Annotated in this window: 108 protein-coding genes and 2 pseudogenes; 45 read left to right on the forward strand and 65 right to left on the reverse strand. The window is 71.1% G+C overall.

Translation table 11 applies throughout. The features are described from left to right. Positions 1–54: 54 nt before the first annotated feature. The 4 genes from ACH427_RS26355 to ACH427_RS26370 form a co-directional block, all read right to left on the reverse strand. Entirely contained in the window at positions 55–462 is a 408-nt protein-coding gene (locus ACH427_RS26355; protein ID WP_398873207.1) for a hypothetical protein, read from the reverse strand. A gap of 9 nt (positions 463–471) precedes the next feature. After that, entirely contained in the window at positions 472–615 is a 144-nt protein-coding gene (locus ACH427_RS26360; RefSeq protein WP_301886848.1) for a hypothetical protein, read from the reverse strand. A 92-nt stretch (positions 616–707) separates the two neighbouring features. Further along, positions 708–1,019, reverse strand: coding sequence for a hypothetical protein (locus ACH427_RS26365; protein ID WP_398873209.1), 312 nt, complete (start codon positions 1,017–1,019; stop codon positions 708–710). Next, complete coding sequence (locus tag ACH427_RS26370) at positions 1,016–1,216, reverse strand: hypothetical protein (RefSeq protein WP_398873211.1); 201 nt, start codon at positions 1,214–1,216, stop codon at positions 1,016–1,018. The genes ACH427_RS26365 and ACH427_RS26370 overlap by 4 nt, the downstream gene beginning before the upstream one ends. A 130-nt stretch (positions 1,217–1,346) precedes the next feature. On the opposite strand from ACH427_RS26370, the gene ACH427_RS26375 reads away from it, so the two are divergent. Beyond that, complete coding sequence (locus tag ACH427_RS26375) at positions 1,347–2,699, forward strand: transcriptional regulator (protein ID WP_398873213.1); 1,353 nt, start codon at positions 1,347–1,349, stop codon at positions 2,697–2,699. Positions 2,700–2,881: 182 nt separating this feature from the next. Here the strand turns inward: ACH427_RS26375 and ACH427_RS26380 are convergent, their stop codons facing one another. The 4 genes from ACH427_RS26380 to ACH427_RS26395 form a co-directional block, all read right to left on the reverse strand. Then, positions 2,882–5,413, reverse strand: a complete 2,532-nt coding sequence (locus ACH427_RS26380; protein ID WP_398873215.1) for an ABC transporter permease — start codon at positions 5,411–5,413, stop codon at positions 2,882–2,884. Between the two features lie 56 nt (positions 5,414–5,469). Then, complete coding sequence (locus tag ACH427_RS26385; RefSeq protein ID WP_398873217.1) at positions 5,470–6,297, reverse strand: ABC transporter ATP-binding protein; 828 nt, start codon at positions 6,295–6,297, stop codon at positions 5,470–5,472. A gap of 671 nt (positions 6,298–6,968) precedes the next feature. After that, positions 6,969–7,964 carry an AraC family transcriptional regulator gene (locus ACH427_RS26390; RefSeq protein WP_398873219.1) on the reverse strand — a complete coding sequence of 332 codons (996 nt, stop codon included), beginning with the start codon at positions 7,962–7,964 and terminating at the stop codon, positions 6,969–6,971. Positions 7,965–8,229: 265 nt separating this feature from the next. Next, positions 8,230–9,066, reverse strand: coding sequence for a carbohydrate ABC transporter permease (locus ACH427_RS26395; RefSeq protein WP_398873221.1), 837 nt, complete (start codon positions 9,064–9,066; stop codon positions 8,230–8,232). Positions 9,067–9,204: 138 nt separating this feature from the next. Here ACH427_RS26395 and ACH427_RS26400 point away from each other — a divergent pair. Then, a pseudogene (locus ACH427_RS26400) lies at positions 9,205–9,507 on the forward strand (NAD(P)-binding domain-containing protein); the annotation flags it as partial. An 8-nt stretch (positions 9,508–9,515) separates the two neighbouring features. Next, positions 9,516–9,677 (forward strand): hypothetical protein, encoded by a 162-nt coding sequence (locus ACH427_RS26405; RefSeq protein WP_398873223.1) that lies wholly within the window; start codon positions 9,516–9,518, stop codon positions 9,675–9,677. Positions 9,678–9,691: 14 nt separating this feature from the next. Here ACH427_RS26405 and ACH427_RS26410 read toward each other — a convergent pair whose 3' ends face one another. After that, positions 9,692–10,507: an NAD(P)H-binding protein gene (locus ACH427_RS26410; RefSeq protein WP_398873225.1), complete on the reverse strand. Its 816-nt coding sequence runs from the start codon at positions 10,505–10,507 to the stop codon at positions 9,692–9,694. A 262-nt stretch (positions 10,508–10,769) separates the two neighbouring features. On the opposite strand from ACH427_RS26410, the gene ACH427_RS26415 reads away from it, so the two are divergent. Together ACH427_RS26415 and ACH427_RS26420 are read left to right on the forward strand one after the other, a co-directional pair. Beyond that, positions 10,770–11,453 (forward strand): response regulator transcription factor, encoded by a 684-nt coding sequence (locus ACH427_RS26415; protein ID WP_398873227.1) that lies wholly within the window; start codon positions 10,770–10,772, stop codon positions 11,451–11,453. Positions 11,454–11,491: 38 nt separating this feature from the next. Beyond that, on the forward strand, positions 11,492–12,796 hold the full coding sequence (locus ACH427_RS26420) for a sensor histidine kinase (protein WP_398873229.1): 1,305 nt from the start codon (positions 11,492–11,494) through the stop codon (positions 12,794–12,796). Positions 12,797–13,028: 232 nt separating this feature from the next. Here ACH427_RS26420 and ACH427_RS26425 read toward each other — a convergent pair whose 3' ends face one another. Both ACH427_RS26425 and ACH427_RS26430 read right to left on the reverse strand, forming a co-directional pair. Further along, on the reverse strand, positions 13,029–13,310 hold the full coding sequence (locus tag ACH427_RS26425; protein ID WP_398873231.1) for a hypothetical protein: 282 nt from the start codon (positions 13,308–13,310) through the stop codon (positions 13,029–13,031). 108 nt (positions 13,311–13,418) lie between these two features. Then, positions 13,419–14,012 (reverse strand): XRE family transcriptional regulator, encoded by a 594-nt coding sequence (locus ACH427_RS26430; protein ID WP_398873392.1) that lies wholly within the window; start codon positions 14,010–14,012, stop codon positions 13,419–13,421. Positions 14,013–14,440: 428 nt separating this feature from the next. On the opposite strand from ACH427_RS26430, the gene ACH427_RS26435 reads away from it, so the two are divergent. Next, entirely contained in the window at positions 14,441–14,632 is a 192-nt protein-coding gene (locus ACH427_RS26435; RefSeq protein WP_398873233.1) for a hypothetical protein, read from the forward strand. Next, the gene (locus ACH427_RS26440; protein WP_398873235.1) at positions 14,629–14,778 is read left to right on the forward strand and encodes a hypothetical protein; all 150 of its coding nucleotides are present in this window, start codon (positions 14,629–14,631) and stop codon (positions 14,776–14,778) included. Before ACH427_RS26435 ends, ACH427_RS26440 begins: the two co-directional genes overlap by 4 nt. An 84-nt stretch (positions 14,779–14,862) precedes the next feature. On the opposite strand, the gene ACH427_RS26445 is transcribed toward ACH427_RS26440, so the two are convergent. Beyond that, entirely contained in the window at positions 14,863–15,888 is a 1,026-nt protein-coding gene (locus ACH427_RS26445; protein WP_398873237.1) for an ATP-dependent 6-phosphofructokinase, read from the reverse strand. Between the two features lie 212 nt (positions 15,889–16,100). Between ACH427_RS26445 and pta the strand changes: the two genes are divergently transcribed. From pta to pyk, 3 genes are all read left to right on the forward strand, one after another. Next, positions 16,101–18,182: a phosphate acetyltransferase gene (gene pta / locus ACH427_RS26450; RefSeq protein WP_398873239.1), complete on the forward strand. Its 2,082-nt coding sequence runs from the start codon at positions 16,101–16,103 to the stop codon at positions 18,180–18,182. An 84-nt stretch (positions 18,183–18,266) separates the two neighbouring features. Then, positions 18,267–19,478, forward strand: a complete 1,212-nt coding sequence (locus ACH427_RS26455; protein WP_398873241.1) for an acetate kinase — start codon at positions 18,267–18,269, stop codon at positions 19,476–19,478. 72 nt (positions 19,479–19,550) lie between these two features. Then, positions 19,551–20,978, forward strand: coding sequence for a pyruvate kinase (gene pyk / locus ACH427_RS26460; RefSeq protein WP_398873243.1), 1,428 nt, complete (start codon positions 19,551–19,553; stop codon positions 20,976–20,978). Positions 20,979–21,059: 81 nt separating this feature from the next. On the opposite strand, the gene ACH427_RS26465 is transcribed toward pyk, so the two are convergent. From ACH427_RS26465 to ACH427_RS26480, 4 genes are all read right to left on the reverse strand, one after another. Next, positions 21,060–22,313 (reverse strand): hypothetical protein, encoded by a 1,254-nt coding sequence (locus tag ACH427_RS26465; RefSeq protein ID WP_398873245.1) that lies wholly within the window; start codon positions 22,311–22,313, stop codon positions 21,060–21,062. A 22-nt stretch (positions 22,314–22,335) separates the two neighbouring features. Then, positions 22,336–22,842 (reverse strand): DUF6114 domain-containing protein, encoded by a 507-nt coding sequence (locus tag ACH427_RS26470; protein ID WP_398873247.1) that lies wholly within the window; start codon positions 22,840–22,842, stop codon positions 22,336–22,338. A 106-nt stretch (positions 22,843–22,948) separates the two neighbouring features. Then, positions 22,949–23,602: a DUF6230 family protein gene (locus ACH427_RS26475; RefSeq protein WP_398873249.1), complete on the reverse strand. Its 654-nt coding sequence runs from the start codon at positions 23,600–23,602 to the stop codon at positions 22,949–22,951. 573 nt (positions 23,603–24,175) lie between these two features. Continuing rightward, the gene (locus ACH427_RS26480) at positions 24,176–25,147 is read right to left on the reverse strand and encodes a tetratricopeptide repeat protein (protein WP_398873251.1); all 972 of its coding nucleotides are present in this window, start codon (positions 25,145–25,147) and stop codon (positions 24,176–24,178) included. 224 nt (positions 25,148–25,371) lie between these two features. Here ACH427_RS26480 and ACH427_RS26485 point away from each other — a divergent pair, with 224 nt between their 5' ends. Then, the gene (locus ACH427_RS26485) at positions 25,372–26,004 is read left to right on the forward strand and encodes a TetR/AcrR family transcriptional regulator (protein WP_398873253.1); all 633 of its coding nucleotides are present in this window, start codon (positions 25,372–25,374) and stop codon (positions 26,002–26,004) included. Between the two features lie 212 nt (positions 26,005–26,216). Here the strand turns inward: ACH427_RS26485 and ACH427_RS26490 are convergent, their stop codons facing one another. The 5 genes and pseudogenes from ACH427_RS26490 to ACH427_RS26510 form a co-directional block, all read right to left on the reverse strand. Continuing rightward, positions 26,217–27,917, reverse strand: a complete 1,701-nt coding sequence (locus tag ACH427_RS26490) for a methylmalonyl-CoA mutase (protein ID WP_398873255.1) — start codon at positions 27,915–27,917, stop codon at positions 26,217–26,219. Between the two features lie 127 nt (positions 27,918–28,044). After that, on the reverse strand, positions 28,045–28,371 hold the full coding sequence (locus tag ACH427_RS26495) for a DUF3817 domain-containing protein (RefSeq protein ID WP_398873257.1): 327 nt from the start codon (positions 28,369–28,371) through the stop codon (positions 28,045–28,047). 64 nt (positions 28,372–28,435) lie between these two features. Further along, a complete protein-coding gene (locus ACH427_RS26500; protein ID WP_398873259.1) occupies positions 28,436–28,993 on the reverse strand; it encodes a MarR family winged helix-turn-helix transcriptional regulator in 558 nt (185 codons plus the stop codon). Between the two features lie 42 nt (positions 28,994–29,035). Further along, complete coding sequence (locus ACH427_RS26505; RefSeq protein ID WP_398873261.1) at positions 29,036–29,353, reverse strand: hypothetical protein; 318 nt, start codon at positions 29,351–29,353, stop codon at positions 29,036–29,038. A 40-nt stretch (positions 29,354–29,393) separates the two neighbouring features. Then, positions 29,394–30,164 (reverse strand): annotated as a pseudogene (locus ACH427_RS26510) (MFS transporter); the annotation flags it as partial. Between the two features lie 580 nt (positions 30,165–30,744). Here ACH427_RS26510 and ACH427_RS26515 point away from each other — a divergent pair. From ACH427_RS26515 to ACH427_RS26530, 4 genes are all read left to right on the forward strand, one after another. Beyond that, on the forward strand, positions 30,745–32,178 hold the full coding sequence (locus ACH427_RS26515; protein ID WP_398873263.1) for an amino acid permease: 1,434 nt from the start codon (positions 30,745–30,747) through the stop codon (positions 32,176–32,178). Between the two features lie 123 nt (positions 32,179–32,301). Further along, entirely contained in the window at positions 32,302–33,237 is a 936-nt protein-coding gene (locus ACH427_RS26520; RefSeq protein ID WP_398873265.1) for an ALF repeat-containing protein, read from the forward strand. Positions 33,238–33,624: 387 nt separating this feature from the next. Then, positions 33,625–34,611 carry a DUF5937 family protein gene (locus tag ACH427_RS26525; RefSeq protein WP_398873267.1) on the forward strand — a complete coding sequence of 329 codons (987 nt, stop codon included), beginning with the start codon at positions 33,625–33,627 and terminating at the stop codon, positions 34,609–34,611. Between the two features lie 613 nt (positions 34,612–35,224). Further along, positions 35,225–35,497: a hypothetical protein gene (locus tag ACH427_RS26530; protein ID WP_398873269.1), complete on the forward strand. Its 273-nt coding sequence runs from the start codon at positions 35,225–35,227 to the stop codon at positions 35,495–35,497. 175 nt (positions 35,498–35,672) lie between these two features. Here the strand turns inward: ACH427_RS26530 and ACH427_RS26535 are convergent, their stop codons facing one another. Both ACH427_RS26535 and ACH427_RS26540 read right to left on the reverse strand, forming a co-directional pair. Further along, positions 35,673–36,233 (reverse strand): hypothetical protein, encoded by a 561-nt coding sequence (locus tag ACH427_RS26535; RefSeq protein WP_398873271.1) that lies wholly within the window; start codon positions 36,231–36,233, stop codon positions 35,673–35,675. 104 nt (positions 36,234–36,337) lie between these two features. Further along, positions 36,338–36,940, reverse strand: coding sequence for an RNA polymerase sigma factor (locus ACH427_RS26540; protein WP_398873273.1), 603 nt, complete (start codon positions 36,938–36,940; stop codon positions 36,338–36,340). Between the two features lie 315 nt (positions 36,941–37,255). Between ACH427_RS26540 and ACH427_RS26545 the strand changes: the two genes are divergently transcribed. From ACH427_RS26545 to ACH427_RS26565, 5 genes are all read left to right on the forward strand, one after another. Next, positions 37,256–38,860 carry an ABC-F family ATP-binding cassette domain-containing protein gene (locus tag ACH427_RS26545; protein WP_398873275.1) on the forward strand — a complete coding sequence of 535 codons (1,605 nt, stop codon included), beginning with the start codon at positions 37,256–37,258 and terminating at the stop codon, positions 38,858–38,860. A gap of 33 nt (positions 38,861–38,893) precedes the next feature. After that, a complete protein-coding gene (locus ACH427_RS26550) occupies positions 38,894–39,628 on the forward strand; it encodes a hypothetical protein (RefSeq protein WP_398873277.1) in 735 nt (244 codons plus the stop codon). Positions 39,629–39,644: 16 nt separating this feature from the next. Then, positions 39,645–40,295, forward strand: a complete 651-nt coding sequence (locus ACH427_RS26555) for an HD domain-containing protein (RefSeq protein WP_398873279.1) — start codon at positions 39,645–39,647, stop codon at positions 40,293–40,295. A 198-nt stretch (positions 40,296–40,493) separates the two neighbouring features. Beyond that, a complete protein-coding gene (locus ACH427_RS26560) occupies positions 40,494–40,712 on the forward strand; it encodes a hypothetical protein (protein WP_398873281.1) in 219 nt (72 codons plus the stop codon). Between the two features lie 26 nt (positions 40,713–40,738). Beyond that, complete coding sequence (locus ACH427_RS26565) at positions 40,739–41,236, forward strand: hypothetical protein (protein WP_398873283.1); 498 nt, start codon at positions 40,739–40,741, stop codon at positions 41,234–41,236. Positions 41,237–41,356: 120 nt separating this feature from the next. Here the strand turns inward: ACH427_RS26565 and ACH427_RS26570 are convergent, their stop codons facing one another. Continuing rightward, the gene (locus ACH427_RS26570; protein WP_398873285.1) at positions 41,357–41,653 is read right to left on the reverse strand and encodes an MTH1187 family thiamine-binding protein; all 297 of its coding nucleotides are present in this window, start codon (positions 41,651–41,653) and stop codon (positions 41,357–41,359) included. Further along, positions 41,650–41,994 (reverse strand): DUF3817 domain-containing protein, encoded by a 345-nt coding sequence (locus ACH427_RS26575; RefSeq protein WP_398873287.1) that lies wholly within the window; start codon positions 41,992–41,994, stop codon positions 41,650–41,652. The genes ACH427_RS26570 and ACH427_RS26575 overlap by 4 nt, the downstream gene beginning before the upstream one ends. 165 nt (positions 41,995–42,159) lie before the next feature. Here ACH427_RS26575 and ACH427_RS26580 point away from each other — a divergent pair, with 165 nt between their 5' ends. From ACH427_RS26580 to ACH427_RS26605, 6 genes are all read left to right on the forward strand, one after another. Beyond that, on the forward strand, positions 42,160–42,798 hold the full coding sequence (locus ACH427_RS26580; RefSeq protein ID WP_398873289.1) for an AIM24 family protein: 639 nt from the start codon (positions 42,160–42,162) through the stop codon (positions 42,796–42,798). Continuing rightward, on the forward strand, positions 42,798–43,448 hold the full coding sequence (locus ACH427_RS26585; protein ID WP_398873290.1) for an AIM24 family protein: 651 nt from the start codon (positions 42,798–42,800) through the stop codon (positions 43,446–43,448). Before ACH427_RS26580 ends, ACH427_RS26585 begins: the two co-directional genes overlap by 1 nt. Beyond that, on the forward strand, positions 43,445–44,209 hold the full coding sequence (locus ACH427_RS26590) for an AIM24 family protein (RefSeq protein ID WP_398873292.1): 765 nt from the start codon (positions 43,445–43,447) through the stop codon (positions 44,207–44,209). The genes ACH427_RS26585 and ACH427_RS26590 overlap by 4 nt, the downstream gene beginning before the upstream one ends. 99 nt (positions 44,210–44,308) lie before the next feature. Beyond that, complete coding sequence (locus ACH427_RS26595; protein ID WP_398873394.1) at positions 44,309–44,785, forward strand: MarR family winged helix-turn-helix transcriptional regulator; 477 nt, start codon at positions 44,309–44,311, stop codon at positions 44,783–44,785. 148 nt (positions 44,786–44,933) lie between these two features. After that, positions 44,934–45,743, forward strand: a complete 810-nt coding sequence (locus ACH427_RS26600) for a helix-turn-helix domain-containing protein (protein WP_398873294.1) — start codon at positions 44,934–44,936, stop codon at positions 45,741–45,743. Next, positions 45,740–45,916 carry a DUF397 domain-containing protein gene (locus ACH427_RS26605; RefSeq protein ID WP_398873296.1) on the forward strand — a complete coding sequence of 59 codons (177 nt, stop codon included), beginning with the start codon at positions 45,740–45,742 and terminating at the stop codon, positions 45,914–45,916. The genes ACH427_RS26600 and ACH427_RS26605 overlap by 4 nt, the downstream gene beginning before the upstream one ends. A 310-nt stretch (positions 45,917–46,226) precedes the next feature. Here the strand turns inward: ACH427_RS26605 and ACH427_RS26610 are convergent, their stop codons facing one another. Further along, the gene (locus tag ACH427_RS26610) at positions 46,227–46,523 is read right to left on the reverse strand and encodes a hypothetical protein (RefSeq protein ID WP_398873298.1); all 297 of its coding nucleotides are present in this window, start codon (positions 46,521–46,523) and stop codon (positions 46,227–46,229) included. A 261-nt stretch (positions 46,524–46,784) separates the two neighbouring features. On the opposite strand from ACH427_RS26610, the gene ACH427_RS26615 reads away from it, so the two are divergent. Further along, entirely contained in the window at positions 46,785–47,783 is a 999-nt protein-coding gene (locus ACH427_RS26615) for an L-threonylcarbamoyladenylate synthase (protein ID WP_398873300.1), read from the forward strand. Between the two features lie 24 nt (positions 47,784–47,807). Here the strand turns inward: ACH427_RS26615 and ACH427_RS26620 are convergent, their stop codons facing one another. Together ACH427_RS26620 and ACH427_RS26625 are read right to left on the reverse strand one after the other, a co-directional pair. Then, positions 47,808–48,449, reverse strand: coding sequence for a carbonic anhydrase (locus ACH427_RS26620; protein WP_398873302.1), 642 nt, complete (start codon positions 48,447–48,449; stop codon positions 47,808–47,810). 175 nt (positions 48,450–48,624) lie between these two features. After that, a complete protein-coding gene (locus ACH427_RS26625) occupies positions 48,625–49,068 on the reverse strand; it encodes a MarR family winged helix-turn-helix transcriptional regulator (protein ID WP_398873304.1) in 444 nt (147 codons plus the stop codon). Positions 49,069–49,187: 119 nt separating this feature from the next. On the opposite strand from ACH427_RS26625, the gene ACH427_RS26630 reads away from it, so the two are divergent. After that, on the forward strand, positions 49,188–49,745 hold the full coding sequence (locus ACH427_RS26630) for a quercetin 2,3-dioxygenase (RefSeq protein ID WP_398873306.1): 558 nt from the start codon (positions 49,188–49,190) through the stop codon (positions 49,743–49,745). A 451-nt stretch (positions 49,746–50,196) separates the two neighbouring features. Further along, complete coding sequence (locus tag ACH427_RS26635; protein ID WP_398873308.1) at positions 50,197–51,474, forward strand: FAD-dependent oxidoreductase; 1,278 nt, start codon at positions 50,197–50,199, stop codon at positions 51,472–51,474. A gap of 117 nt (positions 51,475–51,591) precedes the next feature. On the opposite strand, the gene ACH427_RS26640 is transcribed toward ACH427_RS26635, so the two are convergent. Next, the gene (locus tag ACH427_RS26640; RefSeq protein ID WP_398873396.1) at positions 51,592–52,575 is read right to left on the reverse strand and encodes a MerR family transcriptional regulator; all 984 of its coding nucleotides are present in this window, start codon (positions 52,573–52,575) and stop codon (positions 51,592–51,594) included. Between the two features lie 117 nt (positions 52,576–52,692). Here ACH427_RS26640 and ACH427_RS26645 point away from each other — a divergent pair, with 117 nt between their 5' ends. Continuing rightward, on the forward strand, positions 52,693–53,517 hold the full coding sequence (locus tag ACH427_RS26645) for an alpha/beta fold hydrolase (protein WP_398873310.1): 825 nt from the start codon (positions 52,693–52,695) through the stop codon (positions 53,515–53,517). On the opposite strand, the gene ACH427_RS26650 is transcribed toward ACH427_RS26645, so the two are convergent. Then, positions 53,487–55,301 carry a transglycosylase domain-containing protein gene (locus ACH427_RS26650; RefSeq protein WP_398873312.1) on the reverse strand — a complete coding sequence of 605 codons (1,815 nt, stop codon included), beginning with the start codon at positions 55,299–55,301 and terminating at the stop codon, positions 53,487–53,489. The two genes, ACH427_RS26645 and ACH427_RS26650, sit on opposite strands and share 31 nt — an antisense overlap. A 202-nt stretch (positions 55,302–55,503) precedes the next feature. Beyond that, positions 55,504–56,037, reverse strand: coding sequence for a GNAT family N-acetyltransferase (locus ACH427_RS26655; protein WP_398873314.1), 534 nt, complete (start codon positions 56,035–56,037; stop codon positions 55,504–55,506). A gap of 677 nt (positions 56,038–56,714) precedes the next feature. Between ACH427_RS26655 and ACH427_RS26660 the strand changes: the two genes are divergently transcribed. Further along, positions 56,715–58,193, forward strand: a complete 1,479-nt coding sequence (locus ACH427_RS26660) for an amino acid permease (RefSeq protein WP_398873316.1) — start codon at positions 56,715–56,717, stop codon at positions 58,191–58,193. Positions 58,194–58,283: 90 nt separating this feature from the next. Here ACH427_RS26660 and ACH427_RS26665 read toward each other — a convergent pair whose 3' ends face one another. The 3 genes from ACH427_RS26665 to ACH427_RS26675 form a co-directional block, all read right to left on the reverse strand. Further along, positions 58,284–58,778 (reverse strand): peptidylprolyl isomerase, encoded by a 495-nt coding sequence (locus tag ACH427_RS26665; RefSeq protein ID WP_398873318.1) that lies wholly within the window; start codon positions 58,776–58,778, stop codon positions 58,284–58,286. Positions 58,779–58,849: 71 nt separating this feature from the next. Further along, on the reverse strand, positions 58,850–59,806 hold the full coding sequence (gene meaB, locus ACH427_RS26670) for a methylmalonyl Co-A mutase-associated GTPase MeaB (protein ID WP_398873320.1): 957 nt from the start codon (positions 59,804–59,806) through the stop codon (positions 58,850–58,852). 113 nt (positions 59,807–59,919) lie between these two features. Continuing rightward, entirely contained in the window at positions 59,920–61,095 is a 1,176-nt protein-coding gene (locus ACH427_RS26675; RefSeq protein ID WP_398873398.1) for an acetyl-CoA C-acetyltransferase, read from the reverse strand. Between the two features lie 174 nt (positions 61,096–61,269). On the opposite strand from ACH427_RS26675, the gene mce reads away from it, so the two are divergent. From mce to ACH427_RS26715, 8 genes are all read left to right on the forward strand, one after another. Continuing rightward, positions 61,270–61,710, forward strand: coding sequence for a methylmalonyl-CoA epimerase (mce, locus tag ACH427_RS26680; RefSeq protein WP_398873322.1), 441 nt, complete (start codon positions 61,270–61,272; stop codon positions 61,708–61,710). 179 nt (positions 61,711–61,889) lie between these two features. Beyond that, the gene (scy, locus tag ACH427_RS26685; protein WP_398873324.1) at positions 61,890–66,611 is read left to right on the forward strand and encodes a polarized growth protein Scy; all 4,722 of its coding nucleotides are present in this window, start codon (positions 61,890–61,892) and stop codon (positions 66,609–66,611) included. A gap of 114 nt (positions 66,612–66,725) precedes the next feature. Then, positions 66,726–67,664: a cellulose-binding protein gene (locus tag ACH427_RS26690; RefSeq protein ID WP_087926230.1), complete on the forward strand. Its 939-nt coding sequence runs from the start codon at positions 66,726–66,728 to the stop codon at positions 67,662–67,664. 170 nt (positions 67,665–67,834) lie between these two features. After that, complete coding sequence (locus tag ACH427_RS26695) at positions 67,835–68,824, forward strand: ABC transporter ATP-binding protein (RefSeq protein ID WP_398873326.1); 990 nt, start codon at positions 67,835–67,837, stop codon at positions 68,822–68,824. Positions 68,825–68,828: 4 nt separating this feature from the next. After that, a complete protein-coding gene (locus tag ACH427_RS26700; protein WP_398873328.1) occupies positions 68,829–69,602 on the forward strand; it encodes an ABC transporter permease in 774 nt (257 codons plus the stop codon). Between the two features lie 153 nt (positions 69,603–69,755). Continuing rightward, the gene (locus ACH427_RS26705) at positions 69,756–70,646 is read left to right on the forward strand and encodes a hypothetical protein (RefSeq protein ID WP_398873330.1); all 891 of its coding nucleotides are present in this window, start codon (positions 69,756–69,758) and stop codon (positions 70,644–70,646) included. A gap of 89 nt (positions 70,647–70,735) precedes the next feature. Further along, positions 70,736–71,947, forward strand: coding sequence for an ABC transporter ATP-binding protein (locus ACH427_RS26710; protein ID WP_398873332.1), 1,212 nt, complete (start codon positions 70,736–70,738; stop codon positions 71,945–71,947). Next, entirely contained in the window at positions 71,944–72,828 is an 885-nt protein-coding gene (locus ACH427_RS26715; protein ID WP_398873334.1) for an ABC transporter permease subunit, read from the forward strand. Before ACH427_RS26710 ends, ACH427_RS26715 begins: the two co-directional genes overlap by 4 nt. 15 nt (positions 72,829–72,843) lie before the next feature. On the opposite strand, the gene ACH427_RS26720 is transcribed toward ACH427_RS26715, so the two are convergent. Continuing rightward, the gene (locus tag ACH427_RS26720) at positions 72,844–73,176 is read right to left on the reverse strand and encodes an ATP/GTP-binding protein (RefSeq protein ID WP_398873336.1); all 333 of its coding nucleotides are present in this window, start codon (positions 73,174–73,176) and stop codon (positions 72,844–72,846) included. A gap of 205 nt (positions 73,177–73,381) precedes the next feature. Here ACH427_RS26720 and ACH427_RS26725 point away from each other — a divergent pair, with 205 nt between their 5' ends. Further along, positions 73,382–74,407, forward strand: coding sequence for an LLM class flavin-dependent oxidoreductase (locus ACH427_RS26725; protein ID WP_398873338.1), 1,026 nt, complete (start codon positions 73,382–73,384; stop codon positions 74,405–74,407). A 548-nt stretch (positions 74,408–74,955) separates the two neighbouring features. Here ACH427_RS26725 and ACH427_RS26730 read toward each other — a convergent pair. Next, positions 74,956–75,348, reverse strand: coding sequence for an SCO5389 family protein (locus tag ACH427_RS26730; RefSeq protein WP_361531685.1), 393 nt, complete (start codon positions 75,346–75,348; stop codon positions 74,956–74,958). A gap of 230 nt (positions 75,349–75,578) precedes the next feature. On the opposite strand from ACH427_RS26730, the gene nucS reads away from it, so the two are divergent. Further along, on the forward strand, positions 75,579–76,241 hold the full coding sequence (gene nucS / locus ACH427_RS26735; protein WP_116213924.1) for an endonuclease NucS: 663 nt from the start codon (positions 75,579–75,581) through the stop codon (positions 76,239–76,241). 346 nt (positions 76,242–76,587) lie between these two features. Here the strand turns inward: nucS and ACH427_RS26740 are convergent, their stop codons facing one another. The 3 genes from ACH427_RS26740 to ACH427_RS26750 form a co-directional block, all read right to left on the reverse strand. Next, a complete protein-coding gene (locus ACH427_RS26740; protein WP_398873341.1) occupies positions 76,588–79,230 on the reverse strand; it encodes an ATP-binding protein in 2,643 nt (880 codons plus the stop codon). Positions 79,231–79,592: 362 nt separating this feature from the next. Beyond that, a complete protein-coding gene (locus ACH427_RS26745; protein WP_361527260.1) occupies positions 79,593–79,916 on the reverse strand; it encodes an STAS domain-containing protein in 324 nt (107 codons plus the stop codon). Positions 79,917–80,052: 136 nt separating this feature from the next. After that, complete coding sequence (locus ACH427_RS26750; RefSeq protein ID WP_398873343.1) at positions 80,053–80,901, reverse strand: 3-hydroxyacyl-CoA dehydrogenase family protein; 849 nt, start codon at positions 80,899–80,901, stop codon at positions 80,053–80,055. Positions 80,902–81,184: 283 nt separating this feature from the next. Here ACH427_RS26750 and ACH427_RS26755 point away from each other — a divergent pair, with 283 nt between their 5' ends. Next, a complete protein-coding gene (locus ACH427_RS26755; RefSeq protein ID WP_398873345.1) occupies positions 81,185–81,757 on the forward strand; it encodes a cob(I)yrinic acid a,c-diamide adenosyltransferase in 573 nt (190 codons plus the stop codon). 54 nt (positions 81,758–81,811) lie between these two features. Here ACH427_RS26755 and ACH427_RS26760 read toward each other — a convergent pair whose 3' ends face one another. Further along, positions 81,812–82,390 carry a hypothetical protein gene (locus tag ACH427_RS26760; RefSeq protein WP_398873347.1) on the reverse strand — a complete coding sequence of 193 codons (579 nt, stop codon included), beginning with the start codon at positions 82,388–82,390 and terminating at the stop codon, positions 81,812–81,814. A gap of 160 nt (positions 82,391–82,550) precedes the next feature. Between ACH427_RS26760 and ACH427_RS26765 the strand changes: the two genes are divergently transcribed. From ACH427_RS26765 to ACH427_RS26775, 3 genes are all read left to right on the forward strand, one after another. Further along, positions 82,551–83,732 (forward strand): sensor histidine kinase, encoded by a 1,182-nt coding sequence (locus ACH427_RS26765; protein ID WP_398873349.1) that lies wholly within the window; start codon positions 82,551–82,553, stop codon positions 83,730–83,732. Continuing rightward, a complete protein-coding gene (locus tag ACH427_RS26770) occupies positions 83,729–84,415 on the forward strand; it encodes a response regulator (protein WP_398873351.1) in 687 nt (228 codons plus the stop codon). The genes ACH427_RS26765 and ACH427_RS26770 overlap by 4 nt, the downstream gene beginning before the upstream one ends. Before the next feature lie 167 nt (positions 84,416–84,582). Continuing rightward, positions 84,583–86,640 (forward strand): glycosyl hydrolase family 18 protein, encoded by a 2,058-nt coding sequence (locus tag ACH427_RS26775; RefSeq protein WP_398873353.1) that lies wholly within the window; start codon positions 84,583–84,585, stop codon positions 86,638–86,640. A gap of 101 nt (positions 86,641–86,741) precedes the next feature. Here ACH427_RS26775 and ACH427_RS26780 read toward each other — a convergent pair whose 3' ends face one another. The 25 genes from ACH427_RS26780 to ACH427_RS26900 form a co-directional block, all read right to left on the reverse strand. Next, positions 86,742–87,188 carry a DUF2550 domain-containing protein gene (locus ACH427_RS26780; RefSeq protein WP_398873355.1) on the reverse strand — a complete coding sequence of 149 codons (447 nt, stop codon included), beginning with the start codon at positions 87,186–87,188 and terminating at the stop codon, positions 86,742–86,744. A 118-nt stretch (positions 87,189–87,306) separates the two neighbouring features. Then, complete coding sequence (locus tag ACH427_RS26785) at positions 87,307–87,681, reverse strand: F0F1 ATP synthase subunit epsilon (protein WP_398873357.1); 375 nt, start codon at positions 87,679–87,681, stop codon at positions 87,307–87,309. A gap of 111 nt (positions 87,682–87,792) precedes the next feature. Next, on the reverse strand, positions 87,793–89,235 hold the full coding sequence (gene atpD, locus ACH427_RS26790) for a F0F1 ATP synthase subunit beta (protein ID WP_361527242.1): 1,443 nt from the start codon (positions 89,233–89,235) through the stop codon (positions 87,793–87,795). Positions 89,236–89,240: 5 nt separating this feature from the next. Then, the gene (locus tag ACH427_RS26795; RefSeq protein WP_361527240.1) at positions 89,241–90,158 is read right to left on the reverse strand and encodes a F0F1 ATP synthase subunit gamma; all 918 of its coding nucleotides are present in this window, start codon (positions 90,156–90,158) and stop codon (positions 89,241–89,243) included. 23 nt (positions 90,159–90,181) lie between these two features. Continuing rightward, positions 90,182–91,774 (reverse strand): F0F1 ATP synthase subunit alpha, encoded by a 1,593-nt coding sequence (atpA, locus tag ACH427_RS26800; protein ID WP_398873359.1) that lies wholly within the window; start codon positions 91,772–91,774, stop codon positions 90,182–90,184. 140 nt (positions 91,775–91,914) lie between these two features. Beyond that, on the reverse strand, positions 91,915–92,730 hold the full coding sequence (locus ACH427_RS26805) for a F0F1 ATP synthase subunit delta (protein WP_398873361.1): 816 nt from the start codon (positions 92,728–92,730) through the stop codon (positions 91,915–91,917). Next, complete coding sequence (locus tag ACH427_RS26810; protein WP_398873400.1) at positions 92,727–93,278, reverse strand: F0F1 ATP synthase subunit B; 552 nt, start codon at positions 93,276–93,278, stop codon at positions 92,727–92,729. The genes ACH427_RS26805 and ACH427_RS26810 overlap by 4 nt, the downstream gene beginning before the upstream one ends. A 54-nt stretch (positions 93,279–93,332) precedes the next feature. Then, positions 93,333–93,584: an ATP synthase F0 subunit C gene (gene atpE, locus ACH427_RS26815; RefSeq protein ID WP_087926250.1), complete on the reverse strand. Its 252-nt coding sequence runs from the start codon at positions 93,582–93,584 to the stop codon at positions 93,333–93,335. 76 nt (positions 93,585–93,660) lie between these two features. Next, the gene (gene atpB / locus ACH427_RS26820; RefSeq protein ID WP_301892291.1) at positions 93,661–94,470 is read right to left on the reverse strand and encodes a F0F1 ATP synthase subunit A; all 810 of its coding nucleotides are present in this window, start codon (positions 94,468–94,470) and stop codon (positions 93,661–93,663) included. A gap of 264 nt (positions 94,471–94,734) precedes the next feature. Then, positions 94,735–95,172 (reverse strand): hypothetical protein, encoded by a 438-nt coding sequence (locus ACH427_RS26825; RefSeq protein WP_398873364.1) that lies wholly within the window; start codon positions 95,170–95,172, stop codon positions 94,735–94,737. A gap of 252 nt (positions 95,173–95,424) precedes the next feature. Continuing rightward, complete coding sequence (locus tag ACH427_RS26830) at positions 95,425–96,738, reverse strand: MraY family glycosyltransferase (RefSeq protein ID WP_398873366.1); 1,314 nt, start codon at positions 96,736–96,738, stop codon at positions 95,425–95,427. A 136-nt stretch (positions 96,739–96,874) separates the two neighbouring features. Then, complete coding sequence (glyA, locus tag ACH427_RS26835) at positions 96,875–98,188, reverse strand: serine hydroxymethyltransferase (protein WP_398873368.1); 1,314 nt, start codon at positions 98,186–98,188, stop codon at positions 96,875–96,877. A 160-nt stretch (positions 98,189–98,348) separates the two neighbouring features. Then, positions 98,349–99,008 carry a protein-tyrosine-phosphatase gene (locus ACH427_RS26840; protein ID WP_398873370.1) on the reverse strand — a complete coding sequence of 220 codons (660 nt, stop codon included), beginning with the start codon at positions 99,006–99,008 and terminating at the stop codon, positions 98,349–98,351. Then, positions 99,005–99,652, reverse strand: coding sequence for an L-threonylcarbamoyladenylate synthase (locus tag ACH427_RS26845; protein WP_398873372.1), 648 nt, complete (start codon positions 99,650–99,652; stop codon positions 99,005–99,007). The genes ACH427_RS26840 and ACH427_RS26845 overlap by 4 nt, the downstream gene beginning before the upstream one ends. A gap of 53 nt (positions 99,653–99,705) precedes the next feature. Further along, complete coding sequence (gene prmC / locus ACH427_RS26850) at positions 99,706–100,551, reverse strand: peptide chain release factor N(5)-glutamine methyltransferase (protein ID WP_361527223.1); 846 nt, start codon at positions 100,549–100,551, stop codon at positions 99,706–99,708. An 83-nt stretch (positions 100,552–100,634) separates the two neighbouring features. Next, positions 100,635–101,714 carry a peptide chain release factor 1 gene (gene prfA, locus ACH427_RS26855; protein ID WP_366003345.1) on the reverse strand — a complete coding sequence of 360 codons (1,080 nt, stop codon included), beginning with the start codon at positions 101,712–101,714 and terminating at the stop codon, positions 100,635–100,637. A 100-nt stretch (positions 101,715–101,814) separates the two neighbouring features. Beyond that, positions 101,815–102,024, reverse strand: a complete 210-nt coding sequence (rpmE, locus tag ACH427_RS26860; RefSeq protein ID WP_361527219.1) for a 50S ribosomal protein L31 — start codon at positions 102,022–102,024, stop codon at positions 101,815–101,817. 172 nt (positions 102,025–102,196) lie between these two features. Further along, positions 102,197–103,315, reverse strand: coding sequence for an LCP family protein (locus tag ACH427_RS26865; RefSeq protein WP_398873376.1), 1,119 nt, complete (start codon positions 103,313–103,315; stop codon positions 102,197–102,199). Between the two features lie 295 nt (positions 103,316–103,610). Continuing rightward, a complete protein-coding gene (gene rho, locus ACH427_RS26870) occupies positions 103,611–105,680 on the reverse strand; it encodes a transcription termination factor Rho (protein WP_398873378.1) in 2,070 nt (689 codons plus the stop codon). Between the two features lie 418 nt (positions 105,681–106,098). After that, a complete protein-coding gene (thrB, locus tag ACH427_RS26875; RefSeq protein WP_398873380.1) occupies positions 106,099–107,013 on the reverse strand; it encodes a homoserine kinase in 915 nt (304 codons plus the stop codon). A 274-nt stretch (positions 107,014–107,287) separates the two neighbouring features. Beyond that, the gene (gene thrC, locus ACH427_RS26880; protein ID WP_398873382.1) at positions 107,288–108,379 is read right to left on the reverse strand and encodes a threonine synthase; all 1,092 of its coding nucleotides are present in this window, start codon (positions 108,377–108,379) and stop codon (positions 107,288–107,290) included. A gap of 16 nt (positions 108,380–108,395) precedes the next feature. Continuing rightward, on the reverse strand, positions 108,396–109,688 hold the full coding sequence (locus ACH427_RS26885) for a homoserine dehydrogenase (RefSeq protein ID WP_398873384.1): 1,293 nt from the start codon (positions 109,686–109,688) through the stop codon (positions 108,396–108,398). Positions 109,689–109,827: 139 nt separating this feature from the next. Then, entirely contained in the window at positions 109,828–111,219 is a 1,392-nt protein-coding gene (gene lysA, locus ACH427_RS26890; RefSeq protein WP_398873386.1) for a diaminopimelate decarboxylase, read from the reverse strand. A gap of 13 nt (positions 111,220–111,232) precedes the next feature. Continuing rightward, the gene (nrtL, locus tag ACH427_RS26895) at positions 111,233–112,054 is read right to left on the reverse strand and encodes an ArgS-related anticodon-binding protein NrtL (RefSeq protein ID WP_398873388.1); all 822 of its coding nucleotides are present in this window, start codon (positions 112,052–112,054) and stop codon (positions 111,233–111,235) included. 96 nt (positions 112,055–112,150) lie between these two features. Further along, on the reverse strand, positions 112,151–112,690 hold the full coding sequence (locus ACH427_RS26900; protein WP_398873390.1) for a PleD family two-component system response regulator: 540 nt from the start codon (positions 112,688–112,690) through the stop codon (positions 112,151–112,153). Positions 112,691–112,693 lie beyond the last annotated feature (3 nt).

Raw genomic sequence — 112,693 nt, forward strand, 5'->3', positions numbered from 1 at the left:
CTGACCTGAGACAGCGATATTGGCTACTTCAGAGAGCCAACCTCCTTATCGCGTCTACTTGCATTGTGCGACCTCGTGTCGCACGCCGGTGCCGATTTCGAGGACGCGTTGGCCTTCCTGGACGTCGAGGTCGGCCAGCATGGAAAAGACCATGCGCGGCATGGAGCTGGAGCTCGTCGGGGTGGTGCCCAGGGCGTCCCCGGTGTGCCGGCCGTCGTCCCACTGCGTCGTGAGCGGTATGTCGGAGTAGACCGCCCGGAGCCATGCTTCCGGGTCCTTGGTGCGGTCGACCAGCGCCGACTGTCGGGTGCCGTCCGCGACGCCCGGCCAGATCCGGTCGGGGACGAACAGTTCGCGGGGGATTGCCCGGAACGTCGGCAGCCAGTCAGAGGTCAGAGCGCCCGCTTCTACGAGCGCGGAGGCGAGCCCCGAAGGGCCCGCCCCCTCCGTGCGTGTGGTCACGTGCGCCGCCTACTTACCCGTCGCGGGGCCGGAGCCGTCAGAGGTGTTGCCGCCCTCATCGGAGCCGCCGCCACCGTGCTTGGCGCCGCTGTTGCTGTCGTCCTGCTGGCTTCCGCCCTGCCCGTCTCCGGAACCTCCGCCACGATTTCCCATGGTCACTCCTTCGCAGTTGGGTTGATGGACTGTGCGACCCGCCCGGCCGTCTCCGCTTCACGGGTATGAGGGCGTGCGACCGGGCGGGGGTCTCAGTGGGCCGCGCGTTCGTGCCGCGGCTCCTCGTCGTGTACTGGAAGCGGCGGAGCCTCCTGCTGGCCCTTGTTCAGCTCCAGGCGGCTCGCGAGGGCCACGTCTTCGAGGGTCCGGGCGAACGTCCGGTGCCCCTGCCCCTCCTTGCCCGCATGGGCCATCATTTGCTCGTCGGCCGCCGCCAGGTCCGCCGTGGGGGCCAACGTCCATCCGCAAGCAGCGTTCAGACAGTAGGCCGTCACGGTGACCTCACTCTGTGGGTGCGTACGGATGACGTGCTTCACGTGCCGCATCACGCTGCGGGTGCTCACGACTTCCGCCCACCCACTCGGGTGCCCAGGACCGCCGCCTTCTTCAACTCAGCCTCCGTGGGCTCGCGCAGCTTGCCCGGCGGGCAGTCCCACTCCCTGCCGCCGACCGGTCGCAGTTGTACGTACGGGCCTTCACTGCCCATACGCTCCCCGAGCTTGTTCGTCCGGGTGTCTACCGCGTACCGTCTGCTGCTCATATCGCCAGCCTCCGCGTTCGCTTCCTGTCGCACGCATAGCCAACATCCGGCGCCCTTCAGCGGGTAGCTTCCGGAGTAGTGGTGAATCGTGGTGAATCCACCACGCCTGTCGATCTTGTGGACGGTCGCAGTGAAGAATTCGAACGCGAAGCTCGCCGACTGGATCAGTCGTTCGGGGTGGTCGAAGGGTGAAGTTGCCCGCCAGGTTCGATCCCTCGCGGCAGAGTGGGGGCACCCCCACATCTCCACCGACACGTCCAGCGTCCGACGCTGGGTGACCCTCGGGGAGGTACCCCGGCACCCCGTGCCGGCCATCCTCGCCGACCTCTTCTCGGCGCGCTTCGGGTATCGAGTCACGACCTACGACCTCGGGTTGGGCGAATCACCGGACATTGACCGGGCGCTCGTCTACAGCTCATCGTGGGCCGTGACGGTCGAAGCTGTCACAGAGCTAGGGAGAGCGGACGTGGACAGGCGGAGTTTCCTCGCGGGGGCACCCTTCGCGGCGGTCGCAGCAGTGGGGCCGTCCCGTGACTGGCTCCTCAACACCCTTGACCAGCAACCCGAACCCGGACGGCAAGTCCAGCTCGAAGACGTGACGGCCGTGAAGAACATGTTCGGCGCGTTCCAAGAAATGGACATCTTCCAGGGCGGAGGTTCGGGTCGCCTCGCGCTCACGGCCTACATGAACCAGCACGTCTACCCGCTGCTGCGCCGGACCCACACCGAAGAAGTGCGGCACGCGCTGTGCTCAGCAGCGGCTGAGCAGACCTACCTTCTGGGCTGGATGGCCTTCGACTCCGGCGAACACGGCACAGCACAGCGCTACTTGATCCAAGCGCTTCGCCTGGCCGAAGAGTCCAAGGATCCGGCACTCGGCGCTCACGTGCTGGCAGGCATGGCGGACCAAGCGACGCTGCTCGGGCACCCTGACGAGGGAAGGCGCCTCGCCCAAGCCGGCCGACAGGGGCTGATCCATACCAGCTCCCCCGCATGCCTCGCCGATCTCTGGACGCTCGAAGCCAGGGCCCACGCCGTCCTCGGCGACAAGAAGGCCACTGTGCACGCCATCAACCAGGCAGAACAGAACTTCACCAAGGTCGACACGGCCAACGAACCCGAGTGGGCCAAGTTCATCGATCCCGCGTACCTCGGCGGCGAGTGGGCCAACGCCTTCCGCGACATCGACCAGCCGGAGCACGCCGAGGAGCACGCCCGCGCATCGATCACGCACGCCCGCAAGCAGAACCGGGCTCGCCGCGGTGCCATGTCCCAAGCGGCCCTTGCTGTAACCCACTTGCAACGCCGAGACCTCGAAGCCGCTCACGCGGCGGGCGTCCGGACGCTCGACCTCGCTCGCCGGGTGAAGTCGTCCCGCAGTGTGGAAGCCGTCCAGGATCTACAACGGCGCATGATCCCCTTCGGCAAGCACCCTCTTGTAGCCGACTTCAACGAGCGGGCCCGGGTCCTCCAGGCGGCCTGAGGCCAGAGCGCCTGCTCCGGCCAGGAGGAGGATGGTCGCGGGAGGCCGCGTATCCGCCCGGTGTGGTCACGGTCGACATCAACTCTCCCGGCATGCTCGGCTTCCACTGAGCAGCCTCCGCGTACGGGCCCGGGGCCCGCACCCCCTGGAGGGTGCGGGCCCCGGTCCCGTAAGGAATCGGATCACTGCGACCCGATCGACTCCAGCACATCCAGCCGCGCAGCCCGCCGCGCCGGCCACACCGCCGCCAGGACGCCCACCGCCAGTGCCAGCAGCAGGAAGATCGCGATCCGAGCCCACGGCACGACCATCTCGTACGTGGGGAAGGACGAGCGGAGGAGGTGGCCGCCGGACCAGGCGAGGAAGATGCCTACGGCCACGCCCAGGACCGCGCCGAACATCGCGATCATGACGGACTCCAGGCGGACCATCCGCTTGACGCCGGTGCGGGCGAGGCCGATCGCGCGGAGCATGCCGATCTCCCGGGTGCGCTCGAAGACCGACATGGCCAGGGTGTTGACGACGCCGATGACGGCGATGACGACGGCCATACCGAGCAGCCCGTAGAGCATGTAGAGGACCGAGTCGATGCTCCCCGCGGACTCGCGGCGCAGGTCGTCCTGGCTCTCGACCTTGATGATGGGGTTGCCGCCCATCGTCTTCTTGACCTCGGCGGGCAGCTCGGCCGCCTGGCCGGGGGCGGCCTTGAGGTAGACGGCGTCGTCGCGCACGCGGTCGAGGAGCGGGTCGACGAGGGCGGGGGCGGCGAGGGTCTCGACGAGTACGTCGTTCTCGGCGTAGACCGCGACGACGCGCGGCTTCGCGGTGCCGCCGCGGTAGAAGTCCATCGGCAGGGTGGAGCCGATCCTCAGGCCGTGCTTCTCGGCGTACGGCTGGGAGACGGCGACGGTGTCCTTGCCGCGCACGTCCGCGAGGGAGCCGCTGGTCACGCGCAGGTCGGTGATCTTGCCGAGGGCGGCGAGGTCGCCGGTCTGGATGCCGGTGGGCTCGCCGTCCGACTGAAAGCCGGTCATGCGCAGCGGGACCGCGGCGGCGACGCCGGGCTGTCCGGCGAGCTTCTCGGCCACGTCGGGCGAGAGGCCGAGGTAGCTGGTGGAGCTGACCTTGTAGTCGGCGGTCAAGTCCTGCCGGCTCATCCGGTCCACGCCCTGATCGGCCGAGACGGCGGTCACCGTCAGGCCCGTGATCAGGGTGAGGCCGATCATCAGCGCGGAGGCGGTCGCGGCGGTGCGGCGCGGGTTGCGCAGCGCGTTCTCCTTGGCGAGCTTGCCGCTGACGCCGGTCAGCCGGCCGGTCACCTTGCCGAAGAGGGCGACGAACGGGCGGGAGAGCAGCGGCGCCAGCACGATCACACCCGCGAGGGTGAGCGCGGAGCCCGCCATGGCGATGGTCAGTCCGCCGCTGTCGCGCAGGGTGGTGACGTGCAGCATGGCGGCAACGCCGAGGGCGGTGAGGACGGCGCCGATGGAGTTGCGGACGACGAGGCCGCGTGTCGCGGGCGCCTGGGCGACGGCGGCGAGGGCCTCGACCGGCGCGATCCGCGCGGCCTTGCGGGAGGGCAGCCACGCGGCGAGGACGGTCACCAGGACACCGACGCCGAGGGCGGACGCGACGGCGGTGGGCTCCACGACGAGGGGCCCGTCGGGGAGTTCGGCGCCGCCCGCATTCAGCACCGACCGCAGGCCGACGGCTATGCCGAGGCCGAGGAGGAAGCCCGCGGCGGAGGCGACCAGCCCCAGCAGCCCCGCTTCGACCAGCACGGCTCGTACGACCTGACGGCGCGAGGCGCCCACCGCGCGCAGCAGCGCGATCTCCCGGGTGCGCTGGGCGATGAGCATGGTGAAGGTGTTGGCGATGATGAAGACGCCGACGAACAGCGAGATCCCGGCGAAGACAAGGAGCGTCTTCCGGATCGAGCTGGTCTCCCGATCGATGGCCTTGGCCTGCTGCGCGGCCAGCTCCTTGCCGCTCTGCGCCTCGAAGCCGGCGGGCAGGGCGGCCTTGACCTCGCGGGTCAGCGCGTTCTGGTCGTTGCCGGGGGCGGCGGAGACGACGAGTTCGCCGAACTCGCCCGGCTTGCCGAAGAGCTTCTGCGCGGTGGCGGTGTCGAAGAGCGCGAGGCTGCCGCCCGCGCCCACCCGCGGATCGTCCGTGGCGACCGTGCCGACCAGCTTCTTGGTCATGACCGGCCCGTCGATCGCGAACCGCACGGTGTCGCCGAGCTTCGCGCCGGTCTTCTCCGCGGTCCCGGTGTCGAGGACGATCTCACCGGCGGCCGCGGGCCCACGGCCGGACTTCAGCGGATAGCGGCTGTCCTTGCCGTCCTTGCCCGGTACGTAGTTGGCGCCGGAGCTGCCCCACTCGCTGCCCGCGGGGTTGTCGTGCTGGTCGGCGACGGTGACGACGCCGCCGACCGAGGGACGTACGGAGGTGACGCCGGGCAGCGCGCGGACCTTGTCGACCACCCGCGCGTCGAGGGCACCGTCCTTGGAGCCGGTGCGGGGCGGGCCGGGGGTGACGGAGACGGCGACGTCGTCGAGGCTCTTGGCCGTCTTGGCGCGGAACGCGCTGCCGACGGAGTCGCTGAAGACGAGCGTGCCGGAGACGAAGGCGGTGCCGAGGAGGACCGCGAGCGCGGTCATCATCAGCCGGGTCTTATGCGCGAGGAGGTTGCGCAGGGCGGTGCGGAACATGGTCGGTCCTGGTCCGGAGCGGGAGGGGTGGCGTACGGAGCGGTGGGAGCCGTCGCTCAGCTCGTCCGGCCCCCGGCTTCGCATCCGGGGGTCCGGGGGTTCCCCCCGGGAAAACGCCGCATGCGGCCCAGGACCGCTTCCGCCGTGGGCTCGCGCATCTCGTCGACGAAGCGGCCGTCGGCGAGGAAGATCACGCGGTCGGCGTAGGAGGCGGCGACCGGGTCGTGGGTGACCATGACGACCGTCTGCTGGAGGGCGCGCACGGACTCCTGGAGGAAGCCGAGGAGTTCGGCGCCGGAGCGGGAGTCGAGGTTGCCGGTCGGCTCGTCCGCGAAGATGATCTCGGGCTGCGCGGCGAGCGCGCGGGCCACGGCCACGCGCTGCTGCTGGCCGCCGGACAGCTGGCTCGGCCGGTGCGCGAGCCGCCCGGAGAGGCCGACGGTGTCGACGACCATGTTGAGCCACTGGGCGTCCGGCTCACGGCCCGCGATGTCCATGGGCAGGGTGATGTTCTCCAGCGCGGTCAGCGTCGGGAGGAGATTGAACGCCTGGAAGACGAAGCCGATCCGGTCCCGGCGGAGCCTGGTCAGCTGCCGGTCCCCGAGCGACGCGAGCTCGACGTCACCGATCCGCGCGGAACCGGCGGAGACCGAGTCGAGCCCCGCCATGCAGTGCATCAGCGTCGACTTGCCGGACCCGGAGGGCCCCATGATCGCGGTGAACTCGCCGCGGCGGAACTCCACGGAGACGGCGTCCAGCGCGCGCACCTCGGTCTCCCCCTGCCCATAGATCTTGCTCAGGCCGGTGGCACGGGCGGCCACGCGGGCGGGAGTGACGGGGGCGACGGGCTGGGCGCCGAGGGGGAATGCGGCCGCGTGCGACACGGGGCTCCTCCGGAGGGGGTGGGTACGGTACGGGGTCCGGATTGCGGGGGTACGGGTCGCGGGGCCCCGCAATGGCCGGAATCAACTCCTCCAATTCTGGGTGGCGGGGGTGGGGTGGGCCTCAGCCGTACGGCTCGTTCGTGGGGTGGTCCGGAGGGCGAGAACGATTGGCGGCCGTAGTACCGGAGATGTAGGCGGTCATCCTGAAGGGGGGCGGCGGCGCCTGCGGCGGGCGTTTTCCCCTACCCGCCCCTTCCCGAAACTGGGGGCGAGCCCCCAGCCCCCCACACCGTTGCGCGACCCGGAACTGGGGCTGCGCCCCAGACCCCGCAACACGCTTCGCGCGTTGTCCTCAAACTCCCCCAGCTAACGCTGGGAGGTGCCCCCAACGGGCTGAATGGGAACCCTGAAGCGGATACGTCCCGCACTTGCTCTCCGGTGGGAGGGGGTGGGGCTGGAGGGTGGGGTTCTGGAACGCGGTGCGAATTCGGGGCACTCAATACGCGAAACGGCAACCGCACCGCGTTCCAGGTCCCCAGCCCGGAGGTCCCACCCCCGGCACCCACCACAAACCAGCCCGGCCGGCGATTGAGGCCACTTGAACCCCAGCCACAAACATCCCGCACCCGACAACGGCGAACCCCCAACCACAAACAACCCGCAGACAAAGATCACCCCCGCAACGTACGAGACGGCGCCACCCCAAACCGCTCACGATAAACCGCCGCAAATCGCCCTAAATTCCCGAACCCCCACCGATAAGCCACCTCAGCCACCGTCACCCCACTCCCCCGCCCCGCCAACAGATCCGCATGGGCCCGCCCCAAGCGGATCTCCCGGAGATAGCCGAGAGGAGTCGTGTCGACATGGCGACGGAACGCCTCCTGAAGAGCCCGGGGACTGACCCGCCCCGCGCGGGCGAGGTCGGCGAGAGTCAGCGGCTCGTCGGGGCGTTCCTCCGCGAGGGCCATGGCGCGGCGTACCGCCGCGTGGCCGACGACGCCCGGGCGCTGGGCGTCCACGCCGTCGGTGACCAGCCGGTAGGACTCCATGAGCAGGGCGGCGGTCATCTGGGTCAGGTGGGCGGCGATCAGCGGGCTCGTGCGGGCGATGCCCTCGCCGAGGATCTCGCGGTGCACGGCGTTGGAGATGCCGGCCCAGCTGCGGGCCGCGCCGGGGGAGACGGGGCCGCCGAGGCCGAAGCGGGCGCGTAACGGGCCCTCCACGCCGAGCGTGTCGGCGGCGGCCTGCTCCACGGTCTCCCGGGAGAGGCGGAGGGTCGTCATCCGCGCGCCGGGCGCCCAGTGCACCTGGAACTGACGGTAGGGGTCGAGCACATACGTCTCGCCGGTCCCCACGACCCGCTCGTCCCGCCCGGGGGAGATCACCTTCACCTGGCCCCGGACGAGCTTGCAGACGAGGAGGTAGGAGTCGAGCGGCTGCGGCGCCACCAGGGTCTCGGCACCGTACTGGAGGCCGGACACGGTGACACCGGGGAAGCTGCCCTCGGCGTACCACGCGGAGAACTCCTTGGGGTCGCCGAGAACACTGAGCTGGTAGGGGCTGTAGGCGGAGCTGATGATCTCGCGGGTCTGGTCGAGATCGTTGCTGAGTACGAGCGTGCGCATGTTGCCGGGGGCCTCGGGCCCCACTCGTGGTTCGGTCATCAGGCGTTCCTCGGGAGTCCCGCGTTCTCCGGCCAGGAGCCGCGTTTGACGAGTAGCCGACAGGTGGCCCCGTTAGTACCGTTCAGCTTGTCCGCAGTCAAGGCGAGGGTCCCTCCCACAGCTCTTTCGGGACAGGCCCGTCGTCGCGCTCGGGCGCGGCCCTGGATCCACGGGGGACATCCAGGGCCGGTTTCCTCACCGGAGGGGCGCCCCGCCGTCAGCGGACAGACGGCGGGGTTCTTCTGTGTCCGCCGCCCTCAGCCGCTCAGCCCTTGACCGCCCCGCCCAGCGCGAAGCCGCCGCCGAGCCGCCGCGAGATCAGCGTGTAGAGCAGGATCACCGGCGTCGAGTAGAGGATCGAGAACGCGGCGAGCTGCCCGTACGCCACCTGGTCGTAGTTGCCGAAGAACGTGAAGATGCTGACGGACGCCGGGAGTTGGTCGGGCGAGAGCAGCAGCATGAAGGGCACGAAGAAGTTGCCCCAGAGCATGATGAAGCTGTAGATCGCCACGACGGCCACCCCGGGCCCCATCAGCGGCAGGATGACGCGCACCAGCGCCTGGAGGCGGCTCGCGCCGTCCGTCCAGGCGGCCTCCTCCAGGACGGCCGGGACGCCGTCCATGAAGTTCTTCATCAGCCAGATCGCGAAGGGCAGTTGGGCGGCGGCCATGAACAGGGCGGTGCCGTAGACCGTGTCGATGAGGTCGATCCGTACGAACAGCCCGTAGACCGGCACCATGACCGCCGTGATCGGCAGGCAGGTCGTGAACAGCACGGTCAGCAGGTACGGCCGGCTGAAGCGCGACCGGAAGCGCGACAGCGGATAGGCGGCGAGCGCCGCGCACACCATGGTGAGCGCTGTGGCGGTGCCGCACAGGAGCAGGCTGTTGAGCATCGGCCGGAAGGTGATCTCCTCGGTCAGCACCGCCGAGAAGTTGGCCGAGGTGGGTCTGTCCGGGACCCGCACCCGCAGCCCGGCCCCGTCGTCGACGGACGCGAGGACCAGCCAGACGAGCGGTACGGCGAACGCGACGGCGACCGTGAGCAACGCGGCGTCCGCGGCGAGTCGTTGGCGGGTGCGGCGGCTGAGCGGGGGTGGCATGGCGCCTCCGTACGCGACGGCTGGACGTACCTCCCGGTTAGTACCCACTTTTTTGTGCGTACTTGAGGCGGGACGCGCCGTCGGCGAGCCTGATCGAGGCGCCGAGCACACGATCACCGGACATCTGGAGCACCTGTCATGAGCAAGACCCCCGTCACCGTTCTCGGCCTGGGCGCCATGGGCACGGCCCTGGCCGGCGCGTTTGTCGCGGGCGGCCTCCCGACCACCGTGTGGAACCGCACGCCCGCCAAGGCGGAGCCACTCGTCGCCCTGGGCGCGAGCGCCGCCGGCACTCTCGCCTCGGCGGTCACGGCGAGCGAGCTGGTCGTCGCCTGCCTCCTCGACCACGACTCGGTGCACCAGGCCCTGGACCCGGTCGCGGCCGAGCTCTCCGGCCGCACGCTGGTCAACCTCACCAACGGCACCCCGGCGTCGTCTCGAACATCGCCATGCAGGCGACGGCCTTCACCAACCTCCTGGAGACCGCCGAGTCCCAGGGCCTCAGCCCCGAACTCCTGGCCCCCCTGGGGCCGCTGCTGTCGCGCCGGGTGGCGGACGGCCACGGCCACGAGGACGTGACGGGGATCGTAGAGCTGCTGAAGCGGAGGTGATCAGGCCGGCGAGGTCACCGGAAGTCGGCCGCGTGCTCCTGCGCCCACCGCGCGAAGGGGACGGCGGGCCGCCCGGTGACCTCGCGCACGCCGTCGCGCACCGCGGCGGGAACTCCGTCGTACTCGGCGCGGTACGCGATCAGGGTCTCGGCGATGGCGGGGCCGGCGAACCGTGTCAGACGCGCGAGCTCCTCCTCGCGGCTGATCGGCTCGATGCGGACGGGTTTGCCGATGGCGCGCGCGACGAGCCCGGTCATCTGCTCCTCGCTGAGCGACTCGGGCCCGGTCAGGTGATAGGTCGCCCCGCGGTGCGCGTCGTCGAGCAGCGCCCGGACCGCGACCGCGGCGATGTCCCGCTCGTGCACGGGCGCGTTGTGCGTGCCGGGGAAAGCGGACGGCACCACGCCCTCCGCGCGGATCGAGGGCGCCCACTGGAGCGCGTTCGTGGCGAAGCTGCCGGGTCGTACGAGCGTCCAGTCGATCCCCGACGCGGTCAGCGCCCGCTCCGCGGCGACGTGGAACGCCCCGATCACGTTCGACTCCGGGTCCTTCTCCCCCGCCGACAGCGAGGACAGCAGCACGATGTGCTCCACGCCCGCGGCGCGCGCGGCATCGAGGAACGCGCCGATCCCGGAGGGCTCCGCGTACAGGAACACCTTGCGCACCCCGTCGAGAGCGGCCTTGAACGTCCCGGGCTCGGCGAGGTCGAGCCGCACGGCATCCCCTTCGGGCTGCCGCCCGGCGGCCCGCACGGCCGCGCCGCGCTCCGTCAGTTCGCTCCGTACGGCCGCGCTCACACGCCCGCGCGCGCCGGTCACCAGAATCGTCATGAGAACTCCCGTCAACGGATGTGCTGACAAGAGCGCCGGACCGCGCCGGGATGTTCCCGCCCCGGCGACACACCCATGACAAGGGCGGCACGGCCCGCGACTCGGGCCCGGGCGCCTCTCGCGCACGGGCCCTCCCCCCGAACGCCGCCGGGCCGCGCCGGTGGTACGCGGGACATGCTGGCACCGAGCGGCTGAAGGAAAGCTGAAGATTGCTGAAATCCCCTTCAGGCACAGCGATTTGACGTTGAGCCATGCTGTTGCCATGCACATATTGGTGGTGGAGGACGACCGCCGGCTCGCCGAGCTGCTGCGCCGGGGGCTGATCGCCGAGGGCTTCGCGGTCGAGGTCGCGCACGACGGACGCGAGGGGCTGCACCTGGCCGTCGAGGGCGCCTACGACGTGGTCGTGCTGGATGTCATGCTGCCCGGGATGAACGGGTACCACGTCTGCGCCCGGCTGCGGGCGGCCGGGGTCTGGACGCCGGTGCTGATGCTCACCGCCAAGGACGGCGAGTACGACGAGGCGGAGGGGCTGGACACGGGGGCGGACGACTACGTCACCAAGCCGTTCTCGTACATCGCGCTGGTCGCCCGGCTGCGCGCGCTCGTGCGCCGTGGCCGGCCGGAGCGGCCCACGACGCTGTGCGTCGGTGATCTGGAGATCGATCCCGCGCGGCGGCGCTGCCGCCGGGGCGGGGCGGATCTGGCGCTCACCCCGCGGGAGTTCGCGGTGCTGGAATATCTCGCGCGGCGCGACGGCGAGGTCGTCGCCAAGCACGAGGTGCTCGAACATGTCTGGGACGAGGCGTTCCAGGGCGATGTGAACATCGTGGAGGTGTACGTCAGCGCCCTGCGCCGCAAGATCGACGCGCCGTTCGGGCGGCACACCATCCGCACCGTCCGCGGGGTCGGCTACCGGCTGGCCGACGAGGGCACCGAGCCATGAGGCGGCCGCGGCGGCGGAAGGGGTCGATACGCGGGCGCGTGACCTGGCTCGCCGCGATCTGCGCGCTGATCCCCTTCACACTCGGCGCGGTGACGGTCGCGCTGGCGGCGCGCGACGACCTGATCCGCGCGGGACGGCAGTACCTGGACGAGTCGGTGCGCGAGGCGAGCCCGCTGGCCTTCGACTCCTCCTCGGACCTGCGCACCGACATCCCCGCCCTGGCGAAGGCGCTCGGCCGGGACGGGCGTCTGGAGGTCTCCGACCAGATCTACCCGGGGCGGGCCGCCCTGAACCCGCACACGCAACCCCCGCTGAGCGGCTCCCTGCTGTCGCTGTGGCCGTGGACGGACCCCGCGAGCAGGCGCCCGTTGTACGCGATGGTGAACGGGCAGAGCGAGACGTACACCAACCCGCTCCTGGTCGCCTCCAACCCGCTGCGCTACGAACAGAACCGGCTGAACGACGACGTCCTGGCCCTCGCCGGCTGCGTGCTCGTGGGCACCGCGGCCGTGGCCGGCGTCGCGTGGTTCGCGGCCGGGCGGGTACTGCGCCCGGTGGAGGCCATCCGCATCCAGTTCGCCGAGCTCAGCGCCGGCCACCTGGACCGGCGGGTGCCCGTGCCCCGGACCAGGGACGAGGTGGCCCGCCTCGCCGAGACCATGAACAGCACCCTGGAGCGCCTGCAGTCGTCGGTGGACCGGCAGCGCGCGTTCGTCAGCGACGCCTCGCACGAACTCCGCAGCCCGCTGGCCGCGTTGCGGGCGGAGCTGGAGATCGCGCTCGCGCATCCCGGAACGGTGGAGTGGACCGCGGTGGCCCAGGGAGCCCTGGGCGACGCCCGGCGCCTGGAGCAGCTCACCACGGATCTGCTGCTGCTCGCGCGGCTGGACGCGGCACTGCCGGGCACGGAACGGTTCGATCTCGTCGCGCTCGTCCACGACGAGACCCGGCGCCGCAGAACACCCGCCCGTCTGAGGCTGCGGGTGGAAGCGGACCCCTCGCCGGTGGTAGTCGACGGTCACCGCGGCCTGCTGGCCCGCCTGCTCGCCAACCTCCTCGACAACGCCGAGCGGCACGCCGCCACCACCGTCACGGTGATCGTCGCCCGCACGGAACTGCATGTCCAGGACGACGGCCCGGGCATCGCCCCGGCCGACCGCCGCCGCGTCTTCGAACGCTTCACCCGCCTGGACGACGCCCGCACCCGCGAAACGGGCGGCACGGGCCTGGGCCTGGCCATAGCCCACCGCATAGCGACGGCCCACGGCGCGACGCTGTCCATCACCGACAGCGAAAGGGGGGCGCGCTTCACGCTGAAGCTCCCTATGGTGCCGAGATGTTGACCGTACGGGAATGACCGCCTCCGACAGCCCCGCCGTCTCGGCGACAAGGGTGACGGCGGGCAGACCGCGCAGGCGGGCGTCGTGCCGCAGACGTACTCGGAGAACATCTCGTGGCGAAGACGACGGCGTATCCCTCCCGGAGGTCCGGTACCGGCGCCGGGCGGGGACGCCATCACGTGGTGCCCGGCCGCTACCGAGCCCGGGCACCACGCCTCATCCGAGACTCATGCCGTCAGAGCAGCCGCCCTCGGGCCGCGAAGTCGTCCACGTCAGCCATGGTGATGAAGCCGCACTCTCCCGTGTTGAGGTCGACGTAGATCGGCATGTTGCCGCCGAGCCGGGCACGCTCGTCGCCATGATCGAGGAACCCGATGCCGTCGTATGGCGCGATGAACCGGCCGCCCTCGATGAAGCAGTACTCCAGATCGAGCCGGACGTCGCTGGACGTCCAAGTCTGGCTCCGCTCGGACAGGAACCGTGCTGCTCGCTCCTGAGCTTCCTTGCGATCGATCACGTTTAGTTAGTCCTCATTAGGTAGTAGTTTCTGTACTGTGAGTCGGCGGGCTACACACGCTGCCCCCAGCAGCATTCGAGCCCACCGGCGGTGCCCGGACGTAAGCACTTAACGCCCCGCGTGGCTCCCCACCGGCACGCCCCGCCCCCACAACTCCTCGGCATGTTCCGTGAATCGGGAGAACAGCCCGCCGTCACCTTGGCGGCGCAAGTGCAGCAGCGGGGAATCATGCCCGGCGAGCCGGGCGAGGTGTGGGGTCACCAAGAGCTGGTCATCAAAGCGGAAGACGGAAAGCGAGACGTGATTGACCGCGTCCGCGGGAGCGGAGAAGCGGGCTTCGACGCCGTCCTCACCGCCCAGCTTCCCCAAATGCTCCAAGGTGATCCTGATGCGCGTGGAAACCGTCAACGCGACGTCCTCGTGCTGCTCGCGCTGGCGCGTGACGTCTCCTTCCGGGTCGCCCAGGAGGAAGCGCACCCGGCATCCCTTGCCTGCCTTGCGGCGCAGAGTGCCGACGAAGTCGGGCTGGTCGAGCCAGAGGAAGTAATTCGTGTATCCGGCGAAGAAAAGATCCTGAGCGGAGCTCTCGACCAGCTCTCCCCACACCGTGGACGGACACGCGGACCGATAGGGATAGCTGTGGACCAGCTCCCTGTCCGTACCGGTCTTGATGCGATCCTTCACGGATTTCGGCCACAGCATCTCTTCGTCAACTCCCAGCTCGGCGCAGGCGTCTTGGCGGTTCTTCCGGTGCGGGATCAACTCCGCGTCGTTCAGCCACCGCTCCACGGTCTTGCCGGACACCCCGACTCTCATCGCCAGCTTGCGAGGGGTGAGACCGGCATCGGCCATAGCCGACCGCAGAGCAGTGTTCAAGACCCAGCTTCCAGACGTTTGGGACGTCTTCCACGCTAGCGCCGAATCCGCCCAACTGTCCCGGATTCAAGGCCGATACGTCCTTCTTGGCAGTCGACGATGGCCCTGCGCCATCCGAGGCGAGCCGCCCGAGCCGCCCGAAGACCGGATGAGGAAGGACACGACATGAACGACACCTCCGCCACGGAGAAGCGCGACGCCGCTCTCCGCGACAAGGTCCGCGAGGCCAACAAGCGCGGCACCGGGAGCCGAGCGTGATCGCCGTCGCGCATGCTTCCGCCGGTCCGTACGCGATCGTCAAGGGGGATGCCAGGAGGTGCCGCACTTGCGGGTGGCTGGACGAGGCCCGCGCCAGGGCCCGGGCCGGACGGGATGCCGCCGCCGGAGCCGCCTTCGCTCAACAGGCGGTGCGGCACTACTACGACGCGCACCGGGTGAGCCCATGACGACCGCCGGCACCTGGTGTCTGACCTGCGCACGGCTCACCCTCGCCCGCGCCGCCGCGCTCCGCTGCGGCGAGTACGACGAAGCGACCGCAGCCGACCGGGATCTGCGGCAGCACTGGAGCGAAGCCCACTCCGACCCGAGCTGAACCCGGACCCTGCAAACACGAACGCCGGCCCGGCTGGAGAATTCCAGCCCGACCGGCGTCCGAGGTCTGCGACAGGCAGCGGTCCTAGAAGACCGACTCCGCCTCGTCCATGCGGCTCTCGGGGACTCGCTTGAGCTCGGTGACCGCGTCCGCCAGCGGGACCATCGTGATGTCCGTGCCGCGCAGTGCGGTCATCTTGCCGAAGTCGCCTCGGTGGGCGGCCTCGACCGCGTGCCAGCCGAAGCGGGTGGCGAGGACGCGGTCGTACGCGGTGGGGGTGCCGCCGCGCTGGACGTGGCCGAGGATGACCGGGCGGGCCTCCTTGCCGAGGCGCTTCTCCAGCTCCGCGGCGAGCTTCGTGCCGATGCCGGCGAAGCGCTCGTGGCCGAACTGGTCTATGGCGCCCTTGGCGTAGTCCATGGAGCCCTCGGCGGGGTGCGCGCCCTCGGCGACGCAGATGACGGCGAACTTCTTGCCGCGGGCGAAGCGTTCCTCGACCATGGCGACCAGGTCGGCGACGTCGAAGGGGCGCTCCGGCAGGCAGATGCCGTGGGCGCCGCCGGCCATGCCGGACTCCAGGGCGATCCAGCCGGCGTGGCGGCCCATGACCTCGACGACCATGACGCGCTGGTGCGACTCGGCGGTGGTCTTCAGCCGGTCGATGGCCTCGGTGGCGACGCCGACGGCGGTGTCGAAGCCGAAGGTGCGGTCGGTGGAGGAGATGTCGTTGTCGATGGTCTTCGGCACGCCGACGACGGGCAGGCCGGCATCGGAGAGCATCTTGGACGCGGTGAGCGTGCCCTCGCCGCCGATGGGGATGAGGACGTCGATGCCGAGGTCGCGGGCGAGCTCCTTGGAGCTCTCGCACGCCTCGCGCAGCCGCGCGCGTTCCAGCCGGGAGGAGCCGAGGATGGTGCCGCCACGGGCGAGGATGCCGCTGACCGCGTCGAGGTCGAGCTTGCGGTGGCGGCCTTCGAGCAGGCCCTTGAAGCCGTCCTCGAAGCCGATCACCTCGTCGTTGTGGCCGACGACCGCGCGGTGCACCACCGAGCGGATGACAGCGTTCAGGCCGGGGCAGTCGCCGCCTGCGGTGAGGACTCCGATGCGCATCTGGCTGTGTCTCCTGCTCGCTACTGGTACATGTGAGCCGAACCGATTGTTTCACGGGCCGGGGGGGTAGTGACGCACCCCCGCCCGCGCCCCGTGAACCACCTACTGACGCGCGCCTTATCCACGGGCGCAGGTATTGTCAAGAGGGCAAGCCCACCATATCGGGTATTTTTTTACCGCATAAACACGGCGATGGAGCAAGGAGAGCACGCGTGACGCGCAGCGTGTACGTGACCGGGACCGACCGGGGCGACGGCCGCCAGGTCATCGAGCTGGGAGTCATGGAGCTCCTGACCCGCCATGTCGACCGAGTGGGTGTCTTCCGCCCGCTCGTCCACGGTGACGGCCCCGACCGCCTTTTCGAGCTGCTGCGCGCCCGTTACCGGCTGAGCCAGTCGCCGGAGAGCGTGTACGGCCTCTCGTACGGCGAGGCGTCCGCCCTCCAGGCCGAGCGCGGCACGGACGAGCTGGTGTCCGCCCTCGTCGAGCGCTTCCTGGCGGTCGCCCGGCAGCACGAGTACGTGCTCGTGCTCGGCACCGACTACGCGGGCTCCAACCTCCCCGACGAGCTGGCGCTCAACGCACGCCTGGCGAACGAGTTCGGCGCCTCCGTGATCACTGTGGTCGGCGGCCAGGACCAGGACGCCGAGTCCGTACGGGCCGAGGCGCGCAACGCCTACCGCGCGTACGAGGCGCTGGGCTGCGACGTCGTCGCGCTGGTCGTCAACCGCGTGGCCCCGGCCGACCGTACGGCCGTCGCCGAGCGGCTCGCGGCGAGCCTGCCCGTGCCCTGTTACGCGCTGCCCGAGGACGCGTCGCTGTCGGCGCCGACCGTGGCGCAGATCGTCAGCAAGCTCGGCGCCGAGGTGCTGCTGGGCGACGACTCCGGCCTCAACCGCGACGCCCGCGACTTCGTCTTCGGCGGCGCGATGCTCCCGGTGTTCCTGCCGGCGCTGACCGAGGGCTGCCTGGTGGTGACCCCGGGCGACCGCACGGACCTGATCATCGGCGCGCTGGCGGCGCACAGCGCGGGCGCCCCGCCGATCGCCGGCGTGCTGCTGACCCTCGACGAGCGGCCAGGCCCGGACATCCTGGCGCTGGCGGGCCGGCTGGCCCCGGGCACGCCGGTGATCTCGGTGCCGGGCGGTTCCTTCCCGACGGCCGCCGAGCTGTTCGCGATCGAGGGCAAGCTCAACGCCGCCTCGCCGCGCAAGTCGGAGACGGCCCTCGGTTTCTTCGAACGGCACGTGGACACCGCGGAGCTGACGAACCGTATCTCCGTCGCCCGCTCCAGCCGCGTCACCCCGATGATGTTCGAGCACGAGCTGATCGAGCGCTCCCGCTCCGGCCGCCGCCGCGTCGTGCTGCCCGAGGGCGCGGAGGAGCGCGTGCTGCGCGCCGCGGACGTACTGCTGCGCCGCGACGTCTGCGACCTCACGCTGCTGGGCGAGGAGGACGCGATCCGCAAGCGCGCCGGCGAGCTGGGCATCGACCTGGCCGACGCGCAGCTCGTCGACCCGCAGACCTCGCCGCTGCGCGAGCGCTTCGCCGAGCTCTACGCGCGGGTGCGCGCCCACAAGGGCATGACGGTGGAGCTGGCCCACGACATCGTCGCCGACGTCTCGTACTTCGGCACGCTGATGGTCCAGGAGGGCCTGGCCGACGGCATGGTCTCGGGCGCGGTGCACTCCACCGCCGCGACCATCCGCCCCGCCTTCGAGATCATCAAGACGGCGCCGGGCGCGCAGATCGTCTCCTCGGTCTTCTTCATGTGCCTGGCCGACCGGGTGCTCGTCTACGGCGACTGCGCGGTCAACCCGGACCCGAACGCCGAGCAGCTCGCCGACATCGCCATCCAGTCCGCGACGACGGCCGCGCAGTTCGGCGTGGAGCCGCGGATCGCGATGCTGTCGTACTCCACCGGCACCTCCGGCTCCGGCGCCGACGTCGACAAGGTCCGCAAGGCCACCGAGCTGGTGCGCGAGCGCCGCCCGGACCTGCTGGTCGAGGGCCCGATCCAGTACGACGCCGCGGTGGACGCCGCGGTCGCCGCGACCAAGCTGCCGGACTCCGAGGTCGCGGGCAGGGCCACCGTGCTGATCTTCCCCGACCTCAACACGGGCAACAACACCTACAAGGCCGTGCAGCGCTCCGCGGGCGCCGTCGCGGTCGGTCCGGTCCTCCAGGGCCTGCGCAAGCCGGTCAACGACCTGTCGCGCGGCGCGCTGGTCCAGGACATCGTGAACACCGTCGCGATCACCGCCATCCAGGCGCAGGGCGAGCAGCGCCCCTGACGCCCGTTACTGTCGGTACGGGGGCCGCGGCGGCCCCCGTACCGTCAGCCCCGCCGAGACCCGCACACCACCCGGAAAGCCTTCATGACTGCCAACCCCACCCGTGTTCTCGTCCTCAACTCCGGCTCCTCGTCGGTCAAGTACCAGCTGCTCGACATGGCCGACGGCGCCCGGCTGGCCGTGGGCCTGGTCGAGCGCATCGGTGAGGAGACCTCCCGGCTGGCGCACACCCCGCTCGCGACGGGCGGCGGGAAGCGCGAGCGCGAGCAGCCGATCGCCGACCACGAGGCCGCGCTGAACGCGGTGGCCGAGGAGCTGGCCGCGGACGGGATGGGCCTGGACTCGCCGGAGCTGGCCGCGATCGGGCACCGGGTCGTGCACGGCGGCAGGAAGTTCACCGAGCCGACCGTGATCACCGAGGAGGTCGTGGCGGAGATCGAGCGGCTGATCCCGGTCGCCCCGCTGCACAACCCGGCGAACATCACCGGCATCCGCACGGCCCAGGCGCTGCGCCCGGACCTGCCGCAGGTCGCGGTCTTCGACACGGCCTTCCACACCACGATGCCGGAGTCGGCCGCGCGCTACGCGATCGACGTGGAGACCGCCGACGCGCACCGCATCCGCCGCTACGGCTTCCACGGCACCTCGCACGCGTACGTCTCGCGCGAGACCGCCAAGCTGCTGGGCAAGGACCCGTCCGAGGTCAACGTCATCGTGCTGCACCTGGGCAACGGCGCCTCCGCCTCGGCGGTCCGCGGCGGCCGCTGCGTGGACACCTCGATGGGCCTGACCCCGCTGGAGGGCCTGGTCATGGGCACCCGCTCGGGTGACCTGGACCCGGCGGTGATCTTCCACCTGGCGCGCACCGCCGGCATGTCCGTCGACGAGATCGACTCGCTCCTCAACAAGAAGAGCGGTCTGATCGGTCTGTGCGGCGACAACGACATGCGCGAGATCCGCCGGCGCATCGACGCGGGCGACGAGAAGGCGGCCCTCGCCTTCGACATCTACGTGCACCGGCTGAAGAAGTACATCGGCGCGTACTACGCCGTTCTCGGCAAGGTCGACGCGGTGGCCTTCACCGCCGGTGTGGGCGAGAACGCCGCCCCCGTCCGGGAGGCCGCCGTCGCCGGCCTGGAGGAGCTCGGCCTGGCCGTGGACACCGACCTCAACGCCGTCCGGGCGGACGAGCCGCGGCTGATCTCCCCCGGCTGTGCCCGGGTCGCCGTCGCCGTCGTGCCCACCGATGAGGAGCTGGAGATCGCCACCCAGACGTACGCCCTGGTCAGCGCTTGATCACCGACCGGCACTCGGTCTTTCCCACAGCTCGAATATTCCGCTCCGAAACAAACCGATAGGATCTGCCCCATGCGCCGTTCCAAAATCGTCTGCACCCTGGGCCCCGCCGTCGACTCCTTCGACCAGCTGAAGACGCTGATCGAGGCGGGTATGAATGTGGCCCGTTTCAACATGAGCCACGGGACCCACTCGGAGCACGAGGAGCGGTACCACCGCCTCCGTAAGGCCGTCGAGGAGACCGGCCGCGCGGTCGGCGTCCTGGCCGACCTCCAGGGCCCGAAGATCCGCCTGGAGACCTTCGCGGACGGCCCCGTGGAGCTGGTGCGCGGCGACGAGTTCACCATCACCACCGAGGACGTCCCGGGCGACCGCACGATCTGCGGCACGACCTACAAGGGCCTGCCGGGCGATGTCTCCAAGGGCGACCAGATCCTGATCAACGACGGCAACGTCGAGCTCCGGGTCACCGAGGTCGAGGGCCCGCGGGTCCGGACGATCGTCATCGAGGGCGGTGTGATCTCCGACCACAAGGGCATCAACCTGCCCGGCGCGGCGGTCAACGTCCCGGCGCTGTCCGAGAAGGACATCGAGGACCTGAAGTTCGCGCTCGCGATGGGCTGCGACATGGTCGCGCTGTCCTTCGTCCGCGACGCCAAGGACGTCCTCGACGTGCACCGCGTCATGGACGAGGTCGGCCGCCGGGTGCCGGTCATCGCCAAGGTCGAGAAGCCGCAGGCCGTCGCCAACATGGAGGGCGTCGTCATGGCGTTCGACGGTGTGATGGTGGCCCGTGGTGACCTCGCGGTGGAGTATCCGCTGGAGAAGGTCCCGATGGTGCAGAAGCGCCTCATCGAGATGTGCCGCCGCAACGCCAAGCCGGTGATCGTCGCGACCCAGATGATGGAGTCGATGATCACCAACTCGCGGCCGACCCGCGCCGAGGCGTCCGACGTCGCCAACGCGATCCTGGACGGCGCGGACGCGGTCATGCTGTCGGCCGAGTCGAGCGTCGGCGCCTACCCGATCGAGACGGTCAAGACGATGTCCCGCATCGTCGAGGCGGCCGAGGAGGAGCTCCTCTCCAAGGGCCTCCAGCCGCTCGTCCCGGGCAAGAAGCCGCGCACGCAGGGCGGCGCGGTCGCCCGTGCCGCCTGCGAGATCGCCGACTTCCTCGGCGCGAAGTCGCTGGTCGCCTTCACCAAGTCCGGTGACACGGCCCGCCGGCTGTCCCGCTACCGCGCGGCCCAGCCGATCCTGGCCTTCACCACGGACGCCTCCACCCGCAACCAGCTCACGCTGAGCTGGGGCGTCGAGACCTACGTCGTGCCGCACGTCGACAACACCGACGCGATGGTCGACCTGGTCGACGCGGAGCTGCTGAAGCTCAAGCGCTACAGCGCGGGCGACACGATGATCATCACCGCCGGCTCGCCCCCCGGCATCCCGGGCACGACCAACATGGTCCGCGTCCACCACCTGGGCGGCGAGGGCCGCTAGCAGGACAGCGGAGGGGCCGGTGCCTGGCTGAAGTCCAGCCAGGAACCGGCCCCTCCGGCGTTCCCTCAGGGAGGCGTTCCCTTACGGATACGTGCCATTCGTCAGGTACTGGTGCAGGTTCGGGATGTGCAGCGTGCCGCCGAACTGGCCGCCCTGCCGGATCTTCACGTTCGTGTAGAAGATCGGGATCGGCAGCTTCAGGCCGGGGATCAGCGGCGGCGGGCTCGTGGGGCTCGCGGTCGACGGGATCAGCCCGAGCAGATTGCCCTTCAGCTCCTCGGTGTACATCGTCACCTGCCCGCCCGTGACCGTGGAATCCGTCCCGGGCCCGGCGACGTGGTACTCCTTGCCGTAGCTGTTGACGATCTGGTGCAGGTCCTTGATCGTCAGCGCGTCCGCGGTGAACTTGAGCACGGACTTCTGCTGCCCGTTCGCCATCGTGATCTTCTTGATGCCGTCGTAGGTCAGCCCCTTGAGGGTGAGGACGCTCGCCTCCAGATACCAGGGCTGGTCGGGGAAGGCGTGCCCGTCGTTCCCGTCCACCGCCTTCCCCTTGGGGCACGGCGGCAGCGCTCCCGGGGAAGCGCTCGTGCCCGGACTCGCGCCCGGCGAGGGCGCGGTGCTGGGGGGTGCGCTCGAGGGTGCCCTGGACGGCTCGGTGGACGGCGCCGTCGACGCCTTCCCGCTGGGCCGGCCGTCGGGCGTACGGGCGTCCGCGGGCGGCGGCACGTGCTGCGCGCCGGACGGCGCGGAGGACGGACCGCCCGACGGGGCGGGCGCGGAACTCGGCGGCGCCGACGGCTGCTTCCCGGCGCCGGACCTGCCGCCGTCCAGGATGTCCCTCAGCTTGTCGCCGAGCCCCAGCGGGTCCAGCGGGTTGAACGACTTGGACGGCGAGGGGGAAGCGGAAGGCGACGGCGCGGGCGACGGGCCGGTCCTGGCGGCGTTGCCCGCGTCCGGGCTCTTCCCGGGCTCCGGCCTGGCCTCGGGCTTGGTCTCGGGCCTGGCCTCCGGCTTCGCGGACGGCGGCTCCGGTGCCTTGGAGGGCTGCTCCGTGGGCCGGGTGGCGGACTCCTTCGCGCTCCGGCTCGGCGCGGGGCCCGGACTCGTGCTCCCGCTCGCGCCCGGCTCGGGCGACGCGTCGGGCGCGGTCGCGCACTGCCCGTCGAACGGCTCGGGCAACGGCGGTTTCGCCAGGGCCAGTTGGGGCGTGAACCCCATGCCCATCAGGACGGCCGTCGGCATCGCCGCGATGGCCACGGCCTTGCCCGCGGGCATGTGGAGCCGGGCGAGCAGCGGCTTGCGGGCCGCGGCGTGCCGGGGTCCGCTTCTCACACCCTCGCCCTCGGGTGTCTCCTCACGCGGCACTGTGCCCCCCGTCGCTGTCCTTGAGCAGGCTGAGCCCCGACGGCGGCGTACCGTCCCGCGGCGCGGGGCCGCCCTCCGGCTCCTCCGCCTCCGCGGCCGGCTTGCCCGGCGCCCAGGAGACACCGAGGGCGCCACCGATGAGAGCGAGCAGGAAGCCGATCAGGAACGCCCCGAAGTTGGACACCACCAGCGACACCAGCGCGAGCAGGATCGCCGCGACACCGGCGAAGATCCGCGACTGCTTCTGGAACCAGAGCGTCAGCCCGAGGACGACCAGCAGCACGCCGATGATCAGCGAGCCCGCGCCCGCGGTGGTGGCCATGCGGATGTGCAGGTCGCCCAATGTCATGGTCTGGTACGGGATGTACATGATCGGGATGCCGGCCAGCAGGGTCCACAGCCCGCCCCAGAAGGGGCGCTGCCCGCGCCACTCCCGGAACGAGTGGCGGGCGCGGCCGAATGATCCTGCCGGCCGGGGTCGCGTGTCGGCACTCATGTCGTACGGCTCCTCGGGGCGATCGGTGGTACGTCTGCGCAAGCGCATTGCGGCGCGGGTGTACGGGCGCGGGTACGGTTTCGCGGGGTGCCCGCGCCCGCCTCGACTACTCCAGTTCGGCGTCGGTGAAGCACTCGTTCTTGTTGAAGCCCACGTCCATGTGCAGACCCTTGAGGTTGAACGTGCCCGCGGTGGTGGCCCACGCACGCTGCTTGGCATCCGTGAAGGTCACCCGCTTCGCCTGCTGGGCGAACGAGCCCTTCTCGTAAAGGTCGCCCGGCGCCGGGCCGGGGCCCTTGCCGCCGTTCTCGCCCTTCTTGGTGTTGTCGACCGGCACGCCGATGTCGATGTCCTCGAACTTGGCATCCGCCTTCAGGACGTCCGCGTCGATATAGAGGGTGTCGGCCGTGACCTTGTCCTTGCCGCCACCGGCCGTGAGCTTCATGGTCACGTCTTTGTGGAGCAACGGGATCGGGATGACCACGGACTGGCAGAGGTTGCTGATGGTCGCACTCTTCAGCCCGACCACGGCCACCGGGTGCGGCCCGGCAGAGTTCTTGTCAAGGGCTCCGTACTGGACGAAGTCCTCACCGACCAACTCACCTGCCCGTACCTTGAACTGCTGACCCGAAACACTGAACGAGGCCGCCAGCGCTCCCTGCGCCACCGCCACGCCGATCGCGGCCGTAGCCGCCATACTGGGCACCATCACGACGGCGAACCGGCGCCACCTGGTCCCACCTCGAGTCTGGGACTGCATGGATTTCCTCCTTCTCGGACGTACATCTCCGGTCGGGACCTCATGGCCCGGGCCCGGGATGGGAGAAGTGCTACGTCCTCGGAAAGGAGAGCGCCGCCGCACCCGGCGGCGCGAAACGCCTCCGACGGCACCGGCGATCACCCCCGAGCGACAACCACTGGCCACGCGTTCGCGCAACCGCCGGGACAGGCCCTGCCGTTGACGGCCGGGACCCCCCTGTCCCCGAGCCGCCCCGGTCGCGGGACGGCCCGCCCGGTGGGGACCCACCACCGCACACCGACCGGCTGCCGGGTAAGGGAATGGACCGAGCTTGGCCGATCGTGGTCCATTCACGGCCGGGGCACAAGAGGTTCATTACTAGCGAGTAACGGGCGGATAACCAAGGGGGGTCCACACCGCATCGACCCGCGCCGGAAGGGTGCCGCACCGTGTGCGGAAGGAACGGGAGGCATACGAAAAAACCCGGGCGAATGCCCGGGTTTTTCTTACTCGCAGTAACGAGCCCCGCAATTACCAAGTTTTGGTAAAGCACGGCAGCCCGTGCCGCCTGTGGCACGGGAGAAGGAGGTTCCGTCAGAACAGCGCGCGCGACAGTGCCGTACGCGCGGCACCCACCCGCGGATCATCCGCCCCGATCACCTCGAAGAGCTCCAGCAGCCGCACGCGCGCGGCGTCGCGGTCCTCGCCGGCGGTCCGCTTGATCACGTCGAGCAGCCGGCCGAACGCGTCCTCCACATGCCCGCCGACCAGGTCGAGATCGGCCGCGGCGATCTGCGCCCGCACATCGGCCGGGCCCTCGGCGGCGGCCTTGCGCACCTGCTGGGGGTCCATGTCCTGGACGCGCTGGAGCAGTTCGGCCTGCGCGAGGCCCAGCTTGGCCTCGGCGTTGCCCGGGTCGTCGGACAGCACGTTCCTGTACGCCCGCACGGCGCCGCCCAGGTCTCCCGCGTCCAGCGCGTCGTGGGCCAGGGCCAGGGCGCTGTCGTGCGGGCCCGCGGGTGCTGCCGGGGCGGCCGCGGCCGCGTCGGCGGCACCCGGCTCCACCGGGGCGCCGACGATCCCGAAGCGCTCCTCCGAGACCTGGACGAGCTGGTCCAGCACCTGCCGGATCTGCGCCTCGGGCGCGGCACCCTGGAAGAGCGGCAGGGCCTGCCCGGCCACCACGGCGAAGACCGCGGGGATGGACTGGACGCCGAACTGCTGGAAGAGGAGCTGGTTGGCCTCGACATCGATCTTGGCGAGCACGAACCGGCCGGCGTACTCCGCGGCCAGCCGCTCCAGCAGCGGGCCGAGCTGCTTGCACGGCTCGCACCAGTCTGCCCAGAAGTCGATGACGACGGGCACCTCGGCGGAGCGCTGGAGCACCTCCGCCTCGAAGCCGGCCTCGTCGACGTCGAAGACCAGGCGCTGGGCACCGGCGGCGGGCGCGCCGCCCTGACGGGCGGCCTCGGCACGGGCCTGCTCCGCCTTCTGCTTGGCTTCCCCGGCGGCCTTCACCGCGGCGAGGTCGACCACTCCACTCATGGACATGTTCCGTGGCTGCATGGGCCTATCCTCCCCCCTCGGCACGGCGATCGGAAAAGCGCGCCGTCGTACGGCGCTCGTAGCGTCTTCTTCGGCACCGGGTCCCCACCCGGCACCTGTGGTTGTCGCTCTTTCGCTACGAGTCGTAGCGTAACTGGAAGCCGGTCGCTCGCAATGGGGCACCCCCAGGTCTTTGCGTGATCTGGCTCATACCGGCTTGGCTACTCGGCGGTAAGGTCGCGGCTATGAATTCCGCCCGCGCCCGTACGGGCCGCCCCCGCAGCACCGAGGCCGACCGGGCGATACTCGACGCGACGCGCGCCGCCCTGGTCGAACTCGGCTGGGGGAAGCTGACCATGGGCGATGTCGCGGCGCGCGCGGGCGTCGCCAAGACGACGCTCTACCGCCGCTGGGCGGGCAAGAGCGAGCTGGTCGTGGACGCGGTGGCGGCGCTCTTCGACGAGCACCTGGAGCTGCCCGACCTCGGCAGCCTCACGGCCGACATCGAGGGCGTGGTGCTGCGCTTCGCCGCGCTGCTGGAGCGGCCGGAGACGAAGACGGCGCTGATGGCCGTGGTCGCCGAGTCCACGCGGGACGACGCGCTGCGCGCGCGGATCCGCTGCGCGATCGTGGACCGGCAGAAGCGGCTCGTCCTCATCGGACGGGAGCGGGCGCAGGAGCGCGGCGAGCTCCCGCCGGAGGAGGACGCGGCGGCGGCCGCCCGCAACGCGGACCTGATCTTCGACGTGATCGCCGGAGCGGTGGTGCATCGTGCGCTTGTCAGCGCGGAACCGGTGGACAAGGAGTGGGCACGCGGCTTCACCACGCTGCTGGTGGGCGGCTTGTCCCCGGTCCCGCCCCTTCCCGGCCGCGTCTGATGCGCGGCTCCGCCGCGTGGGGGGCTGTGCCCCAGCCCCCTGACCGCGCTTCGCGCGGTGTCCTCAAACGCCGGACGGGCTGATTTTCAGCCCGTCCGGCGTTTGAGGACGCGCCCGCAGGGCGCTCCCGCCGCAGGCGGCGAACCGGCCCGCACTCGGGGGTCTGGGGCACACGCCCCAGTTTCGGGAAGGGGCGGGGCTGGGGAGAAAACCTAGAAGCCCGCCGGCTCCACGTACGTCCCCCACTCCTCCCGGAGGATGTCGCAGATCTCGCCCAGCGTCGCCTCCGCCCGCACCGCGTCGAGCATCGGCGCGATCATGTTCGCCCCGGACCGCGCGGCGTCCAGCATCTCCTTGAGCGCCGCCGTCACCTTGGCGTCGTCCCGCGCGGCCTTCCGCCCGGCCAGCACGCGGACCTGTTCCCGCTCCACCTCATGGCTGACGCGCAGGATCTCCAGGTCGCCGGTCACGGAGCCGTGGTGGCAGTTGACGCCCACGACCCGCTTGTCGCCCTTCTCCAGGGCCTGCTGGTAGCGGAAGGCGCTCTCGGCGATCTCGCCGGTGAACCAGCCGTCCTCGATGCCCCGCAGAATGCCGGAGGTCATGGGCCCTATGGGGTGCGCGCCGTTCGGCACGGCCCGCGCGCCGCGCTCCTTGATCTGGTCGAAGATCTTCTCGGCGTCGGCCTCGATGCGGTCGGTGAGCTGCTCCACGTACCACGAACCGCCCAGCGGGTCCGCGACATTGACGATGCCGGTCTCCTCCATCAGCACCTGCTGCGTGCGCAGCGCGATCTCCGCGGCCTGCTCGCTGGGGAGGGCGAGGGTCTCGTCGAGGGCGTTCGTGTGCAGCGAGTTGGTGCCGCCGAGCACGGCGGAGAGGGCCTCGACGGCGGTGCGGACGACGTTGTTGTACGGCTGCTGGGCGGTGAGGGAGACGCCTGCCGTCTGGGTGTGGAAGCGCAGCCACTGCGCCTTGTCGGTCTTCGCGCCGTAGGTGTCGCGCATCCAGCGCGCCCAGATGCGGCGGGCGGCGCGGAACTTGGCGATCTCCTCGAAGAAGTCGAGGTGCGCGTCGAAGAAGAAGGAGAGGCCGGGGGCGAAGGTGTCGACGTCCAGGCCCCGGCTCAGGCCCAGCTCGACATAGCCGAAGCCGTCGGCGAGGGTGTAGGCCAGCTCCTGCGCGGCCGTCGCGCCCGCCTCGCGGATGTGGTAGCCGGAGACGGAGAGCGGTTTGTAGGCGGGGATGGAGCGGGTGCAGTGCTCCATGAGATCCCCTATGAGCCGCAGGTGGGGCTCCGGCGGGAAGAGCCACTCCTTCTGCGCGATGTACTCCTTGAAGATGTCCGTCTGGAGCGTGCCGTTGAGGACGGCGGGGTCGACGCCCTGCCGCTCGGCGGCCACGAGATACATGCAGAAGACGGGGACGGCGGGCCCGCTGATCGTCATCGAGGTGGTGACGTCGCCGAGCGGGATGTCCTTGAAGAGGACCTCCATGTCGGCCGCGGAGTCGATGGCGACCCCGCAGTGCCCGACCTCGCCGAGGGAGCGCGGGTCGTCGGAGTCGCGTCCCATGAGCGTCGGCATGTCGAAGGCGACGGAGAGCCCGCCGCCGCCGGCGGCGAGGATCATCTTGTACCGCTCGTTGGTCTGCTCGGCGTTGCCGAAGCCGGCGAACTGGCGGATGGTCCAGGTGCGGCCGCGGTAGCCCGTGGGGTGCAGACCGCGGGTGAAGGGATACTCCCCCGGCCAGCCGATCCGCTCGAAGCCCTCGTACGCGTCGCCGGGGCGCGGGCCGTAGACGGGCTCGACCGGGTCGCCGGAGAGCGTGGTGAAGTCCGCGTCCCGCTTGCGGGCCTTGTCGTACCGCGCCTGCCAGCGGCCGCGCCCTGCCTCGATCGACTCTGCGTCCATGTGCTCCGAACCGCCTCTCCGCGCCCCGCGAATTTACTAGGACGTCCTAGTAAATGGTCGCGCAAGAAAGCCCCGAACACAAGGGTGTCCGGGGCTGTGCGCGTGGCGCGGGTCCACGCGTCTCGCGTCAGGCGGTGGCGGCGGCCTCCGCGACGAGCGGCTCCAGGTCGCGGGTGGCCTTGCGCTCGACGAAGAACGCGGCCGTCGGGATGGTGCCGGCGATGAGCACCCACACCAGCCTGCCGAACGGCCACTTGGCCTTGGAGGCCATGTCGAAGGCGAAGACCAGATAGAGGACGTAGAGCCAGCCGTGCGCGATGGCGATCACGCGGACCGGGCCCGAGACGTCCATGTCCAGCCCGTACTTCGCGATCATGCCGATCGTCAGGAGGATCAGCAGCACACCCGTGATGTACGCCAAGACGCGGTAGCGGGTCAGCACGCTTTGTTTCATGCCCACGAGCGTAACCGCCCGATCCGGGGCGATCTTCGCCACCCCCGGCGCGCGCCGGAAGGCATCACCCGTCCGTGAGATCGTCCGCCCGGTCCCCGGTCGCGTCCTTCGACGCGTCGTCCGCGAAGTCCGCCGCCGCGACCCGCAGCGGGCGCAGCATGTCGAAGATCGCGCCGCACTGCTCCGCGTCGTACGCCCCGAGCCCGAAGTCCATCGCCATCAGGTCGCGGGTGGCCTCCTCGACGACCTGCCGGCCCTTCTCGGTGATCGAGGCGAGCGTGCCGCGCCCGTCGTTGGGGTTGGGCCGCTTGGCGACGAGGCCGGAGACCACCAGGCGGTCGACGGTGTTGGTCACCGAGGTCGGGTGCACCATCAGGCGCTCGCCGATCTTGGACATCGGCAGCTCGCCGGCCCGGCTGAAGGTGAGCAGCACCAGCGCCTCGTAGCGCGCGAAGGTCAGCCCGTACGGCTTGACGACCGCGTCGACCTGGCCGAGCAGGATCTGGTGCGCGCGCATGATCGAGGTGATCGCGGCCATGGACGGCACGGACCCCCAGCGCTGCTTCCAGAGCTCGTCGGCTCGGGCGATGGGGTCGAAGGAGAGGCTGAGCGGCTTCGGCACGCGTCGAGCCTACCCCCCGGTCACATCGTGGTCACCGTCATCTCACGCTCCGGACGTGGCTCCGCCGGGCCCTTCCTCCTTGGCCTCGCGCACGAGTTGCACGGCCTCCGCGAGGCCGAGGCCGGGCCGCGCCTGGCGCACCGCCTTGACGGCGGACACCTCGTGGGTGCGGGGGTCGACGCCCGCCTCCGCGAGGACGCCTCGCGTCCACTCCGCCCGCAGCTCGCGGTCGGGCCGCTCCGCGTACCGGGCGATCAGCCCGGCCGCCAGCTCCAGGCCCGGCCGCTGCTCGTCACTCGCGCCGGCCAGCGCCTCGCGCACGGCCTCGGCGATCGCCTGTGAATCGCGCAGCACGAGCACCTGCGGGCTCCGCTTGCCTCCACCGAACACCGGCGGCTCCCTCCCCTGAAGATCCTTTGCTGGGAGGCGAGCGTACGACACCGCGGATCACCGCTCCCACCACGACCGTACCCAGCACGCCGGTCCCCGCCACCACGTCGTGCACCGGCACGGATTCGGCGGCCGCGCCCGCGAGCGCCATGCCCAGGCCCTGGAGGGTCATCGTGCCCGCCGTCTGCAAGGTCATCGCGCGGCCGCGCAGTTCGTCCGGCACGGCGGCGACGAACCACTGGTCCAGGCCCAGGGTGTACGCCATCCCCGTGCCCGCGAGGGCGACGGCGGGCAGGGCGAGGCCGAGCGGGGGCCGCACCGCGTAGACGAGAAAGGGGAGCAGCAGCACGGCCGCCACCGGCAGCACGATGCGTTCCCGGCCGCGCGGGCCGAGCAGCGAGCCGGCGAGCACCTCGCCGACGATCGACCCCACCGGCATCCCGCACAGCAGCAGCCCCAGGCCGACCGGTCCGGCCCCCGTGCGGTCCGCGTACGGAGCGGCGAGTGCTTCGGGAGCGACCAGGAAGAACGGCGGTGTCCAGGACAACAGGAGCAACGCCCGTACGCGGCGCCGCCCGAAGACCTCCCGCAGCCCGGACAGCGAGGCCGTCAGCAGCGGGCCGCCCCGCTCTGTCCGCCCCGGCCGCCGCCGGGTCCCCAGGCGCAGCAGCAGGGCGGAGGCGAGGAATCCGGCGGCGGTGGCGAGCAGGGCGGCGCGCGGTGAGACGGCGGTGAGCAGCAGCCCGCCCACGCCGAAACCGGTGACCTGCGCCCCTTGCGCTGCCCTCTCGCCGATGTGCGGTGCAGGTTTGTTGCCGCCTGCGGCGGGGCGCCCTTCGGGCGTGGCCGGGCTAGTTGAGCCTCTCGCCATTTCCGAGTGCGGGTTCGTTGCGCCTGCGGCGGAGCGCCCTGCGGGCGCGGCCTCAAACGCCGGCCGGGCTGGGTTGTGGGTTCTTCGCCGTTGTGACAGTGCGGGGCCGTGCCGCTCCGGGGTAACACGGGACTGCTTCGCTTTACGTCCCGCGTCACCCCTGCGCGTCCCGCCCCCTCACGCCGGTGGACACCATCAACCCCGGAGGGGTGCTGAGCTTCAGGGTGCGCATTCCGGCCCGTGGGGACACCTCCCAGCGGTAGCTGGGGAAGAGTGAGGAAGCTCCCCCAGATTCCGTCCGGGAGACCCCAATGGCTCCCCCGCCGCAGGCAGCGAACCGGCCCGCAGCCGGGGGTCTGGGGCACGCGCCCCAGTTCCGGGAAGGGGCGGGGTGGGGGAACAAGCCCGGCGCAACCGAAAGCGACTTGTCGCCACCCGTATCGGTACCTAGGGTCGCGAGCCCAAGATCCGTACGAGAAGGGTTCCGTGGATGCAGCCACCGACAACGGGCGAAACCACAGCGAAAGGCGCGGACAGCCGGGCGGCGGAGGGCGAGTCCGCCGAGGGCTATCAGCGCGGCCTGGGGTCCCGGCAGATCCAGATGATCGCCATCGGCGGCACGATCGGGACCGGCCTCTTCCTCGGCGCGGGAACCGCGATATCCCAGGCCGGGCCCAGCCTCATCATCTGGTACGCCGTCGCCGGCGTCGTGCTCCTCTTCGTCATGCGCGCACTCGGCGAGCTGCTCACCCACAAGCCCGTGGCAGGCAGTTTCGCCGAATACGCGCGGGAGTTCCTCGGGCCCTTCTGGGGATACGCCACCGCGTGGACCTACTGGATCATGTGGGTCACGACCGGCATGGCCGAGATCACCGCCGCCGGGCAGTATGTGAAGTACTGGTTCCCCGGGATCGAGCAATGGCAGACGGCCCTGGTCTCCCTCGTCGTCCTGCTCGCCGTCAACCTCATCTCGGTGAAGGCGTTCGGTGAGCTGGAATTCTGGTTCGCCCTCGTCAAGGTCGTCGCGATCGTCGGCATGATCCTGATCGGGCTCGGGGTGCTCCTCATCGGTTTCGGCGACGTCGGGAAAACCGCCTCGGTGACCCACCTGTGGCAGGACGGCGGCATCGCGCCCCACGGCGCGCACAGCTCCCTGATGACGCTCCAGATCGTCCTTTTCGCCTATCTCGGCGTGGAACTCGTCGGCGTCACCGCGGGTGAGGCGGAGAACCCGCGGAAGAACATCCCGCGGGCGATCAACAGCCTTCCGCTGCGCTTCGGTCTGTTCTACATCGGCACGCTGCTCGTGATCCTTTCCGTGGTCAGCTGGACCGAATTCCACCCGGGCGTCAGCCCGTTCGTCGCCGCCTTCGCCAAGATCGGAATTCCGGCGGCCGCGGGCATCGTCAATTTCATCGTGCTCACCGCGGCCCTCTCCTCGTGCAACGCGGGCGGCCTCTATTCCACGGCACGCATGCTGCGTACAGCCTCGGTCAACGGCCACGCGCCGAAGGCGCTGGCCAGACTGACGGGGCGGGGTGTCCCGGCACCGGCGCTGGCGGTGTCGGCGGTGACCATGGGAGTCGGCGTGCTCATCAACGCGCTCGACCCCGACCACGCGTTCACCTACATCACGTCGGTTTCCACCGGCGGCGCGATCCTCGTCTGGAGCATCATCCTGGTGACGCACATGCGCTATCGCCGCGCCGTCGCCGCGGGCGGGGCGGAACCGTCGCCCTACCGCATGCCGGGTGCTCCTTATACGAATTGGCTCGCGCTCGCCTTCTTCGCCCTGGTGACCGTGCTCATCGCCTGGAGTTCCGACAGCCGGGTGGCGCTGTATGTGATGGGCGTGTGGGTGGTGCTGCTGGCGATCGGCTGGGGGGTGCTGCGGAATCGGAGTGCGCGGCGCGCGGCTTCTTAGGGCGCGGGTTCCTGGAGAGATCCGGAATTTCCGTGTCCGGCACCCTGGGTAAAGGGAACGCCAAGGCCGACATAGGATGATCGGGAAGTTTTGCGTTTCCCTGAGGAAAAGTTGGTACAGCGCATGAAGTTGGCCCGAGTCTCGGCCGTGGTCGCGGCCGCCGCGATCGCCCCGGCGGTTCTGTTCTCCTCCCCGGCGTTCGCCGCCGACACCGTTCCGCCGACGACCGTTTCCACGCCGGACAAGGCTGCAGAGACGAAGCAGGACGCGAAGCAGGACGGGAAGCCGGACGCGAAGGTGGAGGACGAGCCGACGAAGGAGCCCGTCAAGGAGCCGGAGAAGGAGCCCGCGAAGGACGGCTCCGCGAAGAAGGCCGACGAGAACAACCGCTTCGCCATTTTGAGGATGCTCGACGGCGCCGGCCCGACCCTCCGCGAAGCGGCGGAGGCGGCGCTCAACGGCACCCCGGAGGACCGCGTCCGCTTCCTGGAGGACGGGCAGCACTTCGCCCGCCTGACGGACTTGCGCCTGCGCGTCAGCCAGGTCTCCAGCGGTGCGGCTCACGGCTCCCATGTGCGAGCGGCAGCCTATGCGGCGCTGGAGGACGACAGCCCCGAGGCGCTCCGTCACTTCCTGGACGTCGGCCAGTACGAGGCCCGCGCCAAGGACGAGGCGGATGCGGCCGCGGCCAAGGAGAAGGCCGAGAAGGAGGCCAAGGACGCCAAGGACGCCAAGGACAAGGCCGACAAGGAGGCCCAGGAGAAGGCTGAGAAGGACAAGGCCGACAAGGACAAGAGCGACCAGAACAAGGACGCGGCTGAGAACGGCAAGCAGGACGCCAAGGACGACCGCTCTGCCACCGGCAACAAGCCGAAGCCCGTGGTCGTGAAGCCCGCCTCCTCCTCCGACAACGCCGCTCAGCCGGCAGGCGACAGCACCGAACTCGCCTCAACGGGCGCGGGTTCGGCCACCCCCTGGGCGGTCGGCGGCACGGCGGCCGCCCTCGCGACGGGCGCGGCCCTGGTCCTGGCGACGCGCCGCCGCACGTCCGAGCGCTGACGCGCCGCGGCGCTTTGTTCCCCGGCCGCGCCCCTTCCCGGCGGCATCTGATGTGCGGCTCCGCCGCGTGGGGGGCTCGTGCCCCGGGCCCCGCAACACGGCTTCGCCGCGGTGTCCTCAATCGCCGGACGGGCTGATTACGCGGACCGTGGCGCGTGAGCTGCGGGCCGCAGACTACGCGCTACGGTGCGCGATTCAGCCCGTCCGGCGATTGAGGACGCGGCCGCAGGCCGCCCCCGCCGCAAGGCGGCAACGGCGGGTCAGTCGGGAGCCCGGGGCACGCGCCCCCACGCGGCGGAGCCGCACATCAGACGCGGCCGGGAAGGGGCGGGGCCGGGGAAAAAAGCCCGCCGCAGGCGCGCCAACTGGACCGGAAAGGCAGGCCCCATGCCGTACCGCATGCTCTTCGGCGCCGACGACCTGCTGCGCTGCCGCTTCGCCATCTCCCCGCTGTGGGAGACGCACCAGGCCGTCTACACCCTGCTGAACCCCGAGCGGCACGGCTACCATCTGCCGTGGCTACGGCGCGGCCGCGAAGCCGCCGCCAGGCTCGACCTCTCGCCGATCACGCTGGTGAACCCGGTGCGGGGCTATCACCCGGACTTCCTCTGCCCGCCGCCCGACAGCCCGTTGGCCTCCTTCGAGGAGGAACTGGCGCATGTACGGGCCACCGACCTCGATGTCGTGCGGCGCGAGCTCGCGCGGAGCCTCGCCGACACACCGGGCGCGGCGCGGACGCCGGCGGGCCGTGCCATGCTCGCCGATCCGGCAGCGTCGCTACGGCAGTTGACCGCGCTGCTCGAAAGGGTCTGGCACTCCCTGCTCGCCCCCGACTGGCCCCGCTTGCGCGCCCTCCTCGAAGCGGATGTCGCCTTCCACGCGCGGCGGCTCACGGAGGGCGGCCTGGAGGCGCTCTTCGCGGATCTGCATCCGCGCCTCGTGTGGTCCGGCGACACCCTGAGCATCACCCGGCCCGGCGAACACAGCCGGGAGTTGGGCGGCGACGGTCTGACGCTGGTGCCCAGCGCGTTCTCCTGGCCGGAGGTGATCGGCGGGTTCGAACCTCCGTGGCCGACCACGGTCGTCTATCCGGCGCGCGGCATCGCCGGCCTGTGGGCGACGCCGGACACGGACACGGCCGAGGCGCTCGTACGGCTCCTCGGCGCGAACCGCGCCGCGCTCCTCGCGGACCTGGCCGAGCCCGCCTCCACGACTGCCTTGGCCCATCGGCACGGCCTCGCCCTGTCGTCCGTGTCAGCTCACCTATCAGTACTGCGGGCGGCGGGTCTGCTGACGTCGCGGCGCGCGGGCCATCAGGTCCTCTACGAGCGGACGCCGCTCGGGACGGCTCTTGCGGGCGGGCCCGTGCCCTAGATCTGTGCGGGTCCGTTGCGCCTGCGGCGGGCGGCCTCAAACGCCGGCCGGGCTTGGGTGGTGGTGGGTGCCGGGGGCGGGCCTTCCGGGCTGGGGACCTGGAACGCGGTGCGGGCACCGTGAGGCGTATGGAGTGCCGTGACGACGCACCGCGTTCCAGAACCCCACCCTCCAGCCCCACCCCCTCCCACCGGAGGACGACAGCGGGTTGTGGAGCGCGCAGCTCATTTCTTTTCAGCCCGGATACGCCTTTCTTTCCAGCCCGTCCGGCGATTGAGGACGCGGCCGCAGGCCGCTCCCGCCGCAGGCGGCAACCGGCCCGCAGCCGGGGGTCTGGGGCACGCGCGCCCCAGTTTCGGGAAGGGGCGGGGCTGGGGAAAAGCCCGCCGCAGGCGCCCACCCACCCGCAGCCGGGGCCCGGGGCGCGAGCCCCCCACGCGGCGGAGCCGCACATCAGATGCCGCCGGGAAGGGGCGGGGCTGGGGAACAAGCGCCGCAGGCGCCCACCCGCACATGGAGCCCAGGGCGGAGCCCCGCGGTAAGTGACACTCCCCCACCCCCCGGCGATTCCCCCACGACCACGACTTGTCGCCGACGCACCGGAGAGTCCCCGATGGCACAGGATGGCCCCGCCCTCACCGACCGGCTCGAAGTCCTGGAGCGCCGGATCGACACCGGCTATGTGATCGCGAGCGCGGCGTCCGGCGCGGGCGGGCTCGTGGCTACGGGTGTCGCGATGTACGACTACGCGTGGCTGCACGACGGGCCGATGACGACCGCCGGGGTCGCGCTCGCCGGGGCGCTGATGAGCGCGGCGAGCTGGTGTGCCAAGAAGGCGAAGCAGCGCAGGGCGCGCCGTCAGGCGCTGCTGCGCCGCCGCGCCTGATGCCCGTCAGTCCATGCGGCCCGGGCGCGCACCTCGTGTCTGATGCCCAGTCAGATCAGGTGCCCCGGGCGGGATTTGGTGCCTGGTGCCGTGCCGACCGGCGTGGCCATCGGACAGCCGAACCCCCGTCGCAGCCGTCCGATGTTCCGCGCCGACAGCGGCGAGTGCCGCGTCCCTAGTGCCCGATGTCAGGCACGACCGATGCCACGGCCGTGACCGCCGCCGCCGTGAGTGCCGAGGCCGCCATGCCCGTACGCCGCCGTGTCCCCCGGTCCGGCCGCCGTTCCGCGCGGTAGTCCCTGAGCAGGCGCAGCAGGTCGTTGCCGAGAAAGGCCAGGAGGATCAGGCCGACGCCGACGATCCGGACCCACATCCACTGGAATGTCGTCCAGGCCATGACCCCCACCGCGAGAACGACAAGGGGCACCAGGTGTGCGGTCAGTTGGCCCGCGGAAAGGGCGGGAGGGGGAGAAATGACGACGGCCGGTTCGTCGGACACCGCTTCCTCGTCCGCCGTCTCCCCCTGCTCCTCCCGCTCCTCGCGGGAAGGGGTCCCCTCCACACGGGAAGGAGTCCCCTCCTCACGGGAAAGGGCCCGCTCCTCGCGGGAAAGGATGGCGGCCTTGAGCCCGGCCCACTCCGCTCCGCTTCCGGTATCGGCGGCGACCGTCTCGGAATCGACTGATTTCAGCACCGCCATGAAGTCGTTGTAACCGTCCCGGTTCTGTTCGTTCATTGTGCTTCTCCCCTGGATCATTCCCCCGTGAGCCCGGCAAGGCCCGCCCCGCGATCACGTGGACCGTGATCGCGAGACGCGTCCGACCCGGCTGTCCCGCCCGGCTATCCCGCGCTCTGCGCGCCGCGGTGGACCTTGAGCTTCTCCCGTGCCTGGGAGAGCGCGGTCCGGACCGCTCCGGCGGAGGGGGCGCCCAGCAGGAAGGCGGCCTCCTTGCTGGTCAGACACCAGAGTTCACACATCACGAAGGCGTCCCGTTCGCGCTTGCTCGGCACGACCTCTTTGAGGATCTTCACTGCCTCACGGGCCTGTTCCGAGTTCTCGACGAGGAGTTCGACGTCCTCGTCGGACGGCCGGTCCCAGTCGTTGAAATCCGTCAACGACTCCGGGCGGCGCGTTTTCGCCCTGATCAGATCGACCCATTTGTTGTGGGCCACCGTCACGGCAAGGGCCGTGGCCTGCTTCCGTCCGAGGGGCGGCCGCTTCTTCCAGGCCGCGAGGACGCTTTCCTGGGCGATCTCACCGGCATCCGCCTCGTTCACGCCCCGGGAGCGGAGATAGCGGAAGGCCCGTGAGTAGAGCTCCTTGAGCACATCGTCGGAGAGAGATGCCTCCTGGTCGAACACGCGCGGCACCTGGGCCGGGATGACGGGGCGAGTGCGGCGGGGCTGCTCGCCCTCCGGCTCGGGTACCGATGGTGCTGCCATGCCGGGCCTCCTGAACTATGCCGGATCAGAGGGTTCTGGCGCCCTCCGGCCTTGCGAGGGGGGAATCGTCGGCGGGCGCGCGAGTGTCAGCCGGCATCCGCCTCGACCGGGAGTTCGGGGCTTCCTACGGACCGGTGACGAACGAGTGACGAGCCGACGGCGACCGGTGGCAACGGCCCCGGGGGCGAAAAACCACTGGGCCGACATCAGGGCTTCCGGTTACGGTGGCCCCATGTCCACGCCCCGAATTTCCTAGCTGAGGAACCCGCTTCCACGCCAGAAGTGTGTCCTTCAGTCTTTTCGGAGCGTTACCTCATGATTACCGTTCGCGGTGCCGAGCTGCGCGCGGGCGCCCGCCTGCTGCTCACCGATCTCTCCTTCACCGTCTCCCCCGGCGACCGCATCGGCCTCGTCGGCCGCAACGGCGCGGGCAAGACCACCCTGATGACCGCGCTGGCGGGCCGGGCCCGGCCCGCCGCCGGGACGGTCACCGCCACCGGGCCGGTGGGTTTCCTCGCGCAGGACTCCCGTACGGCCGACCCCTCGGCCACCGTCACCGACCGCATCCTCTCCGCCCGTGGCATGGACCGCGCGCTGCGTGAACTGCGCGCCGCCGAGGCCGCGATGGCCAAGGCCGCCGGACCGGCCGCGCTGGCCCGGGCGATGAGCGCGTACGGCAGGGCCGAGGCCGCCTTCCAGTCCGGCGGCGGGTACGCGGCCGAGGCCGAGGCCGCGCGGGTGGCGGCCGGGCTCGGGCTGCCCGAGCGGGTCATGGGCGAGCCGGTCGGCGCGCTGTCCGGCGGGCAGCGGCGCCGGGTGGAGCTCGCCCGCATCCTCTTCGCCGGGCACGACGGCACGTTGCTGCTGGACGAGCCGACGAATCATCTCGACGCCGACTCGGTCGCCTGGCTGCGTACGTTCCTCACGGCTCACCGGGGCGGTCTCGTGGTGATCAGCCACGACACGTCGCTGCTCTCCGACGTGGTCAACCGGGTCTTCCACCTGGACGCCACGCGCGCGACGATCGACATCCACAACACCGGCTGGACGACATATCTCGCGCAGCGGGAGACGGAGGAGCGGCGGCGTGTCCGCGAGCGGGCCGGGGCGGAACGCAAGGCGGCCGCGCTGCACGCGCAGGCGGACAGGATGAAGGCCCGTTCCTCCACCGCTGTGACGGCCAGGAGCATGGCGCGGCGCGCCGACCGGATGCTCGCGGATCTGGAGCCGGCGCGGCGCGTGGAGAAGGTCGCCCGCATCCGGCTGCCGGAGCCCGCCCCGTGCGGGCGGATGCCGCTGGGCGCCGTCGCCCTGACGAAGTCCTACGGCGACCACCAGGTGCTGGGCGGCGTGGACCTGGCCGTGGACCGGGGCGGCCGGCTGGTCATCCTCGGCCTCAACGGCGCGGGCAAGACGACCCTGTTGCGCATCCTGGCCGGTGTGGAGACGCCGGATTCGGGGCGGGTGGTCCACGGGCACGGGCTGCGGCTGGGCTACTTCGCCCAGGAGCACGAGACGCTCGACGCCCGCCGTACGGTCCGCGAGAACCTGGCCGCGGCGGCGCCGCACCTCACGGACGGTGAAGTGCGGGGCGTCCTGGGCGCGTTCCTCTTCACCGGCGACGACGCCGACAAGCCGGCCGCGGTGCTGTCCGGCGGCGAGAAGACCCGCCTGGCCCTGGCCGGGCTGGTCCACTCCGGGGCGAACGTCCTGCTCCTGGACGAACCGACCAACAACCTCGACCCCGCCTCCCGCGCCGAGGTCCTGACCGCGGTCGCCGCCTACCCCGGCGCGATCATCATGGTGACCCACGACGAGGGCGCGATCGATGCCCTCCGGCCGGACCGCGTCCTGCTTCTGCCGGACGCGGACGAGGACTTGTGGAACGAGGACTACCGCGAGTTGCTGACCCTCGCCTGATGGCCGGTGCCCTCACCCGTAAGCTCCGCCCTCATGAACGACGACGTACGCGACATCGTCCTCGGCCTGCTCGCGAGCGGGATCAGCGCGGCCGCCGGATGGTTCGTCCGGGCCTTCGTGTGGCGGCGGCAGCTGCGGCGCAAGCAGGCGTTCTTCGGGCTTCCCGGGGGTACGGAGTGCCTGCTCGTCGTCAATCAGGATCCGACGGCGAGCGGGCACGGCGTCTCGCGCTACGACACGTTCGCGCTGCTCGAACTGTCCGCGCTGATCAAGGAGTGCGGCGCGCAGGCCGACATCGTCGTGCACGACGGTGCTCGCCAGGGCTTCGGGGTACGGACCGAGTTCTGCGTGGGAGGCCCGGCCTCGAACCAGCGCACACAGGCGCACCTGCGCTCGATGCTGCCCGGGGTCGAGGTGAACATGGACCACGGGAACGCGCGCGACGGCGGGGCGTTCACCATCGGCGGCGAGACGTACCGCCTCGACAAGGGCACCGCGGAGTACGTCCTCCTCGCCCGCCTGGCCGGCCCCGACGGCGGCCGCCCGGTCTTCCTCGCGTCGGGCCAGCGCGCGATCACCAATCAGGCCGCCATACGCTACCTGACCCGCCACCACACGGAACTGGCACGCCGCCACGGCCTGAACGGCACGTTCTGCCTCCTGCTGAAGGTGATCCACTCGGACGTCTACGGCCCGGACATGGTCGAATCGGCGACCGACGTCACGACGGCGGCGACCACGCGGACCGGGCAGGGCCCCGGCCGCTGAGGGTTACGCTGCCGCGGTGACCCTTCCGACGCCTCAGGAAATACGCGCCCTGCACGAGAAGTACGCTCCCGGCCAGGAAGCCCTGGACGTCGTGTACACGCACTGCGAGATCGTCAGCCGCATCGCGGAGCAGCTCCTGGCCCGCGACGGCCAGGGGCTCGATGCCGATCTTGTGCGAGCGGGTGCCCTGCTGCACGACATCGGTGTCTACCGGCTCTTCGACGACGCCGGGCGGCTCGATCACGGCAACTACATCCGGCACGGGGTGCTCGGCCACGAGATCCTTCGCGGGGAAGGCTTCCCGGAGCGCCTGTGCCGTTTCTGTTCGTGCCATACGGGCGTCGGCCTCACCCGGCACGACATCCGGGAGCAGGGGCTGCCCCTGCCCGTGGCCGACTATCTGGCCGAGAGCGCCGAGGAACAGCTGGTGATGTACGCGGACAAGTTCCACACCAAGTCCACGCCGCCGAAGTTCCTCGACGCGGACGCCTATGCCTCGCACGTGCGGAAGTTCGGAGAGGACAAGGTCACGGCCTTCCAGGCGCTGCGCGCCCGCTTCGGCGAGCCCGACCTCGCGGCCGTCGAGACCGCTCACGAGGACGCCGCCGGCCCGGCGGCCGGCATCCCGCACGAGGCCGTACGGGCGCGGCTCGGCCTGGAGCGGTGAGCGAGGCGCCGGGGCCGGCGACCCGCGAAAGGCCCGGTCCCGGACCCGGCAGCGGTCGCCCGGCGCGCCGGACTGGAGTTCCTCCAGCCACCTGATGGGGTCGCCGTGGACCCCTCAAGCATTCTCAACTCCACTTGGGGAAGCCTGCGTTACACCGATCTCCCGCGACGGCGGAGGTCACTTCGATCAGGGGGACCCATGGTCAAACGCTTCCTCTTCCTCACGCTGGCCGGTGCGCTGCTGGCCTTCGGGCCGATGGGACCGGCGCACGCCGTGGGCCGGGACGGCGCCCGCACCCTCGACGGAATCCCGAACCCCAAGGTCGGTGATCTGCTGCCCGGCGTAGGAGATCAGCTCGACCACATCGCGGACCTGGGGCTGGGGCGCCTCGTCGACGGCCCGAACGAAATCGTGTGAGCGGGACGGAGCTCCGGGGAGGAACAGTGCTCAAGCGCTACGCACGCGAGGCCGGCCGCGCCCTGACCCGTGTCCTCGCGTGTTCCGCGATGGCGGTCGCCGCGACACTGGGCGGCTTCGCCACCCCGGCCACCGCCGCGACGGCCAACGCCCAGGTGACCCAGGGCAACGTCAATGTCGCGCTCGGCGCCACGTACAGCGTGAACATCTATGTGACGGTCACGAGCAGCGGCACCAACCGCTATACGCTCAGCGCCACCATGCACGGCACCTGCGGTGGCGGCCGCCGTGGGTCCGCACCGTACATGGCCTTGAGATCCGGCGGCAGCGACGAGTCCTGGAAGTACCAGGTGCGTCCCTGCGGCGACGGCAGCAGAGGCCGCACCACGAGTGCGACCTACACCGTCACCGGTTCGGGGTCACTGGCAGCCGATCGGCAAGTCCACCTCGAAGCGGGCTCCTGGGGCGGTATCTGGCCCTTCGGGACATGGGACTGGGGCGACAGGGTGATCGTCACCGTATGAGCCACCGCTCGCCGCCGGCGGATGGCCGACGCGCGGGACATCGCACAAGCCCGGCTCAAGGCACCGCGCACCGCGCGACACCCCGAGCCGGGCCGCTTCCGGAAGGATCGCAAGGGGGCGTCACCCCTCGGAGAGATACCGCTCCACCGTCTCGACCTTCGACGTCAAGCCGCCCGTGACCCCGGCGCGGATGTCCGCCTTCAACACCAGCGACACCCGGCCGCAGCGGGCCTCGACCGCCGCGACCGCCCGCTTGATCACGTCCATGACCTCGTCCCACTCGCCCTCGATGGACGTGAACATCGCGTCCGTGCGGTTGGGGAGGCCGGACTCGCGGACCACGCGGACCGCGTCCGCCACATACTCACCGACGTCTTCACCCGCGCCGACCGGGGAGACGGAAAAGGCAACGATCATGCGCTGACCGTACCTTCCTTGCGCGCGCGGGCGGCGATGACGCTCGCCTCGGCCTCGCGGCGCAGCATCCGCTCGGCGAAGAAGCCGCCGGTGGGGAGGACGGAGAGGACGAAGTAGACGGCGGCGGTCTTGACGCTCCACTTGGTCTTGTTCCAGGCGTCGAGCCAGAAGACGACGTAGAGGAGGAAGAGGATCGCGTGCACGACGCCCATCACCGGCACCGCGTTGAAGCTCGTGGTCCGCTTCAGCACGGAGCAGACGAGCAGCACGATGAAGGAAATGGCCTCCGGGGCGGAGACCAGGCGGAGCCGGCGCAGGGCGGTGGCGGTCTTGATGTCCACGGGGGCAACCTTCGGGTTCGGGACGTATCGGTACGACTACAGCTTGTGAGGGTATTCACAAGCGTGGCAGCCATTCTTGCAGCAGCGTCGCCGATCACCGGATCCGGGTCCGTTCAGGACTCCGGGCCCTGTCGGAGCGGCGGGGGCTGACGCTAGCGTCGGGGCGTGGCTCAGTTTCGGCTCCAAGGGAGCAAAGTTCTCGCTGTCGATCTCTCCGGGGATTCGGTCAAGGCCAAGAACGGCGCGATGGTCGCGTACGAGGGCGAGATGTCGTTCAAGAAGATGACCGGTGGCGGCGACGGTCTGCGTGGCATGGTCACCCGCAGGCTCACCGGCGAACAGATGGCGGTCATGGAGGTGAAGGGCCGCGGCACCTGCTATTTCGCCGACCGCGCGAGCGAGATCAACCTCGTGACGCTGCGCGGCGAGACGCTCTATGTGGAATCGAGCAATCTGCTCTGCACGGACGGCGGGCTCCGCACCGGCACCACCTTCACCGGGCTGCGCGGCGCCTCGCAGGGCAACGGCCTCTTCACCACGACGGTGGAGGGCACGGGCCAGGCGGCGATCATGTCCGACGGCTCGGCGATCGTGCTGCGCGTGGCGCCGGACATGCCGCTCCAGGTCGACCCCGGCGCGTACATCGCGCACACCGGCCGGCTCAAGCAGCACTTCCAGTCGGGCGTGAACTTCCGGACCTTCATCGGCGAGGGCTCGGGCGAGGCGTTCCAGATCCGCTTCGAGGGCGACGGCCTGGTGTACGTCCAGCCCAGCGAGCGCAACACCATCGGCGGTGACCTCTGATGCCCTTCCGCCTCCTCAACTCCCGCATGGTCGAGGCCCGCGTCGTCCCCGGGCAGCGGATGTTCAGCCAGCGCGGCGCGATGCTCGCGTACAAGGGCGACGTCTCCTTCACGCCCAGCATCACCGGCGGCCAGGGCGGCATCATGAGCATGATCGGCCGCCGCGTCGCCAACGAGGCCACGCCCCTGATGACCGTCGAGGGCGACGGCACGGTGATGTTCGGCCACGGCGGCCACCACGTGCACGTCATCGAGCTCAACGGCGAGACGCTCTATGTGGAGGCCGACCGCCTCCTCGCCTTCGACGGGTCCCTCCAGCAGGGCACGATGTTCATGGGCTCGCAGGGCGGCGTCATGGGCATGGTCCGCGGCCAGGTCACGGGACAGGGCCTGTTCACCACGACGCTCAAGGGCAAGGGCGACGTCGCGGTCATGGCCCACGGCGGCTTCATCGAGCTGCCGATCTCCCCGCAGCGCCCCGTCCACGTCGACCCGCAGGCGTACGTCGCCCACCGCGGCGACGTACGCAACAAGCTGTCCGCCGCGATCGGCTGGCGCGAAATGGTCGGACGCGGGTCAGGCGAAGCCTTCCAGCTCGAACTCTCGGGCCAGGGCACGGTCTATGTACAGGCATCCGAGGAGAAGCTGTGAACGGTCCGGTCAGCTACGACGCGAACACGCTCCCGGTCGACGACAACGTCAATCCGTACGCCTTCAGCGTGGCCCTCGACGGCCAGTGGTTCCTCCAGAAGGGGAAGATGATCGCCTATTACGGGCGCATCGAATTCCACGGCATCGGCCACGGCTACCTGGACGCGCTCATCCGCTCCAGCTTCCACAGCCCGCTGCACGCCGCCGACTGGGTGGTCGCCGAGGGCCGGGGCAGGATGCTGCTCGCGGACCGCTCCTTCGACGTCAATTCCTACGACCTCGAGGACGGCAACCTCACCGTTCGCTCGGGCAATCTCCTCGCCTTCCAGCCGTCCCTCTCCCTCAAGCAGTCGATCATCCCCGGATTCCTCACGCTGATCGGCACCGGCAAATTCGTGGCCGCCTCCAACGGCCCGGTCGTCTTCGCCGAACCCCCGATCCGCGTCGACCCCCAGGCCCTCGTCGGCTGGGCCGACTGCCCCTCCCCCTGCCACCACTACGACCACCAGTATCTGAAGGGCGTGCTCGGCGGCGTACGCGCCTGGACGGGCCTCGGCGGGACATCGGGAGAGGAGCACCAATTCGAGTTCGTCGGCGCCGGTACGGTACTGCTTCAGTCCACGGAACAGTTGATGGCTGAAATTCCCACGGGTGAGACCCCTGAGCAGGACGGTGTCCCGCACGCAAGCCCGCAGAATCAGCCATCTATGCCGCGCATGCCAGGTCAGCTGGGGGACCTCCAGCGCCGCTTCGGGCTGTGAGCGGTACTCTGCGGAGTGTGACGTCGAACGCTTGACCTCGCGCCCGCACTCCACACTGGTTCAGTATTCAACTTTCTTAGGTAGAATTCCTCTATGTCTATGGACACCGAGAACGGCACTCGCTGGCTCAGCGAAGAGGAACAGCGCGCCTGGCGCGCCCATCTGGACGTCAGCCGGCTGCTGATGCATCAGCTAGAAAGGGATCTCCAGCCTTTCGGCCTCACCAACAACGACTACGAGATCCTGGTGAACCTCTCGGAGTCCGAAGACCACCGGATGCGGATGAGCGACCTCGCGACGGCCACGCTCCAGTCGAAGAGCAGGCTCTCCCACCAGATCACCCGCATGGAGAACGCGGGCCTGGTCCGCCGCGAGAACTGCGAGTCGGACCGGCGCGGCCTCTACGCCGTCCTCACCGAACAGGGCTGGGAGACGATGCGGAAGGTGGCGCCGCACCATGTCGCGTCCGTCCGCGAACACTTCATCGACCTGCTCGGCGAGACGGATCTGAAGGCGCTGTACGGCTCGCTGGCGCCGGTGGCCCAGCACTTGCGCGCGACACGCGGCCGCGCCTGACAGAGGGGCGAACGGGGCCCGCCGCCTTCGGCGGCGCGCCCCGTTGCTTCACTCGTGCGGGAGAAATCGATTCGAACCCGCCGCGTTCGGGTCTTGCTCGTCCTAACGTCCGTTGGTACCCAGAGAACTAGGGACGGGCAGGGTACCGATGACGGGTGAACTCTCCAATCCGCCGACCGCGTGGCGGTACTGCGGGAACCAGATGAAGCTGTGGCGCGTGGAGGCGGGCGTCAGCCGCGAGGAGTTGGCGGCGGAGGCGGGATACGGCGCCGAGACGATCAAATCGATGGAGCAGGGCCGACGACGGCCCACGCTTCGCGTGCTGGAGATCGCGGACGACATGTGCGGCGCGCAGGGGAAGCTGAAGGCCGCGTATGTGTACTTGCAGCCTGAGCCGATCGTCTCCTACGCCCGCGAATTCGTCCTGTACGAGTCTGAAGCGGTCGCGCTCAGCAGCTACGAGCCTCTTCTCATTCCAGGTCTGCTCCAGACCGAAGAGACGATGCGCATCCTGTTCAACACACATTGGCCGCCGCTGACCGACGAGACGGTCGAGGAGCGAGTGGTGGCGCGACTGGCGCGGCAGTCCATCCTCCAGGAGCAGCGCAAGGCGTTCACCTTCGTCATCGGCGAGGCAGCGCTGCGAAACACTCTCGGCGATCACGGAGCGCACAAGCGGCAGTTGCTGCACCTGCTGTCGGCAGGAGAGCAGCGCAACGTCGCCATCCAGGTCTTGATGCTCGAAGGGCCGCACCCGGGGCTCGACGGTCCGTACGTCCTGCTGGAGACCCCAGAGCACACGCGGCTCTCCTACGAAGAAGGACAGACGAGCAGTTCGCTGCAATCGAACCCTGAGCAGATCAGCGTTCTCATCCAGCGCCATGCCATGATCGCGCAATACGCCCTCAGCGTCGATGAGTCGGCCCGATTCATAAGGAAGTTGACAGACGAGCTATGAGCATCGAACTCATATGGGTCAAGTCAAGCTACAGCGGAGGAGCGGGCGGTAACTGCATCGAGGTCGCCACCCGTCCCCAAACCATCCACATCCGCGACTCAAAACGGGCCCACGGCCCCAGACTCTCCATACCCCGCGCCGCCTGGGCGGACTTCATCACCTACTGCTCATAGCCCGGGATGTTCGCCCATGGGAACCGTCACCCCATCGCGGCTCGGGCACACCCAGATCGCCTGATCCGGTTCCGGCGCGGGCCGCATAGGGTGCGGATGCCCCTCCGGGCAACGCGGCCACGGCACGTTGTGACCTTCCGCATCCCGCACGACGTCCTGGCGGAACTCTTCCGGATAAGGCTTGGGCACAGCGACATCCTTCCCACCCGCCCCGCAGGGCAAGCCAGTTCAGATGTCACCCGATCGTGCAGCAGACCCCGACTCCCTTACAGGTCCCTGACGTGCCTCACGGCCAGGCCATGGGCCGGCCTCACTCCCAGCCGATGCCGACCCCGTACAGCAAGCCCACAGCGGCATGCACGGCAACCGGCACCAGCGCGCCGTTCCACGGCTTGCGGCGGCGCCACGCGCACAGCGCGAGCGCGAGCGCAGGGCCCACCCAGCCGAGCACGTAGACCAGCACGGTGACGCCGTCGAGGATGTCGAGGAATCGCGCGGCCCGGCGGGACACCAGGCACAGGAACGAGAACACCACCGCCGAGCCCCAGAGGTTCGCCTCAAGCGACTTGGGGCCCGGTACGGCCGTCGCGTCGTCGTGACCTGTCATGGCGTCAGCACCTTCCCCCGGCTCAACTCCTTGATCATAACTTGGGGAAGTTCTTACTGGCCAAGGGTTGATCCGAGCCCTCTGCTCGCGAAGCCGCCACGACGGCGGCGCCCGGGAGAGGAGGACCGGTTCGGCCGCTACGAGGTTTCCGCGCCGGGTCACCAGCGAGCCGGAAACCGGTAGCGCCGTGCAAGCGCTGTCTCGTGGTCATGCGCGGGCGACGAGGCGTGTGGGAGAGCGGGGCGATGAGAGGATTCGAGGGTGACGGCAAGTACCAAGGACATCGAGAAGGCGGCCGGTGTGCTGCGCGCCGGGGGCCTGGTGGCCCTCCCGACCGAGACCGTCTACGGTCTGGGCGCCAACGCCGAGGACCCCGCCGCCGTGGCGCGTATTTTCCAGGTCAAGGGGCGTCCGCCCTCCCATCCGCTGATCGTTCACATCGGCGGCGCGGAGTACCTGGGCGACTGGGTCGAGGATGTGCCGCCGACGGCACGCCTGCTGGCCGAACGCTTCTGGCCGGGGCCGCTGACGCTGGTCCTGCGGCGCGGTCGCCGGGTGCCGCTCGAAGCGACAGGCGGCCTGGAGACGGTGGCCGTGCGCGTGCCCGACCACCCCGCCGCGCTCGCGCTGCTGTCGGCCTTCGGTGGCGGTGTCACGGCCCCGTCCGCCAACCGCTTCGGTTCGGTCAGCCCCACCACGGCCGGCCATGTCCGTGCGGAGCTCGGCGAGGCGGTCGACTTCGTGCTGGACGGCGGGCCCTGCGAGGTGGGTGTCGAGTCGACCATCGTCGACGTCACAGGTGAGGTCCCGAGCATCCTCCGGCCGGGCGGGGTGACGCGCGAGGACCTCGAAGCGGTGCTGGGGTTTCCGCTCGCGGTCCCTTCCAGCAGCCTTGTCCGGGTGCCGGGACAGCATCCGTCCCACTACGCGCCGCGGGCGCGGGTCGTCCTCGTCGAGCCGGGGAAGATCGTCACCGAAGCGGCACTCGCCCAGGAACTCGGGCACCGGGTGGGCGTCTTCCTTCCCCCCTCCCTGACCGGCACCCAGGTGAAGGCGCACGCCGTCGTGGCCGTCCCCTCCTCGACGGCCGCCTACGCGCGCGGGCTGTTCGGGTTCCTGCGCGAGCTCGACCGGCAAGGGTGCGACCTCATCGTCGCCTCCTTGCCGGTGGAGGAGGGGCTGGGACTGGCGATCGCCAACCGGCTCCGCCGCGCGGCAGGACCCCGGCCTTCCACCGCCCCCGGCCTTCAGGAACGCTGAACACCGGCCGCCCGGCGGCGGGTTTCACCGTGCGGGGGCGACAGCCTGGCTCAGCCCGTGGGAGGCGACCAGCCGCGCACTGCCGTCGGCCAGCCGGTAGGACAGGCCCGCCACGGCGAGGCGGCCGGCGGCGACCCGCTCGGCCAGGACGCGGGAGCGGTCCAGCAGCAGATCGACGGTGTGCCGGATGTGCTCGTGGAGGATCTCTTCGTCCTGGCCGCGTCCGGCGGCGCGGGCCGCCAGCACGCTCGGGGTCACCCGCTCGACGACGTCACGGACGAAACCGGCGGGCACCTGGCCGCCGTCGGCGGCGGCGCGGGCCGCCGCGATGGCCCCGCACGAGTCATGGCCGAGAACCACGACCAGAGGGCAGTCCAGCACGCTCACCCCGTACTCGATGCTGCCCAAGACCTCCGAACCGACGACATGCCCGGCGGTGCGCACCACGAACAGATCACCCAGTCCCCGGTCGAAGATGATCTCGCCGGCCAGCCGGGAGTCGGAGCACCCGAACAGCACCGCGAAGGGGCTCTGAGCCGGTGTGATCTCGGCACGGCGCGCGGCGTCCTGGTTGGGATGCTCGGGCAGGCCGGCGACGAACCGCTGGTTGCCGGACAGCAGCATCTCGAAGGCGTCATCGGGGGACGGCGTCATTATCTCGGTCATGGCCGCAGGCTACGGCCGGCCCGGCGGAATCGCGCGGCCGGGTCCACGAACGGCTGGCTTCGCACCTCCACGGCCGGCGCACCCGGCCGCCGGGCGGCGTCCCCCTCGACGGGGTTACCCGCCGAAAGAACAACGGAGCAGACCCTGACCTGTCGGCGACGGGCGGTACACCGCCTCACGCTGAGCGCGGGACCGGCGGCCGGCCCCATGGCGCCTCCAGCGCCGCGCGCAGGGCATCGGCCTGCTCCCGGCCGATCCGCTCGGCGAGCTGCTCTTCCAGCCGTTCGAGGATGAGCCCGGCCTGGCGGTGTGCGCGTTCTCCCTCCCCGGTGCGCCGGATCAGCCGCTGCCGGGCGGAGGCGGGATCAGGGGTCTGTTCGAGCAGTCCGGCGGCGACCAGGCCGTGCACGGCCTGGTGCGCGGTCTGGCGGGTGACGCCCATGCGCCGGGCCAGCTCCGAGACGGTGGTGCCCTGGTCGTCCAGCGCGGCGAAGAGCTGCGCCTGTGTCGGGGACACGGGCACGGCTCCGCCCGCTTCCAGGGCTGCCAGCAGCCCTTCCTCGAACCAGCGCCGGGCGTCGCCGAGCAGTTGGGGGAGAGTGCGGCGGGTGGGTTGCATCTGTTCCTCACGATGGGCGGAGAGCGGACCCGGATCAGCTGCGCGGCTTGCCTGCCCGAACCCTTCCATGTCAGGCTACCTGACAATCGCGAACGGGGCACATCCGAGGAGAGCAAGACATGACCGTCGAGTACGCCACCCGCTACCGGCGGGCCTCACGCATACCCGCCGAGCCCGGCAAGCCCTACTTCATCGAGAAGGGCGAAGGGGACCGCGCCCACCTGTTCGGCGACCTGATCACCATCTACGCCGGCGGCGAGCAGACCGAGAACACCTTCAACTTCTTCACCGTCGAAGGCCCCAAGGGCGACATCATCCCGGCCCACCTGCACACCGACACCCACGAGGTCTTCTACATCACCGCCGGCGCCGTCCGGCTGTTCGTCGAGGACACCGAGGGCAACCAGCGGGAAAAGCTGCTCACCCCGGGCGACTTCGGCTTCGTGCCCAAGAACTGCCGGCACGCCTACCGCATGGAACGCCACCACAGTCAGGTCGTCGGCGTCGCCGCCGGCCCCGGCGGCACCTTCGAGCGGTTCTTCGAGAACTTCGGCGCGCCCGCCGAGCGGCTCGGTCTGCCCGCCGAGCCGGTCATCCCGGAACCTCACCGGTTCGCCGGCGTTCCTCAGCAGTACGACGTGCGCTTCCTTCCCGATCATCAGTGGCGGACCCGATGACGGCGGCCGGGCCCCGGTCCGGGAACTGATCGCCGCGCCGCACCCCCGACCGCGCTCCCTGGCCCTCGGCCGCCGCCTCACAGCCCAACAGGACGGCGGCTCACGGCGGTTCGCGTTCCGGCACGTGTCCGCCACCACAGGAATGCGCGAGATCCCATGACCCGAACCGAGCTCACCCCGGGCTTCGCGTTCCTTCATCCCACAGATCAGCACCGCACGCGGACGCGGCGATGAACGTCGACGGACAACGCGGCGCCGAACCTGACGGGCCGGGTCAGCCATGGAAAGGGGGTGGGTTTCGACGCGTCTTGCCTACTTCACGTGCCGATCTTGGTAGGCCGGGCAGACTGGTGCGGGGATTCCCGGGTCCCGCCGTCCTGGGCACCAGGATCCGGTCCCTGGCTTGTGACGTGCTCTGGGGAGGCGCACGCACCGTCGAGTGGGGGGATGGATGACGCAGTCGATTCCACGGCAATGCCACACCCCGGTCAAGGGGTCGGCCGAGAGGCGGGGCGGGCCGGTGGTGGTGATCGGTGCCGGGCCGTACGGGCTGTCGGTGGCGGCGCATCTACGGGCCGCCGGAGTGAAGGTGCTGGTCTTCGGGGAGGTCATGGGCAGCTGGCGCCATGCGATGGCGACCGGCATGTTCCTCAAGTCCACCCCCGCCGCCACCGACCTGTCGGCCCCGGCGGCGGGCGGGCGGCTGGCCGACTTCCGCCACGAGCGGGGCGAGCCGGAGCTGACGGAACTCACGCCCATTCCGTGCGAGGTGTTCGTCGCCTACGGCATGTGGTTCACCGACCGCTTCGTCGGCGAGGTCACCGCACGGCACGTGACCTCCGTCGATCGCGCCCCTGGCGGTTTCACCGTGCGGCTGGAGGACGAAGACCCGGTAGCGGCCTCGGCCGTGGTCGTCGCCACCGGACTTCGCCCCATGGCCCATATCCCCCAGCACCTGCTGCGCCTCGCGCCCGCAGGCCCGGGACCCGACACGGTCCTCTCCCACACCAGCCACCACACCGACCTCTCCCGCTACGCCGGACAGCGGGTGGCGGTGGTCGGCGGCGGGCAGTCCGCCCTGGAAAGCGCCGCCCTCCTGCACGAAGCCGGCGCCCACCCCCACGTCCTGGTCCGCTCCCGGACGGTGCGCTGGGGAGCCACACCGGCACCCCACCGACCGCTCATCGAACGCCTCGCCCGGCCCGCCTCCCCGCTGGGAACCGGCTGGGCACTGGCCGGGCTCTGCCACGCCCCGCAGGCGCTGAGCCGCCTGCCCGCTCCCGCCCGGCTCCTGGTCCACCACCGCGCCCTGGGCCCCTCGGGCGGATGGTGGCTGCGCGCACGCGTCGAGGGCGTCGTCCCCCTCCACACCGACCGTCACATCACCCAAGCCCATCTCGCCGACGACCAGGCGCACTTGCGGCTGACCGGCAAGGGCGGCGGCCGCTTCCGGTTCACCGCCGACCACGTACTGGCCGCCACCGGCTACCGCATCGACATCGGCGCCCTGCCCTTCCTCCCCCCGCCTCTCCGCGAAGCCATCGCCCGCGTACCGGGCTCCCACGCCCCGCATCTGACGGGAGCCTTCGAATCCACCGTTCCCGGCCTGTACTTCACCGGCTCCCTCGCGGCACCCATGTTCGGGCCCATGCTGCGCTTCGTCGCCGGCACCGCATTCGCCGCCCGCCGCATCACCAGACACCTCCAACGCCACGCCCCCGGCCGGTGATCAGCTCGCCGGCCGGCACGAGTGGTGCGGATGGTGTCCCGACCGCCGCCGCGTCCAGCAGTTGCCGGAACCCGGACCGGTTGATCGCGTAGACACGGGACAACGTCGCCGGGTCCCTCATGCTTCGGAGCGCCGGACTTGAGCGGATCCCTCAGAGCGTGAAGTCGACGGGCATTCGTCTGCGTGTGGGTGGAGCGCCGCGGATACAAGGGCCGTCTGCCCGGACCCGGAGCCCAGCGCCGCGCACAGCCACGCGTCCGCCGCCCCCGGCGTCGGGTCCGGTGACGCCCTCACCACCGCGGTCAGCCGCCAGTAGTCGTCGATGCGCGGCTCCGCCGCGAGTTGGGAGCTCAGCGCACGCCGGAAGGCAGGCGTGTCCCGCGCGCCGCGCGCCCTCGCGTGGGCGGAGACGAAGCAGTCGAGGGCCTCGCCCTCGCGGGGCGGGCGCGCGGCCCGTACGTCCGGGGCGGCCAGCGCGTACGCCTCGATCAGGCCGTCGAAGAGGACATCCGGGCGGTAGTCCGGTTCGGGGCGGCGCGCCACGGGGCGGCCGGTGCCGGGGCAGGGGCCGGAGGCGAAAGCGTGCAGGCGGGCGAAGGCCAGCACCTGCTCGGGGGCCGGTGCGGCGGGCGGTTGCGGGACGGCGTGGTCCACGACCACGGACACCAGCCGCGCCGGGAGCCGTGGCGGCAGCCAGGCCCGCCAGAAGCGGGCGAGCGCGGCCGTGCTGGGCGGGGTGCCCACGGCGCCTATGAGGCGCAGGCGGTCGGCGCGTTCCTCGGGGGTGCAGTCCTGGAGCAGTTGGAGGGCGGCCTCCCGCCAGCGCAAGGCGGCCAGCTGCGAGCCGAGTTCACGCAGTCGCCCGGCGACGACGTCCTCCAGCGCGTCCTCCTGCTCCAGGACGCGGCCCACCTCGGTGACCGGCAGGTCGAGCGTGCGCAGCGAGCGGATCAGGCGGAGCCGGTCGAGCGCCTCGGGCCCGTACCGCCGGTGGCCGCCGCCGCTGCGGCCGGCCTCGGGCAGCAGGCCGCGGTCGGAGTAGAAGCGCACGGTCTTGACCGTGACGCCCGCGTGCTCGGCGAGCTCCCCGATGCTCCACATGTCTTCGGGCGACAAGTCGGTCGACAAGGCTTGAACCTCCCTCAGGGGGAGTTCCTACCGTACTGGTCGGCGCGCACGGCCCACGGGGGTGGTCGTGCTGATCACGAGGAGGCATTCATGACAGCGTTCGTGCTGGTACCGGGCACGCACATGGGCGGCTGGCTGTGGCGGGAGGTGGCCGGCCGGCTGCTGCGGGCGGGTTCCGAGGCGTACGAGGCGACGCTCACGGGCATGGGCGACCGCCGCCATCTCGCCGGTCCGCACACGGATCTGGAGACGCACACCGAGGACCTGACGCAGCTGATCGACCACGTGGACGCGCCCGAGGTGGTGCTGGTCGCCCACTGCTACGGCAGTTATCCGGCGCTGGCGGCCGCGGACCGGCGTCCGGACCGCGTCTCGCGGGTCATCTATGTGGACGCGCCCCTTCCGCAGGACGGCTTCTCGATGCTCGGCCAGGTGCGGGAGCAGATGCCGGACGAGGTGACCCGCGAGGCGATGCTGCGCCGCGCGGCGGAGGCCGCGGACGGCTGGCGGATGATGCCGCCGGCGCTGGACGAGGCGCGGAACGCGGCGAACCTCACAGGGGTGTCCGAGGAGGCGCTCCTCCGGCTCAACCGCCTTGCCGCGCCGCAACCGCTGGGCACGTTCACCCAGCCGTTGCGGCTCTCGGGCGGCACGGCGGGGATGCCGATGACGGGCGTCTTCTGCACGGCGGCCGGGCCGGGCATCGCCATGGTCGAGGGCCTGGTGGCGTCGGGCGACCCGCGCTTCCGGGAGCTCGGCGAGGAGCGGTGGGGGTTCTTCGAACTCGCCACCGGGCACTGGCCGATGCTCTCCTGCCCGGACGAACTGGCCGAGGTGCTGCGCCGCGCGGCGGCGGGCGAGGGCCACCGCGCGGGCACCGGCCGTCAGGACACGGACGCCGTCGCGGCGGTGTAGTCGGCCCAGATCCGCTCCGGGAAGCCGTTGCCGCGCTGCGACGTGTCACCGCCCACGTCCGACATCGGCAGCAGCTTCCCGTCCTCGGGCTTCATGCGGAACATCGTCACCGCCGTGGATATCTCCTTCGTATATCCCACGTACCAGGCCGACTTCAGCCGGTCCTGATCGCCGGTGCGGCCCGCGCCGCCCAGGGCGTCGGCGACGTCGTTCGCCACCGCCTTCGGCAGCGCGCGCCGCGCCTTGGCCCGGCTCTCGAATCCGCCGACCGGCTGGCCGTCCTTGAGGAGCCTGGTCACCGAATAAGGGTCGTTCTGCAGGCCCGAATTGGCGAAGGTGCCGTAGGCGTCGGCCATGCGGATCGTGCTGGGCGTGGACGTGCCGAGGGGAAACGCATCGTCCGGCGGCGCCATGCTGTCCTTGAGCAGTCCGGAGCGGATCGCGGTGTCCCGCACCTGGTTGATTCCCACCTCCTTGCCGAGCCGCGCGTAAGTGGCGTTGCCGCCCTTGGCGAGGGCCTGGCGGAGGCTGGGGTGGGAATCGTCGGGCCGCGCCTTCTCCGACGGGTTCTGCAATTGGCCGTCGTCGCCGTAGAAGCTGTCGGGCTGTACGTCCTGCCGGTCGCCCTCCTTCGTCTCCGTGCCGTTCTGGAGCGCGGCGGCGAGGACGAACGGCTTGAAGGCCGAGCCGACGGGCACACCCGACGTATCGGCGTTGTTGGTGAAGTGCTTGGTCGCGTCCGGGCCGCCGTAGAGCGCGAGGACCGCGCCGTCGGAGGGGCGCACGGACGCGGCGCCCACCTGCACGTCCTCGTCGGCGGACCGCTTCTTGGGGTCGATGTTCTTCTCCAGCACACCCTGCACCGAGGCGGTCAGCCGCTGGACGCGCTGCTTGTCGAACGTCGTGTGGATCTTGTAGCCGCCGTGGGCGAGATCCTGATCGGTCAGCATCGAGTGCGCCTTGATGTATTTGTTGGCGACATCGACGAGATACCCGTTCTGGCCGCCGAGGTTCGTGGCCATGGACTGCTTGTGGGGCTCGGGGAAGGTGCGGTATTTCTCCCGCTCCTCCTCCGACATCAGCCCCACCTTGACCTGCCGGTCGAGAATCCACTTCCAGCGCTCCTCGGCGCGCTGGTGATTTCCGGCGCTGACCGAGGGGTCGTACAGCTCGGCCCCCTTCAACAGCGAGGCGAGCAAGGCGCCTTGGGAGGGGTCGAGCTTCTTCGCGGGAATGCCGTAGTACGCCTGGGCGGCGGCGTCGATGCCGTACGCGCCCCGGCCGAACCAGCTGGTGTTCAGATAGCCCTGGAGCACTTCCCGCTTGCTCTTGGTCCGGTCGACCTTGAGCGAGATGATGAACTCCTTGGCCTTCCGGGTCATGGTCTGTTCCTGGGAGAGATACGTGTTCTTCACGTACTGCTGGGTGATCGTGGAACCACCCTGCGTCTCCTGCCCCTGCACCGCGCTGAAGAGGGCCCGGAAGATGCCCTTGGGCGATACGCCGCGGTCGCGGTAGAAACTCTCGTTCTCCGCCGCTATCACCGCGTGCTGCACGGAATCGGGCACATCGGCGAGCCGCACGATATTGCGGTTGACCTTGCCGATGCTGACCATCTGGGTGCCGTCCGCCCAGTAATAGGTGTTGGCCTCCTGGACGGCGGCCGCGTTCTCGTCGGGGATGTCCACGCTCGCGTACACCCAGGCGAACAGCCCGGCCAGCGCGCCGACGCCCAGCACGAACGTGCCCAGCAACTGCCGCCAGGACGGCAGCCATCGGCGCACTCCGCTCCTGCCGCGCCGGGGATAGTCGATGAACCGCTTTCCGCGTGCGTGCCGTTGTCTCGTGCGCAAGGTTCGAAACGCTCCTGCATATCGGTGTCACCGTCTGAGACGACCGTGCCGGGGCGCGCGGTTGGCCGATGGCATATGAGCGTTGTGTGACAGCCCGGCGTCCCGGGCGGCGAATGCGACGCGAACGGGCCGGTTACCCCTGGTATTCCGTGAGGTCGATGGCGTGGACGCTCAGCGCGTGCCCGTACTCCGGGTGCGTCGTCTCGCGCTCCGGCTCCATGCCGAGCTTGCGGATGACATTCGCGGAGGCTTCGTCGCCCAGCCGGCTGATGCTGATGACGCGGTCCAGATTGCGGTCCTGGAGCGCGAACTCCAGCGTCGCCTGCGCGGCCTCGGCGCCGTATCCCTGCCCCCAGAACTGCGAGCCGATCCGCCAGCTGATCGCCACCTCGTGCGCCGCCTCCGGCAGGAACTCCGGCACGGAAAGGCCCGTGAACCCGATCAGCTCACCGGAGCCGAGAAGCTCGACGGCGAAGAGCCCGAAGCCCTCGTCGTCCCACTCCTCCTCCCAGCGCTCGATGTCCTCGGCCGTCTCGTCCAGGCCGCGCACGGCGCCGTCGTCGACCCATCGCATGACCCGGGGGTCGGCGTTGATGTCGGCCATGGGGGCGAGGTCGCCGTCGTGCCAGCGGCGGAGGAGGAGGCGGGGGGTGCGGATCTCTGTCATGCGTCCATCTTCGCCGGTCAGGGGGTGTTCCCCAGCCCCCCCTTCCCGGCGGCATCTGATGTGCGGCTCCGCCGCGTGGGAGGGCAAGCCCCCGGACCCCCCACAACGCCGCGCGCCCTGGAACCGGGGCCGCGCCCCAGCCCCCGCAACACGGCTTCGCCGGCGACGCGACCCGCACCCCGAACCCGCCCGATCAAAGATGCATAGCCCCATACATCTAAAGAAAGATGGAAGCCCTTTTCCATTTCCACCCCCGAGCGATATGGGACACATTCCCGGCGCGAGCGCGTGTTCTTCTCCACATTCCCGCCGGTGATCCGCCCCTTCGGCGAATCCCGGACGCGACCCGCACCCCCACAGGGCCGCGAACTCCCTTACCCCGCAAGGGAATCCACACACCCGGCACCCCCGGAATTACCGCCGCGACCCCATAAAACATGTAAGCGGCCCACCGGCCGACCACCCCTGACCCGCCCAAGCCCTTACCTCGGGTACGGCCAAAAAACAAATCTTCACAAACTCTTGACGTCCGGAGCGCCCACCTCACACCATCAGCCAAGGCCCTGCTCGGACCGATGCCCCGGCCATGCCGGAATCCCGCTCCCCCACAGCGGCAGCAACCACGGGAAACAGAGACAAGGGCCGGCCCCGCTCCCCCCAAGAATGGCGATACCTCTATGAGTGACCGCACGCTCACCGCGGGCGACTCCCGGCCCGGCACGGCCGTCACGTCACCGGCGTCCCCGCACGTCGACGCCGGTGACGCGGGCTACAGCAAGGACCTCAAGTCCCGGCACGTCAACATGATCGCCATCGGTGGAGCGATCGGCACCGGCCTCTTCCTCGGCGCGGGCGGCCGCCTCAACAGCGCCGGCCCCTCGCTCTTCATCGCCTACGCGGTGTGCGGCGTCTTCGCCTTCTTCGTCGTCCGGGCCCTCGGTGAGCTCGTCCTCTACCGCCCGTCCTCCGGCGCGTTCGTCAGCTACGCCCGCGAGTTCATGGGCGAGAAGGGCGCGTACACGGCCGGCTGGCTCTACTTCCTCAACTGGGCCACCACCGGCATCGCCGACATCACCGCGGTCGCCACGTACACCCACTACTGGGGGATGTTCAGCAGCCTGCCGCAGTGGGTGATCGCCCTGATGGCCCTCGCGGTCGTGCTCACCGTGAACCTGATCTCGGTGAAGTACTTCGGCGAGATGGAGTTCTGGTTCGCGATCATCAAGGTCGCCGCACTGATCACCTTCCTGGTCATCGGCGTCTTCCTGCTGGCCTCCCAGCACGACGTGGGCGGCCACACCCCGGGCCTGGGCAACATCCTCGACCACGGCGGCGTCTTCCCGACCGGTGTGATGCCGATGCTGATGGTCATCCAGGGCGTCGTCTTCGCCTATGCCTCGGTCGAGCTGTGCGGTGTCGCGGCGGGCGAGACCAAGAACCCCGAGAAGATCATGCCGAAGGCGATCAACTCGATCATGTGGCGCGTCGGCATCTTCTACGTCGGCTCGGTGATCCTGCTCGCGCTGCTGCTGCCGTACAAGGCGTTCACCGGCGACGAGAGCCCCTTCGTCACCGTCCTGTCCAAGATCGGCGTGCCGTACGCGGCCGGCGTGATGAACCTCGTCGTGCTCACCGCGGCCCTCTCCAGCCTCAACTCGGGCCTCTACTCCACCGGCCGCATCCTGCGCTCGATGGCGATGTCCGGCTCCGCGCCGAAGTTCACCAGCCGCATGAACAAGGGCCAGGTGCCGTACGGCGGCATCCTGCTGACCGCCTTCTTCTGTGTGCTGGGCGTCGCGCTCAACTTCGTCGTCCCGAAGGACGCGTTCGAGATTGTCCTGAACTTCGCGGCGATCGGCATCATCGGCACCTGGGGCATGATCATGCTCTGCTCGCTGCTGTTCTGGCACCGCTCCAAGGACGGCCGCGTCACCCGCCCCGGCTACCGCCTGCCGTGGGCGCCGTACACGCAGATCATCACGCTGCTCTTCCTCGCCGGTGTCCTCGGCATCATGGCGTCCGACCCGGGCCCGAGCCGTACGACGGTCCTGTGCCTGCCGGTGATCGCGGCGGCGCTGGTCGGCGGCTGGTTCCTGGTCCGCGGCCGGGTCGCCCGCGTCCAGCGCGAGAAGGAGCTCCAGCAGGCGCAGGGGTAAGCGCCGGGCGAGCGAGCGAAAGCCGAAGGCCGGCCGGTACGGAGTTCCCGTACCGGCCGGCCTTCGGCTTTTCTCCGAGGCGGGGCGTCGTTACGCCACGACCCCGGACTTCGCGATGGTGATCTTCGCGCGGGTCGCGCCCGAGTGCGTGCCCAGGCCCTCGATCTTCTTGACCAGGTCCATGCCCTCGACGACCTCGCCGAAGACGACGTGCTTGCCGTCCAGCCACGGGGTGACCACGGTGGTGATGAAGAACTGCGAGCCGTTGGTGTTCTTGCCGGCGTTCGCCATGGAGAGCAGACCCGGGCGGTCGTGCTTCAGCTTGAAGTTCTCGTCCGCGAACTTCTCGCCGTAGATGCTCTTGCCGCCGGTGCCGTTGCCGGCGGTGAAGTCGCCGCCCTGGAGCATGAAGTCCGGGATGACCCGGTGGAAGCTCGAACCCTCGTAGCCGAAGCCGTGCTGGCCGGTGGCCAGCTCGCGGAAGTTCGTCGCCGTCTTGGGGACGACGTCGTCGTACAGCTTGAAGACGATACGGCCGGCGGCCTCGCCGTCAATGGTGATATCGAAGAAGACGTTGGAAGACATAGCAGCATCCTGTCACAGGCGTCACGCAGGACGCGGCCCCGGCGCCGGGGCCGTGTCGGCGGCCCCGCGCCTCAGCCCTCGGTGAGGCCCGCGACCAGTTCGTCCGCGGCCGCGTAGGGGTCCAGGTCGCCGTGCACGATGCGCTCCGCCAGGGCGTCCAGGCGGCGGTCGCCGTGGAGGTCGCCGATGCGCTCGCGGAGGGCGGTCACGGCGATGGTCTCGACCTCGCGGGCGGCGCGGGCGGCGCGGCGCTCGGCGAGGACGCCGCGCTCCTCCATCCAGGCGCGGTGCTTCTCCAGGGCCTCGACGAGCTCGTCGGTGCCCTGGCCGCGGGCGGCGACGGTCTTGACGATGGGCGGGCGCCAGTCGCCGGGCCCGCGGGCCGCGCCGAGGCCGAGCATGTGATTGAGCTCGCGGGCGGTGGCGTCGGCGCCGTCGCGGTCGGCCTTGTTGACGACGTAGACGTCGCCGATCTCCAGGATCCCGGCCTTGGCCGCCTGGATACCGTCACCCATGCCGGGGGCGAGCAGCACCACGCTGGTGTCGGCCTGGGAGGCGATCTCGACCTCGGACTGCCCGACGCCGACGGTCTCCACGAGGATCACCTCGCAGCCGGCCGCGTCGAGGACGCGGATGGCCTGGGGGGCGGCCCAGGCGAGGCCGCCGAGGTGGCCACGGGTGGCCATGGAGCGGATGTAGACGCCGGGGTCGGAGGCGTGGTCGGACATCCGCACGCGGTCGCCGAGCAGGGCGCCGCCGGAGAAGGGCGAGGAGGGGTCGACGGCGAGCACGCCGACCCGCTTCCCGGCCTTGCGGTAGGCGCTGACCAGGGCCGAGGTGGAGGTCGACTTGCCGACGCCGGGCGAGCCGGTGAGGCCGACGACATAGGCCCCGCCGGTCAGGGGGGCCAGGGCCGCCATCACCTCGCGCAGCTGCGGGGACGCCCCCTCCACCAGGGAGATCAGCCGGGCGACGGCGCGCGGCCGGCCTTCCCTGGCCTGTTCGACCAGCGTGGGGACGTCCACCATGTCTGCTCCGTTCCGACGTTCCGAAGTTCCCGACGTGTCCGAAGGTGTACCGGCGTGGTGAAGGCGTCCGGCGTTCCGGATGCGCCCGGGGGCTGCCGCTCCGCCGGCGGGCGTCAGTTGCCGGGGACGCGGATGATCAGGGCGTCGCCCTGACCGCCGCCGCCGCACAGCGCGGCCGCGCCGACCCCGCCGCCGCGCCGCTTGAGCTCCAGGGCGAGGTGGAGGACCGTGCGGGCGCCGGACATGCCGATGGGGTGGCCCAGCGCGATGGCCCCACCGTTGACGTTCACCTTTTCGGGGGAAACGCCCAGATCCTTGATCGACTGCACCAGAACGGCGGCGAATGCCTCGTTGATCTCGATCAGGTCGAGGTCGTCGACGGTCAGGCCCTCCTTGCGCAGCGCGTGCCGGATGGCGTTGGAGGGCTGCGAGTGGAGGGAGTTGTCGGGGCCGGCCACATTGCCGTGGGCGCCGATCTCGGCGATCCAGTGCAGGCCCAGCTCCTCGGCCTTGGCCTTGCTCATCACGACCACGGCGGCGGCGCCGTCGGAGATCTGCGAGGAGGTGCCGGGGGTGATCGTGCCGTCCTTGGCGAAGGAGGGGCGGAGCTTGCCGAGGACCTCGACGGTGGTGTCGGCGCGCACGCCCTCGTCCTTGCTGAAGAGGACGGGGTCGCCCTTGCGCTGCGGGATCTCCACGGGGGTGATCTCCGCCTCGAAGAGGCCGTTCTTCTGGGCGGCGGCGGCGCGCTGGTGGGAGCGGGCGCCGATCTCGTCCTGCTCGGCGCGGCCGATGCCGAGGCGGGTGTTGTGCTTCTCGGTGGACTCGCCCATGGCGATGCCCTCGTAGGCGTCCGAGAGGCCGTCGTGGTGCATCGAGTCGAGCATCTCGATGGCGCCGTACTTATAGCCCTCGCGCGACTTGGGCAGCAGGTGCGGGGCGTTGGTCATCGACTCCTGGCCGCCGGCCACGACGATGTCGAACTCACCGGCGCGGATGAGCTGGTCGGCCAGCGCGATGGCGTCGAGGCCGGAGAGGCAGACCTTGTTGACCGTGAGGGCGGGCACGCTCATGGGGATGCCACCCTTGACGGCCGCCTGGCGGGCCGGGATCTGGCCCGCGCCGGCCTGGAGCACCTGCCCCATGATCACGTACTGCACCTGGTCGCCGCCGATGCCGGCCCGGTCGAGGGCGGCCTTGATGGCGAGCCCGCCGAGGTCGGCCGCGGAGAAGGAGCGCAGGGAGCCGAGCAGCCTGCCCATGGGCGTACGGGCGCCCGCGACGATCACGGATGTGGTGCCGGTCGAACCGTTCGTACCAGTCATGAGGCGCGGCCCCTTCGAGGCGGAGAGGTTAACGATGGTTCCCGTCAATGTACTGAGCGGTAGGCGCCGGGTCACCGGGCCGCGGGTGTGATCGCGCGCACGTTGCGTAACCGCGGCGGCGAGCGGTGCACTGGTTCCATGCTGACGCGTATCGACCACATCGGGATCGCTTGTGCGGACCTCGACACGACCGTCGAGTTCTACCGTGCCACGTACGGCTTCGAGGTGTTCCACACCGAGGTCAACGAGGAGCAGGGGGTGCGCGAGGCCATGCTCCGGATCAACGGGACGGACGACGGCGGGGCCTCCTACATCCAGCTGCTGGAGCCCACCCGGCCGGATTCGGCGGTCGGCAAGTGGCTGGCCAAGAACGGCGAGGGCGTTCACCACATCGCGTTCGGTACGCCGGATGTCGACACCGACGCTGCCGAGATCGGCGGCAAGGGCGTACGCGTCCTCTATGAGCAGCCGCGGACGGGTTCCATGGGCTCCCGCATCACCTTTCTGCACCCCAAGGACTGCCATGGCGTACTGACCGAACTGGTCACCTCGGCACCCCCCGCGGACCAGGAGCACTGACCCGCACCTCCCCCGGCCGGTAGAGTGCAGGTTCGGCCGGGGGTACGGGGTGGGGCCCCGGGCCGGGCTGTACCGATGATCTGACACCATTTCTTCGGAAGGGCAGGCTCCGGGTTCCTCCGGTTTATGCGGGACGGGGCCGGCCGCCAACGCGACCAGGGGACGGATGGGACCGCGCAGTGCGGGGCAACGACCGCTACGAGGCTGACGACCACCTCTCGCAATTCGAAGCCGAGATGGAGCGGCTGAAGAAGGAGCGGGAGAAGGCGGTCCAGCACGCCGACGACCTCGGCTATCAGGTCGAGGTGCTGCGCGCCAAGCTGCACGAGGCGCGCCGCAATCTCGCCCACCGTCCGGCATACGACACCGCCGATATGGGTTACCAGGCGGAGCAGTTGCTCCGTAATGCCCAGATTCAGGCGGAACAGCTGCGGACCGACGCGGAGCGCGAGCTCCGCGAGGCGCGTGCCCAGACGCAGCGCCTGCTCCAGGAGCAGGCCGAGCGGCAGGCCCGGATGGAGGCCGAGCTGCACGCGGAGGCCGTCGCCCGCCGCCAGCGCCTGGACGAGGAGCTCAACGAGCGCCGCCAGACCGTCGAATCACACGTCAACGAGAACGTCGCGTGGGCCGAGCAGCTGCGCGCCCGCACGGAGTCCCAGGCCCGGCGCCTGATGGAGGAGTCCCGGGCGGAGGCCGAGCAGTCCCTCGCGACGGCCCGCGCGGAGGCCCAGCGGCTCACCGAGCAGGCCCGTGGCCGGCTCAGCGCCGCCGCGGACGAGGCCCGTGCCGAGGCCGAGGCGCTGCTGCGCCGTGCCCGCGCCGACGCCGAGCGGCTGCTGGCCGCCGCGTCCGCGCAGGCGCAGGAGGCCACCGACCACGCCGAGCGGCTGCGCACGGCGACCAGCGCGGAGTCCGACCAGGCGCGCGCGGCCGCGGCCGAGCTGACGCGCACGGCGGAGGCCCGTCTCGCGGAGGCCGACGCGGCGCTGCGCGAGGCGCGGGCCGAGGCGGAGAAGGTCCTCACCGAGGCGCACGACTCGGCCACCCGGAAGCTGACGTCGGCGGAGTCCGAGCACGAGCAGCGCTCCCGTACGGCGAAGGCCGAGATCGCCCGCCTCGTCGGCGAGGCCACGAAGGAGGCCGAGGCCCTGCGGGCCGAGGCCGAGCAGCTGCGCGACGACGCCAGGGCCAAGGCCGAGCGCCTGCTGGCCGAGGCCGCGGAGAACGCCCGCAGCGCCGCCGCGGAGGACTCCGCGGCGCAGCTCGCGAAGGCGGCGCGGACGGCCGAGGAGGTGCTGACCAAGGCGTCCGAGGACGCCCAGGCCACCACCAAGGCCGCGGCGGCGGAGGCCGAGCGGATCCGCCGCGAGGCGGAGGCCGAGGCCGAGCGGCTGCGCGAGCAGGCCGCGGACACCGCGGAGCAGCTCAAGGGCGCGGCGAAGGACGACACCAAGGAGTACCGCGCCAAGACCGTCGAGCTCCAGGAGGAGGCACGGCGGCTGCGCGGCGAGGCCGAGCAGCTGCGCTCCGAGGCGGTCGCCGAGGGCGAGCGGCTGCGTGGCGAGGCCCGGCGGCAGGCGCTCCAGCAGATCGAGGAGGCGGCCAGCACCGCCGAGGAGCTGCTCGCGAAGGCGAAGGCCGACGCGGAGGAGACCCGCGCCGGGGCGAGCGCCGAGAGCGAGCGCGTGCGCACCGAGGCCGCCGAGCGCGCGGCGAGCCTGCGCAAGCAGGCCGAGGAGGCGCTGGAGCGGGCCCGCGCCGAGGCCGAGGAGATGGCCGAGGAGGCCGAGGACCACGCGGAGCGCACCCGCACGGAGGCCGCCGAGGCCGCCAAGCAGCTGCGCGAGGAGGCCGAGCGGGCCGCGGAGGCGCGGCGCGCGGAGGCCGCCGAGGAGCTGGCGCGGCTGCACTCCGAGGCGGAGACGCGCGTGGCGTCCGCCGAGGAGGCGCTGCGCGAGGCGCGCGCGGAGGCGGAGCGGCTGCGCCGCGAGGCCGCGGAGGAGACGGAGCGGAGCCGTACGGAGGCCGCGGAGGCGCGGCGCGCGCTCCAGGCGCAGGCCGAGACGGAGGCGGAGCGGCTGCGTGCCGAGGCCGCCGAGGAGGCGTCGGCCGCCCGCGCCGAGGGCGAGAGCGCCGCCGCGCGGCTGCGGAGCGAGGCCGCCGCGGAGGCGGAGCGGCTGAAGTCCGAGGCGCAGGAGGCCGCGGACCGGATGCGGGCCGAGGCGAACGCCGCCGCGGAGCGCACGGCCGCCGAGGCCGCCGAGGCCCTCGCGGCCGCGCAGGAGGAGGCCGCCCGCCGCCGCCGTGAGGCGGAGGAGCTGCTGGGCGACGCCCGTACCGAGGCACAGGCGGAGCGTGAGGCGGCGCGCGAGCAGAGCGAGGAGCTGCTGGCTTCGGCGCGCAAGCGGGTCGGTGAGGCGCAGGAGGAGGCCCGGCGCCTGGTCGAGGAGGCGGAGCAGCGCGCCTCGGAGCTGGTGACGGCCGCGGAGCAGACCGCCCAGCAGGTGCGGGACTCCGTCGCGGGGCTGCACGAGCAGGCCGAGGAGGAGATCGCCGGGCTGCGTTCGGCCGCCGAGCACAACGCCGAGCGGACGGTCACCGAGGCGCAGGAGGAGGCGGACCGGGTCCGCGCCGACGCCTACGCCGAGCGGGAGCGGGCCGGCGAGGACGCCGCCCGTACCCGCGCGGACGCGCAGGCCGCGTCCGAGGCCGCGAAGTCGCTCGCGGAGCGCACGGTCTCCGAGGCGATCGCCGAGGGGCAGCGCCTGGAGGCGGAGGCCGCCCGGGTGCTGGACGAGGCGCGCGAGGCCGCCAACACCCGCCGTTCGGAGGCCGCGGAGCAGGCCGACGAACTGCTCGCCGAGGCCATGTCCGAGGCGGAGAAGCTGATCACCGAGGCCGAGGCCGCGGTGGTGACGGCGCGGCAGGAGGCCGACGGTCACCGGGCGGAGGCGGCGGAGCAGGCCGACCGGCTCAAGGCGGACGCCGAGGCGGAGGCCGAGCGGCTGCGCGCCGAGGGCGCACAGGCCCTGGAGACCGCACAGCGCGAGGCCGCCCGCACGACGGACGAGGCACGCGAGGAAGCCAACGCCCGCCGCACCGAAGCCGCCGAACAGGCCGACGAACTGCTCGCCGAGGCCACGGCCGAGGCGGAGAAGCTCGTCGCCGAGGCGAAGCGCACGGTGGAGGAGGCGCGCGAGGAGGCCGACGGCCACCGCGCGGAGGCCACCGCGGAGGCGGAGCGGCTGGTCGCCGAGGCGACGCGTACGGTGGAGGAGGCGCGGGCGACCGCGGAGGAGCTGGTCGCGAAGGCCACGGCCGAGGCCGACCGCATGGTCTCCGACGCGTCGGCGAAGGCGCAGCAGATGCGTACGGACGCGTCCGACGCGCTGGCCTCCGCCGAGCAGGACGCGGCGCGGGCGCGGGCCGAGGCGCGCGAGGACGCCAACCGGATGCGCACCGAGGGCCACGCGGAGGCGGAGCGGATCGTCAACGCGGCGGCCGAGCTGACCTCTTCGGCGCAGGACGACGCCGACAAGATCGTGGACGAGGCGCGCGAGGCGGCCAACGCCCGCCGCACGGAGGCCGCCGAGCAGGCCGACGAGCTGCTCGCCGAGGCCACGGCCGAGGCGGAGAAGCTCGCCGCCGAGGCCGCCCGCACCATGGCGGAGGCCCGCGAGGCCGCCGAGGCCCACCGGGCGGAGGCGGCGGAGCAGGCCGACCGGCTCAAGGCGGACGCCGAGGCGGAGGCCGAGCGGCTGCGCGCCGAGGGCGCACAGGCCCTGGAGACCGCACAGCGCGAGGCCGCCCGCACGACGGACGAGGCACGCGAGGAAGCCAACGCCCGCCGCACCGAAGCCGCCGAGCAGGCCGACGAACTGCTCGCGCAGGCCACGGCCGAGGCGGAGCGGATGGCCGCCGAGGCCGCGAAGGCGCTGAGCTCCGCGCAGGAGAACGCCAACAGCACGCGCGCGGACTCCGCGAAGCTCAAGGCCGACGCCGTCCTGGAGGCCGAGCGGGTGCTCGCCGAGGCGCGCGCCGAGGGCGAGCGGACGATCGACGCGGCGCGGGACGCGGGCGCGCAGAAGCTGACGGAGGCCGCCGAGAAGGCGGACGCCCTGATCGCCAAGGCGCAGGAGGAGGCCGTACGGACGGCGGCCGCCGCCGAGGAGCAGGCCGACACCATGGTCGGTGTGGCCCGCCGCGAGGCGGAGCGCATCGTCACGGAGGCCACCGGCGAGGGCAACGCCCTGGTGGAGCAGGCCCGTACGGACGCCAACACGCTGCTGGCCGAGGCCCGCGGGGACGCGACCGCCATAAGGGAGCGCGCGGACGAGCTGCGCACCCGCGTGGAGAGCGAGGTCGAGGAACTGCACGACCGGGCGCGCCGGGAGGCGGCCGAGGCGATGCAGTCGGCGGGCGAGCGCTGCGACAAGCTCGTGGCCGCGGCGACCGAACAGCTCGCGGAGGCCGAGGAGAAGGCCAAGAAGCTGGTCTCCGACGCCAGCAGCGAGGCCAGCAAGGTCCGTATCGCCGCGGTGAAGAAGGCCGAGGGGCTGCTCAAGGAGACGGAGCAGAAGAAGGCCGCCGTCCAGCGGGAGTCCCAGGCGCTGCTGAAGGAGGCCGAGGAGAAGAAGGCCGCGGCCGTACGCGAGGCGGAGCGCCTGCGCACCGAGGGTGCGCAGGAGGCCAAGCGCCTGGTCGACGACGGAAAGCGGGAGTTGGAGGCGCTGGTCCGCCGGCGCGAGGACATCAATGCCGAGATTTCCCGTGTCCAGGACGTGTTGGAAGCGTTGGAATCTTTTGAAGCCCCGGGGGCGGGAAGCGCCAAAGAGGGCGGGGTGAAGGCAGCAGCGGTTGCGGGTGCAACTCGATCGGGTGGCAAGCAGTCCCAGAAGTAGCCACTCAAACGGGGGGCCATTCTCCAGATCTGCCAACCGTCCACTCGATGCCACGCCGCTCGCACCCCTAGGATTCCCTCTATCACCTCACCGGTCTCTTATGACAGGAACCCCATGAGTGACACTTCCTCCCCCTTCGGCTTCGAGCTCGTGCGGCGTGGATACGACCGCGGCCAGGTGGACGACCGCATTACCAAGCTCGTCGCCGACCGTGACAGCGCACTGGCGCGAATCACCTCTCTGGAAAAGCGCATCGAGGAGCTCCACCTCGAAACGCAGAATGCTCAGGCCCAGGTCAACGACGCGGAACCGTCCTACGCGGGCCTGGGTGCGCGGGTCGAGAAGATCCTTCGGCTGGCCGAGGAAGAGGCCAAGGATCTGCGTGAGGAGGCACGGCGCGCGGCCGAGCAGCACCGTGAGCTGGCCGAGTCCGCCGCTCAGCAGGTGCGCAACGACGCCGAGTCGTTCGCCGCCGACCGCAAGGCGAAGGCGGAGGACGAGGGCGCCCGCATCGTCGAGAAGGCCAAGGGCGACGCCGCGACGCTGCGCGCCGAGGCGCAGAAGGACGCGCAGTCCAAGCGCGAGGAGGCCGACGCCCTCTTCGAGGAGACCCGCGCCAAGGCCGCCCAGGCCGCCGCGGACTTCGAGACCAACCTGGCCAAGCGCCGTGAGCAGTCCGAGCGCGACCTGGCGTCCCGTCAGGCCAAGGCCGAGAAGCGACTGGCGGAGATCGAGCACCGCGCCGAGCAGCTGCGCCTGGAGGCGGAGAAGCTGCGCACGGACGCCGAGCGCCGGGCCCGTCAGACCGTGGAGACCGCGCAGCGCCAGGCCGAGGACATCGTGGCCGACGCCAACGCCAAGGCGGACCGCATCCGCAGCGAGTCCGAGCGCGAGCTGGCGGCGCTGACCAACCGCCGCGACAGCATCAACGCCCAGCTGACCAACGTCCGCGAGATGCTGGCCACGCTGACCGGCGCGGCCGTGGCCGCGGCCGGCGTGCCCGGTGACGACGAGCCGATCTCGCGCGGCGTCCCGGCCCAGCAGAGCCGCTGAGCGCACGGCGCACGGCCCCGCAGCGACCCCCGTACGCCGACGCCCCGTGTACCGCCGGGAGGCGGCACACGGGGCGTCGGTGTCCTCGGTGCCCCGCCGTCCGCTTTCCGGCTCATCCGGACGGGCGGCCACCGGTGGCGCTGTGGGAGGTATGCCCTTAACGTGGCGGAATGATCGAGCTCCAGGGTCTGACCAAGCGCTACGGCGACAAGCTCGCCGTGGACGGCCTCACCTGCACCGTACGGCCCGGGGTCGTCACCGGCTTCCTGGGGCCCAACGGCGCGGGCAAGTCCACCACGATGCGCATGATGCTCGACCTGGACCGGCCCACCGCCGGTTCGGTCCACCTCGACGGCAAGCACTACCGCCGACTGCGGGATCCGCTGAAGGTCGTCGGCGCGCTGCTGGACGCCAAGGCGATGCACGGCGGCCGCAGCGCCTACAACCACCTGCTGTGCCTGGCGCAGAGCAACGGCATCCCGCGGGCCCGGGTGGCGGAGGTGCTGGACACGGTCGGCCTGACGTCGGTGGCCAAGAAGCGCTCCAAAGGCTTCTCCCTGGGCATGGGCCAGCGGCTCGGGATCGCGGGCGCGCTGCTGGGCGATCCGCAGGTGCTGCTCTTCGACGAGCCGGTCAACGGCCTCGACCCCGAGGGCATCCACTGGATCCGCAATCTGATGAAGAACCTCGCCGCACAGGGGCGTACGGTCTTCGTCTCCTCGCACCTGATGAGCGAGATGGCCCTGACCGCCGAGCACCTCATCGTCATCGGCCAGGGACGACTGCTCGCGGATACCTCGATGGCGGACTTCATCGCGCAGAACTCCCGCTCCTACGTCCGGCTGCGCTCGCCCGACCGGGAGCGGCTGCTGGACGTGCTGGCGGGCGCGGGGATCACCGCCGTGGCGGCCGGCGACGGCTCGCTGGAGGTGGACGGGGCGGACGGCGCACGGCTGGGTGAGCTCGCGGCCCGGCACCAGATCGTGCTGCACGAGCTGAGTCCTCAGCGGGCCTCGCTGGAGGAGGCGTTCATGCGGCTCACCGCCGAGTCGGTGGAATACCACGCGCACAGCGCGCCGGTCCTGGGTCCCGAGGCCGCTCCGGGGCAGCAGCTCCCGGGGGCCGGCTGGGGCGCGGACTGGCAGAAGAAGGGATCCTGAAGCGATGGCGGCGGTGGCGAACCAGGTCCTCCGGTCCGAATGGACAAAGATCAAATCCGTTCGTTCCACGGTGTGGACGCTCGGTCTCGCCCTGGTCGTGACGGTCGCGCTGGGGATTTTGATCAGCGCTCTTTCCAAAAGCAACTTCGACAAACTGTCGGCGAAGGAGAAGATCACTTTCGATCCGACCTTCACGAGTTTCGCCGGCATGGGACTCGGCCAGCTCGCGCTGATCGTTTTCGGGGTGCTGGTCGTCACCAACGAATACAGCACCGGAATGATCCGCACTTCACTGGCGGCCGTACCGCAGCGCGGCACATTTCTCTTCAGCAAGATCACCGTCGCGACGCTGCTGGCGCTGGTCGTCGGCATGGTCACGAGTTTCCTGGCGTTCTTTCTCGGCCAGGCGATGCTGGGCGAGCACAGGACGTCGATCGGCGACACGGGAGTCCTGCGCGCCGTCATCGGCGGCGGGCTCTATATGACCCTGATCACCGTCTTCTCCATGGGCATCGCCACGATGCTGCGCAGCCCGATGCTCTCGCTGGGTATTCTCATGCCGTTCTTCTTCCTCATCTCCAACATCCTGGGCGCGGTCCCGGCCACGAAGAAGGTCGCGCAGTATTTCCCGGACCAGGCGGGCCGCAAGGTCATGCAGGTGATCACGATCGACGACGACGCCCCGTACGGGCCGTGGGGCGGCTTCGCGATCATGGTGCTCTGGGTGGTGGCGGCGCTGGTGGGGGCGTATGTGGTCCTGCGGGAACGAGACGCTTAGCGCCCGGCGCCCGGCCGGGCGGTCTCGCGGAACTCCCCCAGCCGCCTTACCCGGACTCCGCCCGGGTGCCCCCCGGCGGGCCGCGCTCGACCGGCGCGAGCGGCGCCTTCCGGCTCGTTTCGGGACGGTCCCGGCCGGGGAGGGAAGGGGACCGTGGAAAGCGACAGTCTCGGCCACGCCCCCGCCGAGCGGCCCCTGACCTACCCCGGCCGCCCCGTCACCGCGCCCGCCCTGCTCAGCGGCCACACGCTCACCCCGCTGACCCCTGTGCCCGGCGAGCCGCTGGGCGCGTGGCGGGTCGCCACCGGCGCGGCCGGGCAGCCGGTGCTCGACGCCGTGCTCACCGGGCTGGGCTCGGCGACCGCGGGGCGGCGCCACCCGGTCGTCGCGGTCGGCTCCAACGCCTCCCCCGCCCAGCTCCACCACAAGCTCGCCCGCCGGGGCCTGCCCACGACCGTGCCCATGGTCCCGGTGCGGGTGCGCGGCATCGGCGTCGGCTGCTCCGGGCACATCGGCCGGCACGGCTATGTGGCGGCCGCCCCGTACGCCGAGCCGGGCGCCGAACTCACGCTGGTGATCAGCTGGCTGGACACCGCGCAGCTGCGGGAGGTGGACCGCACCGAGTTCAACTACCGCCGCGCCCTGCTGCCCGGCGCCCGCTTCCCCATGCTCATGCCCTCGGGCGAGGCCCTCGGCGGGGCGTATCTCTACGTCAGCCTGCACGGCGTCCTCACCGACACGGCCGACGGCCGCCCGCTGCCCGGCGGCGGCGACCAGCGCGCCCTCCTCACCCGGCTGCTCACCTCCTCCCCCGCCCTGCGGGAGCTGCTCGGGCCCGGCCCGGAGAGCTGGGTGGACCGGGCACGGGCGGACGAGGCCGTACGCCACGAGGGCAAGCGGATCTTCCGGGAGCACGGCTGGGTGCTGACGGACAGCGGCTTTCCCGACCCGGACGGGGTGGCGGATGAGACACCCGTCACACCCCGCGCCTACGCCGATCTCTCCGCACCCCGCGACGGCACGCCCTACCCACCAGTCGCTTGAATCTCACACCATCAGGAACCGTCAGCTCCTCGTTATGCTCCTAACCCTTACGGGGGCTTATGCCCCGAAGAGCTCGCGAGGGGCGGAGCATGATCGAGGCAGTCGGCCTCACAAAGCGCTACGGCGCCAAGACGGCCGTGCACAATCTGTCGTTCCAAGTGCGGCCCGGGACGGTCACCGGCTTCCTGGGCCCCAACGGATCCGGCAAGTCGACCACGATGCGCATGATCCTCGGTCTGGACGTGCCCACGTCCGGCAGCGTGACCATCGGCGGCTACCCCTTCGCCAAGCTCCCCAACGCACCCCGCCAGGTCGGCGCCCTCCTCGACGCGAAGGCGGTGCACGGCGGGCGCAGCGCCCGGCTGCACCTGCTCTCCCTCGCCCAGCTCGCGGGCCTGCCCGCGCGCCGGGTGGACGAGGTGCTCGCCGTCGTCGGCCTCCAGGACGTGGCCCGCCGCCGCTCCAAGGGCTTCTCGCTGGGCATGGGCCAGCGCCTGGGCATCGCGGCCGCGCTGCTGGGCGATCCGCAGGTGCTGCTCTTCGACGAGCCGGTCAACGGCCTCGACCCCGAGGGCATCCTCTGGGTCCGCAATCTGATGAAGCAGCTCGCGGCGGAGGGCCGGACCGTCTTCGTCTCCTCGCACCTGATGAGCGAGATGGCCCTCACCGCCGAGCACCTCATCGTCATCGGCCGCGGCCAGCTGCTCGCCGACATGAGCGTGCGGGACTTCATCGCCGCGAACTCCGCCGGCTTCGCCCGCGTGCGGTCCCCGGACACCGAGCCGGAGGGCCGCGAGAAGCTGACGGCCGCGCTGGTCGAGGCGGGCGGCCAGGTGCTGGCCGAGCCGGACGGCGCGCTGCGCGTCACGGGCGTGCCGCTCCCCCGGATCAGCGACCTCGCGCACGACGCCGACGTCCGCCTGTGGGAGCTCTCCCCGCACCAGGCGTCCCTGGAGGAGGCGTACATGCGGATGACCCAGGGCGCCGTCGACTACCGCTCGACCGCCGACCAGCGCGCCGGTCTGATGCGGGCCGACCCGTACGCCCAGCAGTACGGCTACGGCGTAGCGCAGGGTCAGCCGGGCTGGGGGCAGCCCGCGCAGGGCGGCTGGGGTCAGCCCGCGCCGGCCAACCCCTATCCCGTGCTGACGGGCGAGCAGCCGAATCCGTACGCCGCCGCCCCGCAGGCACCGGCCGCACCCGCCCCGCCCGCTGAGCCCCCCGCGCCGGCCGCCCCGGCCGACGCGCCCGCCACCGCCCCCGCCGACCTGACCAAGCGTGACAGCGAGGACGCCCGATGACCGCCCCCCAGCACCCGCAGCCGCCCGCGCCGCAGGCACCGGCCTTCGCGCCGGAGGCCCCTCAGTGGGGCGGCGGGTACGTCTCCCCGATCCCGGTGCGCAAGGCGAACCTCGCCGACGCGATCGCCTCCGAGTGGACCAAGATCCGCTCCCTGCGCTCCACGATGTGGACGCTGGGCGTCATGGTCGTGCTCGTCTTCGGCATCGGCTGCGCGATCGCGATGGCCGCCAGCGGCATCGACTCCGACAGCGGCGAGAAGAACATGTCGGCCCTGAGCTTCGGCGTCTTCGGCGTGCTGCTCGGCATCATCTGCGTGATCACGCTCGGCGTGCTGACGATCAGCTCCGAGTACGGCACGGGCATGATCCGCACCACCCTGACCGCCTGCCCCGACCGCGCCCGCGTGCTGACGGCGAAGGCGATCGTCTTCTTCCTGCTGGTCTTCACGATCACCCTGGTGTCCACGACGCTGGTCGGCATGGTGGCGGAATCGCTGCTCCAGGGGCAGTGGACGAGCCGCACGACGGGCGAGATGTGGCTGCGCGCCACGGTCGGCGTCAGCCTCTTCGTCGCGCTGATCGGGCTGCTGGCGCTGGCCGTCGGGACACTTGTGCGGCACTCCGCGGGCGCGATCACGACGATGCTCGGCCTGATGCTGCTGCCGCTGGTCATGACGACGTTCATGTACGCGAGCGCGCTGTCCGAGCTGCGGAAGATCCTCCTGCAGTACTCGATCCCCTACGAGCTCTTCGTGCTCTTCGCCTCGGGCTCCGGGCCCGACTCGGGCCCCACGGGCTGGGACCCGGTCTGGATCATGGCGGGCGTGGTGGCGGTCGCCCTGGGCGGCGCGTACGCGGCGCTCATGAAGCGCGACGCGTAGCGCGGGCGCGACGCCTCAGTAGCGAGGCGCGTTACGGGACCGCTGGAGCCGCGCGCTCCGGCGGTCCTTCGCGTTCCAGCACGCCTTGTGCCAGTGCCGCCGGTCCTCCACGCCGCCGCCGTACAGCGGCCACGCCACGAGGTGCGGGACGCCGGGCGGGATCTCCTGGTCGCAGCCGGGGCAGCGGTAGTGCTTGGCGGCCGCGCCACCGCCGACCGTACGGACGGCCCAGTCCTCGCCCTGCCAGCTCTCGCAGCGCTCCAGGCCGTAGCGGTCGCCGACGAACTCGCGCGGGGCGTCGGCTTGATGTTCTGCGCCGCCTCGCGGGCGGTTTCGGCGCGGGGACACGGGGCACCTCGGAGGTCTGGGGGGCTACGGGCCGTAACCAGGTTACGCGTCACGGTGACCGTCCCGGGCGGGCATCCCCCAAGGACCACCCGAGCATTCTCCGATCATCGTTAAAACTTAACGCGAGGCCGTGCCCATGGCACGTGTCAGCCGTTGATTCCGGTGGGGGATGCCGCGTCGGTCGCCAGCAAGGAGATTGAGAGCGATGCGCGTTGGAGCATTCGTCCTGGCCGCGCAGTTCCCCGGCCAGGGGCATGGGGAGGCACTGCACCGGGCCGTCCGGTCGGCGGTGGTCGCCGAGGAGGCCGGACTCGACGCGGTCTGGCTCGCGGAACACCACTTCATTCCGTACGGCGTCTGCCCGTCGGCGGCGACGCTGGCCGGGCTGGTGCTCGGGCGCACCCGGCGGATCGAAGTGGGCACGGCGGTGAGCGTGCTGCCCACGGTGCACCCCGTGGCACTGGGCGAGCAGGCGGCGCTGCTGCACCTCGCCTCCGAGGGCCGCTTCACCCTGGGCGTCGGCCGCGGCGGCCCCTGGGTGGACCTGGAGGTCTTCGGCACGGGCCTGGAGGCGTACCAGGAGGGCTTCCCCGAGTCGCTCGACCTGCTGCTGCGCTGGCTACGCACGCCCCGCGTGAGCGCGGCCGGGCCCCGCTTCCACTTCCGCGAAGTGCCCGTCGTGCCGCGCCCGGACGATCTGGAGGATCGTTCCGGCCCGCCGGTGCTGCTCGCCTGCACCTCGCCCGCGAGCGTACGGCTGGCCGCCGCGCGCGGTCTGCCGATGCTGCTCGGGATGCACAACTCCGATGAAGAAAAAGCGGAGATGGTCGCCCTCTGGCGCAAGTGCGCACTGGAGGCGGGTCGTTCACCCGAGGAGGTCGCGGCGGCCGGTCATGTGTCGGCCGGTGTCGCACAGGTCGGGGACCGGCGGCGGGAGGCCGCGGAGACCCTCCTCAAGGCCATGCCGGGGTGGTTCCACCACGGGCTCGCCGCCTATGAGACGGTCGACGGCCGGCCGCGGCGGATGCGCGACCCGCTCGCCTACACCCAGCAGCTCTGCGAACTCCATCCGGTGGGTCCGCCGCGGCTGTGCGCGGACCGTCTCGCGGCGACGTCCGAACGCACGGGCATCACCCGCTTCGCCCTCCTCACCGAGGGCTCCGGCGACCTCGCCGCGACGGAGGACAACCTCCGCCGACTCGGGTCCGAGGTGCTGCCGCTTCTGGTGTGACGCGCCCGCCGCGCTTCGCGTGCCGCTCGTGGCTGGGTGCTCCGCCGTCGCCGCCTGCGGCGGGAGCGCCCTTGGGGGTCCCCCGGACGAAGTCTGGGGGAGCGTCCTCAAACGCCGGACGGGCTGAAGGGAAAGAGCAGGCGCACCCGGAACGAGCACCCCGGACGAGCTGAAGAGAAGGGGCGCACGCCCACAGCCTGATGTCGCCCTCCGGCGGGAGGGGGTGGGGCTGGAGGGTGGGGTTCTGGAACGCGGTGCGTCGTCACGGCACGCAATAGGCATCAGGGGACCCGCACCGCGTTCCAGGTCCCCAGCCCGGAAGACCCACCCCCGGCACCCACCACAAACCAGCCCGGCCGGCGCTTGAGGCCACCCGAACCCCAACCACACACAACCCGCACCCAGCGAACGCACCCGCACCCAACCGAAGCCCGGCCCGCGATTAAGGCCACCCCACCGAAAGCACAAACAGCCCGCAGGCGGAAGAACGGGCACCCACCATCCCCCAGCGCTGCCGCCCGCACATCGCGAGGCGGCAGCGCCGTGCCTCAGCAGTCCCGCAGGAGCGGGGACTGATTGAGTAACTGGCCACGGATCGAGGTGAAGCGTGCGAGACGGTCGTCGGCCGCCGGGTCGAGCGGGAAGACCGCCACCCGGTGGCAGTTCTGGAACGCCAGGCGGACACCGAAGTGCCGCTCCAGCGCACCACGGATCGCGTCACTCGCCAGGGCTCGCAGCAGCTGGCCACGAGCCTGCTCATCCGGCGGAGGCGTCTGGTTGTCGGCGAACTCGCCACCGTCGATCTTGAGCCGGGCCACCAGGGAGCTGATCATCTCCCACGCGTACGGCAGGGAGGTCCGGACGCAGTCGACGAAATCCGCTTCGTCGACCTCGCCTCGCTCGGCCTGTTCAAGGAGGGCCGGTGAGACGTCGAGCGACATGAGTTCTCCTCTCGCGACCCCGCGAGCGGGGTCTCAGGGATGGGCGAGCGGACGACGACGCCCTGTGCCCGTACGACGACCGCCCGCTTCAACGGTAATTCGGCCACTGCGGGGGCACCAGGAGAACGCAGCAACAACCGGCCACGGCCCAGGGCGTTCGGCAGTCCACCGAAGGGGTCCATCAAGGGCGAATCGCGTCGAGGGGCGGGAGTCGAGTAGCGTGACTGACCATGCGTCTCGTCATCGCCCGTTGCTCCGTGGACTACGCGGGCCGGCTCACCGCCCACCTCCCCTCCGCCCCGCGACTGATCCTCGTCAAGGCGGACGGCAGTGTCTCCATCCACGCGGACGACAGGGCCTACAAACCCCTCAACTGGATGTCCCCGCCGTGCACCCTCAAGGAGGGCGACGGCTCGGTGTGGACGGTGGTCAACAAGGCGGGCGAGAAGCTGATCATCACTATGGAGGAAGTGCTGCACGACTCCTCCCACGAACTCGGTGTCGACCCGGGTCTGATCAAGGACGGTGTGGAAGCGCACCTCCAGGAGCTGCTCGCCGACCGGATCGAGACGCTCGGCGAGGGCTACACCCTGATCCGCCGGGAGTACCCCACGGCGATCGGCCCCGTGGACATCCTCTGCCGTGACGCGGACGGCGCGACGGTGGCCGTGGAGCTGAAGCGGCGCGGTGACATCGACGGCGTCGAGCAGCTCACGCGCTATCTGGAGCTGCTCAACCGCGACCCGCACCTCGCCCCTGTCCGCGGCGTCTTCGCGGCCCAGGAGATCAAGCCGCAGGCCCGCGTCCTCGCGACGGACCGCGGCATCGGCTGCCTCGTCCTCGACTACGACGCGATGCGCGGCATCGAGGACGACAAGCTTCGCCTGTTCTGACCCGTGGTGGGGAAGCTGGGCGGGGAGTGTTTCCGGGGGCCGCGCCCCCGGACCCCGGCTTCTGGGGGCCGCGCCCCCGAACCCCCACCGGGGCTCCGCCCCAGACCCCGCCGAGGCCGCGCCCCGGCCCCGCCCGGGCCCCGCTGACGGGGGCCGCGTAAGCGGATCCAGTTCCGGCCCGCGTCGCCCCCGGCCCACGACCGCTGATCCCGGCGACGGCCCCGCGCCCCCTCAGGGGCGCGGGGAACCGCGCGCCGAACCCCCACCGGCCGCACCCGCCACGCCGTGCTCTAGAGGCACCCCGGTAGGCGTCACTCCGGCCACACGCGACAGCGCCCGGCCCCGGTCAAGCCGTCGGGTTGCCCGCGCCGCCGTCCGACGGCCGGCTGCCCGATGAGCCCGTCGTCGCCGGGCCACCGGCCACCGAGCTCGAACCGCCCCCGCCCGCCGGCGGCTGCGACGGCGTCCCCGGCGAAGTGGGCGGCTGCTTCGTCGGATCCTTCGTCGGATCCTTGGACGGCGTCACGGGCGCGGAGCTCGGTTCCTTCGACGGCGACTTGGAAGGCGACTCCGGCGCGGTGGAGGGCTGCGAAGGCCCCCTGGACGGCTTGCCGCCATCGCTCGCCCCCGCGCTCGGCGACGCGCTGCCCGAGGCGCCGGGGGACGCCGCGCCCGACGCCCCCGGGGAAGGCGACCGGCCGGGCGCCCCCGGCTTGCCCGGCACCTGCGCGTGCCCCGCCTCGCCCGGACCCGGGTGGTCCGCGGTGAGGCCGTTGTCTCCGTCCTGCTGCGACGCGGAGCGGCCGGGGGTCACCTTGCCGTCGGAGGCGTCCCCGTCGTGGCTGCCGGACGTCGCGCCGAGCGTCACGACGGTGCCGAGCACCGCGGCGAGCAGCGCTCCGGCACCCGCGGCGGCGAGGTTGCGCCGGGTGCCGCTCACCATCAGCTTCCTCGCCCACGGCTGCGACGGCGGCTGCTTCCTCGCCGCCGCGGCCGGACCGAGCCGGCGGAAGGACTCGGTCGCGACGCGGTCCTGGTCGACGGGCGTGGCGAAGGGCGACGGCACCGCGACGGGCGGTGTCGCCGACTCCTCACGGCGCGCGTCCGGGATCTCCTCACCGGCGGTCGTCCTCGCGGCCGCCGGCGCGGCGGGCGGCGGCGGGAAGGCGGGGGCCGGCGTGGCCGAAGGCATGGACGAGGGCGCCGACAGCGGCGGTGCCGCCGGGGCCGCGCCCGGTCCGGTCCGTGGCGCCGCGGGCCCGTTCGCCGTCCGGCCGGAGAGGTCGGCGACGAGGGCGAGGGCGCGACGGCCCGCTATGGCACCGCGTTTGTCCGCGAGCACCCCGCGCATCCCGACCGAAGCCTCCAGCTCGGCGCGGGCCCGGTCGATGTTGCCGGTGCACAGGGCGAGCACGCCCAACTCGTGGTGGAAGTACGCCTCTTCGCCGACCTCACCGCTGCGCCGGGCCGCGGCCTGGCCGTGCCGCAGGCAGCGCTCCCAGGCGCTCCAGTGCAGGGCCGCCGCGAACGCGGGCGCCGCCGTACGGGCCAGCCGCACCGCCGCCCGCGCGCGCCCGTCCTCGCCGTCGCCGGCCGTGGCCGCGAGCGCGGCGAGGATCGCGTCGGCCTCCAGGGCGGCGCGCTCGGGGGTGACGGAGGGGTGCCCGGTCCACCAGGCGTAGTGCTGGGCCGCGGCGTGCGCGAGGTCGGCCGCGTCCCGTCCGTACCCCTCGGCGAGCAGCTGGTCGGCGACGCCCGCGGCCAGCCGGTAGTGCGCGCCGGCGGCGGTGATCAGCCCGGCGGCGAGGAGTTCGCCGAGGGCGGCGTCCGCGTGGGTGTCGCCCACGAGGGCCGGCAGGTGCGCCTGGTGCGGGACCTCGCCGCCGAGGGCGACGGCGATGCGCAGGGTGTCGCGGGCGGCCTCGCCGAGCCGGGAGGCGAGCCGGGGCGCGGGGGCCGTGGCCGAGGCGAGGGCGGGCAGCGGCACGTCGGGTCCCGCGGCGGCGAGCTCGGGTTCGGCGGTCTCGGCGGTGACATACGGCCGCTCGGCGACGACGCCGAACTCGTCGGCCACGACGGCCTCCGCGCCCGGCGGGTTGTCGCGCTGCCGCAGCAGCGCCCCGGCCTGGACGAAGCGCAGCGGCAGCCCCTCGGAGGCGAACCACAGGTCCGCCGCCCAGTCGGCCTCCTCGTCGGTGAGCGGGCGGCCGACGGCGTGCTCCAGCAGCTCCAGGCAGCCGGTGCGGTCGAGCCCGCCGAGGAAGACCTCTTCGAGGTGCGAGTCGGCGGAGGGCGCGGCGATGTCGGGCGTGGCGGCGAGCAGGAACGCGCACTCGGGGGTGGCGTCGAGGAGCTCGTCGAGCGCGCTGCCGCCGAATTCGAGGTCGTCCAGGACGACGACCGCGCCGATCTCGTGGACCAGCGCCAGGAGTTCGGCCCGGTCCGGCCGGTAGAGCGGCGCGTCGTGGACGGCGGCGAAGAGCTCGTGCAGCAGGTCGGTGGTGGTGCGGTGGCGGCCGCTCAGGCGCACGACACCGTCGGGCGCGAGGTCCGCGCAGTCGGCGGCCACGGCGTCGAGCAGGGCGCTGCGGCCGGAGCCGGAGGGGCCGGTGAGGCGTACGGAGCGGCCGCGCGACAGCAGGCGGACGAGTCTCTCGCGCTCCTCCTGCCGTTCCAGCAGGGGGAGTTCGGGGCCGGCGGGGCGGGCGGGCGGCGGCGGCTGGGTGGCGCGGAGCCGCTCGGCGCGCTCGGCGGGGCCGTGCTTGCCGGGGTGGGCGGGCCGCTGTCCGGGCAGGCAGGGCTCGACCTCGCTGCCGTCGAGCGGATTGACGGTGAGGACGTAGTCGCCGGCGACGAGCCGGACGACGCGGACGGGCGCGGGCCCCTGCCCGCCGCTCTCCTGACCCTGCGTCTCCCGCGCCGGGCCGCCGTCGGTGGCGGGCTCGCGGGCGCCGTCGCCGAATTCCTCGGATCGGTTCGTCGGGTCCATGGTGAAAGCCCCCAAAAGCGTGGCGTGCCGTCGTGCCCTCCCGGCCTGTCCGCACTCCCTCGCCCCCGGCCGGACGCCGTCCGGCCGGCGCTCAGCGTCCGGTGCCCGCCGTGTGGGCATGGTTGTACGGCCTTATGCGGCGGGAAAAACCGAACCTCAGACCTCCGGACAGTATCCATGAATCGAGGGGCGTCCCGCCGCCCGGGGGACGTCACGGTCCCATGAGGGTGAAGGGACGAAGCGGGCGAAAGCCGGAGCGGGGCACGGACGCCCCAACGGCCCCGGGCCGGGGCCTTCCCCGTGATCACCCGCAATTCCGCGCAAGGCGCTTCCCGGCGCACCTCCGGCGCCGCACGCGCCGGTCACACTCCGGGCAGGGACTCCGCCTCGATGCCGCCCTCGATGGCGAGGATGCGGTGCAGGCGGGTGGCGACCAGCAGCCGCTGCATCCGGTCGGGCACCCCGCGCAGGACCAGCCGCCGGCCGGTGCGGCCGGCGCGGCGGTGGGCGCCCATGATGACGCCCAGCCCCGTCGCGTCCCAGGAGTCCAGCTCGGTGAGGTCGAGCACGAGGTCACCGCGGCCCGCGTCGAGCGCGGAGTGCAGGACCGTACGGGCGTCCGCCGCGCTACGGACGTCGAGGCGCCCCCCGACGACCAGTTCGGCGTGGTCGCCCCTGATGTGCATATGCGCTCCCGGGAGTGGTGCGTGATGTGAATGAGGTCCTAAAGAACTGACTGCCTCTCACACGACAAGGTTGCCGCTTGTTGGCCAACCGATACCTAATTCACCCTGGCGGGTGAGGCAGATAGCGGCGGTGGCGTCAGTGCTGGTAAAAGCCCTGGCCGCTCTTGCGGCCGAGGTCGCCCGCGTCGACCATGCGGCGCATGATCTCCGGCGGCGCGAACTTCTCGTCCTGGCACTCGGCGTAGATGTTCCCGGTGGCGTGCGTGAGGATGTCCACGCCCGTGAGGTCGGCGGTGGCCAGCGGGCCCATCGCGTGACCGAAGCCCAGCTTGCAGGCGATGTCGATGTCCTCGGCGGTGGCCACGCCCGATTCGTAGAGCTTCGCCGCCTCGACCACGAGCGCCGAGATGAGGCGGGTGGTGACGAAGCCCGCGACGTCACGGTTGACGACGATGCACGTCTTGCCGACGCCCTCCGCGAACTCCCGTGCGGTGGCGAGGGTTTTGTCGCTGGTCTTGTGGCCGCGGACCAGCTCGCAGAGCTGCATCATCGGCACCGGCGAGAAGAAGTGCGTGCCGACGACCCGCTCGGGCCGCCGGGTGGCGGCCGCGATCTTGGTGATCGGGATGGCGGAGGTGTTGGAGGCGAGGACCGTCCCGTCCTTCACCAGCCCGTCCAGGGTGCGGAAGATGTCCCGCTTGGTGTCCACGTCCTCGAAGACCGCCTCGACGACGATGTCGGCGTCCGCGGCACCGTCGAGGTCGGTGGTGGTGGTGATCCGGGCCAGCGCCCGCTCGGCGGCGTCCGCCTCCAGCTTGCCCTTGGAGACGAACTTCTCGTACGAGGACTTGATGCCGTCCGTGCCCCGCCGCAGCGCCGCGTCGGTGACGTCCCGCAGCACGACGTCCCAGCCGGCCTGGGCGGAGACCTGCGCGATCCCCGACCCCATCAGTCCGGCACCGATGACGGCGAGCTTCTTGGCCACGGCTGTCCCCTTACTCCCTGTGCACAACGCTGTTCTGTTCCGTACGCACTCTCTCGGGCGGACATTAGCGCCCATGGGGGCGGCTTTGGGAGGTTAGAGATGCGCGTCACGTCCCACATGACGGACATCACACCGAGACGGCTACCAGCCGCGCCCCACGCACCAGTTGAGTATCTCCAGCATCAGCGTTCACAGTCCCAGGTCGCGTGGGCGGTCCGGGAATCCGGTGCGCCCGGCGGCCGGTAACCCGCGGCGCGGCCGCGGCACGGCCTACGCTCTTCCCATGGTCAATCTGACGCGCATCTACACCCGCACCGGCGACAGCGGCACCACCGCCCTCGGTGACATGAGCCGCACCGTGAAGACCGACACCCGCATCGCCGCCTACGCCGATGCCAACGAGGCCAACGCCGCCATCGGCGTCGCGATCGCGCTCGGGCAGCTGCCGGAGGAGGTCGTCAAGGTGCTCGTCCGCATCCAGAACGACCTCTTCGACGTGGGCGCGGACCTCGCGACCCCGGTCGCGGAGAACCCCAAGTACCCCCCGCTGCGCGTCGAGCAGTCGTACATCGACAAGCTGGAGGCGGACTGCGACCACTTCCTGGAGGGCCTGGAGAAGCTCCGCAGCTTCATCCTCCCCGGCGGGACCCCGGGCGCGGCCCTGCTGCACCAGGCGTGCACGGTGGCGCGCCGCGCGGAACGCTCCACCTGGGCGGCGATGGAGCTGCACGCCGACATCATGAACCCGCTGGCGGCGACCTACCTCAACCGCCTCTCCGACCTGCTCTTCATCCTGGCGCGGACGGCGAACAAGGAGGTCGGGGACATCCTCTGGGTGCCGGGCGAGAACCGCTGAACCCGCTGCCCCGGGCGGACGAAAGCGCTGAGCCACCCGCCCGGTGAGGGCGGGTCAGAGCCTCTCGTGATCCCGGGCCGGCTCCTCGGCCGCCCCGGGCTCCGGCCGCCGCTGGGGCCAGATCGTATAGCTGAGCGCGATCACCACATTGATGCCGATGACCAGCAGCATCTTCGTCTGCCACGCCCGCAGCGAGCTGATGTCGCCGGAGTCGCCGACGTACCACACGGCGGCCTGGAGCAGGCCCGCGGCGACTGCCGCCGCCAGGCACCAGCGGCCTGCCGTCCGCCACTCGTGCACCGTGCGCGCCGTGCCGTACTCCGGGGGCTTGACCGGGGGCGGGCCGCCCGCGAAGCGGTGGGCGAAGCGCTGGTCGGCCCAGGTGAGCGTGGAGTGGCCGAGGCCCACCGAGAAGCCGATGTAGACCGCGGCCAAGCCGTGCTTCCAGTCGGCCTGGGCGCCGTTCTTCAGGTCGACCGCGGTCGTGACCAGCAGGACCAGCTCCAGTACGGGCTCCAGCAGCAGCACCGCGAGGCCCGCGCGCGGCATCCGGGCCAGATAGCGCAGGCTCAGCCCGCCGGCCAGCAGCACCCAGAAGCCGGCCTCGCACACGATGATCAACGACACGATCACGGGGGTTCTCCCTTCCCTCCCCACCAGCGTCGCCCCCGCGCGCGGCCCTTTCCTCGTCGGCGGCGACGATCCTCCACTGCATCCTTCGATGTAGCGCCGCCGGCCCGCACCGCCCCGGCAGGGGGCGCCCGCACCCCTTCCGACGTGCTGTGATGGATCCATGTCCCGTTCCCCCCGCGAAGAGGTGCTCATCGCCGCCACCGGCCTGCTCGGCGGCGTGGCGCTGTACGCGCTGGGGCTGAGCAGCACGCCGGTGGCGGCGGTGCCGGGGCGGCTCGCGCTGCTGGCGCTGGCGGTCATGGCCGGTGCCGAACTGCTGCGCCGCAGGGCCCCGCTGACGGGCCTCGCCGTCGGGGCCGGCGCGCTCACGCTCGACGTGCTCTCGGGCAGCATCATGGCGAACGTCGCGATGTTCACCGACCTCGTCTACGCGGCGGTGCTCTACGGGCCTCCGGCCGCGTACCGCTTCATCCCGCGCGCCACCGAGGTGCTCACCGTCGTGGGGACGCTGCTGGCCGCCGCGATCGTCCGCGCGCCCTCCGCGCTGCTGGCCGGCATCGGGCTCGGCGTGATCACCATCGTCCCCGCGTGGACGGGGGTGGGGGTCCGGGTGCACCGGGACGCCGCCCGGTCCGCCCGGCTGGAGGCCGAGCGGACCGCGCTGCTGGCCGAGTTGGACCGCCGGGAGGCGGTCGGCGCGGAGCGCGCCCGGATGGCGCGCGAGCTGCACGACGTGGTGGCCGGGCACCTGTCCGCCATCGCGATCCACTCCACGGCCGCGCTGTCGATCGGCGACCCGAAGGCGTCCGACGAGGCGCTCGCCGTCATCCGGGAGAACAGCGTGCGGGGGCTCGCGGAAATGCGCCGTCTCATCGGCATCCTGCGCGACGCGGGCACGGCGGACGAGCCAGCGGCCGTGCCCCGGCTGGACGGCGTCGAGGCGCTGCTCGACCGGGCCCGCGGTGCGGCGCGGGACGACGGCTTCGTCTTCGTCCTCCACGACGAGCGGGGCCCCCGGCCGCTGCCCGCGCCGGTCGAGCTCGCGGCGTACCGCATCGTCCAGGAGTCGCTGACCAACGCCGTGAAGCACGCCGGACCCGGCGAGGTCGCGGTGCGCCTGGCGGGCGGTGCCGGTTCGTTGGTGGTCGAGGTGACCAGCGCGTTCGACGCGGCATCCGGCCCGCGCGCGCCGGGCTCGGGCACCGGGCTCGTGGGCATGGGCGAGCGCGTCGCCCTGGTGGACGGGGAGTTCGAGGCGGGCCCGGCCGAAGGACCGGCGGGCCGGCAGTGGCGCGTACGGGCCGTGCTGCCCGTACCGGAGGAAGGGACGGCAGCACCGTGACGACACCCACCGACGGCGGGCCCGGGACCATCCGCGTGGTCGTCGCCGAGGACCAGGCCGCCGTGCGCTCCGGGCTCGTGCTCATCCTGCGCTCGGCGCCCGGCGTCGAGGTGGTCGGGGAGGCGGCCGACGGCGAGGAGGCCGTGCGCCTGGCCCGGGAGCTGGAGCCGGACCTGGTGCTGATGGACGTGCAGATGCCGCGCCTGGACGGGGTGTCGGCCACCCGCGTCATCACCGGGGAGCGGCTCGCGGACGTACTGGTGCTGACCACCTTCGACCTGGACGAGTACGTCTTCGGGGCGCTGCGCGCCGGGGCCGCCGGGTTTCTGCTCAAGGACAGCGAGGCCGCCGAGCTGGTCACGGCGGTGCGGACGGTGGCGCGGGGCGAGGGCCTGATCTCCCCGGCGGTGACGCGGCGGCTGATCGCGGAGTTCGCGCGGCCCGCCGCCGCACGGCCGGGGGCGCCGGACCCGCGGATCCTGGAGCCGCTCACCCGGCGGGAGCGGGAGGTGCTCGCGTGTCTGGGCGAGGGGCTGTCCAACGCGGACATCGCGGTGCGGCTGACGATGGCGGAGGCGACGGTGAAGACGCATGTCAGCCGCCTGCTGGGCAAGCTGGAGCTGCGCAGCCGGGTGCAGGCGGCGGTCCTGGCACGGGAGTTGGGCCTGGTCCAGACCTCTTGACCATTGGTACGGACCTTTTTACTCTCCCCACCACAACCGCGCGGAACATGTCCGGATAGCGCACGCTCACCGGTCGCACCACGGCTCCCGCGCATCGCCACCCCCCACACCCTCACCACAACACCCCCACCACAAGGCACCACTAAGGCACCACTCGAGGAGCTCCCTTGAGCACAGGATCCTTACACCCCAGCAGACACCCCCTCTCCCGAGCCGTCGCGGTCTTCTCCGCGCTGCTCCTCCCGGCCGCCGCGCTCGTCGGCCTGGCCACCGCCCCCTCGCACGCGGCCCCCACCCCGAAGGCGGCCTCGCTCACCGCCGCCTTCGTCAAGACATCGGACTGGGGCACGGGCTTCCAGGGCGAGTGGACGGTCAAGAACACCGGCACCACCGCCGTCAACGGCTGGACCGTGGAGTGGGACTTCCCCGCGACCACCACGGTCGGCTCCTTCTGGGACGCCCTGATCACCAGCTCGGGCAACCACGTCACGGCCAGGAACCGGGACTACAACGGCGCCATCGCCCCCGGCGCCGCCGTCACCTTCGGCTTCGTGGCCAGCGGCGACGGCGCCCCGAACGCCTGCAAGATCGACGGTGGCAGCTGCGACGGCGGCACGCCCCCCGGCGACAACCCGCCGTCCGCGCCCGGCACTCCGCAGGCGACGGCCGTCACGGACACCTCCGTCTCCCTGAAGTGGCCTGCGGCCACGGACGACAAGGGCATCAAGAACTACGACGTCTACCGCGGCACGGCCAAGGTCGCCACCGTCGCCAAGCTCGCGTACACCGACACGGGCCTGACGCCGGGCACCGACTACACCTACACCGTCGTCGCCCGCGACACCGCCGACCAGACCGGCAAGGCGAGCCCGCCGCTGACCGTGCGCACCACGGGCGGCGGCACGAAGCCGCCGGCCGGCACCTACGCCAAGGTCGGCTATTTCGTGCAGTGGGGCATCTACGGGCGCGCGTACACCGTGAAATCGCTGGAGGACTCCGGCGCCGCCGCGCAGCTCACGCACCTCAACTACGCCTTCTCCAACATCGACCCGAACAACCTCACCTGTCTCAATGGCGTCACCAAGGCCACCTTGCCCAACCCCGAGGACCCCAACCAGGGCGACGGCGCGGGCGACTCCTGGGCCGACTACGAGAAGGGGTTCGCGGCCGGTGAGTCCGTCGACGGCGTCGGGGACACCTGGGACCAGCCGCTGGCGGGCAACTTCAACCAGCTGAAGAAGCTCAAGGCCAAGCACCCCGACCTCAAGATCATCATGTCGGTGGGCGGCTGGACCTACAGCAAGTTCTTCTCCGACGTGGCGAAGACCGACGCCTCCCGGCAGAAGTTCGTGAAGTCCTGCATCGACATGTACATCAAGGGCAACCTGCCGGTCAGCAACGGACGCGGCGGCGACGGCTCGGCGGCCGGGATCTTCGACGGCTTCGACATCGACTGGGAGTGGCCCGGCTCCGACGGCCACCCGGGCAACCACGTCTCGAAGGACGACAAGGCGAACAACACCCTGCTCTTCGCGGAGTTCCGCAAGCAGCTCGACGCGCTGTCCCAGACCACCGGGAAGAAGTACCTCGTCACCGCCTTCACCCCGGCGGACCCGGCCAAGATCGACGCCGGCTGGGACATCACCACCAAGGACGGCACGCCCAGCGTCTTCGACTCCATGGACTACGCCAACGTCCAGGGCTACGACTTCCACGGCTCCGGCAGCGACAACAGCTGGGAGCCGAACCTCACCGGGCACCAGGGCAATCTCTACACCGACCCCAAGGACCCGTACGCCACGAAGTTCAGCGTGGACAAGACCGTGCAGACCTATCTCGACGCCGGCGTCGACCCCCGCAAGGTGATGCTCGGCCTGGCGTTCTACGGGCGCGGCTGGCAGCAGGTCGCCGACGGCGGCGCGCACGGCGCGTGGCAGAAGGCGAACGGGGCGGCGCCGGGGCAGTTCCCCGAGGAGTCGGGCACACGCGGCTACGCCAACCTGATCGCGTCCGTGCCCAACCTGACCGTCTACCACGACGAACAGGCCGTCGCCACGTACGGCTACACCGGTGACAACGGCCAGTGGTGGACCTTCGACGACGCGTGGTCCATCGGCAAGAAGGCCGCCTGGCTGCGCGGCAAGGGCCTGGGCGGCGTGATGATCTGGGAGATGTCGGGCGACACGGGTCCGCTGATGTCAGCGGTCTCCACGGGCCTGGGCTGACCGACGGCCCCGAAGCGCCGGGCACTGAGCCACGCTGACGCTCCCCAGGCTCGCCCGGGCTTCGCCAGGGCGGCGCCCCCGCTCAGAGAGGCACCCCTGATCTACGCCACATTGACTCTCTGCCCGGGAGGCGCCGCCTCCAGCCAGGCCAGGAATCCGGTCAGCGCGTCCTCGCTCATGGCCAGTTCGAGCCGCGTCCCCTGATGGAGGCAGATCAGCACGACGGCGTCGGAGAGCAGCGCCAGCTCCTCGTCCCCGAGGGGCGCGCGCCGCTCCAGCACCTCGATCGACGCGCGCTCCAGCACGCGCCGCGGGCGCACCGCGTAGGAGAAGACCCGGAACCACTCGATCCGGTCACTGTTGTAGCGGGCGACGCCGTAGACCCACCCCTTGCCGTCCAGCGGGGCGTCCTCCGGGACGCCCCACCGCAGGCTGCAGTCGAACGTGCCGCCCGACCGCTGGATGAGCCGCCTGCGCAGCCCGAAGACAAAGAGCCCGATCAACACCAGCAAGACGACGATGCCGCTCACGAGCAGAGCGAGGACCATCTCCACCGACCTCCTCGCATCATCTAGAGCAACCGCACCTGTATTGCCTCAGCCGCGGACCGCCCTGGAGTGATCCAGTGCGGTCCGCGGCTGAGGGACGATCTCTGTGGGTCGCGGGCTAGTGAACGCCCGTGACCGCACGCAGCCGGATGTCCGCGCGACGCTCGGCGGCCGCGTCGGCCTCCGACTTCGCACGCTCCAGCGCGCGCTCGGCGCGCTGGACATCGATCTCGTCGGCGAGCTCCGCCATCTCGGCGACGAGCGAGAGCTTGTCGTCCGCGAAGGAGATGAACCCACCGTGCACCGCGGCGATGACATTGCCCTCGGCGGTCTTGATGGTCACCGGGCCGGACTCCAGCACACCGAGCAGCGGCTGGTGGCCGGGCATGACGCCGATGTCACCCGATGTGGTACGCGCGATGACCAGAGTGGCCTCGCCGGACCAGACGCTTCGGTCCGCCGCGACCAGCTCGACGTGCAGCTCAGCAGCCAACGTGGCTCCTCGGGTCTGTCACCTGCCGGATCCGGCAGGTGTTGGGTCAAAGAATAGGGGACGTGACGACCGGGGGCGGGATCGCCCCACCCCCGGCCGTGAGCACGGGGCTCAGGAGACGCCCAGCTCCTTGGCGTTGGCCTTCAGGTCCTCGATGCCACCGCACATGAAGAACGCCTGCTCGGGGAAGTGGTCGTACTCACCGTCGCAGATCGCGTTGAACGCGGCGATGGACTCGTCCAGCGGCACGTCCGAGCCGTCGACACCGGTGAACTGCTTCGCCACGTGGGTGTTCTGCGACAGGAAGCGCTCGACGCGACGGGCACGGTGGACGACGAGCTTGTCCTCCTCGCCCAGCTCGTCGATACCGAGGATCGCGATGATGTCCTGGAGGTCCTTGTACTTCTGCAGGATCGTCTTGACGCGCGAGGCGCAGTCGTAGTGGTCCTGCGCGATGTAGCGCGGGTCCAGGATGCGGGACGTCGAGTCCAGCGGGTCGACCGCCGGGTAGATGCCCTTCTCCGAGATCGGACGCGACAGCACGGTCGTCGCGTCCAGGTGGGCGAAGGTGGTCGCCGGCGCCGGGTCGGTCAGGTCGTCCGCGGGGACGTAGATCGCCTGCATCGAGGTGATCGAGTGACCACGGGTCGAGGTGATGCGCTCCTGCAGCAGACCCATCTCGTCCGCCAGGTTCGGCTGGTAACCCACCGCGGACGGCATACGGCCGAGCAGGGTGGACACCTCGGAACCGGCCTGGGTGTAACGGAAGATGTTGTCGATGAAGAAGAGCACGTCCTGCTTCTGCACATCGCGGAAGTACTCCGCCATGGTCAGACCGGCCAGGGCGACGCGCAGACGGGTGCCCGGCGGCTCGTCCATCTGACCGAAGACGAGCGCCGTCTTGTCGATGACGCCCGAGTCGGTCATTTCCTCGATGAGGTCGTTGCCCTCACGGGTGCGCTCACCGACACCGGCGAACACCGACACACCGTCGTGGTTGTTGGCCACGCGGTAGATCATTTCCTGGATCAGCACGGTCTTGCCGACACCGGCACCACCGAACAGACCGATCTTGCCGCCCTTGACGTACGGGGTCAGCAGGTCGATGACCTTGACGCCGGTCTCGAACATCTCGGTCTTCGACTCGAGCTGGTCGAAGCTCGGCGCCTTGCGGTGGATCGCCCAGCGCTCGGTGACCTCGGACTCGGCCTCCGGCTTGTTCAGGATCTCACCGAGGGTGTTGAACACCTTACCCTTGGTGACGTCGCCGACGGGGACGGTGATGCCCGTGCCCGTGTCGGTGACGGCGGCCTGGCGGACCAGGCCGTCGGTGGGCTGCATCGAGATGGCGCGGACCAGGCCCTCGCCCAGGTGCTGCGCGACCTCGAGGGTCAGCGTCTTGAGCTTGCCGTCCTCGGCCGGGTCGGCGACCTGGACGTGCAGCGCGTTGTAGATCTCCGGCATCGCGTCGACGGGGAACTCCACGTCGACGACCGGGCCGATGACCCGCGCGACGCGGCCGGTGGCCGTGGCGGTTTCAACAGTCGTGGTCATAGTGGTCAGTCACTCCCCGCGTTAGCGTCGGCCAGGGCACTGGAGCCACCGACGATCTCGCTGATTTCCTGGGTGATTTCGGCCTGTCGGGCCGCATTGGCAAGGCGCGACAGCGTCTTGATGAGTTCGCCGGCGTTGTCGGTCGCCGACTTCATCGCGCGGCGGCGGGCGGCGTGCTCGGAAGCGGCCGACTGCAGCAGCGCGTTGTAGATACGGCTCTCGACATACCGGGGCAGCAGGGCGTCGAGGACGTCCTCCGCCGACGGCTCGAAGTCGAAGAGCGGAAGGATCTTGCCCTTCGCGCCCTCCTCGGGCTCCTCCGCCGCGTCGAGGGTGAGCGGCAGCAGCCGCTTCTCGACGGGCGACTGCGTCATCATCGAGACGAACTCGGTGAAGACGATGTGCAGCTCGTCGACGCCGCCCTCGGCCGTGTCCAGCTGGACGGCCTCGATCAGCGGACCCGCCACGCGCTTGGCGTCGGCGTACGTCGGGCTGTCGGTGAAGCCGGTCCACGACTGGGCCACCGGACGCTCCCGGAAGCCGTAGTACGCAACGCCCTTGCGGCCGATGATGTACGTGACGACGTCCTTGCCCTCCGAGCGCAGGCGCTCGGTGAGGCGGTCCGCGGCCTTGATGGCGTTGGAGGAGTAGCCGCCGGCCAGACCGCGGTCGCTCGTGACGAGCAGGACCGCGGCCCGGACCGGGCGCTCGACCTCGGTGGTCAGCGCGTGCTTGGTGTTCGAACCGGTCGCAACCGCCGTCACCGCGCGGGTGAGTTCACTCGCGTACGGCGTCGATGCCGCCACCTGGCGCTGCGCCTTGACGATGCGCGAGGCGGCGATCATCTCCATCGCCTTGGTGATCTTCTTGGTCGCGGTGACGGAGCGGATGCGACGCTTGTAGACCCGGAGCTGGGCTCCCATGGATCAGGTCCCTTCCGTCGTCGTCACTTCGCGGAGCCGGCCGTGGCGTCGTCACCGAGAAGCTTGCCGTCCGAGGTCTCGAACTGCTTCTTGAAGGTGGCGATGGCCTCGGCGAGCGCCTGGAGGGTGTCGTCGGACATCTTGCCGCCCTCGACGATGCTGGTCATCAGGCCCTTGTGCTCGCGGCCCAGGTAGTCGAGCATCTCGCGCTCGAAGCGCTGGATGTCCTCGACCGGCACATCGTCCATCTTGCCGGTGGTGCCGGCCCAGACGGAGACGACCTGGTCCTCGACCGCGTACGGGGCGTACTGGCCCTGCTTCAGCAGCTCGACCATGCGCTTGCCGCGCTCCAGCTGCGCCTTGGACGCCGCGTCCAGGTCGGAACCGAAGGCGGCGAACGCCTCCAGCTCGCGGTACTGGGCGAGGTCCACGCGAAGCCGGCCGGAGACCTGCTTCATGGCCTTGTGCTGGGCGGAACCACCGACACGGGAGACCGAGATACCGACGTTCAGCGCCGGGCGCTGGCCCGCGTTGAAGAGGTCGGACTCCAGGAAGCACTGGCCGTCGGTGATGGAGATGACGTTGGTCGGGATGAACGCCGACACGTCGTTGGCCTTGGTCTCGACGATCGGCAGACCGGTCATCGAGCCGGCGCCCATGTCGTCGGAGAGCTTGGCGCAGCGCTCCAGCAGACGCGAGTGCAGGTAGAAGACGTCACCCGGGTACGCCTCACGGCCCGGCGGGCGGCGCAGCAGCAGGGAGACGGCGCGGTAGGCGTCGGCCTGCTTCGACAGGTCGTCGAAGACGATCAGGACGTGCTTGCCCTGGTACATCCAGTGCTGACCGATGGCCGAGCCGGTGTACGGGGCGAGGTACTTGAAGCCGGCCGGGTCGGACGCGGGAGCGGCGACGATCGTCGTGTACTCCAGGGCGCCCGCCTCCTCCAGCGCGCCGCGCACGGACGCGATGGTGGAGCCCTTCTGGCCGACGGCGACGTAGATGCAGCGGACCTGCTTCTTCGGGTCGCCGGAGCGCCAGTTGTCGCGCTGGTTGATGATCGTGTCGACGGCCAGCGCGGTCTTGCCGGTCTGGCGGTCGCCGATGATCAGCTGTCGCTGGCCACGGCCGATCGGCACCATGGCGTCGACGGCCTTGAGGCCGGTCTGCATCGGCTCGTGGACCGACTTGCGGACCATGACGCCCGGGGCCTGCAGCTCCAGGGCGCGGCGACCTTCGGTCGCGATCTCGCCGAGGCCGTCGATCGGGTTGCCCAGCGGGTCGACGACGCGGCCGAGGTAGCCCTCGCCGACCGCGACGGAGAGCACCTCACCGGTGCGCTGCACCGGCTGGCCCTCCTCGATGCCGCTGAACTCGCCGAGGACGACCGCACCGATCTCGCGCTCCTCGAGGTTGAGGGCGAGACCGAGGGTTCCGTCCTCGAACCGCAGCAGCTCGTTCGCCATGGCCGAGGGAAGACCCTCGACCTTAGCGATGCCGTCGCCGGCAACGCTGACCGTACCGACCTCCTCGCGCGAGGCCGCGTCCGGCTTGTACGCCTGGACAAAGTTCTCCAGCGCGTCCCGGATCTCCTCCGGCCGGATCGTGAGCTCCGCCATCTGGGTTCCCTGCTCTCCTTGTTGGGCCCGAAGTATTTCTTCCCCGGGGGCCGGCTTCCGCAGCGGTCGCGCTGCGGGCCCCCGGAGGACACCGTCGGCCCAACTCGGGCCGTCAGTCATGCTCTTGAGTTGGTGGCTGGTCAGCCGGCCATCCGCCGCTCCGCCTCGGCGAGGCGGTCGGCGATGCTGCCGTTGATGACCTCGTCGCCGATCCGCACCTGGACGCCACCGAGGATCTCGGGGTCGACGTCCATGTTGAGGTGGACCCGGCGTCCGTACAGCTTCGCCAGCGTGTCACCGAGGCGCTGCTTCTGCGCCGCGCTCAGCGGCACCGCGGACGTGACCACCGCGACCATCCGGTCCCGGCGGTCGGCGGCCAGCTTGGACAGGGCGGTAAGCCCTGCCTCCAGGCTACGACCACGCGGCTGTCCCACCAGACGGATCACGAGGCGCTCGGTGACCGGGTTGGCCCGGCCGCCCAGCAGCTCGCTCACCAGACCGGTCTTGGCAGCGCGCCCGGCGACCTTGTCGGTCAGCGCGGAGCGCAGCTCGGGGCTGGCGCCCACGATCCGGCCGAAGCGGAACAGCTCGTCCTCGACGTCGTCCAGGACACCGGCCCGCTCGGCGGCGACGAGGTCGGCCGTCGCGGCCAGCTCCTCGAGCGCGTCCACCAGGTCGCGCGAGCGCGACCAGCGGGAGCGGACCATGCCGGCCACCAGGTCGGCACTCTCGCCGCCCACCTGGCCGCCGATCAGGCGGCGCGCGAGCTCGGCCTTGGCCTCGCCGGACTGCGCCGGGTCGGTCAGGACCCGACGCAGCGACACCTCGCGGTCGAGCAGCCCGGTCACGGCGGCCAGCTCTTCGGCCAGCTTCGCCGCGTCCACGGCCGTGTTGTCGGCCAGCGCGTCGAGGCGCTCACGCGCGGAGGCCAGGGCCTCCCGGCTCGCTCCGCTCATCGGGTGGCCTCGACCTTCGTCACGTCGGCCGCCTTGGCCTCGAGGTCGTCGAGGAAGCGGTCGATGGTGCGGCTCTGCCGGCCGGCGTCCGCGAGGGACTCGGCGACGATCTTGCCGGCCAGGTCGGTGGCGAGCTTGCCCACGTCCTGGCGGAGCGACGCCGCGGCGGCCTTGCGGTCCGCCTCGATCTGGGCGTGCCCGGCAGCGATGATCTCCTCGCGCTGACGCTGTCCCTCGGACCGCATCTCGGCGATCACCGCGACACCCTGCTCCTGCGCCTCCTGGCGCATCCGAGCGGCCTCGTGGCGGGCGTCGGCAAGCTGCGCCCGGTAGTCCTCGAGCACCTGCTGGGCCTCGGCCTGGGCGGCCTCGGCCTTCTCCATACCGCCTTCGATGGCCGCCCGACGCTCTTCCAGAGTCTTGTTGATGATCGGGAGGAGCTTCTTGGCCAGGAAGATGAAGACGATGGCGAAGGCGATCAGACCGATGACGAGCTCTGGGATCGGCGGGAGGAGGGGGTTCTCCTTCTCCCCCTCGACCGCCAACATCAGGGCGTTCACATCAATGCCTTCCGTCGAAAACAGTGGTCGTCAGGCTGCGGATCAGGCAGACGGGTAGACGAACGGCATGACCAGACCGATCAGGGCGAGCGCCTCACAGAAGGCGAAGCCGAGGATCTGGTTGGCGCGGATCAGGCCGGCGGCCTCGGGCTGACGGGCCAGCGCCTGGGTGCCGTTACCGAAGACGATGCCGACGCCGACGCCGGGGCCGATCGCGGCGAGGCCGTAGCCGATCGAGCCCAGGTTGCCCTTGATCTCGACACCAGCGGCGATGGTCTGGAGAGCAGCAGACATGCTCGTTCTTCCTTCTCTTTCACGGACCGGTGGGGGTTGGCCACCGGACGATTGTTGGTCTGGGGAGCGGGGGTGCTCAGTGGTGCTCGGCGAGCGCGCCCTGGACGTAGTTGGTGGCCAGCAGCACGAAGACGTACGCCTGGACGGCCTGGATGAAGAGCTCGAACGCGGTCATGACGACGGTCATCACGAACGAGACGCCGGCGTAGGCGAAGCCGATGCCGTTCATCAGGTACCAGCTGGCGATGGTGAACATCAGGATCAGCACGTGACCGGCGAACATGTTCGCGAAGAGTCGCACCGCGTGCGTGAAGGGCCGGACCAGGACGTTCGAGAAGAACTCGATGGTCATGGCGAGCGGCAGCACCGGGCCGAGCGACTTGTCGTAGCCGGTGATGTTCTTCAGACCGCCGACGAAGCCGTGCTTCTTGAACGTCAGGTACATCCAGAGGACGTAGACGATCAGGGCGAGGGCCGCCGGGAAGGCGATGATCGACGTCACGGGGAACTGGGCGACCGGAATGATCGACCACAGGTTCATGATCCATACGAAGAAGAACAGCGAGACCATGAGGGGGACGTACTTCTCGCCCTCCTTCTTGCCGAGCGCCTCGTAGACGATGCCGCGGCGGACGAAGTCGTAACCCGCCTCACCGACCATCTGAAGCTTGCCGGGGACCACCTTGGCCCGGCCGAACGCCGCCCAGAAGAAACCGATGACGATGACCGTGGTGAGCACGGCCAGCAGCATGGGCTTGTTGAAGTCGTAGCCGCCGACAGTGAAGAGCGGTTCAAACAAGAACGAGTGGAGCCCTGGGGCTGGGAAGCCGCACCCATCGAAGATGTGGCAATCGGTCTCGAAGGCGAGCATCTGGTCAGCACTCACCGCGAGCTCCTTCAGCGTGGCGCATAGGTACGGCAACCTCGTTGTGTCGGCGCGGCGCACAGCCGCGGAACGGCACTGGACTGGTCTTGCGGATGGGGGGGCAGGTGATCGGCGCGGGGCCGGTCTGGGTATTCGGCATCAGCTGCATGGACTGCCGATTCCGTCCCGGGATTCTCGGGTGTTCAGCTGCCTGCGCCCACTGTGCCTCAGATGGCACCGGACGATAGCAGGTGAGCGCCGGCACCTTTATCGCGGCCCTACCGGTCACGTCGGGGACCCGGCGGGCGCGGACTTCTTCGCCTCGGCGGATTCCGGATCGACGTACAGGATCTTGGCCTTCAGATAGGCCCGGGTCTGGGCGGCGGTCCACACGAGGACCGCGCCGAGGAGCGCGAAGGCGAAGGCCCGGGTGTTGAAGAGCGTGGTGTCCCGGAAGACCGCCAGCACGACGGCGGAGATCAGGAACTGCGTCACGTAGAGCACCAGTCCCATGGCCTGAAACAGGTGCGGGAAGGACTTGGCCGTGCGCTGGAGAACGTAGAGGCCCAGGGCCATCACGCCGCCCGCGACCAACGTGCCGACGGCGGCGCCGACCGCGCCTTTGCCACCGGCCAGCACACCGCTGACGACGACTGCGACAACGCCCGCGACGGCGGTCGGGACGGCGCACTGCAGGAGTGTTCGGGCGTCGTTGGACTGCATGAAGGGTTTCTCCGGCGAGAGGTCGGAAGCAACGATTCGTCGTGGACGAGCGTATCCCCGGGAGTGAGACATGACTCTCGACGAAGGACCGCCGCACTACGGTCCTTCGGCTCTAGCACCGGGTTTCGTGAACGGTATCACAAACTATTTGATGAGGTCTTTACCTACATCGTGTGCCGGACGTCACACGGACGTGTCAACCCGCTGGTCATTGGGCTGACGCGACGGCATTTCCTCTGCTAAAGCGCGCTCTCAGCGCTGATTGCTGATCTTCCTGACGTGATGGAAACGGGACCGGTCGCCGATGGCGGTCGCCCCGTGGATCCCGGCGGGCACGGGCTCGCGCTCCTCGGAGGCCGCGGCGTGCGCGGGCTCCACGGCCGGGCCGGCCAGGGCTCCCTTGCGCCGGTAGCGCGGCGGAACGAATGCCTCCGCCCAGCGCGGGGCACGCGGCCTGAAGCGCGGCAGCAGCAACAGGACCAGGCCGACGGCGCTCAGCGCCACGATCAGCAGGACGATCCAGACGCTCGCCGAGTGCACGGAGTAGGCCACCGTTCCGAAGCCGATGAGCGCCGACCAGAAGTACATGATCAGCACGGCGCGGCTGTGCGAGTGCCCGAGCTCCAGCAGCCGGTGGTGGAGGTGGCCGCGGTCCGCGGCGAAGGGCGACTGGCCGTTCCAGGTGCGCCGCACGATCGCCAGCAGCAGGTCGGCGACCGGCACGGCGATGACCGTCAGCGGGAGCAGCAAGGGGATGTAGACCGGCACCATCGCCTGCACGGCCTGCCGCTCGCCGCCGACCTGCTGGTAGAGCAGGTCCGGGTCGACCTGGCCGGTGATGGAGATCGCGCCCGCGGCCAGCACGAGGCCGATGAGCATGGAGCCGGAGTCGCCCATGAAGATGCGGGCGGGGTGCATGTTGTGCGGCAGGAAGCCCAGGCACATGCCCATCAGGACCGCGGCGAAGAGCGTCGCGGGCGCGGCGGCCTCGATGTTGTGCCCGAACCAGAGGCGGTAGGCGTAGAGGAAGAACGCCGCGGCGGCGATGCAGACCATGCCCGAGGCGAGGCCGTCCAGGCCGTCGACGAAGTTCACCGCGTTGATGGTGATCACGACGAGGGCGACCGTCAGGAGGGTGCCCTGCATGGAGGTGAGCGCGACCGTTCCCACGCCGGGGATCGGGATCCACAGGATCGTCAGCCCCTGGAGCACCATCACGCCGGCGGCGATCATCTGGCCGCCGAGCTTCACCAGGGCGTCGACGCCCCACTTGTCGTCCAGCACGCCGAGCAGCCAGATCAGCCCGGCGCCGGAGAGCAGGGCTCTGGGCTCGTTGCCGAGCTCGAAGACCTTCCCGAGGTTCGACAGATGGGCGGCGACGAGGAGGCCCGCGCAGAGCCCGCCGAACATGGCGATGCCGCCGAGCCGCGGTGTGGGCTCACGGTGCACGTCCCGCTCGCGGATCTCCGGCATCGCGCCGGCGGCGATCGCGAACTTCCGCACCGGTCCCGTCAGCAGATAGGTGACCGCCGCGGTGACGCACAGCGTCAGGAGGTATTCACGCACGGGCCGCCCCAGAGGTCGCGCTGGTCATCACAGCCCCACACCATATTCGCGTCCGCCCCCGATACGTGAATACAGGCGTAGACGAATGGCCGTCCCGAGATGGTTGCAGCCCTCAGGTGTGGCCGGGATAAGGCCCTCAGGTGTGACCGGGATAAGGAGGGAAGGCCCGCACCAGCTCGGTGACCGCCGCGCGTGCCCCGCCGGCCGGGCCGCCTGGTCCCAGCGCCGCGCCGAGCAGCACGGCGATCCGGGCCATCTCCGGCTCGCGCATGCCCTGGGTGGTCACCGCGGCGGTGCCCAGCCGCAGGCCGTGCGCGGTGCCGTGGGGCAGGCCGCAGATGTCCAGGACGATGCCCGCGGCGGCGAGCCGGGCGCGGGCCGTGAGGGCGTCCAGGGCGAGCGCGGAGACGTCGCCGGTGACGATGTGGGTGTCGGTGCCTCCCGTGGTCACAGCGACGCCCTCAGCGGCCAGCGCGGCGGCGAGGAGGCGAGCGTTGGCCACGACTTGGTGGGCGTACGCGGTGAAGGCCGGGGTCGCGGCCTCGCCGAAGGCCACGGCCTTGGCCGCGACGGTGTGCATCTGCGCCCCGCCCTGCGTGAAGGGGAAGACCGCGCGGTCGATCCGGCCCGCCAGTCCCGCCCGGCACAGGATCAGCCCGCCGCGCGGCCCGCGCAGCACCTTGTGGGTGGTGGCGCAGACGACGTCGGCGTACGGCACCGGGCTGGGCGCCGCTCCCCCGGCGATCAGGCCGATGGGGTGGGCGGCGTCGGCGATGAGGTAGGCGCCCACGTCGTCGGCGATCTCCCGGAAGGCGGCGTAGTCGGGGTGGCGGGGGTAGGAGATCGAGCCGCAGACGATCGCCTGGGGGCGGTGCTCGCGGGCGAGGGCGCGCACCTGGTCGTAGTCGATCAGGCCGGTGTCGCGGCGCACCCCGTAGCCGACGAAGTGGAACCAGCGGCCGGAGAAGTTCGCCGGAGAGCCATGGGTGAGGTGGCCGCCGTGCGGGAGGCCCATGGCGAGCACGGTGTCGCCGGGGCGCAGCAGGGCCGCGTAGGCGGCGAGGACGGCGGAGGAGCCGGAGTGCGGCTGGACGTTGGCGTGCTCGGCGCCGAAGAGCGCCTTGGCGCGCTCGACGGCGGTGCGTTCGACGAGGTCGACCACTTCGCAGCCGCCGTGGTGGCGGGCGCCGGGGTATCCCTCGGCGTATTTGTTGGCGAGCGGGGAGCCGAGGGCGGCGAGGACGGCGGGCGAGGTGAAGTTCTCGGCGGCGACGAGCTGGAGGCACCCGGCCTGCCGGTCGGCCTCGCCGAGGAGGAGGCCGGCGATCTCCGGGTCCTGCCGCGTCAGCGCGTCCAGGCCGGTGGACCGGTCGCCGCGTGGCGTCTCCGGTGCCGCGGCGCCGGTGGCCGCCGCCGCGCTGACGCCCTGGGTGGGCAGTGGGGTGGACATCGCGGACTCCGACCTGTGCGGTGCGATGGGTTCAGCACCAATGTAGGCCCGCGCTGTCCCGGATGCCCGGCTTTCCGCCGATTATCCCGGCACGTTCCGGCAATTCCCGCGCGATTCCGGAAGGCCGTCCCGGAACGGCCCGTTCCGGCGGGGCCGCGCCTCAGGGGCGGCCCGGTACCCCGGTGAGGGCGGTGAGGACCGGGTCGAGCGCCTGGTTGATCTCGTCGCCGATGGAGCGGAAGAAGGTGATGGGGGCGCCGTAGGGGTCGTGGACCTCGTCGGCCTCCGCGTTGGGCGCCAGCAGCCAGCCGCGCAGCGCGGCCGCGGCCTGCACCAGGGCGCGGGCGCGGTCGATCACCCCGCCGGCCCGCTCGGGGTCCGGGAGGGTCGCGGGGTCTATGGCCCGCACGAGCCGGGTGAACTCCTTCAGGGTGAAGGTGCGCAGGCCCGCCGAGTGGCCCATGGAGATGACCTGGGCGCGGTGGTCACGGGTGGCGGTGAGCACCAGGTCGGCACGGATGACGTGCTCGTCCAGGAGCTCACGGCCGATGAAGCCGTGCGGGTCCGCGCCGAGGTCGGCCAGGACGGTGGCGGCGTGCGCCTCCATCGGGGCGCCCTCGTGGCCCCAGGTGCCCGCGCTCTCCACCACCAGGCCGCCCGCGAAGGGGTCGCCGAGGCGGTCGGAGAGGGCATGGCGGGTCAGCCGCTCGGTGATGGGCGAGCGGCAGACGTTGCCGGTGCTGACGTGGAGGATGCGGAAGGTGTCGGTGGAACTGTCCGTGCCCGGTCCCGCTATGCCACGCCCCTGCGGGGCGATCAATTCGCCACCTCGAGGTCGGGTACTACCTCGCGGAGCTGCTCGGCGCTGATGGCACCGGCGCGCAGCAGGACGGGGACCTTGCCGGTGACGTCCACGATGGAGGACGGCACGTCGGCGGGGGTGGGCCCGCCGTCGAGGTAGACGGAGACGGAGTCGCCGAGCATGCCCTGGGCGGCGTCGCAGTCCTGCGGCGCCGGGTGACCGGTGAGGTTGGCGCTGGAGACGGCCATCGGGCCGAACTCGGTGAGCAGCTCGATGGCGACCGGGTGCAGCGGCATCCGGACCGCGACGGTGCCGCGGGTCTCCCCCAGGTCCCAGGTCAGCGACGGCTGGTGGGTGGCGACGAGGGTGAGCGCGCCGGGCCAGAAGGCGTCGACGAGCTCCCACGCCTGCTCGGAGAAGTCCGTGACGAGCCCGTGCAGGGTGTTCGGGGAGCCGATCAGGACGGGCGAGGGCATGCCCCGGCCGCGGCCCTTGGCCTCCAGGAGGTCGCCCACGGCGTCCCGGCTGAAGGCGTCCGCACCGATGCCGTACACCGTGTCGGTGGGCAGCACGACCAGCTCACCGCGGCGGACCGCGGCGACGGCCTCGCGCAGACCGGTCTTACGGTCGGTCGCGTCGCTGCAGTCGTATCGCCGTGCCATCTACGAGACCTCCTCGTGCGGAAAAAACAGGACAAGAGTGCGGGGTGCCGTGCTCACGGCATCGCCTTCCGGGCGGTGGCGAACCGCGGCCGGTTGTTGAGGTCGGGGTGGTCGGCCGCGTCGGCCCAGCCCCGCTCCTCGGTGAAGATCCACGGCACCTGGCCGCCCTGGGTGTCGGCGTGCTCGATGACGACGACGCCGCCCGGGCGCAGCAGCCGGTGGGCGGTGCGCTCGATGCCGCGGATGGTGTCGAGGCCGTCCTCGCCGGAGAAGAGCGCGAGCTCGGGGTCGTGGTCGCGGGCCTCGGGGGCGACGTACTCCCACTCGGTGAGCGGGATGTACGGCGGGTTGGAGATCACCAGGTCGACCTGGCCGTCGAGCTCGGGGAGCGCGGTGAGGGCGTTGCCGTGGTGCAGGGTGACGCGCGAGCCCTCGACATTCTTGCGGGCCCAGCCGAGGGCGCCCTCGTCGAGCTCGACGGCGTGCACGCGCGAGCGCGGCACCTCCTGGGCGAGGGCGAGGGCGATGGCCCCGGAGCCGGTGCACAGGTCGACGATGAGGGGCTCGACGACGTCCATGGCGCGCACGGCGTCTATGGCCCAGCCGACGACCGACTCGGTCTCGGGGCGGGGCACGAAGACGCCGGGGCCGACCTGGAGCTCCAGGTAGCGGAAGAAGGCGCGGCCGGTGATGTGCTGGAGCGGTTCGCGGGCCTCGCGGCGGGCGACGGCCTCCCAGTAGCGGGCGTCGAAGTCGGCGTCCGCCACATTGTGCAGCTCACCCCGCTTGACGCCGTGGACGAAGGCGGCGAGCTCCTCCGCGTCGAAGCGCGGAGAAGGTACGCCGGCGTCGGCCAGCCGCTGAGTGGCTTGCGCCACCTCGGCGAGCAGCAGATTCACAGTGGTCCTCTCGCGCGTTCGTTACGGTCGTTCCATCGCCGGGACAGGCCGGGGCCGGCCCGTCCGGCGCTCGGTTCCTCGGGTCAGCTCGCGTCGGCGAGCTTCGCCGCCGAGTCCGCGTCGACGCACGCCTGGATCACCGCGTCCAGGTCGCCGTCGAGCACCTGGTCCAAGTTGTACGCCTTGAAGCCGACCCGGTGGTCCGAGATGCGGTTTTCGGGGAAGTTGTACGTCCGGATCTTTTCGGAGCGGTCCACGGTGCGGACCTGGCTGCGGCGGGCGTCCGCGGCGTTCTTCTCGGCCTCCTCCTGGGCGGCGGCGAGCAGCCGGGACCGCAGGATGCGCAGGGCCTGCTCCTTGTTCTGGAGCTGGCTCTTCTCGTTCTGGCAGGAGGCCACGATGCCGGTCGGCAGGTGCGTGATGCGGACGGCGGAGTCCGTGGTGTTGACGGACTGGCCGCCGGGGCCCGACGAGCGGTAGACGTCGATGCGCAGGTCGTTGGCGTGGATCTCGACGTCGATCTCCTCGGCCTCGGGCGTGACGAGCACGCCGGCGGCGGAGGTGTGGATCCGGCCCTGGGACTCGGTGGCGGGCACGCGCTGGACGCGGTGGACGCCGCCCTCGTACTTCAGCCGGGCCCAGACGCCCTGGCCGGGCTCGGTGGCGCCCTGCCCGCCCTTGGTCTTCACGGCGACCTGGACGTCCTTGTAGCCGCCCAGCTCCGACTCGGTGGAGTCGATGATCTCGGTCTTCCAGCCCACGCGCTCGGCGTAGCGGAGGTACATCCGCAGCAGGTCGCCCGCGAAGAGCGCGGACTCGTCGCCGCCCGCGCCCGCCTTGACCTCGAGGATGACGTCCTTGTCGTCGCTGGGGTCGCGCGGGACCAGCAGCAGCCGGAGCTTCTCGGTGAGCTGCTCGCGCTGCTTCTCCAGGTCCTTGACCTCGGCGGCGAAGTCGGGGTCGTCGGCCGCGAACTCGCGCGCGGTCGCGATGTCCTCGCCGGTCTGCTTCCAGGAGCGGTACGTCCCGACGATCGGGGTCAGCTCGGCATAGCGCTTGTTGAGCTTTCGGGCGTTCGCCTGGTCCGCGTGCACGGCGGGGTCGGCGAGCCGCTTCTCGAGGTCGGCGTGCTCGCCGATCAGTTCCTCGACTGCCTCGAACATCAAGATTCCTTCAGCGGAAGTGACGGGCCTGCTGGACGACAAAGCGCCGGTCCGGTCACCCTCGCAACGAGGGCGACCGAGGACCGGCGCCTGCGGGTCGCTACTTCTTCGCGCCGTAGCGGGCCTCGAACCGCGCCACACGGCCACCGGTGTCGAGGATCTTCTGCTTGCCCGTGTAGAACGGGTGGCACTCGGAGCACACGTCGGCACGGATGGTGCCGTCCGCGACGGTGCTACGCGTGGTGAACGAGGCGCCACAGGTGCAGCTGACCTGGGTCTCGACGTAATCCGGGTGGATTTCGCGCTTCAAGGGGATCTCCTAGGTTCGGGAGGGCACCGGGTCGCAGAGGCGGGATTGCCTTACGTGAACCGGGGCCGACGTACCAGTTTGCCAGCACTGGCCGTATCCCCCAAAACGAGAGGTGGCGGCCGGTTATTCCAGCGGGTCCCGCGGGCCGTCGGGGCCTTGTTCCACGACGGCGTCATTTCACGACGTCGTCGGCCTCGGTTTTGGCCCCCGCGCCGTCCTTGACGGCGGAGTCCGGGATCGGCTGGTCGTTGCGCAGGGCGGTCCAGAGCTGCTGGGACGCCTCCGCGAGCGGGATCACGCGGTTCTTGTCGACGGGGTCGTCGCCGACCGGCAGCGTCACCATGTGCATGTCCCCGGAGCCGATGCCCTTGAGCCCGTTCGAGAACGAGTAGAGCTTGTCGATCGAGTTGAGCTCGGAGTCGGTGGTGAGCGCCTTGGTGGCGGTGTCCGCGATCCCGTAGAGCTTGGCGGGGTTGGTGAAGACGCCCACGTGCTTGACCTGGTCCAGCAGCGCCTTGATGAACGCCTGCTGGAGCTTGATCCGGCCGAGGTCGCTGCCGTCGCCGACGCCGTGCCGGGTCCGTACGAGACCGAGGGACTGCTCACCGTTGAGGGTGTGGGTGCCCGCGGCGAGGTTCAGGTGGCTGAAGTTGTCGCGGATGGGCTTGGTGGTGGTGACCTGCACCCCGCCGAGCTTGTCGATCAGCTTCTGGAAGCCGGAGAAGTCGACCTCCAGATAGTGGTCCATGCGGATGTTGGTCATCTGCTCGACCGTGGCGACCGCGCAGGCGGCGCCGCCCACCGAGTACGCGTCGTTGAACTGCGCGCGCTTGACGGCCGGGCTGGTCTTGCCGTCCGGTGTCCTGCACTGCGGCCGCGGCACGATCGTGTCGCGCGGGATGCTCACGACGCTGGCCTTCTTGTGACCCGCGTAGACGTGGACGATCATCGCCGTGTCGGAGCGGGAGCTGCCCTCGTCGCGGCCGTACTTGCCGTTGGCGCCGGCGCGGGAGTCGGAGCCGAGGACGAGGATGTCCTGCGAGCCGTTGTCGATGTTCTCCGGGCGGTTCTTGCCCAGCGCCGCGTTGATGTCGACGCTGTTGAGGTTGCCGTTGAACTTGAAGTAGAGGAAACCGGCGCCCGCGCCTCCGGCGACGACCACACCGGCCGTCGTCCACGCGGCTATTCGCCAGCCCCTGCGGCGGGCACGGACCTTGCGGCGCCGGCCACGCCCACCACCGGCACGGCGGCGGTGCGAACCCGTCGGCGTACCCCTGCTGTCGTCGCCCATGCGCTCCTCAGTCCTTCGGTGTCTGTCTACCCCTTGCTGGTTGACGGGGAAGTCTGCGTCAGGGTTGCACAGCGCGATCTGAGGACCTTCTTAGAAAAGCTCAGACCAGTGGCCCCTACAGCCACCCGCTTCGCCTACCGCCACCTGCGGTTTCGGTCATTCGCGGGGGTCCGGTTCCGGCCAGGTCCGGGCGGCGGTCCCGTGACGCAGATCTCAGAAGATCACAAGCGGATAACGAAAGGCACGGGCCCTCCCCGCCGGTGGCGGGGAGGGCCCGTGCGCCGAGCTGCCGCGATCAGTCGTTGCCGTTGCCCGAGGAGGGCGTGGTCTTCGCGATCTGCATCAGGAACTCGGCGTTGGACTTCGTCTGCTTCATCTTGTCGAGAAGCAGCTCGATGGCCTGCTGCGAGTCGAGCGCGTGCAGCACCCGGCGGAGCTTCCAGACGATGGCCAGCTCCTCGCCGCCCAGGAGGATCTCCTCCTTGCGGGTGCCGGAGGCGTCCACGTCGACGGCCGGGAAGATGCGCTTGTCGGCGAGCTTCCGGTCGAGCTTGAGCTCCATGTTGCCGGTGCCCTTGAACTCCTCGAAGATCACCTCGTCCATGCGCGAGCCGGTCTCGACGAGCGCGGTGGCCAGGATGGTCAGCGAGCCGCCGTCCTCGATGTTGCGCGCCGCGCCGAAGAACTTCTTCGGCGGGTAGAGCGCGGTCGAGTCGACACCACCGGAGAGGATGCGGCCCGAGGCCGGGGCGGCCAGGTTGTAGGCGCGGCCCAGACGGGTGATCGAGTCCAGCAGGACGACCACGTCGTGACCCAGCTCCACGAGGCGCTTGGCGCGCTCGATGGCCAGCTCGGCGACGGTGGTGTGGTCCTCGGCCGGGCGGTCGAAGGTCGAGGAGATGACCTCGCCCTTGACCGACCGCTGCATGTCGGTGACCTCTTCCGGACGCTCGTCGACCAGGACGACCATCAGGTGGCACTCGGGGTTGTTGACGGTGATCGCGTTGGCGATCGCCTGCATGATCATGGTCTTGCCGGTCTTCGGCGGGGCCACGATCAGACCGCGCTGGCCCTTGCCGATCGGCGCGACCAGGTCGACGATCCGGGTCGTCAGCACACCCGGGTCGGTCTCCAACCGCAGGCGGTCCTGGGGGTAGAGCGGGGTGAGCTTGTTGAACTCCGGCCGACCGCGCCCGGTTTCGGGCGCCATGCCGTTCACCGAGTCCAGACGGACAAGGGCGTTGAACTTCTCGCGCCGCTCGCCGTCCTTCGGCTGCCGCACCGCGCCGGTGACGTGGTCACCCTTGCGCAGGCCGTTCTTGCGGACCTGGGCGAGGGAGACGTAGACGTCGTTCGGACCGGGGAGGTAGCCGGAGGTCCGGATGAAGGCGTAGTTGTCGAGGATGTCCAGAATGCCCGCGACGGGGATCAGGACGTCGTCGTCCGAGACCTGCGGCTCGTTGCCGAAGTCGTCACGGCCACGACGGCCACGGCGGTCGCGGTAGCGGCCGCGGCGGCCGCGGCGGCCACCCTCGAAGTCGTCCTCGTCCTGCGGGCCGCCCTGGGGGCCCTGCGGCGCGCCACGGTTGTCGCGCTGCTGGCGGTTGCCGCCCTGCTGGCCGGCGTCCTCGCCGCGGTTGCCACGGCGGTCGCGGTCGCCGCGCTCACCGCGCTCGCCACGGTCACCGCGCTCGCCCCGCTGGCCGCGCTCGCCGCGGTCACGGCGCTCGCCCTTCTGGCCGCGGTCGCCGCGCTCGCCGGTCTTGACGGCCTTGCCCTCGGCGGTGTCCGCCGCGGTCTCGGCCCGCTCGTCGGCGCGCGCCTCGGCCTTGGCCTCGACGGCCTGCTCGGGGCTGCCCGAGGGCGCGGTGGCCCGACGGCGGCGGCGCTCGCCGGCCGGCTGCTCATCGCTGCTCGGCTGACCGGGAATCTCGATCTGCTGCTGCGTGGCGGCCTTCTCGGCGGGCTTCTCGGCCTTGTCGGCCGCGGCCGACTCACCCGTACGCGCCTTGGAGGTGGCGCGGCGCTTGGGCTTGGTCTCGGTGTCGGACGCCGCCTTGGCGGGCTCGGCGGCCGTGGCCTTGGCGGGCGCGGCGGAGCCGGCCTGCTTCTCCTTGATGACCTCGATCAGCTGGCCTTTGCGCATCCGCGCGGTGCCCTTGATGCCGAGGCCGGAGGCGAGCTGCTGGAGCTCCGCCAGCACCATGGCGTCGAGGCCCGTGCCCGAGCGTCGCCGCTTGGGGGCAGTGGCAGCACCGGTGGCAGGCGCGGCGGGAGCGTCCGTGGCGGGCGCGGCGGCATTGCCGCCGGCACTGCTGGCAGTGCCGGAGGCGGTCACGCCCATCAGATCGGTGGTGTCGCTCACGAAGGGGTCCTTCCCTGGAGCGGGCGTCGGCCTGTCTGGCTCGGCGACCGGTTGTGCTGTCCGGCTGCGGTCTGGCTGTGCGGACCGGGCCGGGGCGGTGGTCCGCCGGTACGGCGGAAGAATCAGTTCATTGGTTCCGGCGTGAAGAAATGAGGTGAAGACATGACGCATCAACTTCACTCATGTCGCCCACGCCGATTCCGGAGCGTGCTCGAATCTGCTCAGGCAGGCTGCTCAGGCAGTTTGGGAGGCTCCCGGAAGAAAAGCGGTCCCTGATCGGGACACAGAGCACCGAGCCGATGTGGCTTCGAGTGCAGACTTGAGGTTAACACTACCGGATCCCACAAACATTCCCCCTCTCAAAGACCGGCAACCGCTATTTTTCGCGGGTCCCGGGTCATGCCAGGCTCCGCGCTGGTCAGGCGAGCGGAAGCACACTCGTCCCCCCGGCGTCGAGGGCCAGCCGGTTGGCCGCCCACCCCTCACCCGCCAGTCGTGCGACCTGGGCGGCCGCACCGTTCTCGGCCAGCGCGAGCACCGTGGGGCCCGCGCCGGAGATGACCGCGGGGACGCCGTCCGCGCGCAGTCGGTTGACCAGGGCCACGCTCTCGGGCATCGCCGGGGCCCGGTACTCCTGGTGGAGCCGGTCCTCGGTGGCCGCGAGCAGCAGCTCGGGGCGCCTGGTCAGCGCCTCGACGAGCAGCGCCGCGCGCCCGGCGTTCGCCGCGGCGTCCACATGGGGGACGCTGCGCGGCAGCAGCCCGCGCGCGGTCTCGGTCAGTACGGGCTTCGCCGGGACGAAGACCACCGGAACGATGGAATCCGAGGGGTCCATCCGAATGGCCCGTGCCACGCCCGACTCCATCCACGCCAGGGTGAATCCGCCGAGCAGGCAGGCCGCGACGTTGTCCGGGTGGCCCTCGATCTCCGTGGCGAGCTCCAGCAGCGCCGCGTCGTCGAGCTTCTCGGCCCCGCCTATCGTCACGGCGCGGGCGGCGACTATGCCCGCGCAGATGGCGGCGGACGACGAGCCCAGGCCCCGGCCGTGCGGGATCCTGTTGGCACAGACGACCTCCAGGCCGCGCGGCTGGCCGCCGAGCAGGTCGAAGGCGGTGCGCAGGGACCGCACGAGCAGGTGGCTCTCGTCGCGCGGAAGGCTCTCGGCGCCCTCGCCCGCGATGTCGATATGCAGCCCGGATTCGGCCACCCGGACCACGACGTCGTCGTAGAGCCCCAGCGACAGGCCCAGGGCGTCGAAGCCGGGGCCGAGGTTCGCGCTGGTGGCGGGGGTGCGCACGCGGACAGCGGCGGCGCGGAAGGCGGGACCGGCCATCGCTCGATGACTCTCCTTGGTGTGGCCTCGGTAGGGCGTGCAACGTCCGCAAGGGCCGCGACGAGATGCCGCGCGGTGACGGCGGGGGTCTGCGACGGGGCGGAGTGAGTACAGCCTATCGAAGGAAGGTTCAGCGGCGACATAGGGCATGGGAGGCGCGTCGCCCACGCCGGACGGGTTTTCCCGGAATGAAGGAATCCGGTCAATCCGGCCCGTCCGGCGGTACGGAGGAACAAACGGGCAGCGATCCGGGGCCGGGCCGCGGACCGTGACGTCAGGCCAGGCCGAGGCGCTCGGCGGCGGCGTCCGCGTCCACCGGCACGGTGGTCGGCTGCGGGGCGCCCGCCACCGCCCAGTCGGGGTCCTTGAGGCCGTTGCCGGTGACCGTGCAGACGATGCGCTGACCGGGGTCCACCAGGCCCTGTTCGGCGGCCTTGAGCAGACCGGCGACGCTCGCGGCCGAGGCCGGCTCGACGAAGACGCCCTCCTGCGAGGCCAACAGGCGGTAGGCGGCCAGGATCTGTCGGTCGGTCACCTCGTCGATGAGGCCGCCCGATTCGTCGCGCGCCTGCTCGGCGAACTGCCACGAGGCGGGGTTGCCGATGCGGATCGCGGTGGCGATGGTGTGCGGGTCCTTGACCGGCTCGCCGCGCACGATGGGCGCGGAGCCGGACGCCTGGAAACCCCACATCCGGGGCCTGCGGGCGGCGATCCCGTCCGTGGCGTACTCGCGGTAACCGCGCCAGTAGGCCGTGATGTTGCCCGCGTTGCCGACCGGCAGGACGTGGATGTCGGGCGCGTCGCCGAGCGCGTCCACGATCTCGAAGGCGGCGGTCTTCTGGCCCTCGATCCGCACCGGGTTCACGGAGTTGACGAGTGCGACGGGGTACTTCTCGGACAGCCCGCGCGCCAGCGTCAGACAGTCGTCGAAATTGCCGTCGACCTGGAGGATGCGCGCGCCGTGCACCAGCGCCTGGCCCATCTTGCCCAGCGCGATCTTGCCCTGCGGCACCAGGACGGCGCAGACCATCCCGGCGCGTACGGCGTAGGCGGCGGCCGAGGCGGAGGTATTGCCGGTGGAGGCGCAGATGACGGCCTTGGCGCCCTCCTCCTTGGCCCGGGTGATGGCCATGGTCATCCCGCGGTCCTTGAAGGACCCGGTGGGGTTGGCGCCCTCGACCTTGAGATGGACGTCACACCCGGTGCGCTCCGAGAGCACCTGGGCGGGGACGAGCGGCGTGCCGCCCTCGCGCAGGGTGACGACCGGCGTGTCGGCCGAGACGGGGAGCCGGTCGCGGTACTCCTCGATGATGCCGCGCCACTGATGGGTGCCGGAGGTCCTCCGCGGACCGTTGTTGGCAGACATTGCTTCGTTGCTCCCCTTATTCGCCTTCGACCCGCATGATGCTCGCGACACCACGGACCGTGTCCAGCTTGCGCAGCGCCTCGACGGTCGCCGAGAGGGCGGCGTCGGGGGCCCGGTGCGTCACGACGACGAGGGACGCCTCGCCGTCCTTGCCCGTCTGGCGGACCGTGTCGATCGACACGTCGTGCCCGGCGAAGACCGTGGCGACCTGCGCCAGGACACCGGGCTTGTCGGCCACGTCGAGGCTGATGTGGTAGCGCGTGACCACATCGCCCATCGGGCTCACGGGCAGCCGGGTGTAAGCGGATTCGCCGGGTCCGGTGGTCTCCGCGACCTTGTTGCGGCACACGGCGACAAGGTCGCCGAGGACCGCGGACGCGGTCGGCGAGCCGCCGGCGCCCGGCCCGTAGAACATCAGCTGACCGGCCGCCTCGGCCTCCACGAACACCGCGTTGTACGCCTCGCGCACCGACGCCAGCGGGTGGCTCAGCGGGATCATCGCCGGGTGCACGCGGGCGGTGACGGACCTGCCGTCGGCGGCGCGCTCGCAGATGGCGAGCAGCTTGATGGTGCAGCCCATCTGCTTCGCGGACGCGAAGTCCGCGGCGGTGACCTCCGTCATGCCCTCGCGATAGACGTCGTCGAGGCGCACACGGGTGTGGAACGCGATCCCGGCCAGGATCGCGGCCTTCGCGGCGGCGTCGAAGCCCTCGACGTCGGCGGTCGGGTCGGCCTCCGCGTACCCGAGCGCGGTGGCCTCGTCCAGCGCCTCGGAGTAGCCCGCGCCGCTGGTGTCCATCTTGTCGAGGATGAAGTTGGTCGTGCCGTTGACGATGCCGAGCACGCGGTTGACCTTGTCGCCCGCGAGGGACTCGCGCAGCGGCCGTACGAGCGGGATGGCGCCGGCCACGGCAGCCTCGTAGTACAGGTCCGCGCCCTGGGCCTCGGCCGCGGCGTGCAGCGCCGCGCCGTCCCCGGCGAGCAGCGCCTTGTTGGCGGACACGACGCTCGCGCCGTGCTCGAAGGCGGTGGTGATCAGGGTGCGGGCCGGCTCGATGCCGCCGATGACCTCGACGACCACATCGATGTCACCGCGCTTGACGAGCGCGGTGGCGTCGGTGGTGATCAGCTCCTCCGGCACCCCCGCACGCACCCGGCCCGGACGGCGCACGGCGATGCCCGCGAGCTCGACGGGCGCGCCGATGCGCGCCGTGAGGTCGTCCGCGTGCGTCGTCATGATGCGCGCCACCTCTGAGCCGACCACTCCACAGCCCAGCAGCGCCACTTTCAGCGGACGCGTACGCATCATCCGACCCCTGCTTCTCACTCGTCTTAAACCCGGTACATCTTCGGTGGTACACCAGTCTCACTCACTGGACGGGGGATTCCCTCCCCCGTCCAGTATCCGAGATCTTTACTTCCGTTTTTACCTGGATTCGCTGCCCCGGTCAGCCGACATCGAGCCGGAAGAGGTCCTCTTCCGTCTCCCGCCGGACGATCACGCGCGCCGTGCCGTCCTTGACCGCGACGACCGGCGGGCGCAGCGCGTGGTTGTAGTTGCTGGCCATCGAGCGGCAGTAGGCGCCGGTCGCGGGCACGGCGAGCAGGTCGCCGGGGGCCAGGTCACCGGGGAGGAAGGCGTCGCGCACGATGATGTCGCCGGACTCGCAGTGCTTGCCGACGACGCGGGAGAGCATCGGCTCGGCGGTGGAGGCCCGGGAGACCAGCGCGACGCTGTACTCGGCGTCGTAGAGCGCGGTGCGGATGTTGTCCGACATGCCCCCGTCCACGCTCACATATGTGCGCAGGCCCGGCAGTTCCTTGACCGTGCCGACCTCGTAGAGGGTGAAGGACGGCGGCCCGGCGATGGCGCGGCCCGGCTCCACGGACAGCCGCGGCACGGCGAGCCCGGCGGCCGCGCACTCGCGGGTGACGATGTCGCGGAGCGCCCTGGCGATCTCGTGCGGCTCGCGCGGGTCGTCCTCGGAGGTGTAGGCGATGCCGAGGCCGCCGCCGAGGTCGATCTCGGGCAGCTCGACGCCGTGCTCGTCGCGGACGTCCTTCAGCAGGCCCACGACGCGGTGCGCGGCCACCTCGAAGCCCGAGGTGTCGAAGATCTGCGAGCCGATGTGGGAGTGGATGCCGATGAGCTCCAGGCCGTCGAGCTTGAGCGCGCGGCGGACGGCCTCGGCGGCCCGTCCCCCGGCGAGCGCGAGCCCGAACTTCTGGTCCTCGTGGGCGGTCGCGATGAATTCGTGCGTGTGCGCCTCGACGCCGACGGTCACCCGGATCTGGACGCGCTGGCGCTTGCCGAGCCGCTCGGCGATGTGCGCGACACGGACGATCTCCTGGAAGGAGTCCAGGACGATCCGGCCCACCCCGGCCTCGACGGCGCGGGTGATCTCCTCGGTGGACTTGTTGTTGCCGTGCAGCGCGATGCGCTCGGCCGGCATCCCCGCGTCGAGGGCGGTGGCCAGCTCGCCGGCGGAGCAGACGTCGAGGTTGAGCCCCTCCTCGTGCAGCCAGCGCACGACGGCGCGGGAGAGGAACGCCTTGCCCGCGTAGAAGACGTCCGCCTCGGTGCCGAAGGCGTCGCGCCAGGCGCGGCAGCGCGCCCGGAAGTCGTCCTCGTCGAGGAAGTAGGCGGGTGTCCCGAACTCCTCGGCGAGCTCGGTGACCTTGATCCCGCCCACGGTGGCCACGCCGTCGGCGTCCCGCGTGACGTTACGGGCCCACACGCGCGGGTCCAGGGCGTTGAGGTCGGCGGGCGGCGCGGCATAGTGGCCCTCGGGCAGCACGTCGGCGTAGCGGGGCCCGGCGGGGTGTGCGGAACGGCTCATGGCTCTGATCTCCTCAGAGGTGTGCGGGTGCGGTGATGCCGAGCTGGTGGAGGCCGTCGGCCAGCACCTTGCCCGTGGCCTCGGCGAGGGCCAGTCGGGCGCGGTGGACGGCCAAGGGTTTCTCGTCACCGCGCGGCAGCGTGGGACACGCCGCCTGCCAGCGGAGGAAGGCGTCGGCGAGACGTTCGAGGTGGCGGGCGAGCCGGTCGGGGGCGCGGGTGGCGCTCACGCGGGGATGGTCGCCGAGGGCGGCGAGCACGGCAGCCGCGCTCTCGTCCGGCATCTCCCCCGGCTCGGGGCCGAAGCCCAGGTCACGGGCGTTGCGCAGCAGGGCCCGGGTGCGGGCGTGGGCGTACCGGACGCAGAAGAGGGGGTTGCTCTCGCGCTGCACGAGCAGCAGGTCACGGTCGAGGCCCGGGGGGCAGAGGAGACTCCAGCGGGCGGCGTCGGCGCCGAGCCTGCGTACGAGTTCGGGCGGCGGCTCGGGCAGGACCCGCGGTGCCCCGCCCGCTCCCCCGTCGAGCACCTCCCGTACGAGGCGGACGTGCGAAGCGCCCTCAAGAGTGATGTTGAGGAAGCCCGGTCCGGCGATGTCGACCCGGGCGATGCCGGGTTCGGCGGCGAGCCTGCGCCGCAGCACCTCGGCGATCTCGGGGGCGGGCCGGCCGCTCTGCTGGGCGATCCGCAGGGCGACGTTGGTGGCGTAGTCCCCGCAGCCCGGCCGGGGCGGGACCCGCACGGTGACCCGGTCGGGCACGACGGCGCTCAGCTCATCGGCCTCGACGGCACGACGCACCGTGTGCAGAACGGTGCGGGAGAGATCGGCGGGGGTCACGGGGCCAAGCCTAGGCGAGAAGGGGGGAGGCTCGGCGAACAGGTTTCAGAAGGTGGGACGCGGCGTCTTCACGCGGCGGTCCTCCGGGCCACTTCCTCAGTCGCCGGACGGTCTCGAGGTGGCCGATGTGGGCGCGCGCCGCCGCCCGTTGTGGACGGAACCCGTGTCCCCGGGGGCCGGGGCCCCCGGCAACCCGTCGTCGCCCTCTCCCTTGCGGTGCCGCACCAGCCGCCGTACGAGCCGGATCATCTCCGTCGGCTCGAAGGGCTTCGCCAGGAAGGCGTCGACCCCGGCGGAACGCCCGCTGTCGACCTCCGGCTGGGTGCAGGCGCTGATGATCGCGATCGGTATGTCCCGGGTCCGGGCGTCGGCCCGCAGCCGCGCGGCCGTCAGCAGCCCGTCGAGGCGGGGCATGACGACATCCAGGGTCACGACGTCGGGACGCACGCGGTGCACGATCTCCAGGCACTCGGCACCATCGGCCGCGGTCACGACCTCGAAGCCCTCCAGCTCGAGGTTGACCCTGATCAGCTGCCGGATGACCTTGTTGTCGTCGACGACAAGGACCCGGCCGGACAAGCCAGGCACAACCCGAGAGTAAGCGCGACCGCCACGCTGCGTCCGGGTTTTCCCCACTTC

Origin of the sequence: Streptomyces sp. NPDC020379 (assembly GCF_044387105.1) — a bacterium.
Taxonomy (GTDB): domain Bacteria; phylum Actinomycetota; class Actinomycetes; order Streptomycetales; family Streptomycetaceae; genus Streptomyces.

What these genes read in the sequence shown, in the direction of transcription:
- ACH427_RS26570 (WP_398873285.1), bottom strand. Translation starts at nt 41,653, where the DNA reads ATGATCGTTGCCTTTTCCGTCTCCCCGGTCGGCGCGGGTGAAGACGTC.
- ACH427_RS26745 (WP_361527260.1), bottom strand. Translation starts at nt 79,916, where the DNA reads ATGCACATCAGGGGCGACCACGCCGAACTGGTCGTCGGGGGGCGCCTC.
- meaB (WP_398873320.1), bottom strand. Translation starts at nt 59,806, where the DNA reads ATGGTGGACGTCCCCACGCTGGTCGAACAGGCCAGGGAAGGCCGGCCG.
- ACH427_RS26380 (WP_398873215.1), bottom strand. Translation starts at nt 5,413, where the DNA reads ATGTTCCGCACCGCCCTGCGCAACCTCCTCGCGCATAAGACCCGGCTG.
- ACH427_RS26730 (WP_361531685.1), bottom strand. Translation starts at nt 75,348, where the DNA reads ATGTCGCTCGACGTCTCACCGGCCCTCCTTGAACAGGCCGAGCGAGGC.
- ACH427_RS26485 (WP_398873253.1), top strand. Translation starts at nt 25,372, where the DNA reads ATGAATTCCGCCCGCGCCCGTACGGGCCGCCCCCGCAGCACCGAGGCC.
- ACH427_RS26525 (WP_398873267.1), top strand. Translation starts at nt 33,625, where the DNA reads ATGCCGTACCGCATGCTCTTCGGCGCCGACGACCTGCTGCGCTGCCGC.
- ACH427_RS26430 (WP_398873392.1), bottom strand. Translation starts at nt 14,012, where the DNA reads ATGCTGTGGCCGAAATCCGTGAAGGATCGCATCAAGACCGGTACGGAC.
- ACH427_RS26755 (WP_398873345.1), top strand. Translation starts at nt 81,185, where the DNA reads ATGGTCAATCTGACGCGCATCTACACCCGCACCGGCGACAGCGGCACC.
- ACH427_RS26625 (WP_398873304.1), bottom strand. Translation starts at nt 49,068, where the DNA reads ATGCAACCCACCCGCCGCACTCTCCCCCAACTGCTCGGCGACGCCCGG.
- ACH427_RS26620 (WP_398873302.1), bottom strand. Translation starts at nt 48,449, where the DNA reads ATGACCGAGATAATGACGCCGTCCCCCGATGACGCCTTCGAGATGCTG.
- thrC (WP_398873382.1), bottom strand. Translation starts at nt 108,379, where the DNA reads ATGTCTGCCAACAACGGTCCGCGGAGGACCTCCGGCACCCATCAGTGG.
- nucS (WP_116213924.1), top strand. Translation starts at nt 75,579, where the DNA reads ATGCGTCTCGTCATCGCCCGTTGCTCCGTGGACTACGCGGGCCGGCTC.
- ACH427_RS26595 (WP_398873394.1), top strand. Translation starts at nt 44,309, where the DNA reads ATGGACACCGAGAACGGCACTCGCTGGCTCAGCGAAGAGGAACAGCGC.
- pyk (WP_398873243.1), top strand. Translation starts at nt 19,551, where the DNA reads ATGCGCCGTTCCAAAATCGTCTGCACCCTGGGCCCCGCCGTCGACTCC.
- mce (WP_398873322.1), top strand. Translation starts at nt 61,270, where the DNA reads ATGCTGACGCGTATCGACCACATCGGGATCGCTTGTGCGGACCTCGAC.
- ACH427_RS26765 (WP_398873349.1), top strand. Translation starts at nt 82,551, where the DNA reads ATGTCCCGTTCCCCCCGCGAAGAGGTGCTCATCGCCGCCACCGGCCTG.
- ACH427_RS26635 (WP_398873308.1), top strand. Translation starts at nt 50,197, where the DNA reads ATGACGCAGTCGATTCCACGGCAATGCCACACCCCGGTCAAGGGGTCG.
- atpD (WP_361527242.1), bottom strand. Translation starts at nt 89,235, where the DNA reads ATGACCACGACTGTTGAAACCGCCACGGCCACCGGCCGCGTCGCGCGG.
- ACH427_RS26600 (WP_398873294.1), top strand. Translation starts at nt 44,934, where the DNA reads ATGACGGGTGAACTCTCCAATCCGCCGACCGCGTGGCGGTACTGCGGG.
- ACH427_RS26885 (WP_398873384.1), bottom strand. Translation starts at nt 109,688, where the DNA reads ATGATGCGTACGCGTCCGCTGAAAGTGGCGCTGCTGGGCTGTGGAGTG.
- ACH427_RS26410 (WP_398873225.1), bottom strand. Translation starts at nt 10,507, where the DNA reads ATGACGATTCTGGTGACCGGCGCGCGCGGGCGTGTGAGCGCGGCCGTA.
- ACH427_RS26725 (WP_398873338.1), top strand. Translation starts at nt 73,382, where the DNA reads ATGCGCGTTGGAGCATTCGTCCTGGCCGCGCAGTTCCCCGGCCAGGGG.
- ACH427_RS26440 (WP_398873235.1), top strand. Translation starts at nt 14,629, where the DNA reads ATGACGACCGCCGGCACCTGGTGTCTGACCTGCGCACGGCTCACCCTC.
- ACH427_RS26645 (WP_398873310.1), top strand. Translation starts at nt 52,693, where the DNA reads ATGACAGCGTTCGTGCTGGTACCGGGCACGCACATGGGCGGCTGGCTG.
- ACH427_RS26865 (WP_398873376.1), bottom strand. Translation starts at nt 103,315, where the DNA reads ATGGGCGACGACAGCAGGGGTACGCCGACGGGTTCGCACCGCCGCCGT.
- ACH427_RS26660 (WP_398873316.1), top strand. Translation starts at nt 56,715, where the DNA reads ATGAGTGACCGCACGCTCACCGCGGGCGACTCCCGGCCCGGCACGGCC.
- ACH427_RS26795 (WP_361527240.1), bottom strand. Translation starts at nt 90,158, where the DNA reads ATGGGAGCCCAGCTCCGGGTCTACAAGCGTCGCATCCGCTCCGTCACC.
- ACH427_RS26530 (WP_398873269.1), top strand. Translation starts at nt 35,225, where the DNA reads ATGGCACAGGATGGCCCCGCCCTCACCGACCGGCTCGAAGTCCTGGAG.
- ACH427_RS26455 (WP_398873241.1), top strand. Translation starts at nt 18,267, where the DNA reads ATGACTGCCAACCCCACCCGTGTTCTCGTCCTCAACTCCGGCTCCTCG.
- ACH427_RS26550 (WP_398873277.1), top strand. Translation starts at nt 38,894, where the DNA reads ATGAACGACGACGTACGCGACATCGTCCTCGGCCTGCTCGCGAGCGGG.
- ACH427_RS26560 (WP_398873281.1), top strand. Translation starts at nt 40,494, where the DNA reads ATGGTCAAACGCTTCCTCTTCCTCACGCTGGCCGGTGCGCTGCTGGCC.
- ACH427_RS26470 (WP_398873247.1), bottom strand. Translation starts at nt 22,842, where the DNA reads ATGAGTGCCGACACGCGACCCCGGCCGGCAGGATCATTCGGCCGCGCC.
- ACH427_RS26740 (WP_398873341.1), bottom strand. Translation starts at nt 79,230, where the DNA reads ATGGACCCGACGAACCGATCCGAGGAATTCGGCGACGGCGCCCGCGAG.
- ACH427_RS26490 (WP_398873255.1), bottom strand. Translation starts at nt 27,917, where the DNA reads ATGGACGCAGAGTCGATCGAGGCAGGGCGCGGCCGCTGGCAGGCGCGG.
- ACH427_RS26605 (WP_398873296.1), top strand. Translation starts at nt 45,740, where the DNA reads ATGAGCATCGAACTCATATGGGTCAAGTCAAGCTACAGCGGAGGAGCG.
- ACH427_RS26405 (WP_398873223.1), top strand. Translation starts at nt 9,516, where the DNA reads ATGCAGGCGACGGCCTTCACCAACCTCCTGGAGACCGCCGAGTCCCAG.
- ACH427_RS26545 (WP_398873275.1), top strand. Translation starts at nt 37,256, where the DNA reads ATGATTACCGTTCGCGGTGCCGAGCTGCGCGCGGGCGCCCGCCTGCTG.
- ACH427_RS26715 (WP_398873334.1), top strand. Translation starts at nt 71,944, where the DNA reads ATGACCGCCCCCCAGCACCCGCAGCCGCCCGCGCCGCAGGCACCGGCC.
- ACH427_RS26610 (WP_398873298.1), bottom strand. Translation starts at nt 46,523, where the DNA reads ATGACAGGTCACGACGACGCGACGGCCGTACCGGGCCCCAAGTCGCTT.
- lysA (WP_398873386.1), bottom strand. Translation starts at nt 111,219, where the DNA reads ATGAGCCGTTCCGCACACCCCGCCGGGCCCCGCTACGCCGACGTGCTG.
- atpE (WP_087926250.1), bottom strand. Translation starts at nt 93,584, where the DNA reads ATGTCTGCTGCTCTCCAGACCATCGCCGCTGGTGTCGAGATCAAGGGC.
- ACH427_RS26640 (WP_398873396.1), bottom strand. Translation starts at nt 52,575, where the DNA reads ATGTGGAGCATCGGGGAGCTCGCCGAGCACGCGGGCGTCACGGTCAAG.
- ACH427_RS26370 (WP_398873211.1), bottom strand. Translation starts at nt 1,216, where the DNA reads ATGAGCAGCAGACGGTACGCGGTAGACACCCGGACGAACAAGCTCGGG.
- ACH427_RS26475 (WP_398873249.1), bottom strand. Translation starts at nt 23,602, where the DNA reads ATGCAGTCCCAGACTCGAGGTGGGACCAGGTGGCGCCGGTTCGCCGTC.
- ACH427_RS26540 (WP_398873273.1), bottom strand. Translation starts at nt 36,940, where the DNA reads ATGGCAGCACCATCGGTACCCGAGCCGGAGGGCGAGCAGCCCCGCCGC.
- ACH427_RS26825 (WP_398873364.1), bottom strand. Translation starts at nt 95,172, where the DNA reads ATGCAGTCCAACGACGCCCGAACACTCCTGCAGTGCGCCGTCCCGACC.
- ACH427_RS26690 (WP_087926230.1), top strand. Translation starts at nt 66,726, where the DNA reads ATGAGTGACACTTCCTCCCCCTTCGGCTTCGAGCTCGTGCGGCGTGGA.
- ACH427_RS26630 (WP_398873306.1), top strand. Translation starts at nt 49,188, where the DNA reads ATGACCGTCGAGTACGCCACCCGCTACCGGCGGGCCTCACGCATACCC.
- ACH427_RS26810 (WP_398873400.1), bottom strand. Translation starts at nt 93,278, where the DNA reads ATGTTGGCGGTCGAGGGGGAGAAGGAGAACCCCCTCCTCCCGCCGATC.
- ACH427_RS26700 (WP_398873328.1), top strand. Translation starts at nt 68,829, where the DNA reads ATGGCGGCGGTGGCGAACCAGGTCCTCCGGTCCGAATGGACAAAGATC.
- ACH427_RS26445 (WP_398873237.1), bottom strand. Translation starts at nt 15,888, where the DNA reads ATGCGCATCGGAGTCCTCACCGCAGGCGGCGACTGCCCCGGCCTGAAC.
- ACH427_RS26395 (WP_398873221.1), bottom strand. Translation starts at nt 9,066, where the DNA reads ATGCCACCCCCGCTCAGCCGCCGCACCCGCCAACGACTCGCCGCGGAC.
- prfA (WP_366003345.1), bottom strand. Translation starts at nt 101,714, where the DNA reads ATGTTCGAGGCAGTCGAGGAACTGATCGGCGAGCACGCCGACCTCGAG.
- ACH427_RS26390 (WP_398873219.1), bottom strand. Translation starts at nt 7,964, where the DNA reads ATGACCGAACCACGAGTGGGGCCCGAGGCCCCCGGCAACATGCGCACG.
- atpA (WP_398873359.1), bottom strand. Translation starts at nt 91,774, where the DNA reads ATGGCGGAGCTCACGATCCGGCCGGAGGAGATCCGGGACGCGCTGGAG.
- ACH427_RS26515 (WP_398873263.1), top strand. Translation starts at nt 30,745, where the DNA reads ATGCAGCCACCGACAACGGGCGAAACCACAGCGAAAGGCGCGGACAGC.
- ACH427_RS26780 (WP_398873355.1), bottom strand. Translation starts at nt 87,188, where the DNA reads ATGGTCCTCGCTCTGCTCGTGAGCGGCATCGTCGTCTTGCTGGTGTTG.
- ACH427_RS26655 (WP_398873314.1), bottom strand. Translation starts at nt 56,037, where the DNA reads ATGACAGAGATCCGCACCCCCCGCCTCCTCCTCCGCCGCTGGCACGAC.
- ACH427_RS26805 (WP_398873361.1), bottom strand. Translation starts at nt 92,730, where the DNA reads ATGAGCGGAGCGAGCCGGGAGGCCCTGGCCTCCGCGCGTGAGCGCCTC.
- ACH427_RS26495 (WP_398873257.1), bottom strand. Translation starts at nt 28,371, where the DNA reads ATGAAACAAAGCGTGCTGACCCGCTACCGCGTCTTGGCGTACATCACG.
- glyA (WP_398873368.1), bottom strand. Translation starts at nt 98,188, where the DNA reads ATGTCCACCCCACTGCCCACCCAGGGCGTCAGCGCGGCGGCGGCCACC.
- ACH427_RS26360 (WP_301886848.1), bottom strand. Translation starts at nt 615, where the DNA reads ATGGGAAATCGTGGCGGAGGTTCCGGAGACGGGCAGGGCGGAAGCCAG.
- ACH427_RS26695 (WP_398873326.1), top strand. Translation starts at nt 67,835, where the DNA reads ATGATCGAGCTCCAGGGTCTGACCAAGCGCTACGGCGACAAGCTCGCC.
- ACH427_RS26585 (WP_398873290.1), top strand. Translation starts at nt 42,798, where the DNA reads ATGCCCTTCCGCCTCCTCAACTCCCGCATGGTCGAGGCCCGCGTCGTC.
- ACH427_RS26535 (WP_398873271.1), bottom strand. Translation starts at nt 36,233, where the DNA reads ATGAACGAACAGAACCGGGACGGTTACAACGACTTCATGGCGGTGCTG.
- thrB (WP_398873380.1), bottom strand. Translation starts at nt 107,013, where the DNA reads ATGGCCGGTCCCGCCTTCCGCGCCGCCGCTGTCCGCGTGCGCACCCCC.
- ACH427_RS26415 (WP_398873227.1), top strand. Translation starts at nt 10,770, where the DNA reads ATGCACATATTGGTGGTGGAGGACGACCGCCGGCTCGCCGAGCTGCTG.
- ACH427_RS26520 (WP_398873265.1), top strand. Translation starts at nt 32,302, where the DNA reads ATGAAGTTGGCCCGAGTCTCGGCCGTGGTCGCGGCCGCCGCGATCGCC.
- ACH427_RS26710 (WP_398873332.1), top strand. Translation starts at nt 70,736, where the DNA reads ATGATCGAGGCAGTCGGCCTCACAAAGCGCTACGGCGCCAAGACGGCC.
- ACH427_RS26480 (WP_398873251.1), bottom strand. Translation starts at nt 25,147, where the DNA reads ATGCAGCCACGGAACATGTCCATGAGTGGAGTGGTCGACCTCGCCGCG.
- ACH427_RS26845 (WP_398873372.1), bottom strand. Translation starts at nt 99,652, where the DNA reads ATGGCACGGCGATACGACTGCAGCGACGCGACCGACCGTAAGACCGGT.
- ACH427_RS26665 (WP_398873318.1), bottom strand. Translation starts at nt 58,778, where the DNA reads ATGTCTTCCAACGTCTTCTTCGATATCACCATTGACGGCGAGGCCGCC.